This window comes from Mesorhizobium sp. 128a, from assembly GCF_053848025.1.
Genome location: NZ_JBSPKY010000003.1, coordinates 1 through 113,386, shown reverse-complemented (window position 1 = coordinate 113,386; position 113,386 = coordinate 1). Strand labels below are relative to the sequence as shown.

At 61.6% G+C, this 113,386-nt stretch carries 108 protein-coding genes and 5 pseudogenes (1 of these 113 cut by a window edge); 75 read left to right on the top strand and 38 right to left on the bottom strand.

The window, feature by feature from the left end; translation table 11 throughout:
* Positions 1–518 carry the 3' portion of a zinc-binding alcohol dehydrogenase family protein gene (locus tag ACWTU9_RS06830; protein ID WP_455857643.1) on the top strand. It extends 499 nt beyond the left edge of the window, so 518 of the gene's 1,017 nt are visible here — the last part of the coding sequence; its start codon lies beyond the left edge, outside the window; it ends in the stop codon at positions 516–518.
* Positions 519–539: 21 nt separating this feature from the next.
* On the opposite strand, the gene phnF is transcribed toward ACWTU9_RS06830, so the two are convergent.
* The gene (phnF, locus tag ACWTU9_RS06825; protein ID WP_455857642.1) at positions 540–1,274 is read right to left on the bottom strand and encodes a phosphonate metabolism transcriptional regulator PhnF; all 735 of its coding nucleotides are present in this window, start codon (positions 1,272–1,274) and stop codon (positions 540–542) included.
* 133 nt (positions 1,275–1,407) lie between these two features.
* Between phnF and phnG the strand changes: the two genes are divergently transcribed.
* The 3 genes from phnG to ACWTU9_RS06810 are packed head-to-tail and all read left to right on the top strand — an operon-like array spanning position 1,408 to position 3,594.
* Positions 1,408–1,869, top strand: coding sequence for a phosphonate C-P lyase system protein PhnG (phnG, locus tag ACWTU9_RS06820; protein ID WP_455857641.1), 462 nt, complete (start codon positions 1,408–1,410; stop codon positions 1,867–1,869).
* Positions 1,869–2,480 carry a phosphonate C-P lyase system protein PhnH gene (gene phnH / locus ACWTU9_RS06815; RefSeq protein WP_455857640.1) on the top strand — a complete coding sequence of 204 codons (612 nt, stop codon included), beginning with the start codon at positions 1,869–1,871 and terminating at the stop codon, positions 2,478–2,480. Before phnG ends, phnH begins: the two co-directional genes overlap by 1 nt.
* A 1-nt stretch (position 2,481) precedes the next feature.
* The gene (locus ACWTU9_RS06810; protein WP_455857639.1) at positions 2,482–3,594 is read left to right on the top strand and encodes a carbon-phosphorus lyase complex subunit PhnI; all 1,113 of its coding nucleotides are present in this window, start codon (positions 2,482–2,484) and stop codon (positions 3,592–3,594) included.
* 2 nt (positions 3,595–3,596) lie between these two features.
* Here the strand turns inward: ACWTU9_RS06810 and ACWTU9_RS06805 are convergent, their stop codons facing one another.
* Positions 3,597–3,800, bottom strand: a complete 204-nt coding sequence (locus ACWTU9_RS06805; protein ID WP_455857638.1) for a hypothetical protein — start codon at positions 3,798–3,800, stop codon at positions 3,597–3,599.
* Between the two features lie 65 nt (positions 3,801–3,865).
* Here ACWTU9_RS06805 and ACWTU9_RS06800 point away from each other — a divergent pair, with 65 nt between their 5' ends.
* From ACWTU9_RS06800 to phnE (ACWTU9_RS06760), 9 genes are all read left to right on the top strand, one after another.
* Positions 3,866–4,774, top strand: coding sequence for an alpha-D-ribose 1-methylphosphonate 5-phosphate C-P-lyase PhnJ (locus tag ACWTU9_RS06800; protein ID WP_455857637.1), 909 nt, complete (start codon positions 3,866–3,868; stop codon positions 4,772–4,774).
* Positions 4,771–5,547 carry a phosphonate C-P lyase system protein PhnK gene (phnK, locus tag ACWTU9_RS06795; protein ID WP_455857636.1) on the top strand — a complete coding sequence of 259 codons (777 nt, stop codon included), beginning with the start codon at positions 4,771–4,773 and terminating at the stop codon, positions 5,545–5,547. The genes ACWTU9_RS06800 and phnK overlap by 4 nt, the downstream gene beginning before the upstream one ends.
* Positions 5,548–5,549: 2 nt before the next feature.
* Positions 5,550–6,257 carry a phosphonate C-P lyase system protein PhnL gene (gene phnL / locus ACWTU9_RS06790; RefSeq protein WP_455857635.1) on the top strand — a complete coding sequence of 236 codons (708 nt, stop codon included), beginning with the start codon at positions 5,550–5,552 and terminating at the stop codon, positions 6,255–6,257.
* On the top strand, positions 6,254–6,871 hold the full coding sequence (locus ACWTU9_RS06785) for a DapH/DapD/GlmU-related protein (RefSeq protein WP_455857634.1): 618 nt from the start codon (positions 6,254–6,256) through the stop codon (positions 6,869–6,871). The genes phnL and ACWTU9_RS06785 overlap by 4 nt, the downstream gene beginning before the upstream one ends.
* An 88-nt stretch (positions 6,872–6,959) precedes the next feature.
* A complete protein-coding gene (locus tag ACWTU9_RS06780) occupies positions 6,960–7,670 on the top strand; it encodes a DUF1868 domain-containing protein (RefSeq protein WP_455857633.1) in 711 nt (236 codons plus the stop codon).
* Positions 7,671–7,810: 140 nt separating this feature from the next.
* Positions 7,811–8,659, top strand: coding sequence for a phosphonate ABC transporter ATP-binding protein (gene phnC / locus ACWTU9_RS06775; RefSeq protein ID WP_455857632.1), 849 nt, complete (start codon positions 7,811–7,813; stop codon positions 8,657–8,659).
* A 90-nt stretch (positions 8,660–8,749) separates the two neighbouring features.
* A complete protein-coding gene (gene phnD, locus ACWTU9_RS06770; protein WP_455857631.1) occupies positions 8,750–9,658 on the top strand; it encodes a phosphonate ABC transporter substrate-binding protein in 909 nt (302 codons plus the stop codon).
* A 58-nt stretch (positions 9,659–9,716) separates the two neighbouring features.
* Positions 9,717–10,673, top strand: a complete 957-nt coding sequence (phnE, locus tag ACWTU9_RS06765) for a phosphonate ABC transporter, permease protein PhnE (protein WP_455857630.1) — start codon at positions 9,717–9,719, stop codon at positions 10,671–10,673.
* Positions 10,674–12,041, top strand: coding sequence for a phosphonate ABC transporter, permease protein PhnE (gene phnE / locus ACWTU9_RS06760; protein ID WP_455857629.1), 1,368 nt, complete (start codon positions 10,674–10,676; stop codon positions 12,039–12,041).
* 221 nt (positions 12,042–12,262) lie between these two features.
* Here phnE (ACWTU9_RS06760) and ACWTU9_RS06755 read toward each other — a convergent pair whose 3' ends face one another.
* From ACWTU9_RS06755 to ACWTU9_RS06745, 3 genes are all read right to left on the bottom strand, one after another.
* Positions 12,263–13,114, bottom strand: a complete 852-nt coding sequence (locus ACWTU9_RS06755; protein ID WP_455857628.1) for a sugar phosphate isomerase/epimerase family protein — start codon at positions 13,112–13,114, stop codon at positions 12,263–12,265.
* A gap of 99 nt (positions 13,115–13,213) precedes the next feature.
* Positions 13,214–14,401 carry a Gfo/Idh/MocA family protein gene (locus ACWTU9_RS06750; RefSeq protein WP_455857627.1) on the bottom strand — a complete coding sequence of 396 codons (1,188 nt, stop codon included), beginning with the start codon at positions 14,399–14,401 and terminating at the stop codon, positions 13,214–13,216.
* 131 nt (positions 14,402–14,532) lie between these two features.
* Complete coding sequence (locus tag ACWTU9_RS06745) at positions 14,533–15,588, bottom strand: sugar phosphate isomerase/epimerase family protein (protein WP_455857626.1); 1,056 nt, start codon at positions 15,586–15,588, stop codon at positions 14,533–14,535.
* A gap of 400 nt (positions 15,589–15,988) precedes the next feature.
* Here ACWTU9_RS06745 and ACWTU9_RS06740 point away from each other — a divergent pair, with 400 nt between their 5' ends.
* The 5 genes from ACWTU9_RS06740 to ACWTU9_RS06720 all read left to right on the top strand — a co-directional run bounded on the left by ACWTU9_RS06740 (position 15,989) and on the right by ACWTU9_RS06720 (position 20,323).
* A complete protein-coding gene (locus ACWTU9_RS06740; RefSeq protein ID WP_455857625.1) occupies positions 15,989–16,876 on the top strand; it encodes a sugar phosphate isomerase/epimerase family protein in 888 nt (295 codons plus the stop codon).
* 56 nt (positions 16,877–16,932) lie between these two features.
* A complete protein-coding gene (locus tag ACWTU9_RS06735; protein WP_455857624.1) occupies positions 16,933–18,102 on the top strand; it encodes a mandelate racemase/muconate lactonizing enzyme family protein in 1,170 nt (389 codons plus the stop codon).
* 2 nt (positions 18,103–18,104) lie between these two features.
* Positions 18,105–18,821 (top strand): FadR/GntR family transcriptional regulator, encoded by a 717-nt coding sequence (locus ACWTU9_RS06730; protein WP_455857623.1) that lies wholly within the window; start codon positions 18,105–18,107, stop codon positions 18,819–18,821.
* A gap of 83 nt (positions 18,822–18,904) precedes the next feature.
* The gene (locus ACWTU9_RS06725) at positions 18,905–19,882 is read left to right on the top strand and encodes an NAD(P)-dependent oxidoreductase (RefSeq protein ID WP_455857622.1); all 978 of its coding nucleotides are present in this window, start codon (positions 18,905–18,907) and stop codon (positions 19,880–19,882) included.
* A 51-nt stretch (positions 19,883–19,933) separates the two neighbouring features.
* Positions 19,934–20,323, top strand: coding sequence for a hypothetical protein (locus tag ACWTU9_RS06720; protein WP_455857621.1), 390 nt, complete (start codon positions 19,934–19,936; stop codon positions 20,321–20,323).
* Between the two features lie 13 nt (positions 20,324–20,336).
* Here the strand turns inward: ACWTU9_RS06720 and ACWTU9_RS06715 are convergent, their stop codons facing one another.
* Positions 20,337–21,632 carry an amidase gene (locus ACWTU9_RS06715; protein WP_455857620.1) on the bottom strand — a complete coding sequence of 432 codons (1,296 nt, stop codon included), beginning with the start codon at positions 21,630–21,632 and terminating at the stop codon, positions 20,337–20,339.
* A gap of 156 nt (positions 21,633–21,788) precedes the next feature.
* Between ACWTU9_RS06715 and ACWTU9_RS06710 the strand changes: the two genes are divergently transcribed.
* Positions 21,789–22,136 (top strand): GFA family protein, encoded by a 348-nt coding sequence (locus tag ACWTU9_RS06710; RefSeq protein ID WP_455857619.1) that lies wholly within the window; start codon positions 21,789–21,791, stop codon positions 22,134–22,136.
* 28 nt (positions 22,137–22,164) lie between these two features.
* On the opposite strand, the pseudogene ACWTU9_RS06705 reads toward ACWTU9_RS06710, so the two are convergent.
* The 8 genes and pseudogenes from ACWTU9_RS06705 to ACWTU9_RS06670 form a co-directional block, all read right to left on the bottom strand.
* Positions 22,165–22,521, bottom strand: a pseudogene (locus tag ACWTU9_RS06705) (ATP-binding cassette domain-containing protein); the annotation flags it as partial.
* Between the two features lie 53 nt (positions 22,522–22,574).
* Positions 22,575–23,015, bottom strand: coding sequence for a hypothetical protein (locus ACWTU9_RS06700; RefSeq protein ID WP_455857618.1), 441 nt, complete (start codon positions 23,013–23,015; stop codon positions 22,575–22,577).
* Positions 23,012–24,100, bottom strand: a complete 1,089-nt coding sequence (locus ACWTU9_RS06695; protein WP_455857617.1) for an ABC transporter ATP-binding protein — start codon at positions 24,098–24,100, stop codon at positions 23,012–23,014. Before ACWTU9_RS06695 ends, ACWTU9_RS06700 begins: the two co-directional genes overlap by 4 nt.
* 1 nt (position 24,101) lies before the next feature.
* On the bottom strand, positions 24,102–25,040 hold the full coding sequence (locus tag ACWTU9_RS06690) for a carbohydrate ABC transporter permease (RefSeq protein ID WP_023728572.1): 939 nt from the start codon (positions 25,038–25,040) through the stop codon (positions 24,102–24,104).
* 3 nt (positions 25,041–25,043) lie between these two features.
* Positions 25,044–26,105 carry a carbohydrate ABC transporter permease gene (locus ACWTU9_RS06685; protein WP_111548867.1) on the bottom strand — a complete coding sequence of 354 codons (1,062 nt, stop codon included), beginning with the start codon at positions 26,103–26,105 and terminating at the stop codon, positions 25,044–25,046.
* A gap of 79 nt (positions 26,106–26,184) precedes the next feature.
* Positions 26,185–27,618: an ABC transporter substrate-binding protein gene (locus ACWTU9_RS06680; RefSeq protein ID WP_454586097.1), complete on the bottom strand. Its 1,434-nt coding sequence runs from the start codon at positions 27,616–27,618 to the stop codon at positions 26,185–26,187.
* A gap of 46 nt (positions 27,619–27,664) precedes the next feature.
* A complete protein-coding gene (locus ACWTU9_RS06675; protein WP_455857616.1) occupies positions 27,665–28,774 on the bottom strand; it encodes an ABC transporter ATP-binding protein in 1,110 nt (369 codons plus the stop codon).
* Between the two features lie 305 nt (positions 28,775–29,079).
* Complete coding sequence (locus ACWTU9_RS06670) at positions 29,080–29,763, bottom strand: TetR/AcrR family transcriptional regulator (protein WP_455857615.1); 684 nt, start codon at positions 29,761–29,763, stop codon at positions 29,080–29,082.
* Between the two features lie 81 nt (positions 29,764–29,844).
* Here ACWTU9_RS06670 and ACWTU9_RS06665 point away from each other — a divergent pair, with 81 nt between their 5' ends.
* The 3 genes and pseudogenes from ACWTU9_RS06665 to ACWTU9_RS06655 all read left to right on the top strand — a co-directional run bounded on the left by ACWTU9_RS06665 (position 29,845) and on the right by ACWTU9_RS06655 (position 32,328).
* A complete protein-coding gene (locus ACWTU9_RS06665; protein WP_455857614.1) occupies positions 29,845–31,041 on the top strand; it encodes a Tm-1-like ATP-binding domain-containing protein in 1,197 nt (398 codons plus the stop codon).
* Positions 31,042–31,051: 10 nt separating this feature from the next.
* A complete protein-coding gene (locus ACWTU9_RS06660) occupies positions 31,052–31,906 on the top strand; it encodes a phosphoenolpyruvate hydrolase family protein (RefSeq protein WP_455857613.1) in 855 nt (284 codons plus the stop codon).
* Positions 31,907–31,912: 6 nt separating this feature from the next.
* A pseudogene (locus ACWTU9_RS06655) lies at positions 31,913–32,328 on the top strand (cupin domain-containing protein).
* A gap of 168 nt (positions 32,329–32,496) precedes the next feature.
* Here the strand turns inward: ACWTU9_RS06655 and ACWTU9_RS06650 are convergent.
* A complete protein-coding gene (locus ACWTU9_RS06650) occupies positions 32,497–33,684 on the bottom strand; it encodes a M24 family metallopeptidase (protein WP_455857612.1) in 1,188 nt (395 codons plus the stop codon).
* A gap of 371 nt (positions 33,685–34,055) precedes the next feature.
* Here ACWTU9_RS06650 and ACWTU9_RS06645 point away from each other — a divergent pair, with 371 nt between their 5' ends.
* The 6 genes from ACWTU9_RS06645 (at position 34,056) to ACWTU9_RS06620 (ending at position 40,033) form a co-directional block, all read left to right on the top strand.
* A complete protein-coding gene (locus ACWTU9_RS06645) occupies positions 34,056–35,666 on the top strand; it encodes an ABC transporter substrate-binding protein (RefSeq protein ID WP_455857611.1) in 1,611 nt (536 codons plus the stop codon).
* A gap of 273 nt (positions 35,667–35,939) precedes the next feature.
* Entirely contained in the window at positions 35,940–36,926 is a 987-nt protein-coding gene (locus tag ACWTU9_RS06640; protein WP_455857610.1) for an ABC transporter permease, read from the top strand.
* Positions 36,923–37,753, top strand: coding sequence for an ABC transporter permease (locus ACWTU9_RS06635; protein WP_455857609.1), 831 nt, complete (start codon positions 36,923–36,925; stop codon positions 37,751–37,753). Before ACWTU9_RS06640 ends, ACWTU9_RS06635 begins: the two co-directional genes overlap by 4 nt.
* Entirely contained in the window at positions 37,750–38,745 is a 996-nt protein-coding gene (locus ACWTU9_RS06630) for an ABC transporter ATP-binding protein (RefSeq protein ID WP_455857608.1), read from the top strand. The genes ACWTU9_RS06635 and ACWTU9_RS06630 overlap by 4 nt, the downstream gene beginning before the upstream one ends.
* Positions 38,742–39,527 (top strand): ATP-binding cassette domain-containing protein, encoded by a 786-nt coding sequence (locus ACWTU9_RS06625; RefSeq protein WP_455857607.1) that lies wholly within the window; start codon positions 38,742–38,744, stop codon positions 39,525–39,527. The genes ACWTU9_RS06630 and ACWTU9_RS06625 overlap by 4 nt, the downstream gene beginning before the upstream one ends.
* Positions 39,524–40,033, top strand: a complete 510-nt coding sequence (locus ACWTU9_RS06620) for an L-2-amino-thiazoline-4-carboxylic acid hydrolase (RefSeq protein ID WP_454573331.1) — start codon at positions 39,524–39,526, stop codon at positions 40,031–40,033. The genes ACWTU9_RS06625 and ACWTU9_RS06620 overlap by 4 nt, the downstream gene beginning before the upstream one ends.
* A 15-nt stretch (positions 40,034–40,048) precedes the next feature.
* On the opposite strand, the gene ACWTU9_RS06615 is transcribed toward ACWTU9_RS06620, so the two are convergent.
* Genes ACWTU9_RS06615 through ACWTU9_RS06595 form a run of 5 tightly spaced genes read right to left on the bottom strand, consistent with a single transcriptional unit; the run spans position 40,049 to position 45,088 of the window.
* On the bottom strand, positions 40,049–40,831 hold the full coding sequence (locus ACWTU9_RS06615) for a DeoR/GlpR family DNA-binding transcription regulator (protein WP_454586110.1): 783 nt from the start codon (positions 40,829–40,831) through the stop codon (positions 40,049–40,051).
* Positions 40,832–40,833: 2 nt separating this feature from the next.
* Positions 40,834–41,637: an HAD-IIB family hydrolase gene (locus tag ACWTU9_RS06610; RefSeq protein ID WP_455857934.1), complete on the bottom strand. Its 804-nt coding sequence runs from the start codon at positions 41,635–41,637 to the stop codon at positions 40,834–40,836.
* 7 nt (positions 41,638–41,644) lie between these two features.
* Positions 41,645–42,937: an iron-containing alcohol dehydrogenase gene (locus ACWTU9_RS06605; RefSeq protein WP_455857606.1), complete on the bottom strand. Its 1,293-nt coding sequence runs from the start codon at positions 42,935–42,937 to the stop codon at positions 41,645–41,647.
* Between the two features lie 16 nt (positions 42,938–42,953).
* A complete protein-coding gene (locus ACWTU9_RS06600) occupies positions 42,954–44,411 on the bottom strand; it encodes a xylulokinase (RefSeq protein ID WP_455857605.1) in 1,458 nt (485 codons plus the stop codon).
* On the bottom strand, positions 44,411–45,088 hold the full coding sequence (locus tag ACWTU9_RS06595) for a 4-hydroxythreonine-4-phosphate dehydrogenase (RefSeq protein ID WP_454573327.1): 678 nt from the start codon (positions 45,086–45,088) through the stop codon (positions 44,411–44,413). Before ACWTU9_RS06595 ends, ACWTU9_RS06600 begins: the two co-directional genes overlap by 1 nt.
* A gap of 162 nt (positions 45,089–45,250) precedes the next feature.
* Here ACWTU9_RS06595 and ACWTU9_RS06590 point away from each other — a divergent pair, with 162 nt between their 5' ends.
* From ACWTU9_RS06590 to ACWTU9_RS06570, 5 genes are all read left to right on the top strand, one after another.
* Complete coding sequence (locus ACWTU9_RS06590; RefSeq protein ID WP_455857604.1) at positions 45,251–46,633, top strand: ABC transporter substrate-binding protein; 1,383 nt, start codon at positions 45,251–45,253, stop codon at positions 46,631–46,633.
* A gap of 66 nt (positions 46,634–46,699) precedes the next feature.
* Positions 46,700–47,629 (top strand): carbohydrate ABC transporter permease, encoded by a 930-nt coding sequence (locus ACWTU9_RS06585; protein WP_455857603.1) that lies wholly within the window; start codon positions 46,700–46,702, stop codon positions 47,627–47,629.
* Between the two features lie 10 nt (positions 47,630–47,639).
* The gene (locus tag ACWTU9_RS06580) at positions 47,640–48,473 is read left to right on the top strand and encodes a carbohydrate ABC transporter permease (RefSeq protein ID WP_454586116.1); all 834 of its coding nucleotides are present in this window, start codon (positions 47,640–47,642) and stop codon (positions 48,471–48,473) included.
* Positions 48,474–48,484: 11 nt separating this feature from the next.
* Positions 48,485–49,540: an ABC transporter ATP-binding protein gene (locus tag ACWTU9_RS06575; RefSeq protein ID WP_455857602.1), complete on the top strand. Its 1,056-nt coding sequence runs from the start codon at positions 48,485–48,487 to the stop codon at positions 49,538–49,540.
* Positions 49,537–49,701, top strand: coding sequence for a hypothetical protein (locus ACWTU9_RS06570; protein ID WP_455857601.1), 165 nt, complete (start codon positions 49,537–49,539; stop codon positions 49,699–49,701). Before ACWTU9_RS06575 ends, ACWTU9_RS06570 begins: the two co-directional genes overlap by 4 nt.
* Before the next feature lie 133 nt (positions 49,702–49,834).
* Here ACWTU9_RS06570 and ACWTU9_RS06565 read toward each other — a convergent pair whose 3' ends face one another.
* The 4 genes from ACWTU9_RS06565 to ACWTU9_RS06550 form a co-directional block, all read right to left on the bottom strand.
* Positions 49,835–50,806 (bottom strand): acetylxylan esterase, encoded by a 972-nt coding sequence (locus tag ACWTU9_RS06565; RefSeq protein WP_455857600.1) that lies wholly within the window; start codon positions 50,804–50,806, stop codon positions 49,835–49,837.
* A 194-nt stretch (positions 50,807–51,000) separates the two neighbouring features.
* Entirely contained in the window at positions 51,001–52,065 is a 1,065-nt protein-coding gene (locus ACWTU9_RS06560) for a polyamine ABC transporter substrate-binding protein (protein WP_455857933.1), read from the bottom strand.
* A 184-nt stretch (positions 52,066–52,249) separates the two neighbouring features.
* Positions 52,250–54,622 carry an aminotransferase class III-fold pyridoxal phosphate-dependent enzyme gene (locus ACWTU9_RS06555; RefSeq protein WP_455857599.1) on the bottom strand — a complete coding sequence of 791 codons (2,373 nt, stop codon included), beginning with the start codon at positions 54,620–54,622 and terminating at the stop codon, positions 52,250–52,252.
* 163 nt (positions 54,623–54,785) lie between these two features.
* A complete protein-coding gene (locus tag ACWTU9_RS06550) occupies positions 54,786–55,685 on the bottom strand; it encodes a LysR family transcriptional regulator (protein ID WP_455857598.1) in 900 nt (299 codons plus the stop codon).
* Positions 55,686–56,006: 321 nt separating this feature from the next.
* On the opposite strand from ACWTU9_RS06550, the gene ACWTU9_RS06545 reads away from it, so the two are divergent.
* The 5 genes from ACWTU9_RS06545 to ggt all read left to right on the top strand — a co-directional run bounded on the left by ACWTU9_RS06545 (position 56,007) and on the right by ggt (position 60,802).
* Positions 56,007–56,669: a GntR family transcriptional regulator gene (locus ACWTU9_RS06545; RefSeq protein ID WP_455857597.1), complete on the top strand. Its 663-nt coding sequence runs from the start codon at positions 56,007–56,009 to the stop codon at positions 56,667–56,669.
* 91 nt (positions 56,670–56,760) lie between these two features.
* Positions 56,761–57,612, top strand: a complete 852-nt coding sequence (locus tag ACWTU9_RS06540) for a transporter substrate-binding domain-containing protein (protein ID WP_455857596.1) — start codon at positions 56,761–56,763, stop codon at positions 57,610–57,612.
* 71 nt (positions 57,613–57,683) lie between these two features.
* Positions 57,684–58,397 carry an ABC transporter permease gene (locus ACWTU9_RS06535; protein WP_455857595.1) on the top strand — a complete coding sequence of 238 codons (714 nt, stop codon included), beginning with the start codon at positions 57,684–57,686 and terminating at the stop codon, positions 58,395–58,397.
* The gene (locus ACWTU9_RS06530) at positions 58,394–59,086 is read left to right on the top strand and encodes an ABC transporter permease (protein WP_455857594.1); all 693 of its coding nucleotides are present in this window, start codon (positions 58,394–58,396) and stop codon (positions 59,084–59,086) included. Before ACWTU9_RS06535 ends, ACWTU9_RS06530 begins: the two co-directional genes overlap by 4 nt.
* Before the next feature lie 129 nt (positions 59,087–59,215).
* A complete protein-coding gene (gene ggt / locus ACWTU9_RS06525; protein ID WP_455857593.1) occupies positions 59,216–60,802 on the top strand; it encodes a gamma-glutamyltransferase in 1,587 nt (528 codons plus the stop codon).
* 311 nt (positions 60,803–61,113) lie between these two features.
* On the opposite strand, the gene ACWTU9_RS06520 is transcribed toward ggt, so the two are convergent.
* The 4 genes from ACWTU9_RS06520 to ACWTU9_RS06505 are packed head-to-tail and all read right to left on the bottom strand — an operon-like array spanning position 61,114 to position 66,051.
* A complete protein-coding gene (locus ACWTU9_RS06520) occupies positions 61,114–62,415 on the bottom strand; it encodes an NAD(P)/FAD-dependent oxidoreductase (protein WP_455857592.1) in 1,302 nt (433 codons plus the stop codon).
* 2 nt (positions 62,416–62,417) lie between these two features.
* On the bottom strand, positions 62,418–63,803 hold the full coding sequence (locus tag ACWTU9_RS06515) for a glutamine synthetase family protein (protein WP_455857591.1): 1,386 nt from the start codon (positions 63,801–63,803) through the stop codon (positions 62,418–62,420).
* Positions 63,804–63,808: 5 nt separating this feature from the next.
* A complete protein-coding gene (locus ACWTU9_RS06510; RefSeq protein WP_455857590.1) occupies positions 63,809–65,092 on the bottom strand; it encodes a glycosyltransferase in 1,284 nt (427 codons plus the stop codon).
* Positions 65,093–65,112: 20 nt separating this feature from the next.
* Positions 65,113–66,051, bottom strand: a complete 939-nt coding sequence (locus ACWTU9_RS06505; protein WP_455857589.1) for a GntR family transcriptional regulator — start codon at positions 66,049–66,051, stop codon at positions 65,113–65,115.
* Positions 66,052–66,287: 236 nt separating this feature from the next.
* On the opposite strand from ACWTU9_RS06505, the gene ACWTU9_RS06500 reads away from it, so the two are divergent.
* From ACWTU9_RS06500 to ACWTU9_RS06460, 9 genes are all read left to right on the top strand, one after another.
* On the top strand, positions 66,288–67,352 hold the full coding sequence (locus tag ACWTU9_RS06500) for a polyamine ABC transporter substrate-binding protein (RefSeq protein WP_455857588.1): 1,065 nt from the start codon (positions 66,288–66,290) through the stop codon (positions 67,350–67,352).
* Between the two features lie 94 nt (positions 67,353–67,446).
* The gene (locus tag ACWTU9_RS06495; protein WP_455857587.1) at positions 67,447–68,277 is read left to right on the top strand and encodes an ABC transporter permease; all 831 of its coding nucleotides are present in this window, start codon (positions 67,447–67,449) and stop codon (positions 68,275–68,277) included.
* 5 nt (positions 68,278–68,282) lie between these two features.
* The gene (locus ACWTU9_RS06490; protein WP_455857586.1) at positions 68,283–69,077 is read left to right on the top strand and encodes an ABC transporter permease; all 795 of its coding nucleotides are present in this window, start codon (positions 68,283–68,285) and stop codon (positions 69,075–69,077) included.
* Entirely contained in the window at positions 69,074–70,147 is a 1,074-nt protein-coding gene (locus tag ACWTU9_RS06485) for an ABC transporter ATP-binding protein (protein ID WP_455857585.1), read from the top strand. Before ACWTU9_RS06490 ends, ACWTU9_RS06485 begins: the two co-directional genes overlap by 4 nt.
* A gap of 13 nt (positions 70,148–70,160) precedes the next feature.
* A complete protein-coding gene (locus tag ACWTU9_RS06480) occupies positions 70,161–71,435 on the top strand; it encodes a glycosyltransferase (protein WP_455857584.1) in 1,275 nt (424 codons plus the stop codon).
* Complete coding sequence (locus tag ACWTU9_RS06475; RefSeq protein WP_455857583.1) at positions 71,432–71,782, top strand: cupin domain-containing protein; 351 nt, start codon at positions 71,432–71,434, stop codon at positions 71,780–71,782. Before ACWTU9_RS06480 ends, ACWTU9_RS06475 begins: the two co-directional genes overlap by 4 nt.
* Before the next feature lie 21 nt (positions 71,783–71,803).
* Positions 71,804–72,145 carry a cupin domain-containing protein gene (locus ACWTU9_RS06470; RefSeq protein ID WP_455857582.1) on the top strand — a complete coding sequence of 114 codons (342 nt, stop codon included), beginning with the start codon at positions 71,804–71,806 and terminating at the stop codon, positions 72,143–72,145.
* Positions 72,146–72,162: 17 nt separating this feature from the next.
* Complete coding sequence (locus tag ACWTU9_RS06465; protein WP_455857581.1) at positions 72,163–72,507, top strand: cupin domain-containing protein; 345 nt, start codon at positions 72,163–72,165, stop codon at positions 72,505–72,507.
* A gap of 162 nt (positions 72,508–72,669) precedes the next feature.
* Positions 72,670–74,178 carry an aldehyde dehydrogenase family protein gene (locus ACWTU9_RS06460; RefSeq protein WP_455857580.1) on the top strand — a complete coding sequence of 503 codons (1,509 nt, stop codon included), beginning with the start codon at positions 72,670–72,672 and terminating at the stop codon, positions 74,176–74,178.
* 100 nt (positions 74,179–74,278) lie between these two features.
* Here ACWTU9_RS06460 and ACWTU9_RS06455 read toward each other — a convergent pair whose 3' ends face one another.
* The 4 genes from ACWTU9_RS06455 to ACWTU9_RS06440 all read right to left on the bottom strand — a co-directional run bounded on the left by ACWTU9_RS06455 (position 74,279) and on the right by ACWTU9_RS06440 (position 77,992).
* Positions 74,279–74,683 (bottom strand): RidA family protein, encoded by a 405-nt coding sequence (locus ACWTU9_RS06455; protein ID WP_455857579.1) that lies wholly within the window; start codon positions 74,681–74,683, stop codon positions 74,279–74,281.
* Between the two features lie 168 nt (positions 74,684–74,851).
* Positions 74,852–76,705, bottom strand: a complete 1,854-nt coding sequence (locus tag ACWTU9_RS06450) for a recombinase family protein (protein WP_455857578.1) — start codon at positions 76,703–76,705, stop codon at positions 74,852–74,854.
* On the bottom strand, positions 76,702–76,977 hold the full coding sequence (locus ACWTU9_RS06445) for a hypothetical protein (RefSeq protein ID WP_455857577.1): 276 nt from the start codon (positions 76,975–76,977) through the stop codon (positions 76,702–76,704). The genes ACWTU9_RS06450 and ACWTU9_RS06445 overlap by 4 nt, the downstream gene beginning before the upstream one ends.
* 301 nt (positions 76,978–77,278) lie before the next feature.
* Complete coding sequence (locus ACWTU9_RS06440; protein WP_455857576.1) at positions 77,279–77,992, bottom strand: hypothetical protein; 714 nt, start codon at positions 77,990–77,992, stop codon at positions 77,279–77,281.
* A gap of 135 nt (positions 77,993–78,127) precedes the next feature.
* Between ACWTU9_RS06440 and ACWTU9_RS06435 the strand changes: the two genes are divergently transcribed.
* Together ACWTU9_RS06435 and ACWTU9_RS06430 are read left to right on the top strand one after the other, a co-directional pair.
* Complete coding sequence (locus tag ACWTU9_RS06435; protein WP_455857575.1) at positions 78,128–78,355, top strand: helix-turn-helix transcriptional regulator; 228 nt, start codon at positions 78,128–78,130, stop codon at positions 78,353–78,355.
* A 6-nt stretch (positions 78,356–78,361) separates the two neighbouring features.
* A pseudogene (locus tag ACWTU9_RS06430) lies at positions 78,362–78,805 on the top strand (TetR/AcrR family transcriptional regulator); the annotation flags it as partial.
* 135 nt (positions 78,806–78,940) lie between these two features.
* On the opposite strand, the gene ACWTU9_RS06425 reads toward ACWTU9_RS06430, so the two are convergent.
* Positions 78,941–79,504 carry a TetR/AcrR family transcriptional regulator gene (locus ACWTU9_RS06425; RefSeq protein ID WP_455857574.1) on the bottom strand — a complete coding sequence of 188 codons (564 nt, stop codon included), beginning with the start codon at positions 79,502–79,504 and terminating at the stop codon, positions 78,941–78,943.
* A 110-nt stretch (positions 79,505–79,614) separates the two neighbouring features.
* Here ACWTU9_RS06425 and ACWTU9_RS06420 point away from each other — a divergent pair, with 110 nt between their 5' ends.
* The 6 genes from ACWTU9_RS06420 (at position 79,615) to ACWTU9_RS06395 (ending at position 85,440) form a co-directional block, all read left to right on the top strand.
* Complete coding sequence (locus tag ACWTU9_RS06420) at positions 79,615–80,403, top strand: SDR family NAD(P)-dependent oxidoreductase (protein ID WP_455857932.1); 789 nt, start codon at positions 79,615–79,617, stop codon at positions 80,401–80,403.
* A 61-nt stretch (positions 80,404–80,464) separates the two neighbouring features.
* Positions 80,465–81,556, top strand: a complete 1,092-nt coding sequence (locus ACWTU9_RS06415; protein WP_455857573.1) for an alkene reductase — start codon at positions 80,465–80,467, stop codon at positions 81,554–81,556.
* A gap of 975 nt (positions 81,557–82,531) precedes the next feature.
* Complete coding sequence (msrB, locus tag ACWTU9_RS06410; protein ID WP_455857572.1) at positions 82,532–83,035, top strand: peptide-methionine (R)-S-oxide reductase MsrB; 504 nt, start codon at positions 82,532–82,534, stop codon at positions 83,033–83,035.
* A gap of 222 nt (positions 83,036–83,257) precedes the next feature.
* Positions 83,258–83,524 (top strand): hypothetical protein, encoded by a 267-nt coding sequence (locus ACWTU9_RS06405; protein WP_455857571.1) that lies wholly within the window; start codon positions 83,258–83,260, stop codon positions 83,522–83,524.
* Between the two features lie 126 nt (positions 83,525–83,650).
* Positions 83,651–84,739: a threonine aldolase family protein gene (locus tag ACWTU9_RS06400; RefSeq protein WP_455857570.1), complete on the top strand. Its 1,089-nt coding sequence runs from the start codon at positions 83,651–83,653 to the stop codon at positions 84,737–84,739.
* A gap of 47 nt (positions 84,740–84,786) precedes the next feature.
* On the top strand, positions 84,787–85,440 hold the full coding sequence (locus ACWTU9_RS06395; RefSeq protein ID WP_455857569.1) for an isochorismatase family cysteine hydrolase: 654 nt from the start codon (positions 84,787–84,789) through the stop codon (positions 85,438–85,440).
* Positions 85,441–85,503: 63 nt separating this feature from the next.
* Here the strand turns inward: ACWTU9_RS06395 and ACWTU9_RS06390 are convergent, their stop codons facing one another.
* Complete coding sequence (locus ACWTU9_RS06390) at positions 85,504–85,956, bottom strand: tautomerase family protein (protein ID WP_455857568.1); 453 nt, start codon at positions 85,954–85,956, stop codon at positions 85,504–85,506.
* A 330-nt stretch (positions 85,957–86,286) separates the two neighbouring features.
* Between ACWTU9_RS06390 and ACWTU9_RS06385 the strand changes: the two genes are divergently transcribed.
* The 10 genes from ACWTU9_RS06385 to copD all read left to right on the top strand — a co-directional run bounded on the left by ACWTU9_RS06385 (position 86,287) and on the right by copD (position 95,242).
* The gene (locus ACWTU9_RS06385; RefSeq protein WP_455857567.1) at positions 86,287–87,141 is read left to right on the top strand and encodes a helix-turn-helix domain-containing protein; all 855 of its coding nucleotides are present in this window, start codon (positions 86,287–86,289) and stop codon (positions 87,139–87,141) included.
* A gap of 123 nt (positions 87,142–87,264) precedes the next feature.
* The gene (locus ACWTU9_RS06380) at positions 87,265–88,203 is read left to right on the top strand and encodes a DMT family transporter (RefSeq protein ID WP_455857566.1); all 939 of its coding nucleotides are present in this window, start codon (positions 87,265–87,267) and stop codon (positions 88,201–88,203) included.
* Between the two features lie 236 nt (positions 88,204–88,439).
* Positions 88,440–89,366 carry an AraC family transcriptional regulator gene (locus ACWTU9_RS06375; RefSeq protein ID WP_455857565.1) on the top strand — a complete coding sequence of 309 codons (927 nt, stop codon included), beginning with the start codon at positions 88,440–88,442 and terminating at the stop codon, positions 89,364–89,366.
* Between the two features lie 499 nt (positions 89,367–89,865).
* Entirely contained in the window at positions 89,866–90,594 is a 729-nt protein-coding gene (locus ACWTU9_RS06370; protein ID WP_455857564.1) for a DUF6875 domain-containing protein, read from the top strand.
* 72 nt (positions 90,595–90,666) lie between these two features.
* Positions 90,667–91,143 carry a DUF6130 family protein gene (locus tag ACWTU9_RS06365; RefSeq protein WP_455857563.1) on the top strand — a complete coding sequence of 159 codons (477 nt, stop codon included), beginning with the start codon at positions 90,667–90,669 and terminating at the stop codon, positions 91,141–91,143.
* A gap of 121 nt (positions 91,144–91,264) precedes the next feature.
* The gene (locus ACWTU9_RS06360) at positions 91,265–91,606 is read left to right on the top strand and encodes a carboxymuconolactone decarboxylase family protein (protein ID WP_455857562.1); all 342 of its coding nucleotides are present in this window, start codon (positions 91,265–91,267) and stop codon (positions 91,604–91,606) included.
* A 46-nt stretch (positions 91,607–91,652) separates the two neighbouring features.
* A complete protein-coding gene (locus ACWTU9_RS06355; protein WP_455857561.1) occupies positions 91,653–92,414 on the top strand; it encodes an SDR family oxidoreductase in 762 nt (253 codons plus the stop codon).
* 41 nt (positions 92,415–92,455) lie between these two features.
* On the top strand, positions 92,456–93,499 hold the full coding sequence (locus ACWTU9_RS06350; RefSeq protein WP_455857560.1) for an alpha/beta fold hydrolase: 1,044 nt from the start codon (positions 92,456–92,458) through the stop codon (positions 93,497–93,499).
* Between the two features lie 466 nt (positions 93,500–93,965).
* Positions 93,966–94,361 carry a copper homeostasis periplasmic binding protein CopC gene (gene copC, locus ACWTU9_RS06345; RefSeq protein WP_455857559.1) on the top strand — a complete coding sequence of 132 codons (396 nt, stop codon included), beginning with the start codon at positions 93,966–93,968 and terminating at the stop codon, positions 94,359–94,361.
* Positions 94,361–95,242, top strand: coding sequence for a copper homeostasis membrane protein CopD (copD, locus tag ACWTU9_RS06340; RefSeq protein WP_455857558.1), 882 nt, complete (start codon positions 94,361–94,363; stop codon positions 95,240–95,242). Before copC ends, copD begins: the two co-directional genes overlap by 1 nt.
* Positions 95,243–95,397: 155 nt before the next feature.
* On the opposite strand, the gene ACWTU9_RS06335 is transcribed toward copD, so the two are convergent.
* The gene (locus ACWTU9_RS06335; protein ID WP_455857557.1) at positions 95,398–95,760 is read right to left on the bottom strand and encodes a hypothetical protein; all 363 of its coding nucleotides are present in this window, start codon (positions 95,758–95,760) and stop codon (positions 95,398–95,400) included.
* Between the two features lie 817 nt (positions 95,761–96,577).
* Between ACWTU9_RS06335 and tnpA the strand changes: the two genes are divergently transcribed.
* The 3 genes from tnpA (at position 96,578) to ACWTU9_RS06320 (ending at position 98,851) form a co-directional block, all read left to right on the top strand.
* Positions 96,578–97,045: an IS66 family insertion sequence element accessory protein TnpA gene (gene tnpA, locus ACWTU9_RS06330; protein WP_455857556.1), complete on the top strand. Its 468-nt coding sequence runs from the start codon at positions 96,578–96,580 to the stop codon at positions 97,043–97,045.
* Between the two features lie 112 nt (positions 97,046–97,157).
* Positions 97,158–97,301 (top strand): transposase, encoded by a 144-nt coding sequence (locus tag ACWTU9_RS06325; protein ID WP_455857931.1) that lies wholly within the window; start codon positions 97,158–97,160, stop codon positions 97,299–97,301.
* Between the two features lie 389 nt (positions 97,302–97,690).
* Positions 97,691–98,851, top strand: coding sequence for a hypothetical protein (locus ACWTU9_RS06320; RefSeq protein WP_455857555.1), 1,161 nt, complete (start codon positions 97,691–97,693; stop codon positions 98,849–98,851).
* 689 nt (positions 98,852–99,540) lie between these two features.
* On the opposite strand, the gene ACWTU9_RS06315 is transcribed toward ACWTU9_RS06320, so the two are convergent.
* Positions 99,541–102,039 (bottom strand): hypothetical protein, encoded by a 2,499-nt coding sequence (locus ACWTU9_RS06315; RefSeq protein WP_455857554.1) that lies wholly within the window; start codon positions 102,037–102,039, stop codon positions 99,541–99,543.
* 472 nt (positions 102,040–102,511) lie between these two features.
* On the opposite strand from ACWTU9_RS06315, the gene ACWTU9_RS06310 reads away from it, so the two are divergent.
* The 3 genes and pseudogenes from ACWTU9_RS06310 to ACWTU9_RS06300 all read left to right on the top strand — a co-directional run bounded on the left by ACWTU9_RS06310 (position 102,512) and on the right by ACWTU9_RS06300 (position 106,194).
* Entirely contained in the window at positions 102,512–102,871 is a 360-nt protein-coding gene (locus ACWTU9_RS06310) for a hypothetical protein (protein ID WP_455857553.1), read from the top strand.
* A gap of 243 nt (positions 102,872–103,114) precedes the next feature.
* Positions 103,115–104,224, top strand: a pseudogene (locus tag ACWTU9_RS06305) (IS110 family RNA-guided transposase).
* A gap of 671 nt (positions 104,225–104,895) precedes the next feature.
* Positions 104,896–106,194, top strand: a complete 1,299-nt coding sequence (locus tag ACWTU9_RS06300) for a cytochrome P450 (protein WP_455857552.1) — start codon at positions 104,896–104,898, stop codon at positions 106,192–106,194.
* A gap of 1,070 nt (positions 106,195–107,264) precedes the next feature.
* On the opposite strand, the gene ACWTU9_RS06295 is transcribed toward ACWTU9_RS06300, so the two are convergent.
* A complete protein-coding gene (locus ACWTU9_RS06295) occupies positions 107,265–109,196 on the bottom strand; it encodes a hypothetical protein (protein WP_455857551.1) in 1,932 nt (643 codons plus the stop codon).
* Positions 109,197–109,944: 748 nt separating this feature from the next.
* On the opposite strand from ACWTU9_RS06295, the gene ACWTU9_RS06290 reads away from it, so the two are divergent.
* From ACWTU9_RS06290 to ACWTU9_RS06280, 3 genes are all read left to right on the top strand, one after another.
* Complete coding sequence (locus ACWTU9_RS06290; protein WP_455857550.1) at positions 109,945–110,367, top strand: hypothetical protein; 423 nt, start codon at positions 109,945–109,947, stop codon at positions 110,365–110,367.
* A 64-nt stretch (positions 110,368–110,431) separates the two neighbouring features.
* A complete protein-coding gene (locus ACWTU9_RS06285; protein WP_455857549.1) occupies positions 110,432–111,520 on the top strand; it encodes a hypothetical protein in 1,089 nt (362 codons plus the stop codon).
* 397 nt (positions 111,521–111,917) lie between these two features.
* Entirely contained in the window at positions 111,918–112,373 is a 456-nt protein-coding gene (locus ACWTU9_RS06280; protein WP_455857548.1) for a MucR family transcriptional regulator, read from the top strand.
* Positions 112,374–112,678: 305 nt separating this feature from the next.
* Here the strand turns inward: ACWTU9_RS06280 and ACWTU9_RS06275 are convergent.
* Positions 112,679–112,995 (bottom strand): annotated as a pseudogene (locus ACWTU9_RS06275) (IS110 family transposase); the annotation flags it as partial.
* Between ACWTU9_RS06275 and ACWTU9_RS06270 the strand changes: the two are divergent.
* Positions 112,992–113,117, top strand: coding sequence for a hypothetical protein (locus ACWTU9_RS06270; RefSeq protein WP_455857547.1), 126 nt, complete (start codon positions 112,992–112,994; stop codon positions 113,115–113,117). The pseudogene ACWTU9_RS06275 and the gene ACWTU9_RS06270 sit on opposite strands and share 4 nt — an antisense overlap.
* The last annotated feature ends 269 nt before the right edge of the window (positions 113,118–113,386 follow it).

Here is a 113,386-nt window from a genome sequence, read left to right as displayed (position 1 = left end):
GCGCCGGCCCGATCGGGCTCGGCACGGCCATCTTCGCCGGTATCGCCGGGCTCGACGTCAGCCTGCTCGACATGAGCAGCGAGCGGCTGGCTTTCGCCGCAAACGAGCTCGGCTTCGCGACGCTCGACGGCTCACAAAAAGCGGCAGCCGAGTTGGTGCGGGACGCTACCGGCGGCGAGGGCTTCGATGTCGTCTTCGACGCCACCGGCAACACCGCCTCCGTGGAGTCGGCCTTCGCTCATGTCGCGCATGGCGGCATGCTGGTGCTGGTCAGCGTCGTCAAGGACGACATCGTTTTCTCAGACCCCGAGTTCCACAAACGTGAGATGACGCTGGTCGGCAGCCGCAATGCGCTCAAGGCCGACTTCGACCACGTCGCCGCCTCGATCCGCAACGGCGCCGTGCCGCTAGGCAAGCTCGTCACGCATCGCACGACGCTCGCCGGCACGCCGCGCGATCTGGCTCGCTGGGCGCATGAGAAATCCGGCCTGATCAAGGCGGTCATCGAGGTCGGATAGCTTACCGTCTCGAGCCCTTGGTCACAGAGCCGAGAGCTTCAACTCCACCCGCTCGGCCGGAAACCGCGTTTCTGCAAACTGGATCGGCTGGCCGTCCGGCGTGACATTGACAGCGGTGGCGACCAGCACGATGGCGCCCGGCTGCAGATCGAGATCGGCGAGGTCGGCGGCATCGGCGTGGCGCGCGGACAGAACAGTCGACTGCCGGAGATAATCGTCGATGCCGAAGCGCTTGAGCGAAGCGGTGATGGATCCTGTCTCCGCCATCACGGCATCGATGCCGGCGAAACGCTCTGCCTCGTACCAGCTGGCAGCGCGCGACACCGGCCGTCCATCGGCCTCGCCGCGCGTCTCCAGCCGGATCACCTCGATGCCTCGGGCAAGGCCAAGCCCCTCGGCGACGCGCTGGCTGGCCGGCTCGACCACTGATGTAAGCAGCACGATATGCCGTTCCGACGTCTGTCCTTGCAGGCCCGTCGAAAACCGCGTCCGCGCGCCGATCGGATAGGACAGCCGTTTGCGCGACAGCACAAATGTGCCGCGTCCCTGTTCGGCTCGAAGCACGCCGTCCTGCACCAGGGCTGATATGGCGCTGCGCACCGTGTGACGATTGACGCCGTAGCGTTCGGCCAACGCCACCTCCGGCGGCAGCACGGCATTCTCGGCAAAGTCGCCAGCGGCAATCGAATGCAGGATCTGGTCGGCGATCTGCCGCCACAGCGAGACGCCGCTGCGCCGTTCAATACTGCTCACCATCTTTTGCCCGGACATCCTTGCCCCCGATCACGCCCTGTCATCCACCCGTCATGGACACGGGTTAGATAATAGGTATAATTTGTCTAGTTGTCTATATCACTAGACAAATTTTACATAGTCAGGGAGTTGCTGCATGCGAGGACAGGAAGCGCGCGACCAGGCCGAGCGCAAAGCCGTCATGGCGACGCTGGCGCAGGCCAGCGGCGACGATATCGCCCGGCTCTGGAACGAGGCCGGCCTGACCTCGGAAGCCGAGCTTCTGCGCGGCCCTGAAACCGGCCTGGTCACCGTACGCGGCCGGATTGGCGGCGGCGGCGCGCCCTTCAATGTCGGTGAAGCCACGGTCACCCGCGCCACCGTGCGGCTGCCGAGCGGGCAGGTCGGCCACAGCTACATGCTCGGCCGCGACCGCAAGAAGGCGAGGCTGGCCGCGATCGCCGACGCGCTCTGGCAGGATCCCGCGCAACGCCAGGCGGTCGAGACCGCGCTGGTGTCGCCGTTGCGGGCTGCCCAAGGCGAGGCGCGCAAAAAACGCCACGCCGAGACGGCGGCTACGAAAGTGGATTTCTTCACCCTGGTGCGCGGAGAAGACTGATGGATATCGCAGCCCAATCGATCGACGGCGGCTTCGCCGATCCGGTGTTCAACGCCCAGACAGTCTTCCGTGCGGTCATGGACGCCATGGCGCGGCCGGGCAGCGTGCAGCGTTTGCCCGCCTTCGCGCGCCCGCCGGCGCCGCTGTCGGCGACCGCCGGCGCCATCGCGCTGGCGCTATGCGACAACGACACCCCGCTCTGGCTCGACCCTGCTCTGCAGGCGTCCGCGGCGGTGAAATCCTGGCTTGGCTTCCACACCGGCGCGCCGCTCGCCAACACGCCGGCCGATGCGCATTTCGCTGTGATCGCCAACCCTGCGGAGATGGCAGCCCTCGACGGTTTCTCGCAAGGCACGCAGGACTATCCCGATCGCTCGACGACATTGATCCTGCGGGTCAGCGACCTCACCTTCGGCACCCCGCTGCTGCTCGAAGGTCCCGGCATCGAAACCAGCGCGACCATCGCGCCGGCGCAGATGCCGCGGCATTTCGTCGAACAGTGGAAGCAGAACGTCGGGCGCTTTCCGCGCGGCGTCGACATCATCCTGGCAGCGCCCGAGGGCGTCGCCTGCCTGCCGCGAACGACGCGCATCAAGACGATGGAGGCGTAAAATGTATGTCGCGGTAAAAGGCGGTGAGGCCGCTATCGCCAATGCCCACAGCCTGCTCGCTGACCGCCGGCGCGGCGATCGTTCGGTCCCGGCACTGCGCCTCGACCAGATCGTCGAGCAGCTGGCGCTCGGCGTCGACCGGGTGATGAGCGAAGGCTCGCTCTATGATCGCGAGTTGGCCGCACTCGCCATCGTCCAGGCGCGCGGCGACATGATCGAGGCGATCTTCCTGGTGCGCGCCTACCGCACCACGCTGCCGCGCTTCGGCTACAGCAACCCCATTGATACCGGCACGATGCTGGTCGAGCGGCGCGTGTCGGCAACCTACAAGGACCTGCCCGGTGGCCAGTTGCTTGGGCCCACCTTCGACTACACGCACCGGCTGCTCGACCCCGAGCTTGCCGCCGGCGCCGAAGTCGCCGAACCGTTGCAACGCGCCGGCGAGGCGGAGGCAATGCCGCGCGTCTCGGCGATCCTCGCCCGCGAAGGTCTGATCGAGCCGGATGGCGAGATGCCTGGGGATCATGTCCCCGGCGACATCACCCGCGAGCCACTGGAATTTCCGATGGCGCGCGACATCCGGCTGCAGGCGCTGTCACGCGGCGACGAAGGGTTTCTGCTGGCGCTCGGCTATTCCACGCAACGCGGCTATGCCCGCAACCACCCCTTTGTCGGCGAGGTTCGTATCGGCGAAGTCGAGCTGGAGCTCGACGTGCCGGAACTGCCCTTCGCCGTGCCGCTCGGCAGCGTCCGCGTCACCGAATGCCAGATGGTCAACCAGTTCAAGGGTTCGGCCAAGGCGCCGCCGCAATTCACGCGCGGCTATGGCCTGGTCTTCGGGCAGAGCGAGCGCAAGGCGATGGCCATGGCGCTGTGCGACCGGGCGTTGCGGGCAACCGAACTCGGCGAGGATGTCGTTGCCGCCGCGCAGGACGAGGAGTTCGTCATTTCGCATTCCGACAATGTCCAGGCGACCGGCTTCGTCGAGCATCTGAAACTGCCGCACTATGTCGACTTCCAGGCCGAACTCGACCTCGTGCGCCGCATGCGCGCCGAGTACGAAACCCGTGAAAATGCCGGCGTCCTGGAAGAAAAGAAGGAGGCGGCGGAATGAGCCTAGTCGCCCGACCCGCCATGACCGCCGCCGCTGTCGTGCGAATGGCCGCCATGCCCTCCGCCGTAGCCGCTGCTGCCGCCAATGTTTTCGCCGTGCGCGCCCTCCCTCGGCGCGGGCAGAACCATTCTTCGAAGAACAAAAGCGACCACGCCGACAAACACCAGCAGCAGGATTCCGAGATGCATCCAACCGGTTTGGGTCATCCGATGTCGCCCCTGTTTCCGCGTCCTGGACGCCGATTCGATAGCACAATGTGGATGTGATCGCCATGACCGACATCGCCACCTACAACTTCGCCTATCTCGACGAGCAGACCAAAAGGATGATCCGCCGCGCCATCCTCAAGGGCATCGCCATCCCCGGTTATCAGGTGCCGTTCGCTTCGCGTGAAATGCCGATGCCCTATGGCTGGGGCACTGGCGGCGTCCAGGTCACTGCCTCGATCATCGGCCCCGACGATGTGCTGAAGGTCATCGACCAGGGCGCCGACGACACCACCAATGCCGTCTCGATCCGCGCCTTCTTCAAGAAGGTCGCCAATGTCGCCGTCACCACCGACACGGCAACCGCTACCATCATCCAGACCCGCCACCGCATCCCCGAACATCCGCTCAGCGCCGGGCAGGTGCTGGTCTATCAGGTGCCGATCCCCGAACCGCTGCGCTTTCTCGAACCGCGCGAGACCGAGACGCGCAAAATGCATGCGCTGGAGGAATACGGCCTGATGCATGTCAAGCTCTACGAGGACATTGCCAAGCACGGCCGTATCGCCACCACCTATGCCTATCCGGTCAAGGTCGAGGGCCGCTATGTGATGGACCCCTCGCCGACGCCGAAATTCGACAATCCCAAAATGCACCGCTCGCCGGCCTTGCAATTGTTCGGCGCCGGTCGCGAAAAGCGCATCTATGCCGTGCCGCCCTTCACCGATGTCGTCAGCCTCGACTTCGAGGATCATCCGTTCGAGGTGCAGACCTTCGACCAGCCCTGCGCGCTGTGCGCGGCCGAGAATGTCTATCTCGACGAAGTCATCCTCGACGACCATGGCGGCCACATGTTCGTCTGCTCCGACACCGATCATTGCGAGAAGCGGCGCGAAGGCGGCCATCGCGGCCATCTTGCCCCGGAAATCTCGGAAACCCATTCTACCCCGGAAAAATTGGAGCCGGCGCAATGACCGACGAACCGCTGCTGCGCGTCTCGGCGCTGTCCAAATTCTACGGCTCGCGCGTCGGCTGCGAGAACGTTACCTTCGATCTTTGGCCAGGCGAAGTCCTGGCTGTCGTCGGCGAGTCCGGCTCCGGCAAGACGACGCTGCTCAACTGCCTGTCGACACGGCTCTTGCCTTCCTCCGGCACCGCCAGCTACCGCATGCGCGACTGTCAGTACCGCGAGCTCTACCGGATGAGCGAGGCCGAGCGCCGCTTCCTGATGCGCACCGACTGGGGGTTCGTCCACCAGAACCCGGCCGACGGCCTGCGCATGACGGTATCGGCCGGCGCCAATGTCGGCGAGCGGCTGATGGCGGTCGGCGATCGCCACTATGGAAAAATCCGCGCCACCGCCGTCGACTGGCTGTCGCGCGTCGAGATCGACGAGGACCGCATCGACGACGAGCCGCGCGCCTTTTCCGGCGGCATGCGCCAGCGCCTGCAGATCGCCCGCAACCTCGTCACCGGCCCGCGGCTGGTGTTCATGGACGAGCCGACCGGCGGCCTCGACGTCTCGGTGCAGGCACGCCTGCTTGACCTGTTGCGCGGTCTGGTCACCGATCTTGGTCTCGCCGCGATCGTCGTCACCCACGACCTTGCCGTGGCACGCCTTCTGTCGCAGCGCATGATGGTGATGAAGGACGGCCGCGTGGTCGAAAGCGGTCTCACCGACCGCGTCCTCGACGACCCGCGTGCGCCTTACACGCAGCTTCTCGTTTCTTCCATTCTACAGGTGTGACCATGCCGACGCCCCTCGTTGTTTCCGACGTCGCCAAGAGCTTCACCATGCATCTGCGCGACGGCATTAAGTTGCCTGTCGTCGCCGGTGTCTCCTTCTCGATCAAGGCGGGCGAATGCACCGTGCTCGGCGGCCCGTCCGGCGCCGGCAAGAGCTCGATCCTCAAGATGCTCTACGGCAATTATGCCGTCGACGAGGGCCAGATCATCGTCCAGCACGAGGACGGACTGATCGATCTCGCCAACGCCAGTCCGCGCACGGTGCTTGCCGTGCGCCGGCAAACGATCGGCTATGTCAGCCAGTTCCTGCGCACCGTGCCGCGCGTTTCGGCCCTCGATGTCGTCGCCGAACCATTGGTCGAGCGCGGAGCGGAGCGCGAGGCAGCCAGAGCCAAGGCACGCGCCTTGCTGGCGCAGCTCAACCTGCCGGAAAAACTCTGGGCGCTGCCGCCGGCGACCTTCTCCGGCGGCGAGCAGCAGCGCGTCAACATCGCGCGCGGCTTCATCACCGAGCACCCGATCCTGCTGCTCGACGAGCCGACCGCATCGCTCGATGCCACCAACCGCGACGTGGTGATCGAACTCATCGCCACCAAGAAGGCGGCTGATGTCGCCCTGCTCGGCATCTTCCATGACCACGATGTGCGCGAGGCGGTTGCCGACCGCATCATCGACGTCACCGCTTTCGCTCCGGGAAAAATCGCGGCATGACGAGAAAACTGTCGGAAACGCCGCTGATCCATCCGACGGCGGAGGTCGAGAATTCGACGCTCGGCCGCTGGACCGAGATCGCCGACCGCAGCCGGGTCTCGGAGAGCATTCTCGGCGACTATTCCTACATGATGCAGGATTGCGCCGTCTGGTGCGCAACCATCGGCAAGTTCTCCAACATCGCAGCCGCCGTGCGCATCAACGCCACCAACCACCCGACATGGCGGCCGACGCTGCATCACTTCACCTACCGCGCCTCCGACTATTGGGACGACGCCGAGCACGAGAGCGAATTCTTCGCCCAGCGCCGCGCCAAGCGCGTCACCATCGGCCACGACACCTGGCTCGGCCACGGCTCGACCATCCTGCCCGGCGTCACCGTCGGCGATGGCGCCGCGGTCGGCGCCGGCGCGGTCGTGTCGAAGGATGTCGCGCCCTACACCATCGTCGGTGGCGTGCCTGCAAAACCGATCCGCGAGCGCTTCGACCGCCGAACCGCGGAACGCTATCAGACGCTTGCCTGGTGGGATTGGGACCACGCAAGACTGCGCGCCGCGCTTGACGATTTCCGCGAGCTCGAGGCGGAAGCCTTCCTGGACAAGTACGGCGCGTAGCCCATCACATTGTCGTCATAAGACCAGCCCGATTCACATCTCTGACACAGGAGTCGGACAGGAGGCGGTGTTCCCTTTGGAGATCGCAATGCCCCAAACTATCAGACCCTCGCTCGCCGGCTATTTCGAAGGAACCAACCCCAAACCACCGGTGCATCTCGGCACCCGCTACGACACGTCAGGCAATTTCCTGCCCGAACCCGGCAACACGGTCGTCAGCCATCTCGTGAACGGCTCACCGTCCGAAGCGGTGGTCATCGAGGTGCGCGAGCGCATGCTTGCCATGCCCGACGCCGATCGCCTCGCCTTCACGCCCATATCCAGCCTTCACATGACCCTGTTCCAGGGCATCATCGAATACCGCCGCCGGCTGCCCTACTGGCCGCAGGATGTGCCGCTCGACACCAGCATCGACGACATGACCAGCCTCTATCTGGAACGCCTGAAGGGCTTCGAGGGCCTCGCCCCGTTCAACATAAAAGTGATCGAGGTCGTGCCGACAGGTCTCACCGTAGCCGGTGCGACCGATGACGACGTGCGCGCCATGAGCGCATGGCGCGACGCGCTGTCGGTGCCGTTCGGCTATCGCCATCCCGATCACGACAGCTATGCCTTCCACATCACCTTTGCCTACCAGATCCGCCGTCTTGCCGACGACAGGGCGGCCGCATGGCAGGATCTGTTCGCAGACTGTCTCGCTCGGTTCTCCCGGCAGGCCCCGGTGATCGAACTCAAGGCCCCGGCATTCTGCAGCTTCAGGGACATGAAGCATTTCGAGGAGCTGCTGGTGCTGGGCTGACCATTGCGCACCAGTCACCCGTCGCCGACGGGCCTGTGGGTGGTAACAAAACTGACATCAATCCGACACCGCAGGTTCATGCGGCTGCGCTAGCGAGGGTTAACAGACCTTCAAACTGCGACTGGACTGGAAGCTACGCCATGTCAGCAACCCTCGAAATCCGCGGCGTCTCCCGCCGATTTGGCAAGAACACCGCCGTCAGCGCTATCGACCTGTCGATCCCGCAGGGCCAGATGGTCGGCATCATCGGCCGTTCCGGCGCCGGCAAGTCCACCCTTCTTCGCATGATCAACCGTCTCATCGACCCCAGCCAGGGGTCGATTTTTTTTGACGGCGCCGACGTTTCCCGGCTGCGCGGCTCGCCGCTTCGGCGCTGGCAGCGCGACTGCGCCATGATCTTCCAGCAGTTCAATCTTGTGCCGCGCCTCGATGTGCTGACCAATGTTCTGCTCGGCCGGCTCAACCATCGCTCGACCTTCTCCAACCTGCTCGGCATGTTCACCCGCGCCGAATGCGCCGAGGCGATCGCAGCGCTTGAACGCCTCGACATTGCCCGCACCGCATTGCAGCCGGCCGGCACGCTGTCCGGCGGCCAGCAGCAGCGCGTCGCCATTGCCCGCGCCATGATGCAGCAGCCCAAGGTGCTGCTCGCCGACGAGCCGATCGCTTCGCTCGACCCGCTCAACGCCAAGGTCGTGATGGACTCTTTGCAGGACATCAATCTGCGCGAAGGCATCACCGTCGTCACCAATCTGCACACGCTGGACACCGCCCGCACCTATTGCAACCGCATCATCGGCATGGCCGCCGGCAAGGTCGTCTTCGACGGCCCGCCGGAGGAACTCAACCGCGAGGCGGTGCGCCAGGTCTACGGCGCCGACAGCAATGGCGCCGAAATCTCCGAGGCGATCACCTCGACCAGCATCGCCTACAAGCAAAAGATCGAAGCATCCGCCAGCCCGCTCGAACCCGCATTCCCGGGCTACTGAGCGGCTGGGATCGCCAGCCCGCGTCAAGGGCATCTGTCAAGATCAAGAACGCTGCCGGCGCGGGGCCGGAACTTACAGGAGAGATATCAAATGTTCAGGAAGATGGTTCTCAGCGCCGTTTCGGTGCTCGCCATGGCAACCAGTGCCGCTCATGCCGCCGACATGAAGGAATTCCGCGTCGGCATCCTTGGCGGCGAAAACGAAACCGACCGGCTGCGCAACTACCAGTGCCTGGCCGACCATTTGAAGACCGAATTCGGCTTTGAAAAAGTGTCGCTGTTCCCGGCCGCCGACTATGACGGCGTCATCCAGGGCCTGCTCGGCGGCACGCTCGATTTCGCCGAGCTCGGCGCTTCCGGCTACGCCAGCGTTTATATCAAGGACCCGAAGGCGGTCACCCCGATCCTCACCACCCAGCAGACCGACGGTGCCACCGGCTATTATTCGGTCGGCCTGGCGCTCAAATCTTCCGGCATCACCGACATCAAGTCGGCCAAGGGCAAGAAGCTCGGCTACGCCGATCCGGATTCGACCTCGGGCTATCTGATCCCGCTGACCCAGATCCCGAAGGACACCGGCGCCTCGAACGAGGCCTTCTTCGCTTCGACCCAGTTCAATGGCGGCCATGAGAACAACATTCTCGCCGTCCGCGACGGCAAGGTCGACGTGGCGGTGGACGATTCCTCGGGCATCGGCGACTTCAAGAATGGCTACACCTCCGGCACCTTCCACAAGGAAGTCGCCAAGGGCGCCGTCGACCCCAACGACTTCGTCGAAGTCTGGCGCTCGGGCCTGATCCCGAACGGCCCGCTGGTCGTGCGCACCGCGCTCGGCGACGACATGACCGCCAAGCTCACCGCTTTCTTCACCGACCTGCCGAAGAAGGACAAGGCCTGCTTCGAGGGCGTCGAAGGCGGCGACTTCACCGGCTACGTTCCGGTCAAGCCGGACTTCTACAGCGTCATCGTCGAAGCCCGCAAAGCTGCCATCGGCGGCTGACGGCAAAATCGAAAAGGGCGGCGTTGCCAAGCGCCGCCCTTTTTGCATGTCCACGATCATGACCATCTCAGCCACAATCCGCTCTGACACGAACCTGCAGCTTGCCTCCTCCTGGCAGCGCCAGACGTCGTTGCGGCGTCTTTACACGGCGCTCGGCGTCGGCCTGCTGCTGGCCGCGGTGTTCGGGTCGATGTGGTTTGCCGACGAGGCCAATGCCGGCCACTTTTTCGACCGGCTACCGCATATCCTCGATTTCCTGAGCTGGCTGATCCCCAAGGACTGGAACGACGTCTGGCGGGCGCTGTTCGACGTCGCCTCGCCGCATGACACCGGCACCCAGGAATTCAATTTCCCGCTCGGCCGTGTCTATATCTGGGGCGGGTTCTACATCCCTGAATATTTCGAGCTCATGCTCACCACGGTGAACGTGGCGCTGGTCTCGACCTTCATCGGCTTCATCTTCGCCGTGCCGTTCTCCTTCATCGCCGCGCGCAATCTGACGCCGCACCCGGTGCTGAGGCTTGTCGTCAAGCGATTCATGGAATTGCTGCGCGCCTTTCCCGAGATCGTCATTGCCGGCCTGTTCGCGGCCATCGTTTCGACCGGTCCGATCGCCGCCATCATCGCCATCGGCCTGCACTCGATCGGCGCGCTGGGCAAACTGTTCTACGAGATCAACGAGAACATCGACATGCGTGCCGAGGAAGGTTTGAGGGCGGTCGGCGGCAACTGGTTCGAGCGGGTGCGCTTCGCCGACCTGCCACAGGTACTGCCCAATTTCATGTCCTACACACTGCTGCGCGTCGAGATCAACGTGCGCGCGTCGACCATCATCGGCGCCGTCGGCGGCGGCGGCATCGGCGAGGAATTGAAGCTCTCGATCTCGCGCGGCTTCGGCGCCAAGACGTTGGCGCTGGTGCTGCTTCTGTTCACGACGATCTTCATCGTCGACCAGTTCTCCGCCTGGCTGCGCCGCAAGCTTGTCGGCGAGCAGGCTTTTTTGATGAGCGCCTAGATGACCGCCTTGACAGCCGATCAGGTCCAGTCGATCGAGGAACGCTATCCCCACGTGTTCCGGCGGCCGGCGTACAAGCGCTTTGGGCCGCTGCTCCTGTTCGCCGGGATCGTGCTCTACCTCGGCTACGCCTTGTGGTTCTTCAACCTGCCGCAAGTGATGCGGGACTCACATTGGGAGCGCTTGCCGCTCTTCCTGTCGCAGTGGATCAGCTACGACCTGCAGCCGGAATTCCGCCTCGACCAGCCCGAGATCACGCCGAGATATCCGCGCTTTTCAGCACTCGGCGACAATCCCAATCCCGACTGGGTCGTCAAGAATGCCGACGGCACTTTCACCGTCCTGATCGACGGCCCCGGCAAATCCGTCACCTTCGACAAGACCAAGGCGACGATCGTCGCCAATGGCGAGACGGTGCCCATCGCACTGACCAGCGGCAAGCCGGTGATATCAGGCCCGGTGCCGGACTGGATCACCGCGCATGACGACGAGATCGTCGCCAAGATGGGCTTTGTCGGCGAAGTACGCGTCACCGTCGATCGCGTGAAAGTCCGCAAGCGCTTCCTTGGCTGGGCGAATTTCGTCTTCGACACGCGCTCGCCCTTCTTCGGCAAATCGGCCGGCGAAGTGATCTCGCTGATTGTGTCGGGACCCGAACTCAAGCCGGGCACCTCGAACCTTGCCCTGGCGGGTGACAATATCTGGAACAATGCGCAGTGGCAGCATGGCGACGTCTGGACGAAGCTCTTGCAGACCATCGTCATGGCGTTTCTCGGCACGCTGCTCGGCGGCGTCGTCGCCTTCCCGCTCGCCTTCTTCGCCGCCCGCAACATCACGCCGAGCGGGTTGCTCAGCCAGGTGCTCAAGCGTTTCTTCGACTTCATGCGCTCGGTCGACATGCTGATCTGGGCGCTGTTCTTCACCCGCGCCTTCGGCCCCGGACCGTTGGCCGGCAGCGCCGCGATCTTCTTCACCGAAATCGGCACGCTCGGCAAAACCTATTCGGAAAGCCTGGAGAACATCGACGACAAGCCGCGCGAAGGCATCAAGTCGACCGGCGCCAACGGCTTGCTGGTACAACGCTACGGCGTCATGCCCGAAGTGATCCCGGTCTTCATCAGCCAGACGCTCTATCAGTGGGAATCCAACACAAGAGGTGCCACCATCATCGGCGCCGTCGGCGCCGGCGGCATCGGCCTGAAACTCTGGGAAGCGATGCGCACCAACTCCAACTGGGCCAACGTCTTCTACATGGTGCTTTTGACGCTGCTTGTGGTGTTCATCTTCGACAACATCTCGAATTTCCTACGGCGGAGACTCAGCCGGACGATCCATGATTATAACAGGATCCAGGCTGAGCAGGGGTAGTTGGGACTGCTGCCCTCGTACGAAAGGTCGGCGGGACAGCACCCCCTCTGGCCTACCGGCCATCTCCCCCGCAAGGAGCGAGATTGGCAGTTCCGACAACGGCACGTCCCCTTTCGACCTTGGTCATTAGCGAAAGACGCGAAGACATCTGATCTCCCCCCTTGCGGGGGAGATGTCCGGCAGGACAGAGGGGGGTGTGGCGGAACGCGGCGAAAACAACGCTACGCCGCCTTCTTCCACCCATCCCGGATATGCCTATACCCCTCCCGATAAACCGCTTCCGGGCTCTCGGCAAAATCCCGCCACACCTTGGTCGCCGCCGCCAGATCCTTTAGCGAACGCCCGAACGCTTCAATGGTCAGCCAATCATCGTAGCCGCTCTTGCGGATCGCCGAAAACGTCTCTTTCCACCGAATGTTGCCGCGCCCCGGCACGCCGCGATCGTTCTCCGAAATATGGATGTGCACGACATTCCGGCGGTGCTTGGTATAGGCCCCGATCGGGTCGGCCTCCTCGATATTGGCGTGGAAAGTGTCGTACATCGCCTTGATGTGCGGCCGGTCGATGGCGTCGACGTGCTCGGAGAGGTCGGCCATCGTGTTGAGCAAATAACATTCGAAGCGGTTGAGCGCCTCCAACCCGATGGTAACCCCCCGCTTGCCGGCATGATCACCAATCGCGCGTTGGGAGGCGACCGAGCGCTTCTCCTCGGCCGCCGTCGGCCCGCTGCCGGAAAAGGCGCCAAGCGTCGAATGCAGGGGCCCGCTTAGCCTGTCGGCACCGAGCGCCACGCTGCAGTCGATCGCCCATTTCATGTAGTCAATGCCGGACCTGCGGGTCGCGGCGTCGGGCGAGATCAAATTCATCGCCGGATCGCCCATTGCTGTGACAGCCGTGCGCTCCAGCCCGATGCGGTCGAGAAGGTCGCCGAGCCTTTTGTAGTGGTCAGGCAGACCGGCAAAGACCGGGATCTCGACGCCGTCGAAGCCCGTCGCCTTGATATCCCTGAGCAGCGCTTCGTGCTTCTTCGAGACGCTGGTCGTCCACAAGAACATGCACATGCCGATTTTCATCGACACTCCCTCCCCATGTGACGGCGCACTGGCTGTTCCCGCCAGTTCGCGCCATGCCCCCTCATCCGGTCGCCTCGCCCTCGTTGACCGGCGGCGCGCTTAAAGTTTCGTCCACGCCCCATTCTTCTTCGACGACTTCACGCAGGCCTCGATGAACGCCATGCCTTCGACGCCGTCCTCGATGGTCGGAAACACAACGTCCTTGCCCGGCTTGCCACCCTTCTTGCGGGCCGCACGGATCGCCCGCGCGGCTTCCTGGTAGATGTTGGCGAAGCCTTCGAGATAGCCTTCCGGATGTCCCGACGGTACCCGGCTGACGCGTCCGGCGACCGGCAGCGCGCCGGCGCCGTTGCGCGTGAGTAGCTGCTTGGGCTGGCCGAACGGCGTGTACCAGAGATAGTTCGGATCGGCCTGCACCCATTCCAGCCCGCCCTTCGAGCCATAGATGCGCAGCTTCAGCCCGTTCTCATGGCCGGGCGCCACCTGGCTCGCCCAGATCATGCCCTTGGCCGGATGCGTCTTGCCGACCGGCTTGAAGCGCAGCATCACGTTGACATTGTCGTCGAGCTGTCGCCCCGGCACGAAGGCATCGAGATCGGCCGACAGGGAATCGAGTTCCAGTCCCGAGACGAAGCGCGCCAGATTGTAGGCATGCGTGCCGATATCGCCGAGCGCGCCGCCCGCGCCCGCCTGTTTCGGATCGGAGCGCCACGCCGCCTGCTTCTGGCCAGTGGCGGCAAGGTCTTCGGTCAGCCAGTCCTGCGGGTACTCCGACTGCACGATGCGGATGTCGCCAAGCTGCCCCTTGGCCACCATCTCGCGCGCCTGTCGGATCATCGGATAGGCGGTGTAATTGTGCGTCAGCACGAACACCTTGCCGGTCTTCTCGACGATCGCCGCAAGCTTCTTGGCCTCGACCAGTGTCGTGGCCAGCGGCTTATCGCAGATGACGTGGATGCCTGCCTCGAGGAAGGCTTTCGCCGCCGGCACGTGCACATTGTTAGGCGTCACGATCGCCACCGCCTCGATGCCGTCCGAACGCTTGGCCTCGGCCTTGGCCATCTCGGCATAGGAGGCATAGCTGCGTGAGGGATCGAGCCCAAGCTCGGCGGCGGAAGCCTTGGCGCGCTCGGGATTGGCCGACAGCGCGCCGGCTACTAGGACGAAGTCATTGTCCATGCGCGCCGCGATCCGGTGCACCGCGCCGATGAAGGCGCCCTGGCCGCCACCGACCATGCCATAGCGGATCGGGCCGCCTCCTGCTTCCGACTTCGATGCGCCGACCATTTTTCTCTCCTCGTTGTTTGCCTCCCCTCGAGGGGAGGTCATCGGGTGGGGTCGCCGGACGTGCAGCTCGGCATGAACCGACCCCACCGGCACGTCGGGCCACCCTCCCCTCGAGGGGGAGGGAAATCGCGCTAGATTCCCATCATCGCGCGCAGCAGCTTCTTGTCCGTCGTGCCACTGGCGAAATCATCGAAGGCCCTCTCCGTCACCCGGATGATGTGGTGCTGGATGAAAGGCGCGCCTTCGGCCGCGCCGTCCTCGGGATGCTTGAGGCAGCATTCCCACTCCAGCACCGCCCAGGAATCGTAATCGTACTGGGTGAGCTTGGAGAAGATGCCGCCGAAATCGACCTGCCCGTCGCCGAGCGAGCGGAACCGCCCGGCGCGGTTGGTCCAGCTCTGGTAGCCGGAATAGACGCCTTGCCGCCCTGTCGGGTTGAACTCGGCGTCCTTGACATGGAACGCCTTGATCCGCTCGTGGTAGATGTCGATGAATTCGAGATAGTCCAGCTGCTGCAGCAGGAAATGTGACGGGTCGTAGTTGATGTTGCAGCGCTTGTGGCCGCCGACCGCCTCGAGGAACATCTCGAAGGTCGCGCCGTCGAACACATCCTCCGAGGGATGGATTTCGTAGCCAACATCGACGCCATTGTCCTCATAGACGTCGAGGATCGGCTTCCAGCGTTTGCCGAGTTCGCCGAAGGCTTCCTCGATCAACCCGGCCGGCCGCTGCGGGAAGGGATAGAGGTAAGGAAAAGCCAGCGAGCCGGTGAACGACACCGAAGCATTGAGCCCGAGATTGCGCGATGCCTTGGCGCCGAACTTCATCTGTTCGACCGCCCATTTCTGCCGTGCCTTCGGATTGTTGTGCACCGAAGGCGGCGCGAAGCCATCCATCTGCGCGTCATAGGCGGGATGCACCGCCACCAATTGCCCCTGCAGATGCGTCGACAGTTCTGTGATCTCTACACCGGCGTCGGCGCAAATTCCCTTGACCTCGTCGCAATAGGTCTTGGAAGACGCCGCCTTCTCAAGATCGAACAGGCGTGCGTCCCAGGTCGGGATCTGCACGCCCTTGTAGCCGAGGCCGGCCGCCCATTTGGTGATCGAGGCCAGCGAATTGAACGGCGCGGCATCGCCTGCGAACTGCGCCAGAAACAGCCCCGGACCCCTCATTGTCGACGGCATCGGCATCCTCCCAATTCATTTTCCAGGGACCAAGCATAGCGCCTGACGAAAGCAGGGCCAGCCTCTTTGGTCTTTTGTGATGTGCATTCTCGTATTGCCATTCTGGTATTACCAAATACCGAAAATGGGTCAAGCCATTTGACTCGCGAGCGCAGCAGCCGACGCACCCCGAAATCGGGAATATATGCTAGCATAATCAATACAGTAAATGGGTACCGCGCTCGCACGTCGGCAGTTCTTGCCGCGCGAAGAAAATTGCTGTAGACCTCCATTCAGGCCCAATTGGTCGAACCAGTTTGCGTAAAAATGCTGGAGCGCCTTGGGGAGGAATCATGAGACGCGCTTCGGTGAGGCGCATCGCAGGCGAACTGGCACAGACGAATTCTGGGAAGGATAGACCATGCATCTTTCGACGCACAACTGGATGCGCGCGGAACCGTTGGAGGTGACGCTGAAGCGCATCAAGAAATTCGGCTATGAGTCGATCGAGATTTCCGGCGAGCCCCAGCAGTACAAGACCAAGGAGACCCGCGCGCTGCTGAAGGAACACGGCATACGCTGCTGGGGTTCGGTGACGCTGATGCTGGGCGAACGCAACCTTGCTGCCAAGGACCAGGGCCAGCGCGAACGCTCGGTACAGTATGTGAAGGATGTGCTGACCATGGTCAGCGAACTTGACGGCGAGATCATCACGTTGGTGCCGGCGACCGTCGGCAAGGTGGTGCCGGACGGTACCGAGGAAGAGGAGTGGAAGTGGGTGGTCGACGCCACTCGCGAGTGCTTCACCCACGCCAGGAAGGCCGGCGTCAAGATCGCGGTCGAGCCCCTCAACCGCTTCGAGACCTATCTGTTCAACCGCGGCGCGCAGGCGCTGGCTCTGGCCGATGCGGTGAGCCCCGAATGCGGCGTCTGCCTCGACGCCTACCACATCCACATGGAAGAATTTAACGTCCATGACGCCATCCGCCAGGTCGGCAAGCGCCTGTTCGATTTCCACGTCGCCGACAACAACCGCTTTGCCGCGGGACTCGGCCAGATCGACTGGCCACGGATCGTGCAGACGCTGAGGGAAGTCGGCTATGACGGCGCGCTGACCAACGAGTTCGTCGCGCCCGTCGACCGCACCCCGGCCGCACCCTATCCCGACATGGTCGAGCGCCACCCGGTCGACATCTCGCCCGAACAGCTGAAGTTCATCCAGGATCACGGCTCCAGCGTGCTGACGGAGAAATTCTACACCGACCAGATGCGCATCACCGCCGAAACGCTGCTGCCGCTGATCAAGTAGCCGATCCGATTTGGAATGCGCCCTTCCGCCTATCGGCGGCGGGGCCGGGGATGACCATGCGCATCAGAAATGTCCAGGCCTGGTGGGTCCGCATACCGATCGAAGCCGCGAAGCAGCATCGCAGCGACTTCGGTCAGGTGACGACGTTCGACGCCGCCATCCTGCGCATCGAGACCGATGACGGGCTGGTCGGCTGGGGCGAAGGCAAGAACGCCGCCGGCAGCGCCGGCAGCTATGGTGCGCTGGTCCATTTGCTGAACCACGAGGTCGGGCCGCAGCTGATCGGCCGCGACCCGGCCGATATCGGCATCATCTGGGAGATGCTCTACAACGGCGTGCGCCACGAGACCGCCGCCCATGCCGGCCACGCCATGCCGCAACTGGCACGGCGCGGCATGAACGTAGCGGCGATCAGTGCCGTCGACATCGCGCTCTGGGATATTTTGGGCAAGTCGCTGGGGCAGCCTGTGTGGCGGCTGATCGGCGGCCGCAAGCTCGACCGCATGCAGGCCTACGCCTCCGGCGGCTGGGCCGCCGCCGATGCCATCGGCGAGCAGTTGAAGTCCTACATCGCCAAGGGCGGCTTCAAGGCGCTGAAGATGCGCGTCGGCGCCATGGACGGCGCCCCGCACATTTCCGCCGCCCGCGTCCGTGCCGCACGACAGGCGCTCGGCCCCGATGTCGAGTTGATGGTCGACGCGCACGGCACCTATACGGTGGCCGAAGCCAAGCGCTTCATCAGCCTGGCCGGCGATCTCGATCTCGCCTGGTTCGAGGAGCCGGTCATCGCCGACGACAAGGCCGGTATGGCCGAGGTGCGGGCCTCGGGCTCGATCCCGATCGCCACCGGCGAAAGCGAAGCGACGCGCTACGCCTTCCGCGATCTCGCCGTGCTCAAATCCGCCGATATCTTCCAGCCCGATCCGGCTTTCTGCGGCGGCATCAGCGAAGCCATGAAGATCGGCACCATCGCCAGCGCCTTCAACCTTCGCTTTGCACCGCATCTGTGGGCCGGCGCGCCGTGCTTCTTCGCCGGCCTGCATGTGTGTGCCGCTTCGCCGGCCAGCTTCACCGTCGAATATTCGCTCGGCGCCAACCCGATGATCCACGATCTTATCGAAGAGACTGTCGAAGCAAAGGACGGTATGATAGCGATCCCTGAAAAGCCGGGTCTGGGATTCACCATTTCGGAGCGGTTCCTGGAGGCGCACGCGCTACGCGGTTGACGATGAAAGAAAAGAACCTTCTCGCCGAACTCGCCGCCTATCTGTTCTCCCATTCGGACAACGAGACCGGCCGCACGCCCTCGGAGCGCGAACTGGCCGAGCATTTCAGCGTCAGCCGCGGCCAGATCCGCGAGGCGCTGGCCATTCTCGAAGCCATGCGCATCGTCGAACGTCGGGCCAAATCCGGCATCTATGTCGACACCCGGCAGGCCAGTGTCGAGGCACTGGCGCTGTTCGCACGCGCCGGGCTGCCGCTCGATCCCGTGCAAATCTACGAGACCGTGGAGCTGCGCAAGATCCACGAGATCAAGGCCGCCGAACTTGCCTGTTCGCGGGCCACTGAGGAGAATTTCGAGCGCCTGCGTGAGATCCTGAAAGCGTCGGAGGAGCGCATCGCCGCCGGCGAAGGGCTCGCCAAGGAGGACCGCGAATTCCACCTCGAAATCGTGCGGGCGACCAGGAACGGCGTCTTCCACAACATCTGCAGCGTCTATTATCTGATGGGCGAGCAGCGGCTGCCGATCTACTTCAACGATCCCGAGCGCTCAGTGCGCTCGCATGCCGAGCACATCCAGATCTACGAGGCGCTGCTGCGCCGCGACGGCAACCTCGCCCAGGCGCTGATGAGCGCCCATCTGCAAGGCGCGGAAAGCTACTGGAAGGGGATCATCGAGGGCCGCGGTGTGGAGCAGACAAGCGCCACGCTTGAAAAGGTCTGAGCATTCCGGAAAAGTGTGAAACGGTTTCCTTGGGAATGTAGTGCTTTCCCTTGGGAACTGCGCCTTAAAGGAACAGGAACCCGATGCCCAAAATCCTGACGACGCACACGCTGCATCCGCGTGCTTCCGCCATGCTGGCGGGTGCCGGCGAACTGGTCGTCGCCTCGGCGCTCGATGCCGCCACGCTGACCAGCGAGGCGAAGAACGCGGACGTCATCATTGTGCGAGCGCCACTGCCGCCGGCGCTGTTCGAAAACGCGACCAAACTTCGGGCAGCAGTGCGCCACGGCGCCGGCCTCGATATGGTGCCGATGGAGGCCGCGGCCGCGGCCGGTGTGCTGGTGGCCAACGTGCCGGCGGTCAATGCGCGCTCGGTTGCCGAATATGTGATGTTTGCAGCCCTCGCGTTGCTTCGCCGCTTCCGCTCGGTCGACCACGACCTGCGCGCCAGGGGCTGGAATGCCGGCCGCGACCACGCCAGCCATGCCAGCGAGCTTGCCGGCAAGACGATCGGCATCATCGGTTTCGGCGCTATCGGTCAGGCGGTCGCCCACATCGCCGCACACGGCTTCGGTCTCAACGTGGTGGCGACGACGCGCAGCATGCAGCCGGCGCCTGACCGGATCGGCTTCCTGTCGATCGACGCGCTGGTCGAACAGAGCGATATCATCGTTCTCTCCTGCCCGCTGACACCGGAGACGCGCGGCCTGATCAACCGCGAACGCATTGCCAGCATGAAGCCCGACGCGCTTTTGATCAACATTTCGCGCGGGCCGGTGATCGATGACGACGCGCTGATCGAGGCCTTGCGCAAGGACCGCATCGGCGGCGCCGCGCTCGATGTCTTTGCCACGCAGCCGCTGCCGGCAAATCACCCCTATTTCGATTTCGACAATGTCATCGTCACCCCTCATATGGCCGGGATTACCGAGCAATCGATGATGCGCATGGGTGTCGGTGCCGCCGGCGAGACCTTGCTGGTGCTGGCCAACCGGCTGCCGGTCAATCTGCGCAACCCCGATGTGGTCGAGCACTACCGCAGGCGGTTTCCCGCCGACTGAGGTTTCCCAAGCCGCCTCAATTTTCCCGGATTTGACAACGACCTTCGCTGCATGGTCAGAAACGTCGCAAGAATTCTTGTTCTGATTGTCGGCGTCTGCGCAGCATTGGCTGAGGCTCGGGCCGATGGGCAAGACAGCTACGTGCCCTGCGACAATGGCCTGCGTTGCGTGATGGCGCCCTGCCCGTCCACCAGCGCGCTCGACCTTGCCACTGGCAAGGTCGTCAAGGGCGTGTGGGTCGACACTGACGGCCTGCCGCAGCAGGACAAGGCGCTCGAGCTCTCCGACAAGCTCTATGCCGGCAAGCTCGTTGTCACGGGTACGATCGAAAACCGGCAGCACAGCTTCGGCGGCAAGCAGTACAGCCTGCCGACATTGGTAGCGACCGGTATCTTGCGCACCGCCAAGGACAGCGAACGCAAGCACTGTTCGTCGCGCTGAGACCTGACGCCGGTCAGCGGCCAAGCAGTCCTTCGACTTCAGCCGCAATGCGCAGCAGATGATGGTCATGGCCATGCTTGGCGACCAGCATCAGTCCGGCCGGCGGCGTCATGCCGGGCATGGGCAGCGAGATGGCGCAGAGGTCGAATTGGTTGGCGACCTGGGTGTTGCGCAACAGCAGCCCTTCCGTCTTGTCGCGCAGCGCCTCGTTGCCGGCCATGGCGGCGATGGATGGCGCAACCATCGGCACAGTCGGCAAGGCGAGCACATCGATCGCCTCCAGACGATGCGCCATGGCAGCGACAAGTTCGCCGCGACGACGGATCGTCCTGATGTAGACAGAAGCAGGCACCGCCAGCGCGCGCGACAATGGCCCGGCCACATGCGGATCGACCGGCACGGACGCGCCGGTGGCCAGCCATTCCGCATGCACCTCCGCGCCTTCTATCGATGCGATGGTGCCGCGCTTCGTTGCCGCGCGCATCCCGGCGATGAGATCGTCTACCGACAGATCGGCGACGCGCGCGCCGGCCTGTTCGATCCTGCCGATGCACGCCTCGAAGGCGCTATCGACCTCGGCCTGTGTTTCGCGGAACAGTACGCCCCGCGGAACGCCGACGCGCAGACCGGCAAGCGAGACCGGCTGAACGGCAACCGGTTCCTCTCCCGCCATGACTGCATCGGCGATGGCGCATTCGGCAACACTGCGGGCCAGCGGGCCGATCGAATCGAGCGTCATCGACAGCGGGAAGGCGCCGGCCAGCGGCACGCGCCGCGCCGTCGGCTTGAAACCGACCACGCCGTTGAGCGATGCCGGAATGCGCACCGAGCCGCCGGTGTCAGAGCCGATGGCGATGTCGCACGTGCCCTCGCCAACGGCGACGCCAGCGCCCGAGGACGAGCCGCCGGGGATCAGGCTGGCATCAGATGCGTTTCCGGGCGTGCCAAAATGCTGGTTGTCGCCGATGGCGGTGAAGGCGAATTCGGTCATGTTGGTCTTGCCGATAATGACAGCGCCGGCCTGCCGCAGACGGTTGACGATGGCCGCGTCGACTACCGCAGGCGTGGCGCTTCTCAGCATCAGCGACCCGGCGGTGGTCGGCTCGCCGGCGACATCGAACAGGTCCTTGATCGATACGATAGTGCCGTCGAGCGGCCCATGCGACACGCCGGCCCGTTTGCGCGCATCGCTGGCATCGGCGGCGGCGCGCGCTGCTTCGGCATAGACCTTGGTGTACACCCTCTCGTCTGCCGCACGATTGGCAAGACGTGACAGGATGATTTCAAGGCGATCGCGGATTGATTGCATATCGATGTCGGACTCCGCCAAGGTAGAGCATCTTTAAAGCAGTTCGAGGAGAAGCGCGTAGCGGTTTTCCCCTGAGGGACTGCGCGGCCTCGAGGGCAGCGGAAGGGATAACCCGGCAAGCGTGCCTTTGCACCTGCCAACCACAGGAAGATGTTGATGCTATACAAAGGCGGTTGCCACTGCGGAAAGGTGGCGTTCGAGGTCGAGGGCGAGCTCAGTATGGCGGTGCGCTGCAACTGCTCGATCTGCCGGCGCAAGGGCGCGCTGTTGTGGGCCGTGCCACATGCGAGCTTCAAGCTTGTCGCCTGGGGCGACGACCTCGGCCGCTACACCTTCGGCAAGGCTTCGATGGCGCATCGTTTCTGCCGAACCTGCGGCATCCATCCGTTTGCGGAAGATGTCACACAGGGCGCCGAGCGGACGGCCTACATCAACATCAACTGTCTCGACGGCATCGATCTAACCGCCATCGAGGTCTTCGGCTTCGACGGCCGCTCGGCCTGACGCTTGTACGTCACCGCAACAAACGCCACACGCCGACCTTGTCGCCCATCGACATCGCCTCGATCTGGTCGTGGGTGACGAACAGAAAGGTGGCGCCAAGCTGTATCTGCAGGTTCTTCAGTTCCGTGCGAAGTGCCTCACGCAATTTGGCGTCGAGCGCGGACAGCGGCTCGTCCATCAGGAACACGCGCGGCTTGCGCACGATGGCGCGACCGATCGAGACACGCTGCATCTCGCCACCTGACAGACGGTCGGTCTTGCGGTCAAGCAGATGCTCGATCCGCAGTGTCTTGGCGGCTCGGGCAACGCGGTCCTTGATCTCGGCATCGGGTCCTCCGGTCAAGCCGGAGGATGACGGCGTGAGAGTTGAGAGGGCGACGCACACCGACCGGCGCGGACCGGCGCGAGCGCGACCTGCCGGATAGCGTCAGCTGCTGATCATCGCGCTGTCTTGTTGAGAGCGGTGACGACCAGCGCGAGAATCACCGCCGCGGCGGCGATTTCCCACACGAAAGCCTGCTTGTAGAAAGGCGGCGTGGCGAGCTGCGCCTTGCCGGCGAGAGTGTTGGGGTCCGGTGGATTGAGGAAGAAGACGCCGTAGAGATGCGCCGCCGTGATCGAAACCAGCAGCGCAATGCAGAAGACCAGCGCCACGACCAGCGCTACGGTCACCACACTGCGCACCTTGACGCCCGGCTGGGCCAACGGCAGCAGGTTGTTGATGAGTCCGGCAAGCACCACGAGACCGCTGCCGACCGCGTACAGGCCGATGGAAAAGGGTTGGAAGATCAGCACCAGCGCCATGACGCCGAGGCCAATGATGAAGACCTCGAGGCGGAACGCGCCGGCGCGGCTCATGCCGGAAGAACGGTCGCTCATGACCGCACCGCCTTTCCGACGCCATCGAAGACATGGGTTTGCCTGGGATCGGGGCGTAGATTCAGCACCTCGCCGACTTTGACCCGCTGGCTTCTCGTCACCACGACGCGGATGTCGGCGCCTGCCGCCGTGCGGGCATGAATAAGGGTTTCGGCGCCCATGGGCTCGATGAGCTCGGCCCGGGCAGAAATGGTGCCACGGTCCCCCGTATCGGTCACGGTGAAGGCGCGGGGGCGGACACCGATCGTCACCTTGCCGGGCTGCAGGCGCGCGACCGCCGCGTCCGTGCGGATCGCCAGACTAATGCCGGCCACGGTCATGTCCGCCGTGGCATCGGCGAAGGTCTTGAGGTCGGCCTCGAGAAGATTCATCTGCGGCGTGCCGATGAAGCTCGCCACGAAAGCATTGGCGGGCTTGGCAAATACCTCGTGCGGTGAGCCGACTTGCTCGATCAGGCCGTCCTTCATGATGGCGATGCGGTTGGCCATGGTGAGCGCTTCGAGCTGGTCATGCGTCACGATCACGGTCGCTTTGGAGAGGCCCTGCAGCACTTCCTTGATCTGGCCGCGCATGGTCTGGCGCAGTTCGACATCGAGACGCGACAAGGGCTCGTCGAAGAGGAAGCAATTGGGGTCGCGGACGATGGCGCGGGCCATGGCGGCGCGTTGCTTTTCGCCCTCGGATATTTGGTTCGGCAGCCGGTCGAGAACGTGCTCCAAGTGGAGGATCGCGGCGACGCGGTTGACGCGGGCAGTCCGCTCAGCCCGGGAAATGCCGTCATGATAGAGCGGGAAGGCGATGTTCTCGGCGATCGATGCTGACGGGTAGAGCGCGTAGAACTGGAACACCATGGCGATGTCGCGCTTTTCGGGCGGCAGGTTGTTCATCACCTTGCCGGCGACGACGACCTCGCCGTCAGTGACGCTTTCCAGCCCGGCAATGACGCGCAAGGTCGTCGTCTTGCCACAGCCGGACGGGCCGAGAAGGCAGACGACCTCACCGGCGGCCACCGACAGGTCAACGTCCTTGACCGCGGTGAAGGAGCCGAAGCGCTTGGTGACTTTGCGGAGTTCGATGGTTGACATCTCAGCGCTTCACCGTGCCGAAGGTAACGCCGCGCAACAGATGGTTTTGCAAGAAGAAGGTGACCAGAAAGACTGGGACGAGGAACAGGGTTTCGATGGCGGCAAGCAAAGTCCAGTCGGTGCCGCGTCCACCCGACGACACGGCCTGGTTCATGGCGACCGGGACCGTCCTCGTGTCGGGCCCCGAGAGCAACAGGGCGAAGAGGAACTCGTTCCAGGTGAGGATCAGGCCGAACACGAACGTGGCGGCGAGCCCGGCAATGACCTGGGGCAGGCAAATCTTGAAGAACACCCGCATTCCGGACGATCCGTCGAGGCGGGCGGCATCCTCGACGTCTGGCGACAATTCATCGAAGAAGCTCTTCATCATCCAGATGGTGAAGGCCAGGTTGAAGGCGGTGTAGAGCATGATGATGCCGAGATACGAGCCCGACAGGCCCACTACGCGGAACATCAGGATCACCGGAATGATCACCACAATCGCCGGCAGCATGCGCGTGGTCAGGATGATGAACAGGTAGGTGTCATTGCCTTTCAGCGGATAGCGCGAGAAGCCGAAAGCCGCCAGGGTGCCGATGACCAGCGCCAGCAGCACCGACGCCGAGGCGATGAAGATCGAGTTGAAGAAATAACGGTCGAATCCTGTCGCTTCCGGGGCACCGCCCGACGTCATCGAGCGGGAAAAGACGGACCCAAAATTTTCGAGCGTGGGCTTGAACACAAAATGGTCCGGAATCAAGCCGAACAGCGACGTGGGCGACAGCGTCGGAGGCACCAGGAGCGCGTCGCCCTGCGGTTTGAAGGCGGTGAATATGATGAACAGCACCGGCAGAAAATAGATAAAGGCGACGACGGCCACGGCGAGCGTCCGCCCCCAGCCGGCCTCGTCTACTCCGCTGGCCCTGCGGAAGCCGAGCTTTCCCAATATCGATTCGGTCACGGGTTAGGCTCCCTGCGTACGGCGGTTTGCGAGGTACAGGTAGAGGTTGGTGAGAACGATCACCATGAACAGCATCAGATAGGAGATCGCGGCGCCCTCACTCGTCTTGTTCTGCTCGTTGGCGATGCGGATCAAGTGATAGGAGATCGTCAGTGTGTCGTTGCCGCCCTTGGTGAGGAGGATGACGAGATCCGCCAGCTTGAATGCCTCGATGGTGCGGAAGAGAAGGGCCAACATCAGAAGGCCGCGGATGTAGGGGAAGGTGATCATCCAGAATTGCCGCCAGCTGGAAATACGGTCGATGGCAGCGGCCTCGTAAAGGTATTTCGGCACCGAGACGAGGCCCGCCAGCACAAGGAGCATGACGAAGGGCGACCACATCCATGCGTCGGCGAAAACGATTCCCGCCACGGCACCGACTTTGTTGCTCATCAGGATGAACTGGTTGCCGGAGATGGAATTGATGACGTAGCTGAGAATCCCGAATGTCGGGTCATAGTAGTAGGTGAAGAACACGCCAGAGGCGACAACCGAAAGCATCATCGGTGTCAGCACCAGGATCAACAAATACTTGCGCAGCGGAAACTGCTTGGCGAACAGGATGGCCAGCAGAAAGCCGACGATCATCTGCGCGGAGACGGTGAACACGACGAACATGGCGGTATTGATCAGCGCGCCCCAAGTCGCGTGAGCAGCGAGATCGTTGGTAAGGATACGGACGTAGTTCCCGAGTCCGACGAAGCGGATCGTCTGCTGGTTTGCCTGGTAGGCGAAGAACGAAAGGCCCAGCGACCACAGCAGGGGGAAGATATTCATCACAAACAGAACGGCGATTGCCGGAGCGACCAGCAAGGCGCCGAAGTAGTGGCGGCGATATGCGTTGACGGTAAATGCGGCCGCGACCAACGCCGCCGCGGCGCCCACCACCCAGAAGGAGACAGCCGCAGGCAAGCCCGCCATTGATATGGCCGACACGACGACAGCGACAGCGATGGCGAGTTTCCAGTTGTGGGCAACAACCGCGGTAAGGCGTGGTGTCAGCAGCGTGCTTGAAACAGCGGTCATGGGAGTCCGAAATATGGAGCGCCTGAAGTGGCAATGACGGGGAGCGGCTTTGGCCGCTCCCCGCAGCTATGTCGGAAGGTTACTGGATAAGGCCATCGTTCTTCAGGAGGTCCTCCTGGAACTTGGCGATGTTATCCAGGGTGGTCTTGGCGTCCTGCTTGCCAGTGATGGCCAGGTCGTACTGGTCCTGCTGCTGGGTGAGCAGTTCGAAGAACTGCGGCACGTGCCACATGTCCTTCTGCCAGTCGAGCGAGTTCGCCCAAGCGCGGTCCCACGGACGATAGGTCACATACTTCGGATCGCTGTAGACCGACTTGATCGCGGACTGGCCGCCGCCGGCCGCGAACTGGTGCTGGATATCAGGCGAGAGCCACCACTTCACGAAGCCCACCGCTTCCTTGATTTGCTCAGGCGTCGTCCAGGTGGTGAGAACGAAAGGCTGTCCGCCGATCTGTGACGTACGATTCACCTTGCCGTCGGGGCCGCGCAGGCCTGGCGCCAATCCGAACACCAGCTTGTCGGCAACCTTCGATGTCTTGGGATCTAGCGAGGCTTCGCCGAGACCGATCCAGTCGATGTTCATGGCCACCTTGCCTTCACGGAACAACTGGTCCGAGACGAAGATGTCCATGGTGCCGGTCTTGACCACCGGCGGCATGAACTTCAGCAATTTGAGGAAATGCTCCATGCCCTCGATGGACTTCGGGGAGTTTACGACGCCTTCGGCATGTCCGGTCGGGGCCTTGGTTTCATCCCAGATGCCGCCGCCATGCTGCCAGACGAACGAGTGGACCGAGCTCGTCGAGAAGTCGTAGCCTTTGCCTGCCTGATAGGCGATGCCGTAGAAATCGTCATCCAGCACCTGGCCGGCGAGCTTGTCGCCCTTCTTGCGCTGGAAGAATTCGCCAACATGCTCGAACGTGTTCCAGTCCATGGCGTCGATTTCTTCGCCGGTGCAGGGCAGCTTCTCATTGTACTTCGCCTTGAAGGCGGCCTGCTCGTCGTCGTTGCAGAGCACGTCCTTGCGGCCGTAGGTGACCAGCACGTCCGGGAACTGCGGGAAGCCGTAGTAGTTCGGCGTGCTGTTGGGATAGGTCGAGTAGGCGTTGAGCACGGCGGGATGCATCGACTCCATCGTCGCCTTGAGTTCCGGGTCGGCATCGATGAGATCGTTGATCTTGCGGAAGTAGCCGCCTTCGACGAAGGCGCCCAGCCATTGCGAGTCCGACACGATGAAATTGTACTTCTTTTCGCCCGAGGTCAACGAGGCGTTGACGCGGGTGTAGAAATCCGGCCACGGAATGAAGTCGACATCGAGCTTCACGGTATTGCCAGACTTGGGCTTGTACTGCTCGTCGAAGAACTTCTTCATAATGCGGGTCGGGGGCCAATCCGGCACCGCCATCGTCAACGTCACTTCTTCGGCGGAGGCATAGGTCACGCCTCCCACCAGTAGCGTGGCAGCGAAGCTTGCGGCTGTCGCTAGCCTTTTCACTTTGGTCATCGCCGTCATTCGCGTTTCCTCCCTTGGTTAACCGGATTGCTTCTCGCCGTTCGCGTCAGGTCATTGCCTGGCCGCTCGCGGCGCGGAAGACGTGGATTTTCCTGTTATCGATGGCGATCGATGCCGAATCGCCGGTCCTGATGCTGGCGGCGATCGCTTCCGGCAGCACCATGCGCAACATCTCACCGCCGGCCACGACGGAGACGATCGTGATGTCGCCGAGCGGTTCGACCAGATGCACCTTCGAGGCAACCCCTGCTTCGCCCTTGGCGGCGAGCCGAATGTCGCTCGGGCGAATGCCGATCAGCGCGGCCTCGCCGGCATCGGCAGCCTTTGGCGCCGTCGCCGGAACGAGAGTCCCGAGCGGCGTGTCGAAAGACCTGGTGTCGGCGCGCACCGAGGCCGTGAACAGATTCATGTGCGGCGAGCCGATCTTGCTGGCGACATAGGTATGGATCGGCTGCTCGTAAAGCTCGTCCGGCGTGCCGATCTGGACGATGCCGCCATCGCGCATGACGGCGATCACCTCGCCCATCGAGAGAGCCTCGAGCTCGTCGGGCGTGGCATAGATCACGGTCATGCCGAACTGGCGGTGCAGCCGCTTCAGCTCGGCGCGCATCTCGTGCCGAAGCTTGGCGTCGAGATTGGTGAGCGGCTCATCGAGGAGAAGAATCTTTGGCCGGCGGATCAGGGAGCGGCCGAGCGCGACGCGCTGCTGCTCTCCGCCGGACAGGGTTGCCGGCTTGGCCTTCAGGCGGTGTGTCAGCTTCAGGATCTCGGCGGTCTCTTTCACCCGCTTGTCGATCTCGGCGCGCGCGGCTTTCTCCTCGCGCAGCGGATAGGCGAGATTGTCATAGACCGTGAGGTGGGGGTAAAGCGCGAAAGACTGGAAGACCATCGAGATGCCGCGGCCGGCGATCGGCGCATGGGTCATGTCGCGGCCGCCGATCTCAAGCGTGCCGGAGTCGGCCTGGACGAGGCCGGCGATAGTGCGCAGCGTCGTCGTCTTGCCAACCGAGCTCGGCCCGAAGAGTACGAAGAAGCGGCCTTCATCGACGGCGAAGCTCAGGTCGTTGATGGCGCGCACGGATCCATAGGCCTTGCTGAGCCCATCGAGGCGCAGCGCAATCCCCTTGCCGGCACTGTCGCGAGGCGACGTCTGCATCACGATGCGCCACCTCGTGCGGACGGAACACGCGCCATCCGTATGATCCTCCTCGCCCTGCCGAAATGGACTGCGGCTGTCATTCCCGATCCGCCTTTTCTTTCCTAATCTGGTATTACCAATTTAAGATGCCCGTCAAGCGCTTTCTTGAAATTCGCCGTCAGCAAAATAAGCTGAAAACGTCCGCTATATGTTCGTATTTCCTTCATTTTTGGCAGTTCTTCACCTTCATCCCGTTCGCAAAACGCCAATCTCCAAAATTACTGAAATCTCCGACCTTCAAATCTGGTCGAACCAGATTGGCGCTATTTTGCCGCTGCCGCCGGCCGAACCGCATCCGCTTCTGTCATCGATTCCGCCACCGCGGCGCGCACCAAGGCGGCCGCTGCCCATTGCGAGACCGACCGCATTCCACGGCTGTCGAGCCCCCATATATCCTTGAGCACGATCAGCAATTCGACGCCGAACATCATCGACAGCGCCTGCGCCAGGCGCTTGAATTCGCGCGGCGGCAGCTGCCCCTTGAGCGGCGCAATGGCATCCTTCAACAGCTGGACGCGATGGCCTCGGGTGAACTGCGGCTCGCCTCCCAACGTGCCCGCCTGGCGCTGTGCCCACTGGTCGAGCGACAGTTTCAGCGCTGCCTTGAAGGTTGCCTCGAAAGCTTCGATGCGCGGCATGGCGGTGTCGAACAGTTCGGCGACGCGCCGCTGTGGATCTTGCGAAGCCGATTGCCAGGTCAGGATAGGACCTAGCCCCTCGTCGACGACCGCCTGCACCAGGGCTGCCTGGCTCGGGAAATAGCGATAGGCGGTGGCGCGCGACACCTCAGCCGCTTCCGCGACTTCGCTCACTGACGGATTGACGCCCGCCTGCATCAGCCGCGTCGCCGTCTCCAGCATCAGCCGTTTTGTGCGGGCACGTGGGCCGCGTTCGGCAGCCTCCTTGGCGTCGTCGTTCATTGCGGCTTGTTGACGTGAGACACTCATGTCAATACGATACGCGCGTCTCAAAAAATTGCAATGGCCTTCGCGGCCAGACCCAGCGCACACCGAAGACGGGGAAACGCGATGAAGCGCATCTATGTGGTGGGCACCGCCGACACCAAGGGCGAGGAGCTTGCCTTCCTGGCCGATGCGATTGCCGCTACCGGCAGTTCGGTTGCCCGCGTCGACATCGGCACGCACGGCGCCACTGTGCCGGTCGATATTCCGGCCGGCGAGGTCGCGGCACATCATCCCGGCGGAGCCGGCAGCGTGCTCGGCATCGACGATCGCGGCACGGCGGTGGCCGGCATGGGCGCAGCCTTCACCAGCTTCATCCAGTCGCGCGACGACGTCGCCGGCGTGATCGGCATTGGCGGTGGCGGTGGCACCTCCATCGTCACCTCAGGCATGCGCGCACTGCCGCTCGGCCTGCCCAAGATCATGGTCTCGACGCTCGCCTCCGGCGACACAGCGCCCTATGTCGACGTCTCCGATATCATCATGATGCCGTCGGTGACCGACATGGCGGGACTGAACAGGCTCTCCCGCACGGTGCTCCACAATGCCGCGCAGGCCATCGCCGGCATGGCCGCAAAGCCGGCGCCGGCCGCAACCGGCAAACCGGCGCTCGGGCTGACCATGTTCGGCGTCACCACTCCTTGCGTGACGGCCATCGCCGACCAGCTGCGGGCAAACTACGACTGCATGGTTTTCCACGCCACCGGCACCGGTGGCCGCTCGATGGAGAAGCTCGCCGACAGTGGCCTGCTCGCCGGCATCATCGACATCACCACGACGGAGGTCTGCGACCTTCTGTTCGGCGGCGTGCTGCCGGCCACCGAGGATCGCTTCGGCGCCATTGCCCGCACTGGCCTGCCCTATATCGGCTCGGTCGGCGCGCTCGACATGGTCAATTTCTGGGCGCCGCCGACCATTCCCGAGAAACATCGCGGGCGGCTGTTTTATGAGCACAATCCCAACGTCACGCTGATGCGCACAACCGCCGACGAATGCCGCAGCATCGGCGAATGGATCGGCGGGAGGCTCTCCCGCTGCGAGGGACCGATACATTTCCTGATCCCCGAAAGAGGCGTCTCGGCGCTCGACATTGAGGGCGGCGCCTTCTTCGACCCCGAGGCCGACGCCGTCCTGTTCGACGCCATCGAGCGCACCATCAGGCCGAACGCCACGCGCCGCGTCACGCGGCTGCCGCTGCACATCAACGATCCCGAATTTGCCAGGGCCGCAACGGCGGCCTTCCTCGACATCGCCAGACAGTGAGAGCCCAGACATGGCCGCCATACCGCGCAAGGACATACTGAAGAAGTTTAGGGCGATGATCGCCGACGGCGTGCCGATCGTCGGCGGCGGCGCCGGCACTGGCCTCTCGGCCAAGGCCGAGGAAGCCGGCGGCATCGACCTGATCATCATATACAATTCCGGCCGCTACCGCATGGCCGGCCGCGGCTCGGCCGCCGGCCTGCTCGCCTACGGCAATGCCAATGAGATCGTCAAGGAAATGGCCTATGAGGTGCTTCCGGTGGTGAAGAAGACGCCGGTGCTCGCCGGCGTCAACGGCACCGATCCCTTCGTCATCATGCCGCTGCTTCTCAGCGAACTGAAGACGATGGGCTTTTCCGGCGTCCAGAATTTTCCCACCATCGGCCTGTTCGACGGCAGCATGCGGCAGAGCTTCGAAGAGACCGGCATGGGCTTCGGCCTTGAGGTCGACATGATCGCCGAGGCGCACAAGCTCGACCTTTTGACCACGCCCTACGTCTTCAACCCGGACGAGGCTCGCGCCATGGCACGAGCCGGCGCCGACATCATCGTCGCTCACATGGGGGTGACGACAGGCGGCTCGATCGGCGCGACGTCAGCCAAGTCGCTCGACGACTGCGTGGTCGAGATCGACGCCATCGCCAACGCCGCGCGCTCGGTGCGCAAGGATGTCATCCTGCTTTGCCATGGCGGGCCGATCTCGATGCCGGATGACACCCGCTACATACTCGACCGCTGCAAGGGCCTGCATGGCTTCTATGGCGCAAGTTCGATGGAACGGCTGCCGGCCGAAGCCGCAATTGCCAGGCAAACGGCTGATTTCAAGGCCGTCACGCTGCACGACCAGAAGAAAAAGAAGGGATAAGAGAACATGGCCGACAAGAGCAAAGTGTTCGTCTATCCGAAGGACGTCAGCGCCTTCGGCTTCGACTGGGGCAAGCTGGCGCTGACGGTGGCGCCGGAAGTAAATGGCGCGACCCGTTTTTCCGGCGGCGTCGTCGACCTGCCCTCAGGCAAGGGCCACACCCGCCACAATCATCCCGGTGCGGAAGAGATCATCTTTGTCATCTCGGGCCATGGCGAGCAGATGGTCGAGGACGAGAACGGCAATCCGGTGGTGCCAAGGTCGGGCCTGGCTGCACTATCTATGTGCCTGAGAGCCGGTTTCACTCGACGCTGAACACCGGTGACGGACCGATGCAGTTGTTTGTGGTCTATTCGCCTGCTGGGCCGGAACTGGTACTACGAGAATTGCCGGATTTCAGGCTGATTCCGGCGGGGAAGTGATCCGCTCACTATTTTTCTCCGTCAGCGCTGCCCCTCATCTGCCTGCCGGCATCTTCTCCCCGTTGAACGGGGAGAAGGGAGCAGCGTCGATGACAGCCTCTTTCTCCCCGTCACTATACGGGGAGAAATGTCCGGCAGGACAATGAGGGGCAGTGCCAGCGTTCGACGTTAAAGCCCGCCCCTGTTCCACCCCCGCGCCCGATCCCCAAACATCACATAGCCCGTCTCGGTTACCGCCAGCGTATCTTCCAGCTTGATGAACCCCCGCGTCGGGTGAAGCATTGTTGTCTCTACCGACAACACCATGTTCTTCTCCAGTGGCTTGGCCGCATAGGTGCCTTCATAGGTCACAGGATGGTTGGTCATCAGGAACGGCGCTTCATGCGTGATCAGCCCCATGCCGTGGGCGAAGAAATCCGTGTAGGGCGCAACCTTGGAGGCCTTCAGCACGCGCTCCGCATGCGAGATCATGTCGCCGCCGATGGTGCCCGCCTTGACCTTGGAGAACGCCGCCTGCTGCACCGCCTCGACCTCGGCCAGCAGATCTTCCAGTTCGGCATCGGGTTCGCCCAGAATGCCCATGCGGCAGAGGTCGCCGATATAGCCGTGATAGTTGCCGCCGGAATCGATCGACAGCACCTCGCCCTTTTTCCACGCCTGCGGCGACGCCGCGCGGTTGTGGCTGGCCCCCAGCGTCAGCAGGCAATATTCGAAATGCGCGCCGCGATTGGTTTCCTCGCGCCTGATATGCTCGATGATGTCGGTCTTGGTCGTGCCCTCGCGCGCCCACTGGATGGTCGCCAGCATGGAATCAGTGATCAGCTCGGAGGCGATACGCAGCTTTTCCAGCTCCGCCTCAGTCTTGATGGCACGCATGTTCTCCAGCATGCCGGTCGCGTCGACCAGCTTGGCATCCGGCAACGCCTTGCGGATCAGCGCATAGGCGTCGGATGGCAGGAAGGCTGGTTCGATGCCGATGCGGGCGCCGGCCTTGCCGATCTTTCCGATATGCTCGACCGCGAGATTGGCGGCGTCGAGCGTGCCCCAGCAGGCGGTGTGCAGGGTAGGCGTCCAGAACGGATTGTTCTGATGCTCGGCGCCCTCCATCCGGTTGCCAATATAGGCAGCATGCTCCGGCCCACCCTTTTCATAGACGACGACAGGCAGATAGCGGCTGTGGCCGATCGCATCCATGGCGGCAAAGAAGATGAACTTGTAGCCGCCGAGCAAATATTGCGTGTTGTGCTTGGACGTCGCGAGCAGCACATCGATACCGGCCTCTTCCATCAGCCGGTCCACCCTTGCCTGGTCGAACGGAATATTGCTGACGGCAGTCTTGCCCGGAGCGATGTTCATTTCTTTCTCCCTGAATTGCCTAGGGTCTCTGTCGCGCTGCGCCCGGTCCCTTGGCTGGTCGATCAAATCTGTACCATTTCGCCCGCTCTGGTCCAGCCAGAAACACGGAAAATAGCTTCAGCAGGCGGTCACCAAGTCGTCATTGCTGCATCTTCGCCAAATCTGGTCCTACCAGGATGACCGAATAAAAGGCCACCTTTTAAAACTGGTCCAGCGGACGAAAATTTCAAAGCCAAGCAAGGATGCGCCAATTCCGTCTCTGGCGAAACCCTTGGCAAGGGCCATAATCGCCGCGAGGATGCCGGCAGACCTGCCGGCGTCTGAGGGGATTGGCGCGCCCGGCAGGGTCGCGGAGAGGACGGAGTTCGATCATGTCAGATTTCACGATTTCCAGACGCAGGCTGCTTTCGGGATCAGCCCTGTTCCTGGCCTCCACCGCCATGCCGGCGATTGGCTGGGCGCAGACGCCGAAGAAGGGCGGCCGCCTGGTGGTCGCCGCCGATTCCGAGCCGCGCAACCTCAATCCGGCCATAGTCGCCTCCAACGGCGTCTTCTTCATCTCCAGCAAGATCGTCGAAACGCTGGCCGAAGCTTCTTTCGACGGTAAGGATGGGTTGGATCCGCGCCTGGCGCTCTCCTGGGAAGGTGCCGCCGATGGGCTCTCAGTGACCTTCAAACTGCGCGAGGGCGTCAAATGGCATGACGGCAAGCCGTTCACCTCGGCCGACGTCGCCTTCTCGGCGCTGCAGATCTGGAAACCGCTGCAGAATCTCGGCCGCACCGTGTTCAAGGATCTGGCCAGCGTCGACACCCCTGACGATCTCACCGCCGTGTTCAAGTTCGCCAAGCCGACGCCGTTCCAGCTGATCCGCAACGCCTTGCCGGCGCTGTCGAGCGTCGTGCCGAAGCACGTCTACGAGGTCGGCAAGATCGAGGACAACCCGGCCAACAATGCACCGATCGGCACCGGCCCGTTCAAGTTCGGCGAGTACAAGGCCGGCCAGTATTACAAGCTGACCAGGAATGCCGACTACTGGGGCAAGGACGAGCCCTACCTCGACGAGATCATCTATCAGGTGCTGCCCGACCGCACGTCCGCTGCGGCCGCGCTCGAGGCTGGAGAGATCCAGCTCGCCACCTTCTCCGCCGTGCCGCTGGCCGACCTTGACCGCATCTCCAAGGTTCCGGGCCTCAAGGTCATCTCCAAGGGCTATGAGGGGCTGACCTATCAGCTCGTCGTCGAGATCAACCACCGCCGCAAGGAACTGGCCGATGTGAAGGTGCGTCAGGCGATCGCGCATGCCATCGACAAGGATTTCGTCGTCAAGACGGTGTTCCTCGGCTATGCCGCGACCGCCACCGGCCCGGTGCCGAAGAACGACCCGCAATTCTACACCGCCGACGTGCCGACCTATGCCTTTGACGTCGACAAGGCCAACGCGCTGCTCGACGAGGCCGGCTACGGCAGGAAAGACGATGGCAAGCGCTTTGCGCTGAAACTCCTGCCGGCGCCCTATTTCAACGAGACAAAACAGTTCGGCGATTATCTGCGCCAGGCGCTGGCCGCCATCGGCATCGACGCCGAGATCGTCAACAACGACTCCGCCGCGCACATCAAGGCCGTCTATACCGACCACGCGTTCGACCTCGCCGTCGGCCCGCCGGTGTTCCGTGGCGATCCCGCGATCTCGACCACCGTCCTGGTGCAGAGCGGCATTCCCGACGGCGTGCCGTTCTCCAACCAGGGCGGCTACAAGAACGAGGCGCTCGACGCCCTCATCGCCAAGGCATCGGAGACGCTCGACACCACGGCGCGCACCGATCTCTACAAGGAATTCCAGAAGGAGGTGGCCGCCGACCTGCCGCTGATCAACGTCGCCGAATGGAGCTTCATCAGCGTCGCGCGCGATACGGTGGGGAATATCGCCAACAACCCACGCTGGGCGGTGTCGAACTGGGCGGACACGTATCTGGCGGGCTAAGCGCGATCCACACGGGATGCTTGCGCATCGTTTGAGCGAATGCTCATCATCAGGGATGAGAGTTCCGTCGCGCCCCCCTCTGTCCTGCCGGACATCTCCCCCACGAGGGGGGAGATCAGCTGTCATCACGGCCTTCGCTAATCGCCGGCGTTGCCGCAGCGAGCGCGGCGTGGGAACTGCCAATCTCCCCCCGTGTGGGGGAGATGTCCGGCAGGACAGAGGGGGGCGCCGTAGAGCGCAACTTCAAATGCCTGCGCGCGCTCCCTTTTCCCCATGACCCGCGCCCTCACCCTTATCCGCCGTCGCCTCGTCGGCAGCATCTTCGTGTTGCTGATCGTCATCATCGGCACGTTCCTTTTGCTCGAAGCCGCTCCCGGCGACGCGGTCGATGCCTACATCGTCTCGACCGGCGGCGATGCCGGCATGATCGAATTGCTGCGCCATCGCTGGGGCCTCGACCAGTCGGAACTGACACGGCTCGCCAACTATCTCTGGGCGCTGCTGCATCTCGATCTCGGCCAGTCCGTCACCTTCTCGCGGCCGATCCGCGACGTCGTCCTGGAACGCCTGCCGACGACACTGCTCCTCATGGTCAGTGCCACCGCGCTCTCCTTCGGTTTGGGCTCGGCGCTCGGCGTCTATGCCGGCGCCAAACCTGGCAGTCTGCGCGACCGCTTCCTGTCCATCGGCTCGCTGGCACTTTATGCCGTGCCGGGCTTCTGGCTCGGCCTGGTTCTGATCGTCGTCTTTGCCGTCGACCTGCGCTGGCTGCCGATCGGCGGCATCGAGACGCTGGCCTCGGACAAGATTGGGCTTGCCCGCGCCGCCGACATCGCCGTCCATCTCGTGCTGCCGGTTTCCGCCCTCGGCTTTATCTATCTCGCGCTCTATCTTCGCATGATGCGCGCCGGCATGGCCGAAGCCTGGCGCCAGGATTTTGTGCTTGCCGCCCGTGCAAGGGGGTTGTCGCACCCCCGCATCGTGCTTGCCCATGTCGCCCGCAATGCGCTCTTGCCGCTGGTCACCATGCTCGGCCTGCAATCGGCGCAGATGCTGGGCGGCAGCGTCGTCATCGAGAGCGTCTTTGCCGTGCCCGGGCTCGGCCGGCTGGCGCAGGAGGCGGTGGCCGCGCGCGACACGCCGCTGCTGCTCGGCATCATCCTCACCAGCGCTGTGCTGGTCATCGCCATCAACCTTGCCGTCGACATCGCCTACGCCTTCCTCGACCCGCGCGTCGGCGCCAGCGAGGCCGGCGCGTGAGCGCGCTGCAGCGGTTCCTGCGCCGGCCGGAAGCGGTCGTTGGCGCGATCATCCTGGGCGTGCTTTTTGCCATGGCGCTGTTTGCATCGCTGCTTTTCCCCGGCGATCCGCAGGCCATTGCAGGCCCCGCACTGCTGCCGCCGTTTCAGGACTGGTCGCTGCCGCTCGGCACCGACCGGCTCGGCCGCGATGTGCTGGCCGAACTGTTCCACGGCGCCCGTACCTCCCTGGCGGTCGGTCTGGCGGCAGCGGCCGCCGCGCTCTTCATCGGCGCGGTCGTCGGCACACTGGCCGGCTTTGCCGGTGGCCTCATCGATGAGGTGCTGATGCGCATCACCGATGCCTTCCAGACCGTGCCCAGCTTTCTTCTGGCGCTGGCCTTCGTCAGCGTCGTCGGCCCGTCGTTCGGCATCGTCGTCGCGGCAGTCGCGCTCGGCGCCTGGACCGGACCGGCACGTGTAGCGCGCGCCGAAGTACTCTCGCTCCGCGAGCGCGATTTCGTCGCCGGCGCCCGGGTCATCGGCATGCATCCGCTTGCGATCGCTTTCCGCGAAGTGCTGCCCAACGCGCTGCCGCCGGTGCTGGCGCTGTCCTCGGTGATCGTCGCCGCCGCGATCCTCACCGAAGCAGCACTGTCCTTCCTCGGCCTCGGCGACCCCAACCGCGTCACCTGGGGCGGCATGATCGCCGAAGGCCGAACTGTGCTCCGCACCGCGCCCTTCCTGTCGATCGTCCCGGGCGTAGCCCTCGTATTGACCGTGCTCGGCGTCTACCTCGCTGGCGAAGGTGTGGTCGAGACGACGGCTGTGCGAAGGAGCCTGTCGTGACCGCACTGGCTTCGATCCACGAACTCTCGGTGCGCTATATCAGCGATGGCAGCAAGGTGACGGCGCTGAACGGCATCAGTCTTGATGTTCTTGCCGGCGAACGGCTGGCGATCATCGGTGAGAGCGGGTCGGGCAAGAGCACGCTGGCGCTGGCGATTGCGGGGTTGTTGCCGGGGAGTGCCAAGGTCGACGGTTCAATCGAGTGGAACCTCCAATCGCCTCATTCCTTCGCGCCCCCCTCTGTCCTGCCGGACATCTCCCCCACGAGGGGGGAGATTGGCAGTTCCGTTGCCGGCTCTCGGTTTGCGACGTTAGAGACTGGCGAAGGCAGAGGCGACAATGCGATCTCCCCCCTTGTGGGGGAGATGTCCGGCAGGACAGAGGGGGGCGCGACAGAACGTCTACCTCTCCATCTTCGCGGTGGACTCCCCCTCCCCGGCCGCGACATCGGCTACGTCTTCCAGGACCCTTCCGCCAGCCTCGACCCCGTGATGACGATCGGCAAACAAATCGCCGAAGTCGCCCACACCCATCTCGGCGTCGACTGGCCGCAGGCTTATGCCAAGGCAAAGCAGTTGCTCGCACGCGTCCGCCTGCCTGACCCGGACTCGGCCATGCGCGCCTTTCCGCACCAGCTCTCCGGTGGCCAGAAGCAGCGCGTGGCGATTGCCGCCGCCATCGCGGCCGGGCCGAAACTGCTGATCGCCGACGAGGCGACCAGCGCGCTCGACACCATCGTGCAAGCCGAGATCGTCAGCCTCATTCGGCAACTGGTGGCAGAGGACGGCATGACGCTGCTGTTCATCAGCCACGACATCGCGCTTGCCGCAGAGCTTGCCGAACGCATCGCCGTGTTCCGGCACGGCGGGCTGATCGAGCTCGGCACGACGCAGCAAATCGTCAACGCCCCACGCCAAGCCTATACGCGGACGCTGCTCGACGCTCATATCGGCCTCGACGCCGAACCGCTGCTGCGGCAGGCGCCGGCATGAGTGTGCTCACCGTCTCCGACCTCACCAAGCGCTACCGCCGCGGCGGCACGGCCATCGCCGCCGTCGACGGCGTCTCCTTCACCATCGAACCCGGCGAGACACTGGCCCTGGCCGGGCCTTCCGGCAGCGGCAAGTCGACAATCGCGCGGCTGGTGCTCAGGCTTATCGAGCCCGATGCCGGAACCATACAATTCGAAGGCGATGACTTCCTTGCCTTGAAGGGTGCGGCCCTGCGCGCCCGGCGCGCGCGGCTGCAAATAGTGTTCCAGGATCCGCTCGCCGCCTTCAATCCACGCGCCACCGTGGCGCGCGTGCTAGACGATCCCTTGCGCATCCATGCCATCGCCTCTCGCGCCGAGCGCCCCGCCCGCATTGCCGCCTTGCTCGAACGCGTGGGGCTCTCCGCCGATCTCGCGCCGCGCGCCATCCACGAAATCTCCGGCGGCCAGCGCCAGCGCGTGGCGATTGCCCGCGCCATCGCAACGAAACCGTCGCTGATCGTGCTCGACGAAGCGGTGTCGGCGCTCGACGTTTCGGTGCGCGGACAGATTCTTGAGCTGCTGCTCGACCTGCAAGCCAGGGAACGGATCGCCTATCTCTTCATTTCGCATGATCTCGGCGTCGTGCGGGCCATCGCCCACCGCGTCGTCCTTCTCGACGCTGGGCGGATTGCCGAGAGCGGCGACGCCTGCGCCGTCATCGACGCACCGCAATCGGCGATCGGCAAGGCGCTGGTGGCGGCGGCACCAAGATTGAACAGAAGACACAGGCTGGTACCATGACCGACCCAGAAGCCAGAGCCGAAAAACTGTCGCGCGAACTCGATTCCGCCTTCCGCAACCGCGCCGATCTCTACCGCCTGTTGCTCGATGAACTGACCAGCGAGCTGGGCGCGGACAAAGCCGAGGCGATCATGGTCCGCACCATCGAACAGCGCGGCAAGGAGGTGGCGGCGACCGCCTTTGCCCGCTTCGGGCCCAACGACGCGCCGGCCATTGGTGAAGCATTCCTGGCCGTCAGCCCGGACGGCGGCCTGATGTATCCGACCGACGTGGAGCGCGGGCCGGACCACATCGCCTTCAAGGTGAAACGCTGCCCGCTGAAGGATGCTTGGGTCGAGGCCGGTGTCGGTGACGAAAAACTTGCCACGCTTTGCCGCATCGCCGGCGCTTTCGACCGCGGCCTGTTCGAGGCGACGGGCGTGCGCTTCGACAACGTCACCTGGTCGCCGGGCCACGGCTCGGGATGCTGCCACATCGCGCTGACCAACCGGGATGCTGCCGGATAGGTAGCGGCGCCCCCATCAGTCGGCGGGAAACACATGCAGCTCCGTGCCCGCCTGCTTGGTGGCAGTGCGCAGGTCGGCCTTCGGTTCGCTGTCGGTGACGATATCGGCAATGTCGTCAAGTCCGCAGATGCGTTCCAGGCTGGAGCGGCCGAACTTGTCGTGGGTCACAACCAGCACCGTCGACAGGGAACGCGATATCATAGCACGCTTGACTGCCGCGGCGCCCGAGATCATGTCGCTCGGACCGTCGGCGCTTAGTCCCGAGGCCCCGATGATGGCGACGTCGGCATTGTAGCGGCGCACGAACTCGACAGTGTCTTCGCCCAGCACGCTACCTTCCCGGCTGTCATAGGTTCCGGGGCAGAGCAGCACGCGGAAGGTCGGATTGGCGCCAGCCACCGAGGCCACGCCGGTGGAATTGGTGATAATAGTCAGGTCGCGCTTCAGCTGGGAAAGGTTGCGCGCCACCTCGTAGGTGGTCGAGCCGCCATCGATCATCACGATCTGGCCTTTCTCGATCAGGCCTGCGGCGCCGCGGCCGATGCGGGCGCGCTCCTCGACCAGGGTCAGGCCGCGCTCGGAGATTACCGGTTCGGACGTCACCAGCGAGATCGTCGCGCCGCCATAAGTGCGGTTGATCAGCCCGGCATCGCCCAGCTCGATGAGATCGCGGCGGATGGTCTCGCCGGCGACGCCGATGCGGCGCGCAAGCTTGGATATGCGAATGGACGCCGACCGGCGCACTTCCGAAAGGATAAGCGCGTGCCGCTCCTTCTTCGTCAGTCGGCCATGATCCATGATTATTCCATTCCCTTTGCAGCAATCAACGCGTCGGCAAGCTCGGCAAATCCGTGCGCGCCGCGCCCGCTTGTGACGAAGGCAGGAGATGCCGGAAGTTCGCCGGCGAAGTCCAGCACATTAGCGACGCCGACGCTGTTGGGGAAGAAGCCGAACATTGGTGCATCGTTTGGACTATCGCCGACGAAGACAATGCTGTCCTTGTCGTGGTCAATATCTATACCGAAACAGTCGCGCAAGAATAGCCGGCTTGTTGACAGTTTGTCGTATGTGCCGAACCAGCCATTGACATGGATGGACGAGATTTTCGCCGTCGCACCGAAGCGTTGGAAGATACCGACGATCTTCAGCACTTCGGTTTTGGGCAGCGGTGCGACGTCCTCGCAGAAATCGATCGCAAGGTCGGCCTCGCGATAGGTCTGGTCGGCAGCGACCGCCGCACCCGGGACATCGCGCAGCACGGTCTGCTCTATCTCCTTGAGGCGTGCGGCACCCGCCTGCCGTTCGGCAGCGCTTCTGGCGTAGTGGCGGACCATCCGCTTGGCAGCGTCGTCGTAGCGAAAATAAAAGGCGCCGTTCTCACCGATCACGCCGTCCACCGGCCATTGCCGGGCGATCAGGTCGCACCAGCCGGCAGGCCGGCCGGTAACCGGCGCGACGATGAACCCGGCCTGCTTCAGCCGTTCCAGCGCCGCATAGGCCTTTGCCGGCAGCCGCCCCTTATCGGTCAAGGTGTCGTCGATGTCGGTCAGAACGACGGCGATCCTGCGACGGTCCAGGCCGGTGAAGTCGGCGAGCGGAAGCAGCACTCGCTCAGGCTCCCGCCGCGACCGTTTCGAGCGAGGCGGCCGCGACGTCGAGCATCGTGAACCTGTCGCGGATCAGCCGCGCATTGGCTACCGCCTCATCGTAGAAGGCGGCGGGTATGGCCACCTGCTGCGGCGTGGTCGGCGCTCCGGCGGCATGCAGTGCTGCCGCGATCTCGCGCGCCGGACGGGCCACGCGGGAAAGCCTTTCGCGATACGAACGCCATTGCTCGGCCAGCATGGTGTTGATGGCGGTCGCCCGCTCATTGTCGAGCAGCTTGGGCTTGAACGCTGCCCAGCAGGAGCGTCCGAGGGTTTCGCCAAAGATCTCGATGAAACGGTCCGGTGTATCTGCAGACGGCGCAAGCTGCAGTTCCGGCAATGCCAACACCCGCTCCTGCAGCCGCGCCATCGTCAACGTCGTCACCGCTATGTGTTCGCCGTGATGCGCATCGGGCAGTCCCTGGCCGCGCATATCGATGTAGTGGGCGATCAGATGTTCGCCCTGGCTGGCCGGATAGGAGCCACCGCACAAAGTCATGCCGAGCCCCGACATGACCAGCGTGCGTACCAGCACTTCCATTGCCGCGAGGTCGCCGGTCCTGAGTTCGCCGGCCTTGGCGATGAGCGCCTTCTCGTCCTCGGCCAGAAGCATGAACGGCGCCTGCCTGTAGGGCGTACCGAGGAAAAGGTGCGCCATCAGCCAGTCGGTCTGCGCGGTCGGCCGCGCCATCGAATCGCCGAAGCCGGCTGCGATCAGTCGGTGCGGCGCCCGTGCCATCACGTCGAGGTCGAGGAATACCCCGACCGGCAGGCTCGCCGTCAGCGATTTCTTCAGACCCTCCTCGGTGATCGCCGCCGACAACGAGGTGTAGCCGTTCATCGACGGCGCGGTGCCGAACACCGCATAGGGTTTTTGGGTCAGATGCGCAGCATATTTGGTGATGTCGTTGATCGAACCCGATCCGACCGCGACCAGTCCGCTGGCATTCTGCGTGCGGGCGATCACCGATCGCACGGCGTCCATGTCCGGATGCGGATGGCGCGGCAGGATGATATTGTCGACATCGCTGGAGCCGCGTAGCGCGATCGAGACCCTCTCGCCCAGCGCCAGGCGGGTGTCCGGATCCATCACCACCGCAAGCTTGCGGCCGAGCGGCAGCGGCTTGACCAGCGCATCGGCCTCGTCACCAAGACCGCGCCCGATGACGATGGTCTTCAGCGGCACCGATAGCATTCCCTCGTCATCCGGGTCGGGCAGGGTGCCGGCAATGAGGCTATCGAGCATTTCCTTGGACATCGGGATTGTCGTCCAATCAGTCGCTATGAAGCGGGGTCAGGGCATCGAACAGGGTCCGATACCGGCGGTAACTTCTGTCGTAGGCGGCCATGGCCGAAGGATTTGGGTCGATCGTCTCGATGCCGCCGCCCAACCTTTCGGCCGCCTGCTGCACCGAGGACGCAAGGCCGATGGCGGTGGCGGCAAGGATTGCCGCGCCGATCGGCGAGGCATCGGCGGCACTTGCTCTCTCGACCGGCCTGCCGCTGACATCGGCACGGATCTGCGCCCACACCGGGCTGCGGGCACCGCCGCCGGAAAGCCTGATGCGCCCGGTGGCGATGCCAAGCTCGTCTAGTCGGTCGACCACGTCGCGCATGCCGAAGGCACAGCCTTCCAGCACTGCACGGGCGCAGGCCGCTTTGCCGTGGAAGGATGTCAGCCCGTAGAAAGCACCGCGCGCCTCGGCAATCCAGCGCGGCGCCATGGCGCCGGACAGTGCCGGCAGGAACAGCAGATCGTCGCTGCCGGCAACGACCGTCGCCGCCAGCTCCGACATCGCCGCCGGCGAATCGACGCCGAAGGTAGACTGGAACCAGGTCACTGCGCCGCCCGAAGGCCATCCGGGATTGGAGACGAAATAGCGGCCGCCGAGAAAACCATGCGTCTCGACCAGGCCGCCGGGATCGAGGCGAAGCGTGTCCGACACCGCACCGACCACTTCTGCCGTGCCGAGATTGCAGGCAACGATACCGGGCACGACAACGCCGGCGCCGATGGCGGCGGAAAAATCATCGCCGGTGCCGACTGCCAGCGGCGTGCCCACAGGCAGGCCTGTCAGTTCGGCGCCGGCCGCAGTCAAGACGCCGGCGGCCGCCGATGCATCGTCGATGCCCGGCAGCTTATCCGCATCGATGTCGAAGGCCGCCAGCAGATCGCCGGCATAGTTGCGCTCGTTCAGCCCATAGAGCATGGTCGTCGAGGCAAGTGCGTGGTCGATGACGGCACGACCGCACAACGCAGCGACGACGAACGAAACCGGCTGGTGCCAGAGCGCCACGCGACGCGCTTCGGGCACGTTGCGCGCTGCCCAGCGGATTTTCGCCGCCATGTGGGTGGCGTCGAGGACGAGACCGGTGCGCTCACGGATGAAACCTGGATCTATGCCGGCGATCTCTCCCGACGCCCGCCGATCCATCCAGATGATGCAAGGCGCCAGGGCCTGGCCACTACCGTCGACCGCGACGCAGCCGTCGAGTTGGCCGGCAATGGCAATGCCCTTGATGTCGGACGGTGCAAGCCCAGCCTTGTCGAGTGCGCCGGCAATAGCCGGCTTGAGCGCCGCCAGCCACAGCGCCGGATTCTGTTCGGCCCAACCCGGAGCCGGGAAGGCCGGCTGATAAAGCACAGCGGCCTCGCCACGCAGCCGCAATTCGTCATCGACGACGATCGCCTTCAGGCTTTGTGTGCCCAGATCGAGGCCGATGACTGGCATTAGACACGCTCGCAATCCGCGAGGACATCCCGCAGCTGCGAGAGGATAGAACCTTTCGTCGGCGAATAGGAACCGTCGAAAACCGCTGTGCCAATGGTAAAAGCGTTGGCGCCGGCCTGCTTGATTGCCTTGATCCGATCGGCCGAGGCCACGGCGCCGGCGACGATCAGATGCCGCGACGGCCCAAGCCCGCGCCGGGCGGCGCGAACCAGTTCGGCCGGGTCGGCCTCGGTGGCGCGATAGGCGAGGATGTCGCATCCCGCACAACCCTTTTCGGCGAAGGCGCGGCAATCGGCCTCCACCTCTCCAGGGGAGCCGCCGAGCTTGGTCGGATGCCCGACGGGCCGGCCCGGAAAAGGGTAGTATTCGGTATCGCTCCCTTCCAGCAGCGCCATGATCTCGTCGACCTGGGTGCCGCCGAGCAGCCGCTGGATGCCGAGATCCCTGGCGATGCGCGCCGAATTGAGGCAGGCCTCTGCTGTCGTCGAGACAACTTCCATGTAAGTGGTGGCGCCTGTCCGGCGAATGGCGCCGGCGAGCTTGCTCAATACATCCGGCGCCACGCCGATGTCCTTGAAGCCGACATGCTTCAGGCCGACCGGCTCGATCAACTCGACCAGGTCGAGACAGTCCTCGACCGTGCGATCGTTACGCGTCAGCATGAAGATGAAGTCCATCCGAAAGGTCCCTCGCCTGGTCGGGAAAGCCGGTTTACTGCCGGTCTGTTAACATCTTCCAACCATTTGTTGCAAGGTGCCACATTTTAATTTGCAGTACCACACATTTTATGACAGAACGGGCGCCGGCCCGCCAGGCACGACTTCTAGGGAGAGGGAAGAATGCTCAAGCCGCTGAGACGTGGGAGTACCGCATCCGGACTGCTCGTCGTCGCCGCCCTTATGTGGCAAATCACACAGGCTGCTGCGTGGGACCTGAAGGAGGCGTCGAAGCCCTACAGCGGCCAGACCATCCGCATGGTCGGCGAGGCGCTGCCGCCGCTCGAAGCGCTGAAGAAGATGGCGCCGGAGTTTGAAAAGCAGACGGGCATCCATGTCGAAGTCGAGATGTACGAGCATTCGGAAGCCGTCAACAAGGTGCAGCTCGATCTCAATTCGCACCGCGGCCGTTACGACGTCATCATCCAGCCGCACCGCGAGCTCGGCAAGTTCGCCACCAACAACCATCTGATCGAAATCGCCAAGATGATGGCCGACCCGGCTTTGCGCGATCCGACCTTCGAGCCGGAAAAGCAGCTCTACCAGACTGCCTGGCACGAGATCTCCTGGTATGACGGCAAGGAGTACGGCTTCCCCTTCACCGTGCTCAACATGTTCATGTGGTATCGCTCGGACCTGCTCGCCGATCCCAAGGAGCAGGCCGGCTTCAAGGCCAAGTATGGCTACGACCTGGCGCCCGCCAAGGACTGGAAGCAGTATCGCGACATCGCCGAATGGTTCTACCGCCCCGACCAGGGCTTTTACGGCACTGCCCTGCAGGGCAAGCGTCATGAGGCGCTGTGGTACGAGTGGCTCAACTTCCTCTATTCCTTCGGCGGCGACGTGCTCGACGTGAAGAGCGGCTCGGCCTGCGGCCCGGTCATCGTCAACAGCCCCAAGGCCGTCGCCTCGCTCGAATATTACAAGAGCCTGCTGCAATTCTCGCCGCCGGACAGCCTCAACTATTTCTGGGACGACGTCATGGCGCTGATGCAGCAGGCCAAGGTCGCCGAGCTGATCATGTGGAACGACGCCACCTATGCCGTGTCGGTCGACACGACGGCCTCCACCGTCGTCGGCAAGGTCGGCTTCGACCTCGTGCCGCAAGGCGAAGGCGGCAAGATCGGCCAGGTCGAGGGTTGGACCTATCTGATCCCAGTCTATTCGAAGAACCAGCAGGCCGCCTTCCTCTTCGTCCAGTGGATGATGGGTTATGACCGCCAGCTCGAACAGCATCTCAATGGCGGCGCTTCCGGCCGACCCGATGTCTATGCTTCGGCGGAGGTGCAGAAGCTGCCCTATGCCAAGGCCTCGATGGAGGCCAACGAGCATGCGGTGCCGAAGGCGACACTGCCGCAATCGGCCGAGATGACCGACATACTGGTGCGCGAGCTGTCGTCCTATCTCGCCGGCGAGAAGGAAGCGCAGGCTGCCCTGGACACCGCCGCCACCGATATCTCGACATTGCTCGGTTCTTGCGCACCCATGACCTATCCGGCACGATAGGTCTCGAATGTCGCGCAGAGGCTACCCGCACAAGCGGGTAGCCATTCTTGTCCGCAGGAAATGCCCGTGACGAACCGCACTCCATCGCCGCGCGGAATGCCGCTTCTCGACCGTGGGGGTGGACCGCTTCTGATGCTGCCGGCGACGCTGCTTGTCGTCGTCTTCCTGGTCGGCCCGTTCTACTACATGGTCTATACCGCGTTGACCGACCTCAGTTTCGCCGATGCCAGCCATTCCGGCGCGTTTGTCGGCTTCGACAATTTCCGCAAGCTGATGCGCAACGATCCGTTCTTCTGGGCGTCGTTCCTGCTAACGCTGAAATTCGTCCTCATCGCCGTAGGCCTCGAATTCCTGCTCGGCTTCGCGCTGGCCTTCCTGATCTTCCGCTTCGTCGCCAGCCAGCGGCTTTTGACCACGCTGCTGCTCATCCCGATGATGATTGCGCCGGTCGCCGTCGGGCTGATCTGGCGCCTGCTTCTGCAGGGCGATTTCGGCATGCTCACCTTCTACATGCGCAAGGTCGGCCTGCTGGCGCAGAACGCGGCGGTGCTTTCGGCACCCGACCTCGTCTTTCCGACCATCGTCGCCATTGACGTCTGGCAGTGGACACCTTTCGTCACCCTCATCATGCTGGCCGGCATGATGAGCCTGCCGCGCGCGCCGTTCGAGGCGGCGATGATGGACGGCGCAAAACCGTTCCAGATTTTTCGCGACGTCATGCTGCCGCTGCTGCGGCCGGTCATAGCGCTGGTGCTGCTCTTGCGCGGCATCGATGCCTTCAAGGAATTCGACAAGGTGTTTTTGATGACTGGCGGCGGTCCGGGAACGTTGACCGAGCTGGTGTCGATCTATGCCTACCGCGTCAACTTCCGCAACTGGGACCTCGGCTACGGCGCCGCGGTCGCCTTCATGATCTATCTCGTCGTGCTGATCCTGTGCTCGGTCTTCTACAAGGCCGTCTACTGGTCGAGCCGCAAGCCGGCGGCGGCGTTTTGAGGGCGCGGCGATGATCGACCAGTCCACCAATCGCGCCTGGAAAAGCCTTGCCTGGGCCGTGCTGCTCGTCGCCGTCGTGGTCGCCTTGACGCCTTACGTCTGGATGGTGCTGGCCTCGTTCAAGAACCGCGTCGACCTGTTGTCGTCGGTGCCTAAATGGAGCTTCGCGCCGACGCTCGCCAACTATCCGGCCGTCTTCATCGACAAGGAATACTGGCCGCTGGCGATCAATTCGGTGCTGATTTCGGTGTCGTCGACGGTACTTTGCATCCTCATCGGTGCGCCGGCAGCCTATGGCTTCGCCCGCTCCGATTTTCCCGGAAAGGAAGACCTTTTCTTCTTCTTTCTGACGACGCGCATGGCGCCACCGATCTCGATCGCCGTGCCGCTGTTCCTGTTCTTCACCTCGCTTGGCCTGATCGACACCATCTATGCCGTGGTGATCGCCCACACCTCCTTCAACCTGTCGCTCGTCGTCTGGATGATGCGCGGCTTCTTTGCCGAAATCCCCAGGGAGATCGACGAGGCGGCGATGATGGACGGCCGCTCGCGGCTCGGCGCCTTCTTCTTCGTTGTCGCACCGCTGGCCGCGCCGGGCATCGGCGCGACGGCGGTGCTGTGCTTCATCCTGTCGTGGAACGAGTTCCTCTATGCCTTCATCCTCGTCGCCTTCGACGGGCGCCCGCTCACCGTCGGCATACCCGGACTGGTGACGCCGCATGGCACGCTGTGGGGACAGGTCGCGGCGGTCGCCATCGTGGCGACGCTACCGATCGTGCTTTTCACTTTCCTTGTCCAGAAACAGCTCGTCCGCGGCCTGACCTTCGGCGCGGTCAAGGGTTGAAGGGATCTTGCATGGCAATTGTTTTCGACGGCGTCACCAAGGCCTTCCCGGACGGAACGGTGGCGCTGCAGGCGCTCGACCTCGCTTTCGAGCCCGGCGAATTCCTCGTGCTGCTCGGCCCCTCGGGCTCCGGCAAGACCACAGCCTGCCGGCTGCTTGCCGGCCTTGAACGTCCGACCGCCGGCCGTATCATGGTCGAAGGCCGCGATGTCACCGACCTGCCGCCACGCCTGCGCGGCATGGGCATGGTGTTCCAGAACTACGCGCTCTACAGCCACAAGAGCGTCTACGAGAACATCGCCTATCCCTTGCGCATCCGAAAAATGCCGGCCGCCGAGCTCGACCGCTTCGTGCGCGCCATGGCCGAGCTTCTCGAAATCACGCGTTACCTCGACCGCCGTCCTTCGCAATTGTCGGGCGGCCAGGCGCAGCGTGTCGCAGTGGCCCGCGCGCTGGTCTGGCAGCCCAGCCTTTGCCTGATGGACGAGCCGCTGTCCAACCTCGACGCCTTGCTGCGGCTCCACATGCGCACCGAGCTGAAGCGCCTGCATCGAGAGTTGAAAAAGACCTTCGTCTTCGTCACCCATGACCAGGAAGAGGCGATGACGCTGGCGACCAGGGTCGCGGTGCTGCGCGAAGGCGCACTGATCCAGTACGACGACCCGCGCGAAATCTACCGGCGGCCGGCCAACCGGTTCATCGCCGAATTCATCGGCCGTCCGGCGATGAACACGTTCGAGGGCGATGTCCGCGGCGGCATCTTCCATGCCAGCGGCTTTGCCTGCCCTTTGCCGGGCCGGCCCGACGGTCCCATCGTCCTAGGCATCCGCCCGGAACAGGTTCAGCTTGTCGACGCGTCTGCCGGCGATGCGATCCTATTTGCCGTCGACGTCGTCGAACCGGTCGAGCCGGACGTGCTGATCTTCGCCAAGAGCGAGGCAAATGCGTTGATCGTCAGGACAGTGAATGACGATCGCGCCTACCACCCTGGCCAACCGCTGCATCTGCGCTTTCCGCCGGCAGCGCTGCACACGTTCGATGCGGTGTCGGGAGCGCGGCTGCCGTGAGCACGCTGCTCGCTCTGGCGCCGTTGGCCGCCGCCGCTCTGGTCTGGCGGCTGTTCTACAGCTTCAACCGGTCGAGGCGCTGGTTCTCGACCGGCGAGCTCATTTTCTGGGACGCCATCGCTCTGGTCGTCCTGCAGCTTGTCTGGTTGATCTGGTTTTAGGAACATGCTCCGGAGAGTAGGCGTCCAGCCCGATCAAGACGGCTGTCGGTGACGATCATCGCTTAAGCGGTTTGTAGAGCGAGCCACGTTCCACTGAGTTGGATGGTTGCACCGGCCCGAACCATCCTCGGTTTCAGTCGACACCGAACCGGTTGCCGAGCCACTCCATTTGCCGGCTTTCCTGGTAGCCTTGCCCACCTTCATGATTGTTGAATTCATACTCGATCATGGTTTTTTCGCCCGCATACGCATTGAATGCGCCGTAGACTGTGGAAGGCGGGCAGACTTCATCCATCAGGGCCACGGAAAACAGCGCCGCCGCCTGGGACTGCCGGGCAAAGTTGACGCAGTCGAAATAGCCGAGCGTTTCAAAGACTTTCGCCTTCTTCTCGCGATGCTGCGCCAGGAAACGGACGATCTCCAAATAGGGATCGCGCAAGGCAGTCCCCAAAGCGCGCGGAAAGTCGCAGAGAAATGGCACGTCGGCCATTACGGCCTTGACGCGCGGATCAATCCCGCCGACGGCGAGCGAGATGCCGCCGCCCTGACTGTCACCGCAAACCGCGATGCGCTCGGGATCGATGAAGTCCAGCCCTAGGAGAGCATCTATCGCCCTCACAGCATCGGTGAACACGCGCCGGTAATAGTAGTCATTCTTGTCCAGGACGCCACGCGTCATAAAGCCGGGAAACGAAAAGGTCGAGCCGACCGGATCGGCAGTCTCGCCTACGCTGTAGTCGCTTCCCTGCCCGCGTGTATCCATTCGAAAATAAGCAAATCCTGACGCCGCCCAGTGCAGTTGCTCATGTGCCAAGCCGCGCCCGCCGCCATAGCCGATATACTGCACGACAAGAGGAAGCCGCCCCTCATGACGCGTCGGCAGGATCAGCCACCCTTTGATCGGATGGCCGCCAAATCCTGGAAAGGTGACGTCGAAAGACTGGACCGCCTTCAGCGTTGTCTGTTCCGGAACGATGCGAACCTCGCCGCCGGCGTCGCGGGCCTCGGCGATGGTCGAGGCCCAGAACTGGGCAAAGTCGCCTGGCGTGGCCACTTTGCTGACATAGGCGCCTAGTTCAGGCTGGATCAGATCTTGGAATGGCATTTGTTCCTCGCAGTTGAATTAGAAGCAAAATTGGCGATGTATCGCTCCGCACGCGAGCGTGGATTTGCGCGTTACCGGTCCAACGGACGACCGCATCCCCCGCCATTCTTTCGCGCACGGCCATAAGATGGCGGCAGACCTTCGCCAGGGGGGGCGCCAAAAAATAGGCCAGTGACCGCCCATCCATGTGCCGTTTAGCTGCCAGTCTTGATCTGGGTCCAGAGACGGGTGAGGACGCGCTGCTCCTTGGACCCATACGAAGAAATCGTGAAAAGCTTCTTGAGCGTTTCCTGCGTCGGATAGACCGACGGGTTCTTCAGCACTCCCTCGTCGATGAACTTCTGCGAGGCGAGGTTGCCGTTGGCGGTTTGGACATAGTTGGTTGACTTGGCGATGACTTCCGGCCGCATCAGGTAGTTGATGAAGGCGTGCGCCTCATCGACATGCCTGGCGTCGGCAGGAATAGCCAGATTGTCGAACCACATGTAGGTGCCCTCCTTCGGGATGAGGTATTCGACCTTGACCCCGTTGTTGCCTTCCTTGGCCCGGTTCTTGGCCTGCAGCACGTCACCCGACCAGCCGATGCTGATGCATTTATCGCCATTCGCCAGGTCGTTGATGTAGGCAGAGGAGTTGAAGGTGCGGACGTAGGGCCGGATTTTCGTGTAAATGTCACCGCCAGCTTCGAGATCCTCTTTCTTCTTGCTGTCGCCGTCCTTGCCGAGATAGTTCATGGCAATGGCCATAGTCTCCTCCGGCGCATCGACGATATTGATGCCGCAGTCCTTCAGTTTGGCCGCATTCTCCGGCTTGAAGAGCACATCCCAGCTGCCGATCGGCATGTCGCCGAGTGCTGCCTTCACCTTGTCGACATTATAGCCGATGCCGGTCGTGCCCCACATGTAGTTGACGGCATATTCGTTACCAGGATCGTATTTGGCCAGGCGCGCCATCACCTCGGGCCACATGTTCTTCAGATTCGGCAGTTTGGATTTGTCGAGCTTCTGGAATACTCCGGCCTGAATCTGCCTTGCCAGAAAAGGTCCGGTTGTAACCACCACGTCATAGCCGGACCCGCCGGCAAGCAGCTTGGTCTCAAGAATTTCGTTCGAATCGAAGGTGTCGTAGACGACCTTGATGCCGGTCTCCTTGGTGAAATCCTCAAGGATGGAACTGTCGATATAATCAGACCAGTTGTAGACGTTGACGACCTTGTCCTGCGCCAACGAGACACCTCCGGAAAACAAGGCAGCCGTCATCGTGATAGCCAGTCCGAGTAGCTGTTTTTTCATGCAGATTCTCCTGTTTGATCCGGCCTGCCATTCTGCTGGCAGGTCTGCTGCTCCATTCTCGAGGGCAATGAGAGCATTATTGACCTGACGATCGTTCCCGATTGTCTGAAGGCCAGCTTGTCAGTTATTCCAGGTAATTCCCTGGCAGGGTTCATTGCTGTCCTCTCAAGCTGTCGTCAAAAGCGCTGACGAAAATGTCGACCTCGTTTCGCGACCAGATCAGTGGCGGGCGTAGCTTGAGGGTGTTAGACGTGCCTTTCCCTATGAGGATGTTGCGGGCAAGCATGTCTTCAACAAGCCGCTCGGTTTCTGCCGGGGCCGGTTCCTTTGTGAGACGATCCGTCACCAGTTCAACGCCAGTCATCATTCCAAGTCCGCGTACGTCGCCAATGATGGCGTGCCGTTCAGCCAGACGCCTAAGCTCCTGCCGCAGATAATCTCCGATGGCAGCGCCCCGCTTGATCAGCTCTTCTCGCTCAATGACGTCGAGCACAGCCATGCCCGCCGCGCATGCGACGGTGTTGCCGCCGAATGTGCTGAACAACAGTGGATAGGTGCCGTCGAGGAACCGCTTCATAAGTGTCGAACCGAGGATGACGACGCCGAGCGGATGGCCATTTCCGACTGGTTTGCCCATCGTCACGAAGTCGACATTGTCGTCGCAGAGCCCGTTCGCCCTGAACCCCCAGAAGGTTCCCATGCGGCCGCAGCCGGCCTGCACCTCGTCGGCGATGACGAATCCGCCCGCCGACCGGACGGTTCTCGCGACGAGATTGAAATAGTCGTCAGGCGCCCGCAGCACGCCGCTCGAGCACAAGGCCGTGTCGACCATGAATGCCGCCGGCCTGTGCCCTCTGGCGCGCAAGGCGGCTATCGCCCGGTCGGCATCCGCAGCGTAGTTTGCAGCTGCCTGCGGGTCGTTGGCGAAAGGGCCCCTGTACATATCCGGGGCAATCAAGGTCTCGATCTGCCTGGGATGCTCGCCGGCGGGCAAGTGACGCCAGCTTTCATTGGAGAGCGCCGTCGTGAGTTCGGTGCATCCATGGTAGGCCTGGTCAATGATCAGACCACCGTCATGCCCGCTGAGCGACATGGCAATCTGCATCGCCAGATCGTTGGCTTCGCTGCCTGAATTGACGAAGATGCAGGTGTCAAGATGATCAGGCAGATCGGCGGTCAATCGCGCCGCATACTCGACCGCCGTGTCGCACATGTATCGCGTGTTGGTATTCAACGCGCTGGCCTGGCGGTATATGGCCCTCGCCACGTGCGGGTGACAATGACCAATTTGGGGGACGTTGTTGTAGACGTCGAGATAAGCCGTCCCGTCGGCGGCGTACATCCAGGCCCCCTGAGCGCGCGTGATGTGCAGGGGCTGCTTGTAGAAATGCCATATCGGACCAAGATGGGCGTCACGCTCATGCTTCACCCAGTCATAGTCCTGTGCGAGGGGCCCGCCGCCGTTCGTTGGATGATAGACCGGAAACCGGCACGCCTGTCGAAGCCGGCGCACCGCCTCTGCGCGCCCCTGCCGGCTCAGCAACTCCATCATTCGAGGGTATTGGCCGGCGTTTTCGATATGGGGAATGCCGGATTCAATCGTGGCTTCCCTCGCCTCGACGATCACGGTGGCCAGTGCGAGGCGCAGGAGCATCGCGTCGAAAATGACATCGATCTCATTTTCTTCGAGCGGATATGTCGAATCGAAACCCGACGCCACATCGCAGAGGTAGGCGATCGGATCATCATCGGATTTCGAGAATGTCTCGCAAGCCGTCACAATGTCCGCAACGATGGAATTGTAGCCGATATCGCCAAAATCGATGATGCCGACCGGCGATGTGCTGTCGTTGGGATCGACAAGGACGTTGCCGCCATGGGAATCCTGATGGACGACTTGCCGGCGCGTTTTCAGCAATTGAGGGATGGTAAAGCGTTCGGCGCGCTCGAAGATTTCCAAGCATAGCTGTCGAAGCCCAGGATCGGAAACACTGGCTATCTGAGGACGCAGGACCAGGGCGCGCGAGAGGTCCCAGAGGTGCAGATTGCTGTCGGCGTATGGATGGAAGAAATCCCGCAGCGCGTGGGCGAGACGTCCCACCATGGCGCCTGTGTTGAAGCGGGTGCGCGGGGAAAACGCTTCCTCGACCTGCTCCATGACCTTGCCCGGCAGGAAGGTCAGCACCCGCACCATGTGCCGGGAGCCACGTTCGTCCTCGATCCACTCATAGAGATTTCCGGCGAGGGAGAGAACGATGCGGGGCACGGGCAGGGCCGGATCGCGCGCGAAGATGTGGTTCAGGGCCTTGACCTGCATATCCACCACGCCTTCGGGCTCGCTGACATTCGATATCTTGACCACCACGTCGCGGCCATCGGCGCCTTCGATGCGCCAGGATAGATCCCGCTCGGAAGCCAGTTGGCGATATGCCCCCTCGATCCCGTATCGGGCAGCGACCAGACACCTTGTCGCTTGCAGCGAAAAATCGGGAAGGTTGCGAAGCAGCTGGTTGTCGGGGCTCATTCGGTTCCTCTGAAGCAACGCCGACGCGCCGGCCAAGCCGTTTGTGGACATTTCGGCCAAGACAACCGCCGGGGGTGTTAACCTGCGAACCGCCTGCCGTAAGAAAGCCTAGACCTCGGCCAGCACGGCAGGAATATCATTCCGGGAACCCATACATTGATTTTCACAAATGCATGGAGTGCGCCTTGATGATGGCATCGCGGACGTAGCCGATGTTGGCAGCCTGTTCGCCGGCGCGCGTGGCGACCTCAATATCGGCGAAATAGACTTCATCGGTCATGGGGAGCCGGCGCAGACGCCCCTGCCGTTCGAACAGGCCGGCATAATGGACAGGCAGGACCCCTAGATAGGTGCCCGAGAGAACCATCAACAGCTGCGCCTCTATATCGAGGGTTAGCCGGTTTGCCGCCGAGCCGTCGAAGCCATGTCGCCGGAGCCCAGACCAGTAGCCCCTGTGCACCCAGGGATGGCCGTAGCATTCCGCATTCGTGATCGCCTCGTCTTTCAGGCGAAACAACGGGTGCGCCGATCCGCAGAAGACCGCATGCTCTTCCTGGTAGATGATCTGGTATTGAACGCTCGCGACCTTTATGTCGGAGCCGCCAATTCCAATGTCTATATCGCCCTCGGCTACTGCCTTGGTGATATCGTTGGGCCGCATGATCTTGAGGTTCAACTCGATTTCCGGTGCGGCTTTGGAGAGTTCGGCAATCGCGTCGGCAATTCTGAAACTTGGGTCGGTCGCCATGCAGTCGACGATACCAACCTCGACCTTTCCCGCCAGAACGCTTCTGAGGCAGGAAAGCCGGGCCGAGTTGGCGTCCAGCATCCCGGTGATCTCCATACTGATCTGGTAAACCCTGCGCCCCTCTTCCGTCAGCGCGAATCCACGGCGCCCCCTTTCACACAATTTGACGCCAAGGCGCTGTTCGAGAGCGGTCAGATGATTGGAGACCGTCGGTTGGCTAAGCGACAGCTCCATCTGCGCTGCGGACATTCCGCCATTGCGGGCCACGCTTTCAAAGACACGAAAAAGATGGAGATCGGAGCCCGATATCTTCATGACGGCAGATTGCACCAAACGCGAGGGAAGGCAATTCAGCCCACATAGTGTGCCTGCCCGCGTTGGGGAACGACGTTGACGCGAAGCCTGTAGCGAGCGACCCCGACGGATTCTTGCAGGTCCTTCCGCGCGACCGAACGAGCCTCCCAGCTCGATTGCAGTCGGGATCCCAGCATGAATCTTGAATGCTTTGACACGGGGATAGGAAGGCGTGCGGCTATCGGATTTCCATGCGGTCGTCGCCGTGTCACCGGGGTATTGACGATCCATCAAAATGCGGATTTGATGATACGTGGATACAAAAATACTTTTTGAGGCCCCATGCCGGCGAGCTTTCCAGAGATGTCCGCCACAGCGGAGGAAGAAGCGTACAGGCACATTCAGCGAGCCCTCCGCGTCGGTCGCTACAAGCCGGGCGAGAGGCTCATTCCCGAGGAGATCGCCGCCGAGATCGGCATGAGCCGCATGCCGGTCCGGGAAGCCTTTCGGCGCCTGGCTTCCGACGGCCTGGTGGTCCTGCGCCCCAATCGGGGATGTGTCGTCGCTGGCCTCACGGTTGATGAGCTTTACGAGATCTTCGAGATACGTTCGGTTCTGGAGGGACTGGCCGTCAGACTGGCGATGCCACGGATCGACGAGGAGGAGCTCGAAGAGTTCGAGCGCCTGCTCGATCGCATGGAACGCGCAGGCCAGACCGGCAGCAGCGACTGGGTGGCCCGCCATCAGGAATTCCATGGCCGAATCTGTGCGCTTAGCGGAAGGCCCAAGCTCATCCACCAGATCTCGGCGCTGCACGTGGTGATAGAGCCATACATGCGGATTTGGTTCGATGACGCTCACAAACCGCATTCTGCGCGCGAGGAGCATGCCGCCGTGATCGCGGCCTTGCGTTCAGGCGACCAACTTCACGCGGAAAGGGTGATGCAGGAACATATTCTCGGCACGGCACCGCTGTTGGCCGAGTTCGTGAGTCCCAGCCGGTGACGAAAGCCGGCCGGGCAGGAATGGCCTCGAACCGGCAATGCGGCCGGGCGTGGGAGCAGTTCAATCAGCCTATCAAAAAAAGGGGAACCAAATGAAATTCAATCGTTTGGCCGCAGTTGCGGCCGCACTCAGCATGTTCGGCTTCATGCACACAGCGTTGGCCGAGGACGCGCCCAAGTCCATAACCATCGCCACGGAGGGCGCCTACGCTCCATGGAACTTCACCAACGCCGACGGCAAGCTCGACGGACTGGAGATCGATCTCGCCAACAATCTTTGCGAGCGGATGAAGATCAAATGCACCATCATCGCTCAGGATTGGGACGGACTTATTCCTTCGCTGAAGGTCGGCAAGTTCGATGTGATCATGGCCGGCATGTTCATCACACCGAAGCGCCTCGAGACCATCGACTTCACCCAGCCTTATGCGATCGACCCCGGTGGTTTCGCAGCCGCCAAGGATAGCGACCTGGGGAAGCTCGGCGCTTCGACCGAGAAATTCAAACTGGACGATGAGGCTGCTTCCAAGGCCGCGATCGAAAAGTTGAAGCCATTGCTGAAGGGCAAGGTGGTCGGCGTCCAGGCGGCCACAGCCATGCTCGAATTCGTCAAGAAATACTTCGGCGACACGGTGGAGATCCGCGAGTACAAGACGACTGAGCAGCATGATCTCGATCTGGCCGCGGGCCGCATCGATGCGATATTCGCTCAGAAGACGGCGCTCGCCGCGACGCTCGCAAAACCCGAATTCGCGGGCTTCACGGTAGCGGGGCCGGGCTTTGTCGGCGGCCTGTTCGGCGCCGGAACCGGTGCGGGCCTGAGGAAGGAAGACACCAAGCTCAAGCAGATGCTTAACGACGCGATCAGCGCCGCGATCGCCGACGGCACCATCAAGAGCATCTCGGAAAAATGGGTGAAAACGGACGTGACGCCGGTCAAGTAGCCACTTGGGACCTGTTCGGCCGGTCGGCGTCGGCCGATCGGCCGGACGCCCACCGATCAACCAGGTTTCACATGACCGACACTCTCCATCTCCTGTCCCTGGGCAAGGGCGGCTGGGGCGGCGCGCTGCTCTTGGCAGCAGGCGTGACGTTTGCGCTGTCGGCCCTCGGCTTCCTGCTCGGCGCCCTCTTCGGCGCAATGGCTGCGGGGGGCCGGCTCTCCGCGAGATCTTTACCGTCATGGGTCGCCAAGGCCTATGGCACGGTTTTCAGGGGCGTGCCCGATCTGTTGACGATCTACCTGCTTTACTATGGCGGCAGCATCGCCTTGACCGAGATCGGAAAATTCTTCGGGAGCGCCGGCTTCGTCGGACTCCCGACATTTGCGACCGGCGTCCTGGCAATCGGCATCATTTCGGGCGCCTATCAAGCCGAGGTCTATCGCGGAGCATATCTCGCCGTCGATTCCGGCCAGTTCGAGGCCTGCAAGGCTTTGGGCCTGTCCCGGTTCCAATCGCTACGCCTCGTCATCATACCACAATTGATGCGGCACGCCCTGCCGGGGCTCGGAAATGTCTGGCAACTCGTGCTCAAGGATTCAGCCTTGATCTCCGTGATCGGTCTCGTGGAATTGATGCGGCAATCTCAGATCGGCGCAGGATCGATGAGGGAGCCCTTCGTCTTTTACCTGGCGGCTGCGGCGCTGTATTTCCTCATCGCCGCGGTGACCGGATCGGTCTTCCGCTACGGCGAGGCACGAGCGTGGCGAGGCATGGTCCACGCATGATCGACCTGCATTTCTTTGTCGAGATCATTCCAACCCTTCTCTCCGGCTTGCCGCTGACCTTGCAGCTTGCGGGGCTGTCGATCGCAATGGGCTTTGCCTTGGCCCTGTTGCTCGCACTGGCGCAGCAGGGAAACCATCGGATGCTGGTCTGGCCCATACGCGCCTTCGTCGCAGTCTTTCGCGGCACGCCATTGCTTGTCCAGATATTCCTCATCTATTACGGCCTCGGCCAGTTCCGTCCCACGCTTCAGACCGTTGGGCTCTGGTGGGTGTTTCGCGAGCCCTATTGGTGCGCCATTATCGCACTCAGTCTCAATACCGCTGCGTATGGCAGCGAGATCCTGCGGGGTGCAATACAAGGCGTGCCGCGCGGCCTGGTCGAGGCCGCTTCCGCCTTCGGGATGACAAGAATCCAGACACTGCGCCTCCTCGTTCTGCCTTTGGCGCTGCGCCAAGCCATTCCAAGCTACAGCAACGAGATCATCCTCATGGTGAAGGGTACGTCGCTCGCATCGATCGTCACCCTGATGGAAGTGACGGGCATCGCCCAGGGGCTGATTTCTCAGACCTATCGCGCGGTGGAAGTTTTCGTGGCTGCCGGCGCGATTTACCTCACCATCAATTTCACGATCATCTCGGCCCTGAATGCCCTGGAGACCTGGCTGACGCCCTATCGGGTCCGTGCATGAAACATGACCGGCGCATAATCAGGAGAATTGATATGGGCTGCGCCGACAAGCCGAAACGATCTGCTGCCGTGTTGTGTTACGCGATGGTGGAAACGTCGCATCCATCAGACCAAGGGATACAAAGACAGAATGCGTGATTTCCAGTTTCCCGGCCGCTCGCCGGTTCGTGCCACCGAAGCGGTCGCAGCGACTTCGCACCCGGTGTCGACGCTTGCGGCGATCGAGATGCTGCGCGCCGGCGGCAATGCCATGGACGCGGCAATCTGCGCCGCCGCCGTGCAGGGCGTGGTTGAGCCGCAATCGACCGGCATCGGCGGCGATTGTTTCGTGCTCTATTGCCCGGCGGGACAAGGTGAGGTGCTGGCCTTCAACGGCTCAGGCCGCGCGCCGGCGGCCGCGACCGTCGACTGGTACCTGGATAAGGGTTTCAGCGAGCTTCCAAAAGAGGGGCCGCACGCGGTGACGGTGCCGGGCGCCATCGATGCCTGGTGCCGGCTGCTGCAGGACCATGGCAGCAAGGACCTCGCCGAGGTGCTGGCGCCGGCCATTCATTATGCCGAGAACGGCTATGTCGTGCATGACCGCGTCGCCTTCGACTGGGCCGAACCGGAGACCGACCTTTCCGCCGACGAACACGCCGCGCGCATTTTCCTGCCCGGCGGCAAGGCGCCCAGGGCCGGCGACGTCCACCGCCAGCCGGAACTCGCCGCCACTTTGCGCATCATTGCCAAACAGGGCCGTGCCGGCTTCTACGAAGGCACGGTTGCCGACGATATGGTGCGCCGGCTCAAGGAATTGGGCGGTCTGCATAGCCTAGAGGATTTCGCGGCGACCGAGGGCGACTATGTGGCGCCGGTCAGCACCTCTTACGGCGGCTACGACATCCACCAGATGCCGCCGAACAACCAGGGGCTGACGGCACTTCTGATGCTGAATGTGCTGTCGGGATTCAAGCTCGGCGGGCTCGACCCCAATGGCGCCGAGCGGCTGCATCTCGAGATCGAGGCCGGGCGGCTGGCCTACCAGGACCGCGACCGTTTTGTGGGCGACCAGGACCAGGTCCCGGTGCCGGTCAAGCAGCTCTTGTCCGCCGCCTATGCCGACCGGCTGCGCGCCGAGATCGACCCCGCGCGGGCGATGACGCATCTGCCGAAGCTGGACCTGCCGGGCAGCGACACGGTGTACATCACCGTGGTCGATCGCGACCGCAACGCGGTCTCCTTCATCAACTCGACCTATTATTCGTTCGGCAGCGGCGTGGTCAGCCCGAAGACCGGCGTGGTGCTGCAGAACCGCGGCTCAAGCTTCCGGCTCGATCCCGGGCATCCCAATGCGATCGCACCCGGCAAGCGGCCGATGCACACGATCATGCCCGGAATGGCGACCCGGAATGGCCGCGTGGTTATGCCGTTCGGCGTCATGGGCGGCGGCTACCAGCCTTTCGGCCATGTGCATCTTTTGACCAACATGATCGACTTCGGCATGGATCCACAGCAGGCGCTGGATGCGCCGCGTGTGTTCTACAATGACGGCATGGTGGAAGCTGAGCGCAACGTGCCCGCCGGGGCCATCGCCGGCCTGCGCCGGCGCGGCCATGCCATTACCGAGCCGCACCATCCGCTCGGCGGCGGCCAGGTCGTATTGATCGACTGGGACAAGGGAACGCTGACTGGCGCCTCCGATCCCCGCAAGGACGGAATGGCGCTTGGCTACTGAGCGGATCCACGCGGCAAGGCCAGCCGCTTGCCGGACTCCGGCGCCGCCATAAGTGCCGAGCCCGAATCGTCCGCTGGACTTTCACCAGCACTCGTTTGAAACATAGCCGGTGACCATGACCCAAAATCACCCAGATCTTCGTCGCGTGCGCCGATGATGCCGCGGCGATCTGGCGCCCGACAAGGCCGCGCTGACATCCGCGGATCACGCAACAACATCCTTCGTTTGCTGCAGGCAAAATCCGACTACCAGACCTTTCTTGCCCGCGCATCATAGCGCGGTGCAAACCTCTCCATCGTCTCTCCGCAGCCTCAGTGCTTGATGCGGTCGCGCATGGCGTACCACAACATGCCCAGCACATAGAGCGGTCCGCGCAGCGCCGTTCCGCCGGGGAACGGCAGCGGGGTCAGCGTCGAGAACAGGTCGAGCCGCGTGGCATCACCGGTGATCGCTTCGGCGAGCAACTTGCCCGACAGCGTCGACAGGATGACACCTTTGCCGGAATAGCCATGCGCGAAATAGACCTCGCCATAGTGCCCGACATGCGGCAGCCGCGACGTCGTCACCGATACCAGGCCGCCCCAGGCGTGATCGATGCGGCAGCCCTTCAGTTGCGGGAAAGTGGCTTCCATATGCGGCCGCACGAAGCCGGCAATGTCGGCCGGCGGCGATGGCGTGTAGCGCTCGCCGCCACCGAACAGCAGCCGACCATCGGCCGACATGCGGTAGTAGTTGACGACAAAACGCGTGTCGGAGACCGCGACATTGGCCGGGATGACATTGCGCTTGCCCTCCAGCTGTTCGGTGGCGACGATGTAGTTGCCGACCGGCATGATGCGGCTGTTGACGCGCGGCTCCAGCCCATGCAGCAGCGCGTCGCCCGCCAGCACGACATGTTTGGCCCTGACCGACCCCTTTGCTGTCGCGACCCGGATCGACGGTTCCCGCTCCAGTTTCACCGCCACGGAATTTTCGTGGATGACGACACCGGCGGCAGTCGCGGCACGGGCAAGCCCGAGCGTGTAGTTCAGCGGATGCATGTGGCCGCCTAGCGGCTCATACATGGCGCCGAGATAGGGCGTGTCGACTTTGGCTCGAGCGTCGGCCGCAGACAGGATATCAACGTCGCGGAACTTCATCGCGCTGTCGAGGCATTTGGCCTCTTCTTCCAGGTCCTTGAGATCTGAGCCGTTGACCGCGCCGACCAGATGGCCGGTCAGCCTCAGGTCGCAATCGATGGCATGGCGCTCGATGATATCGAGCACCAGGCCACGCGCCTCGAAGGCGAGGTCGAACAGCGCCTTCGCCCGCTCCGGCCCGAAAGCCTTGACCAAGCCCTTGGCTCCTTTGCGTAAGCCCGGGATCATCTGCCCGCCATTGCGGCCTGACGCGCCCCAGCCGATCTTGCCGCCTTCAAGCAGCACCACCTTCAGGCCGCGCTCGGCGGCATGAAGGGCGGCGGACAGGCCGGTGCAGCCGCCGCCGACCACCACCAGGTCGGCGTCTATATCGCCGACAAGCGCCGGATGGTCCGGCGCCGGATTGGCGGTGGCGACATAGTAGGATTTGCCAATATCGAGACCGGAATTGAAACCTGTTGGACTGGAGGCCATGATCACACCTTCAGCAACAGGTGGTCGCGTTCCCAGCTCGTCACCACGCTCTGGAACAGGTCGAGTTCGACGCTCTTGACGCGCAGATAGGTCTGGAAGAAATCCTCGCCGAGCAGCGCCCGCACCGGCTCGCAGGCGGTGAAGCGGTCGAGCGCCTCCTCCATGGTTTTCGGCAGCGTGCTTTTGATCTTGTAGGCATTGCCCGATGCCTCGGCCGAGCGCGCGAGCTTCTGCTCGACGCCGAGATAGCCCGCAAGCAGAGAGCCGGCGAGCGCCAGATAGGGGTTGCTATCGGCGCCCGGCAGACGGTTTTCCACCCGCCTTGCGGCGCGCCCACCGGCCGGCACGCGCAACCCGCAGGAGCGGTTGTCATACGACCATTCGATATTGGCCGGCGCGCTGTGGTTTGGCCGGATACGGCGGAACGAGTTCACGTTCGGCGCAAACAGCGGCATGATCTCGGGCACGTACTTCTGCAGGCCGCCGATGAAGTGGCCGAACATTTCGGTGTCGGCATCGTCGGCGCTGGCAAACAGCGCCGCACCCGTCTTCTCGTCGACCACAGACATGTGCAAGTGCATCGAGCTGCCGGCCTGTGTCGCATGCGGCTTGGCCATGAAGGTGGCGTGCATGCCGCTCTGTTGCGCGGCCTGGCGCGTCAGGCGCTTGAACAGCAGCACCTGGTCGGCAAGCTGCACCGCATCGCCATGCAGCAGGTTTATCTCCAGCTGCCCCGGTCCGGATTCATGGATCAGCGTGTAGAGCGGCAGCCCGGCCGCCGCCGCATACTCATAGATGCGCCGGATGACCGGCTCGTATTCCTCGAGTGCGACCATGTCGTAGGGATGCTGCGAACCCTCAGCGCGGCTATTGCCGCCCACCGGCGCGGTCAGCGGTTGATCGGGATTGGGATTGTGTGCGGTCAGGTAGAATTCCACCTCCGGCGCCACCACCGCGCGCCAGCCGCGCTGCCGATAGAGATCGAGCACGGCACGCAGGACATGGCGCGGCGAGGCCATCCACGGGCGGTCGCTATCCATGTGGAAGGCATCGGCGAAGACGTAGGCTTTGCCGGCGCCGCCGCCTGGCGCCAGGCAGAGCGTCGAGACATCGGGCACCATGCGCATGTCTGGATCCTGATAGGCAAAGCCTTCGTCGATCGAGCCGGAATAGCGGCCATCAATGCTGACCAGGAAAGCGCTACTCGGCAGGAACAGTGCGCGGTCCTCCAGCGCCTTGAGGAATTTCGCCGTCGGCAGCGCCTTGCCGCGCAGCACGCCGTTCATGTCCGGCACCAGGCATTCTACTTCGTTGATGCCGTGCCGGGCGAGCCAGCTCTTGGGGTCGATGCCGTTGAAGGTCGTCGCGGTATCCGTATTTTTGTCCATTTCGTTCACGTACCTATGAGAGAGAGTATGGCTTGCGCGGCCACATCCGTTCCAGGGGTCAGCGCCATCCGGGCTGCATTCTCCCTGAGGCGGGCGCGCATCGCATCGTCGGCCAGCAGGCCGAGAATGGCTTTCTCCAATCCCCCTTCGGTCCAGGCATCGCGGCCGATATGGTCGCCAACGCCCGTCTCTCCCGCGCGTTGCGCATTGTCGTGACCGTCCCAGCAATAGGGCATGATCAGCGACGGCACGCCGAAGCGCAGCGCCTCGCAAAAGCTGTTGTTTCCTCCGTGGTGAATGAAAAGGTCCGACTTCGCCACCACCGAAGGCTGCGGAAACCAGGCGTCGAGATAGACATTGTCCGGCACCGCGCGATAGGCGTCGCGCAAGCCGCCGGCATTGACGATGAAGCGCGCCGGCAGCCGGTCGAAGACAGCGAGCATGCGCTCGATCAGCCCGACATCCATGGCGCCGAGGCTGCCGAAGCTGACATAGACCAGCGGCCCGCCATTGCGCGGAAACACCGGCACATCGAAGGGCCCTTCCGAGCGCACGCAGCCTTCGAGATAGACGAAGCGGGCAGGATCGAGCGGCTCGGCGCGCTCGCGCCGCACGATCGACGGCGTCAAAAGCAGGTTGAGGTCGGGCGACGTTTCGAGGAACAGGCCGCTGGGCAGCGGCGCCAGGCCGGCATCCACCCGAAAACGGTTGAAGCGATCATGCGCCGGCGCGCAGGCCAACAGGTAGCGCGCTTCGAACGCCTCGCGCTGCGGGTCGTTGGCGGCCATCCCGGACAGATAAGGTGGTACCTCGGCATCCGGCAGCTCGGTCTCGGCGCAGGAGACGACACGCACCCACGGACAGCCGGCCGCTGCGATGGCCGGGAACATGATGACATTGTCGAGCACCACCGCATCCGGCTTCAGCCTTGCCAGCAATTGCCGCAGCGGCGCTTCTGCGTTGACCGCAGTATCGACGATCGCCTGCCAGGTCGGCGCGACATAGGTTTCGAGCTGGTCGATCGGGCTCAGCCGGAAATGCGGCAGATGCCGGCGCACGAAGGCCTGCCAATAGCTCTGGCGCTCGCTGTCGCTCAGCGGCTCGTCGGTCGGCAGTTGGTATTCCTGGAAACCATAGTCGGCAAAGACGCCGGAGAAACCGGCATGGCAGATGAAGACGGGGCGAGCGCCCCGGGCACGCAATGCCTGCGCGATACCAACGCAATTCAACGCGGCCCCGAAACTGGCTTCGGGAAACAGCGCGATGGTCGGGCTGGCTTTACGCGTCAATTATTCCTCTTCAGTCCGGTTCAGTCCGGTCGGCTGATCATGCCGAACAGTGCGGGGGCCCCGCGGCTGGCTGCTTGCGGTCGCTGGTTGCGGGAGAGCCGCAGATGGATGCGAAGCAGATCGGCAGCCACCTCATACTGCCGGTTTTCAAGATGGTCGAGTATATTCAGATGTTCCAGCAGCGATTGCCGCAGGCGAAAGACATTGACACCGGTATAAATGCCGGGCAGCCGGCGCAGGCGGAGATGATCGGCCAGCGCGTCGGACACAAAGCGGTTGGCGCAACCCTCGGCGATCATGCCGTGGAAATCCATATCCAGCCGTTGGAACTCGCGCGTGTCGAAGCTTGCGTCTGGCAGTACCGATAGCGATTCCATGCCCTGGCGCAACGCGGCAGCCCGCGCGCCGTCCAGCCGGAAGCCGGGCGCCAGGATCGCCGCGGGCTCCAACAGCAAGCGGAATTCATAGCTTTCGCCTTGCGCCTCCGGATCGTCGGGCGCACGGCGGAAAAGCCAGGACTGGCCGGGCGCTCGGTCGAGCAGATTCTCATCGGTCAGTTTGTTAAGTGCTTTTAGTACCGTCTTTCGCTCGGCATCGTACCGCCGCATCAACCCCGCGACGGTCACCGTCTGGTCCAGCCGGCGCGCCGAGCGGTCGCGCAGGATGGCTTCGGCAAGTTCGTCTTCCTCAGCGCTTGGAAGCTCGGCCGCGATGGCCGGCTGCGCTGCGAGATCGATCGCCAGGTGATAACCCGTGTCGGCCTCCCAGCGCACCACGCCCTGCCCGGCAAGCAGGCTAAGCGCCGCGCGCACCGGCGTGCGTGAGACATTGCAGAGCGAGGCGATCTGCTGTTCGGGCAGGCGGGCGCCGGGCTCGAAGCCGCGCTGGCGCGCGACATCGAGGATGCGCTGCGCCAGATCAAGGTGGTTGGTGCGAGGTCGTCGGGCTGCTGCTTGCATGACTGGTCTCGGCGGGCGGATGTGACCGCATTGGTTTGGCCGATCGCCGGAACGGACGCAATCGGCCAGATTCCTCGGTCGGCTGGCAAATTATGGATTGACGTACTTTTTTCTGCAATAGTACTGTCAGCACAATCGGCGAGAAAAGACCGAGGGAACAGGATCGAGGCAACGGCGCGGATCGCCGGCTCGGTCCAGCGAATGAATTCGACGATCAACCCGAATGGGAGTCTGCCATGACCGCTACCAGCCTGCGGCGCCGTGCGCTCAAAATATCTTCAATCGCTCTCGGCCTCGCTCTGACGCTCTCGGCGCCGGGGATGGCCGCCGACCTCGTCATTTCCAACTGGGACGGCTACATGGCGCCCGACGCCATGGCCGCCTTCAAGACCGCCACCGGCGTCTCCGGCGAAGTGGTTGTGCACGCCACCAATGAAGAGATCATGGGCAAGCTGATTGCCGCCGGTGGCAAGGGCTATGACGTGGTGTTCGTCTCCTCGCCCTTCGCCGAGGTGCTGAACAAGCTTGGCCTGACCGAGCCGGTCGACCCCGCCAAGATCCCCAACCTTGCCAACCTCTACCCCGAAGCGACAAAGCTGCCGCATGATGTCGGCAACACCTTCTCCGTCCCCTACACCTGGGGCACAACGGGTCTCTGCTACCGCTCGGATCTGGTCAAGACGGCGCCCACCAGCTGGAGCGACCTGCTCGCGCCTTCCGACGAGTTGAAGGGCAAGACCACCATGCTGGCGACCGACCGCTGGCTGTTGGCCGCCGGGCAGCTCGACAAGGGCTATTCCGTCAACGAGACCGACCCGGCCAAGATGGCCGAGGTCAAGGACCTCTTGATCTCGGCCAAGAAGACCCTGCTCGCCTATGACGATACCACCTTCTACTCCAAGCTGGTTTCCGGCGAGGCGCTGATGGTGCAGGCCTGGGACGGCTGGTGCAATTACGGCATCGCCGACAAGCCCGAGATCAAATACGTCATCCCCAAGGAAGGCTCGGACCTCTGGGTCGACACGATGGTGGTGATGAAGGCTTCCGAGCACAAGGACGACGCCTTCAAGTTCATCAACTTCATGCTCGACGCCAAGAACCACGCCTGGGCGGCGCAGAACATCGATTATAAAGTGCCGAACAAGCCAGCGATGGAAAGCCTGCCTGCCGATTTCCTAGCCAAATTCCCCAACATGGGGATGCCGGTGGCCGACCTCGTCAAGTTCGAACAGCTGCGTGATGTCGGCGAGGCCCAGCGCGACTATTCCAAGATCGTCAGCGAGATCAAGGCCGCGCAGTAAGCGGCGCAGACATCGCGGCCGGCGGCGCTTCTGTCGCCGGCCCTGAGCGGTACCTGAAGAATTGTCCCAGACCCGACTTCGCTCCTCTTTGCTGATGGCCCCCGCGCTGGTCTGGCTGACCGCGCTGATGGTGGTGCCGTGCGCTCTGGTGCTGGCTCTCGCCTTCTTCCGGCGCGGCATCTATGGCGGCATCGACTACACCTTCACGCTGGAGAATTTCGGCCTGGTCTTCGACCCGCTCTATGCCGGGATATTCCTGAAGTCCGCGCGCATCGCCGGCACGGCAACCATGATAGCGGTGGTGATCGGCTATGCCGCCGCCTATGCCATCGCGGCAGCTCCGCGCCGCTGGCAGCCAATCTTCCTGTTCTTCGCCGTGCTGCCGTTCTGGTCAAACTATCTGATCCGCACCTATGCCTGGATCGTGCTGCTCAACCGCGAAGGCCTGATCACCCAGTTGCTGCGCTGGTTCGGCTATACTGGCGAGCCGCCGTCGATGCTCTACACCGAAGGCGCCGTCATCGCGGGTCTCGTCTACAACTATCTGCCCTTCGTCATCCTCGCCTGCTACGCGCCGCTGTCGCGCCTCAACCCGGAGCTTGCCGAAGCCTCGCGCGATCTTGGCGCTTCGGCCGCCACCACCTTCCGCCGTGTCATCCTGCCGCTGACGGTGCCTGGCATCGCCGCCGGCGCGGTCTTCGTCTTCGTGCTGTCGATCGGCAATTTCGTCACCCCGGCGCTGCTCGGCGGCGGCCGCTTCCAGATGATCGGCAATCTCGTCTACGACCAGTTCCTGACTGCCAATGACTGGCCGTTCGGCGCAGCGCTCGCCATGGCTTTGATCGCCATCATGCTCCTGGTGCTGATGGCGCAGGCGCTGGCCGCCGACCGCGCCGCGGGGCGTGCGGCAGAGGCAAGCCGGTGACGCCGGTGGCTGAGCGCTCTCCCGCAACGCGGCGCACGCTCTGGCTCGTGCTGGCCCTCGTCTTCGCCTTCCTCTACATCCCGATCGCCGTGCTGGTGGCGCTGTCCTTCAACGAAGGCGGGCTGCCGACGGCGTGGTCGGGCTTTTCACTGAAATGGTACATTTCGCTGGTTTCGAACAGCGCCATCCTCTCAGCCGCGCTCAACACGCTGATCGTCGCGCTGGTCTCCACGGCAATCGCCACGCTGCTTGGCACGCTGCTGGCCATCGGCGTCGAGATGCGCCGGCAGTATGGCAAGGGTCTCGAGGCACTGATCTTCGCGCCGATGATCATCCCCGACATCGTGCTGGCCATCGCACTCTTGTCGTTCTTTTCCATGCTCAATCTGACCATGGGTCTGCACACCATCATTCTCGCCCATGTCGTCTTCAACCTCGCCTTCGTCTGCTCGGTGGCGCGTGCAAGGCTGAAGAGCTTCGACTGGTCGATCGTCGAGGCTTCCGCCGACCTCGGCGCCTCCGCCATCACCACCTTCAGGCGTGTGACCTTACCGGTCATCTTGCCGGCGGTGATTGCCGGCGCACTGCTTGCCTTCACGCTCTCGGTCGACGAGTTCATCATCGCCTTCTTCACATCAGGCGCCGGCCGCGCCTCGACCACTCTGCCGATGCAGATCTACGCCATGATCCGGTTCGGCATCACGCCGGAGATCAACGCGCTGGCGACCATCGTCATGGCTGTAAGCATCACCGCGCTGACCCTGTCGCAGCGGCTCAACCGTGGGATGATCGGTCAATGAGCGAACCGCGCACGCTGCTCGCCATCGATCAGGTGACGAAGAAGTTCGGCCGGGTCACCGCCGTCGACGGCATCTCGGTCGACATCAGGGAGAACGAGTTCTTCGCGCTGCTCGGCCCCTCCGGCTGCGGCAAGACCACTTTGCTGCGCATGCTGGCCGGCTTCGAGACGCCTACGGACGGGCGCATCCTGCTCGACGGCCGTGACATTGCGAGGACGCCGCCCAACAAGCGGCCGGTCAATCTGATGTTCCAGTCCTACGCGCTGTTCCCGCATATGAGCGTCCGCGCCAATGTCTCTTACGGGCTGGAGATGGAACGTTTGCCGGCGTCCGAAATCCGCTCTCGCGTCGACGCCATCCTGGCGACCACCGAACTCGTCCCCTTCGCCGACCGCAAGCCGGAGCAATTGTCGGGCGGCCAGAAGCAGCGCGTCGCGCTCGCCCGCGCGCTGGTCAAGCGGCCTCGCCTGCTGCTGCTCGACGAGCCGCTCGGCGCGCTCGACAAGAAACTGCGCGGCGCCATGCAGCTGGAGCTTAAGCGGCTCCAGCACGAAGTCGGCATCACCTTCGTCATCGTCACCCACGATCAGGAGGAATCGCTGGTCATGGCCGATCGCATGGCGGTGCTGAGGGACGGCAGACTGCTGCAATGCGACACGCCGCACGCGATCTACGAACATCCCGCCGACCGTTTCGTTGCCGACTTCATTGGGGTGATGAATTTCGTGGCCGGTAAGGCGACAACCGATGGCGTGATCGCGTCGAACGGCGCGCGCATTACCGGCAAGGTTCCTGCCACGCTCACATCGGGCGCATCCGCAGTTGCCTCGGTGCGGCCCGAACGCATCCGACTGTTCCCGGAGGCTCAGGCTGCCAACCGCACAACCGGCACAGTCGAGGCACTGGCTTATCACGGGCTCGACCTGCAACTGCATGTCCGCACACCACTATCGCCAAAACCCTTCCTGGTGCGTGTCACTGCCGACGCCGCCGACCGCCGGCCGGTCTCCTCGGGTGACCAGGTCGAACTCGGCTGGGATGCCGCCGATGTCAGAATTTTTGAGGAATGAGAGGAGAAGCCTGATGGCGCAGAAGACGATCGCGTTTTTTCCGGAAGCAGCCTATGGCCCGGCGCTCAATTCCGTCGGCATCGCGCAAGCGGTCGAAGCGCGCGGCCACAAGGCTGTGTTCCTGTCCGACCCCGGCTTCGTCGATGTCTACAAGGGCTACGGCTTCGAGGCGCATCCGGTGAACCTGTCGGAACCGATGCCGCCCGAGCAGATGGCGAAATTCTGGGAGGATTTCATCAACGGCCACATCCCGAACTTCCGCAAATCGCCCTACGACCAGGTCGACAATTATGTGAAGGATTGCTGGACGGCGATCATCGACAGCGCAAAGTGGGCGCAGAAGGATCTGCCGCGCGTGCTGGCCGCCATCAAGCCGGACGTGATCTGCGTCGACAACGTCATCCTGTTCCCGGCGATCAAGCAGTATGGCAAGCCGTGGGTGCGCGTCATCTCCTGCTCGGAAAACGAGATCGAGGATGAGGACATCCCGCCGCATCTGTCGGGCTGCGGCGAGAACGACCATGTCGGGCATCAGCGCTACCGCGATCACTTCAACGCGGTGATCAAGCCGATCCATGACGACTTCAACGCTTTCCTCACTGCCAACAATGAGGCGCCCTACCCGATCGGCCAGTTCTTCGAGGCCTCGCCCTATCTCAACCTGCTGCTCTATCCTGAAGCGGCGAAGTTCAAGCGCCGCGATCCACTCGATCCGGCAAAGTTCCAATACCTCGAAGGCTGCGTGCGGCAGGAAAAGCCTTATACCGTGCCAACCTTTGTCGAGAACAAGGACGGGCCGCTGCTCTATGTCTCCTTCGGCAGCCTCGGCGCCGGCGATGTCGATTTGTTGAAGCGCATTATCGCGACGTTGGGCAAGACCCGCTACCGCGCGCTGGTTAATGTCGGTGGCTACAAGGATCAGTACACGGATGTGCCCGGCAACGTCATTGTCGAGAGCTGGTTCCCGCAGCCTTCGGTGATCCCGCAGGTCGATGCGGTGATCCACCATGGTGGCAACAACTCGTTCACCGAGTGCCTCTATTTCGGCAAGCCGGCCATCATAATGCCCTATGTCTGGGACGGCCACGACAACGCCACCCGGGTCCAGGAAACCGGCCACGGCTTCGGCATGCCGCGCTATGACTGGAGCGATGCCCAGTTGATCAGCCGGATCGAGACCTGCCTGACCGATCCGACGATGAAGGCCAAGCTGGCGAAGACCTCGGCGCAGATGCAGGCGCAGAACGGTCCGGAAAAGGCGGCCGGGTTGCTGGAGGCGCTGCTGTGACCTCCTCCGCACCGCACCTCTACCGGGCCTCCACCCGCACCGACCTCGTCGACTGGGGCGCCCAGCCTGACGCGCTGGACGGCGCTTCCCACTCCACCGGCAAACTCGTGCACAAAGGGCCGAACAACCAGCCGGAATCCGGCATCTGGGTGTGCACCCCGGGCCGTTGGCGCCTCTCGATCCCGCGCGATGAATTGTGCCATTTCGTTGCCGGCTGCGCGACCTACCGGTCGGATGTCGGCGAAGTGGTGGAAGTCTCCGCCGGGACCGTGGTCATGTTCCCTGCCGGCTGGACGGGCGAATGCACGGTCCACGAGACCATGCGCAACGTCTACATGCTGGCCTGAACAGCAACGGAGCTTCGCAACATGCCGACACCGCATTGGCCGCAGGCCTCAACCGTGGATCTGGAGGATTGGGGCGCGGGCTCCAACACCATATCGGGGTCTCCGCGCGCCTCGGGCAAAATCCTGTCGCAGAATCCCGACGGTTCCAGCGAATGCGGCCTGTGGTCGTGCACACCGGGCAGCCGCAAAGTTACCTTTGCCGCCGACGAGTTTTGCCATTTTCTGTCCGGCCGCGGCAGCTATGTGCACGAGAATGGGGAAGAAATTCTGGTCGAGGCCGGCACGCTGGTGTTCTTCCCCGCCGGCTGGACCGGCACCTCCACCATCACGCAAACGCTGACCAAGGCCTTCATGTGCCACTGAGCTCCAAGGAAATCGCTATGACCACGCCCATCATGCAATCCCCGCTTGCCATCACCGACCTCGTCGACTGGGGCGTCATCCCGACCATGATCGAGGGGCAATCCCACACTTCGGGCAAGTTGCTCTACAAGGGGCCGGAAGGCCGCTCCGAATGCGGCCTGTGGGTCTGCACCCCCGGCAAATGGCATTGCCACGTCACCCGCGACGAGTTCTGCCACTTCCTCGAAGGGCGCTGCACGTATGTCCATGAATCCGGCCAGGTCATTGAGATCGAGCCAGACACGGCGGCATTCTTTCCGCAGGACTGGAAAGGCGTCTGCACCGTCCATGAGACGATCAAGAAGGTCTACATGATCCGCTGAGCCTTTCCAATAATTCTACCCTTCCGGACACCTGACGCGGCTTTCTGCGCTTCCGGTGCTCACGGACCCAAATGTCCGCTGCGCTCCGGTTCTCGAAAGCCACGCCATCTGCCTCGGCAGGGCGAATTTTCAAAAAGGCTCCATACGTGGAGGAGGACGAAAATGCATTTCTCCGCCGACCGGCCGACCCTCTTCGTCAACCCTGACTACCGGCCGATGACCGGCCCGGCAAAACCGGTGATCGATCCGGCGACGCTGGAAACCGTCGGCGCAATCGCTTCAGCCAGCGATGGCGAGATCGACGCCGCGCTGACCGCCGCGACCACGGCGCAAGGCGCCTGGAAGAAGCTCGACGCCAAGAGCCGGGCCAAGCACCTGCATGCGGTCGCCAACGCCATCGAGGCGGCGGACTTCACGCGCTGCGCCGAACTGATGGTGCGCGAGATGGGAAAACCCTATCCCGAAGCGATCGGCGAGATCGCCAATTGCGCGTCGATCTTCCGCTACTATGCCGAGATGGCGCGCGACGATGCAGGCAAGATCGCCGGCACGACGCAGGCCGGCTCGTTCCAATATGCGCGCTACGAGCCCTACGGCGTCTCCGTCCACATCATGCCCTACAACTTCCCGATCCTGTTGATGTGCTGGACCGTTGCGGCATCGCTTGCCGCTGGCAATGCCTGCATCATCAAGCCGGCCGAGGCGACGACGCTATCGACGCTCGACTACATGAGCGTGTTCCGCTCGCTGCCCGAAGGCATGGTGTCTTGCCTGCCGGGCGGGGCGGCGACTGCGCAAACGCTGATCGCGTCCGACCGCACTCACGCCGTTGCTTTCACCGGCTCGGTCGCCGCCGGCAAGGCGGTGGCCGTCGCCTGCGCCGAACGCATGAAGCCTTGCGTCATCGAGGCTGGCGGCAGCGATCCACTGATCATCAGCCAGCACGCCCCGCTGGACGTGGCGGCAACCGGCAGTGTCACCGCCGCCTTCCACCTCACCGGCCAGGTCTGCACCTCGGCCGAGCGCTTCTTTGTCGTGGACTCGGTGCATGATCGCTTCGTCGAGCTGTTCGCCGAGAAGACGCGAGCTCTGCGCATCGGCAATGGCATGGACAAGACCGAAATCGGCCCGCTGGTCAGCGAGGCCGCCCGGGCGAAAGTGATGCGGCTGGTCGACGATGCCATTCGCAACGGCGCCAAGGCAGTCACCGGCGGCCGTATCCCGCCGGCGCACAGCACCGGCTGGTTCTACGAGCCGACGATCCTGACCGGCGTCACCCCCGACATGGCGATCGTGCGCGAAGAGTGTTTTGGGCCGGTCGCCGCGATCTGCCGTGCCAAGGATTTCGACGAGGCGATCCGGCTTGCCAATGACAGTCCGTTCGGGCTCGGCGCCTCGGTGTTCACCACCGACTTCGCCGAGGCGCACGAGGCGGCCGAGCGGCTCGAAGCCGGCATGGTCTGGGTCAACAACCCGCTGATCGACAATGACGCCCTGCCCTTCGGCGGCTGGAAGGCCTCAGGCCTTGGCCGCGAGCTCGGCCGCCAGGGGCTCGACGCCTTCCGCCGCTCCAAGATGGTGATCATCGACCACAAGCCGGCGATCCAGGACTGGTGGTACCCCTACCCCGACAGCTGGTTCCGGGAAACCGGCGGCCGCAAGCACGTATGAGATGATCTGTCAGGGCTTTGCGTCAGCCGATGCCATGCCGCCCGCTCGCCTTGAATTGCCTGCCTTGCCAGCCAATGCCGCCGCCTTGACGCGTCCTCGCTTAGCCCAAGGGGTCGATGACCGCGATCGCATCAATTTCTATGAGGTAGCCAGGAGACATCACAGCTATCCCGACCACCACGTTTGCTGGCTTGTGATCCCCGAACAGCTCGATCTGGGCCTGTTCGATGATCGGCACGTGTTCGTCGCGTTTGTAATCGACGACGTAAATTGTGATCTTGCAGACTTGGTCAGGCCGAGCGCCGGCGGCAGCAAGCGCACGGCCAAGGTTTCCGAACGACAGGCGCGCCTGGGCGGCGAAATCACCATGGCCAACGAGCTTGCCGTATATGTCTTCCGGCTGCTGGCCCGAGACGAACACCAGCTTGCTTCCTGTCGCGACGACGACCTGGCTGTATATTTCCGGAATCGGCAGATCGTCGGGATTTATGCATTCGAGCGGCATTGAATAGGTCTCCTGCTATGACTGACTGGCTGCTTCGCGCAGATCAAAATACGGGGGTCTATTTGCGGAGCTACGACATTGTCGCCGGCGTGGGCGCTCCGTCACGACCTCACTTATACCACCGCAAGCGTCCGCATTTGAGCACCGCGGCGACTGATCCGCTCCGGGCTAGGCGGGGCTCCAAGGGTTAAAGTCAGGCTGCCATACGTTCCGCGTCGAGCATGGCGTAGTATCTTCGGCCTCGGCAGTCGGAATGTTTCCGAAAGGCTCGAGCCGTCGGCGTCGGCTTGGCCTCGTTGCGGGGGGCTGATGCAGGTTAAAATCGCCGGCAGCCGGCTTCCGAATACACAAAGGCCCGCACGAGGCGGGCTTTTGATGTTGGTTGCGGGGACCCGCAACCCCTTTTGTCATAACATCGCCAGGCTTCTGACTTTGCGCAGGTTTGGCGAACTCAAGGATGCCGAACAACTCGCCGCGCAGCTCGGCATGGACCTCGCCGCGCTTGTCGCCGGGCGTGAGCACGATCTCTCCAATCAACGAGCGCAATGCCTCGGCGGCAGGACGTCCGTCGTCGTGGTCGGCGAGCGCTTGCGTGAACTGCTCGACCCGCTTGGCGTAGAGAGTGGCGATGTTGGGATGCAGGTCAGGCACGTCAGCAGGCGCCGCCGCCAGACGCGCGGTGATCTCTTCCTTCTGCCACTCTAGGTCTTCCATTCTCGCTTTCATCGAAGGCTGGTACAGTCCGTCCTCGATCGCGGCCATGATGCCGGCGATGGCACGCTCGATCTTGTCGAGTGATTTGCGGTCCTGTTCGCATTGTGCGCGACGCTCCTGATTCAGGCGATTGGTCTCTTGCGCATAGGCTCTGATCGCCTCTGCCACTGTATCGGCCGAGACCAGCCTTTCCTTCAGGCCTAGGAGGACGCGCTGCTCGATCTTCGCGCGGGTGATGGTGCGGCCATTGTCGCAGGTGCCTCGGCGCTGGTGGTTGAGACAGGCATAGCGGTCGCGCGTGAACAGGCCGTAGCGCCCGCCGCAGCTGCCGCAGATGAGCAGGCCGGAGAGGAGAGAAACTGGCCGCCTCATGGTGTGCAGCTTCCTCGCTCGAGCCTTGTGCGTGGCGATCGTCACCGCCTCGAACTGACTGGCGATGGATTTCTGTCTCTCCTTCACGGCCTGCCACAATTCGTCGTCGACGATCCTGAGATGCGGCACCTCGGTGCGGATCCATTTGGCTGGCGGATTGGCTCGGGAGACGCGCTTGCCGGTAGTGGGATCCTTGACGAAATGCAGGCGGTTCCAGACCAGCACACCGGTGTAGAGCTCGTTATTGATGACGCCGGTACCCCGGATGACATGCCCACGCACGCTGGTATCGCCCCAGTGTCGGCCGAGCGGACCAGAAACACCCGCTTTGTTGAGGTCCACGGCGATCGCCTTCGGGCTCTTGCCGGCGGCGAATTCGCGAAAGATGCGGCGCACGATGGTCGCTTCCTCGGGCACAATCGCGCGGTCGCCGCGAACAGGCTCGCCTGCGGTATCGAGTTCCTTCACTACCCGGTAGCCGTAGCACAGCCCGCCTCCGGCCTTGCCCTTCTCCACCCTGCCCCGGAGGCCGCGATGGGTCTTGAGGGCAAGGTCCTTGAGGAAGAGAGCATTCATTGTGCCTTTGAGGCCGACATGCAGCTCGCTGATCTCACCCTCGGCCAAAGTGACGATGGTAACGCCAGCGAATTTGAGATGTTTGAAGAGGGTGGCGACATCGGCCTGGTCGCGGCTGATGCGGTCGAGTGCCTCGGCCAGCACCACGTCGAAGCGACCGCGCTGGGCGTCGCGTACCAGATGCTGGATGCCCGGCCGCAGCACCGTGCTGGCGCCGGAGATCGCCGCATCCTCATAGGTTCCCGCCACGCTCCAGCCCTCACGCGCCGCTTGCTCGCGGCACAGCCTCAACTGATCCTCAATGGAGGCATCCCGCTGGCTGTCGGAAGAATAGCGGGCATAGAGTGCGACACGGGTCATGGTGGCTGATCCTCTCTCCTTTTCCCAAGGGGTTCGCCATCCGGCCCCCTGCCGTCTTCCTTTTGGCGGCCCGGCCGATTGTCGTTGGCCACCTGCCCCACCTCGAACGCATCCCGCGCCAGTTGCCGGCCGATCAGCCGGGCGATATCCAGCACGACCCGATCCAGCCTGGCCGCCGTCACGTTTTCATGGCGATCTTCGGCGTCGATGAGGTCGCCGTTGTCGTTTACCGGAACCGACGACTCCGGCCCGGTCCTGATTTCCTCTGCCATCGCGGTCGCTCTCCCAATGGTGGATCGATCTGCCATGAGAGGCCTTCGGACGGCGAAGGAAAGCGCGAACTTCATGTCGTAGGGCTACAGCGTGCAATGACTTGCGCCGTGCGGTTTTGTCTCCCAGCTAATCGCCAAGAGAGGCGATAGCGCTCAGTTAGAGGGACGCCGGTTGGAGGGACTATCGTGCGTTCCAACTGGTTTCGGTGAGAGCACTTGCAGACACTCGAACACCTAAAACCAGGGGATTCCCTATGTCGTCTCCACAAACCGCCGCCAGAGCACACCCACGCGATCGCCATTACGGCGAACTCTCCGATACGCCAGCGCTTCCTTTGCGCTCCTGATGCCTTCCTTGCGCGCATGAAGCGACGATGGTTGTCGGATCCATGTGATGGTAGCGGGCAAGGTCATCGACCACCGACCGGATATGACGCCACGGGAAATCATCTGAATCCTCCCAATGTTCACCGTATCGCAGGATAACCAAGAGCTTAGCCAATACGCCTTCAACGGAGCATGCCGGAGTCAGCGGCAGGTCATCTAAAAGCGCCTGTTCTGACGCTTCCGACCTCTGTATCAGTTCGTCAGTTCTCGAAAACCCGATCTCGGCATCAGCAGCGTCCCAGCGCGCCTGATGTGCGGCTAGCTCCGAAGACGCCCGGCCCCATGCCACTTCGTTTTCGGGAGAATAGAGTTCGTCGAGACTTTCGACGGAATGGGCCGTCTTTTCCCCGCCGCCGGGAAGCTGCATCTTAGCACAGGGAAAGCCGATCGCTTTGACGAGATATGTCTCCAACTGCTGCTGTTGCCGGCATAGCACCAAGGTCGAGCGGTGAACCTCGTGCCAGCTCTCACACAACCGAAGAGCTGGGTCGTCCTGCAGGCCCTTGATCGAGGTATTCTGGCGCGCCCGAGCGCCAAATGGCCACAGTCCAGCCACCGCAACAAGCTGCGTCATCAGCAGTCGCCGGGTGACGGAAGGCAAAGGCGTGGTATTGTCGGAATCAGCCATGATCCGAGCTCCTAACAGCTTGGGTTGTGGTCAGGCCGGATCGGTGTTGCGTCACCGTTCCGGCCGCTTAGTGCACTCATGAATACAGTTAGAGCAGCATATGAGCAACAAAAATCACCATATTATGGTGATCTTATGACACCAGTCCAGTGTAGGATGGCACGGGCCGCCCTGGATTGGGGCGTCCTCGATCTTGCTAGAGAAGCGGGTGTTTCAACACAGACAATTGTGCGCCTGGAACGAGGCGAGGCGCTTAAACTGCCTACGCTCGATCGAATACGCGAGGCCTTCGAAAGTGCCGGAGTGGAATTCATTCCGGAGAATGGCGGCGGCCTCGGTGTGCGCTTAGCCAAGCGGCCTTAGCGACACAATGGCGCCTTCTATCCGCACTTTCCATCCAAGGCGGCGCTGGTCCGGGAATGCGTGGCGGCGGCCCTGGAGGGCCAGTCGCACCAGATCGCCGAACTGCTGGCTTACGGCGGCCTGCCAGCGGTCATAGATGCCTATCTGTCGGCCTTGCACCGGAACAATCCGGGCAAGGGCTGCGCTTCCGCCGCTCTGTTGCCGGAAATCGCAAGGGAGCAGCCCGAAACCCGTCAGCTCTACACCGAGCGCCTGCTAACCTTGGTGCGGCAGGTGTCGGCGGCTCTGCCGTCACGGACCAGGGATCCAGAGGGCGTCGCATTCGCCATCTTCGCAACACTCATCGGCACCCTCCAACTGGCCCGCGCGGTGGAAGGAACCGAATTGTCGGATCGTATTCTTGCGGCGGGGAAAGATGCGGCGCGGACGCTGATCCAGCCCTCAGATTAGACTAGAGCCACTGTCTTTTCGTACGCTACGGCGCGTTAGAGCCTCCGAATCTCGCCCAAACTACGACACTGGCCGGGAACAAACGACAACGCGGAAACACGTCCCCGGCCGATTTCGTGAAATCTGCCGGCCAGGCTAACTGGCAGACTGTTGACTGATCCCGGTGTTGATCCAGGCACGCGTCTGCTCCAGGATTTCATCCGAGAGCGCGGAATCGTCGATCGCCCTGGAGAGGATCACTGCCCCCACCATTCCCGCCCAGCTTCCGATCGCCGCGCGGCGTCTGTCTGCCGCATCCAACTCCGGAAGCGCCCTGCTGATCCGGTCAATCTGCGATCGAAGGCCTTCCGTCATGGCCGCGCGTGCAGCCGGGGTCTGATGGCGGATGTCCGCGGCAAGGCCCGCTGTCGGGCAACCACCGGCGGCATTGTCGCGATGCCGGGGCGCAAGATAGGCGTCGACATAAGCCCGAAGATCGCCCCCTCCGCCTGACTCCGCGGCGAGGACGTGGGCAAGGGTTTGGGCCACCAAATCGTCCTTCGAGCTGAAATGGCCATAGAAGCCACCATGAGTGAGGCCAGCGGCTTTCATAACCTCCGCCACGCTGACCGCGTCGAACCCCCTGTCGCGGAATAGCCGGCTGGCCGCATCCAGAATCCGGCGGCGGCTCTCCGCCATCTGCTCTCGACTGACCTTCATTTCAAAATTCTCCGTTGGGCCCCGTTGACTTTACATGATGGCCATCATATTTAGCGCCAATCATGATGATCGTCATGAATATAGATCCCATCGTCGAGGAGAGCAATCCCATGCCCGCCATTCCGTCAGTCCTAATCACCGGCGCCTCAACCGGTATCGGTGCCACCTATGCCGAGCGCTTCGCGCGCCGCGGCCACGACCTCGTGCTGGTCGCCCGCGACAAGGCGCGATTGGAGGCCTTAGCGGCCCGTCTGCGCCAGGAAAATGGCGTGGCAGTCGACATCATCCAGGCTGATCTTACGAAGCCCACCGAGCTTGCAGCGGTCGAGACAAAGCTGCGCGATGACGCCCGCATCGGGACCCTCGTCAACAACGCCGGAACGGCCATCGGCGGAAGCTTCATCGAGCAGAGCACCGATGACGTCGCACGGCTCGTTGCGCTCAACACGACCGCACTTCTACGGCTTGCCAGTGCCGTGGCCCCGCGTTTTGCGAAGGCCGGCGAAGGGGCGATCGTCAACATCGGCTCCGTGGTCGGGCTGGCGCCGGAGTTCGGCATGACGGTCTACGGCGCGACCAAGGCGTTCGTGCTGTTTCTTTCGCAAGGGCTCAGCCTCGAGCTCGCGCCGAAGGGTGTTTACGTCCAGGCCGTGCTTCCCGCAACGACGCGAACCGAGATCTGGGAACACGTCGGCGCCGACGTCAACACGCTTTCCAACGTGATGGAGGTGGGTGATCTGGTTGATGCGGCGCTGGTCGGCTTCGACCGCCGCGAACCCGTGACCATCCCGCCGCTTCCCGATGCCGGACAGTGGGACGCGCTTCAGGCCGCGCGCCAGGCCATGCTTCCGAACTGTCGAAACGAACATCCCGCCGAGCGCTACCGCGCGGCCGCCTGAGCACCAACGAAGCCATTCTAATGAACGACACCGCCGCCGCGGAGTCAAACAAAGGTGACCTATGACGAGCAAAACGCTGTTCGAGCCCTATACTCTCGGCTCGCTGACCCTCTCCAATCGTATCGTCATGGCGCCGCTGACGCGCAATCGCGCTGGCCCGGGCTTCGTTCCAGGCGAACTCGCCGCGGAGTATTACGGCCAGCGCGCGTCGGCCGGCCTGCTGATTTCCGAGGCCACGCAGATCTCGCAGCAGGGACAGGGCTATCAGGACACGCCGGGTATCTACACCCAGGCCCAGATCGACGGCTGGCGCAAGGTCACCGACGCCGTGCACGCCAAAGGCGGTCGCATCTTCCTGCAGCTCTGGCATGTCGGCCGCGTCTCGCATGTCGATCTGCAGGAGAACGGGGCGGCGCCGGTTGCACCCTCGGCGATCCGCGCCAAGACCAAGACGTTCGTGAACAATGGCTTCTTCGACGTGTCGGAGCCTCGCGCGCTCGAACTTGCTGACCTGCCGGGCATCGTGGACGACTTCCGCAAAGCAGCTGCAAATGCCATCGCGGCGGGCTTCGATGGCGTCGAGATTCACGGCGCCAACGGCTATCTGCTCGACCAGTTCGCCAAGGACGGCTCCAATGTCCGGACAGACGCATATGGTGGCTCTGTCGAGAACCGCGCTCGCCTCATGCTGGAAGTCACGACTGCGGTCGTCGACGAGATCGGCGCCGAGCGCACCGGCATCCGGATTTCGCCCGTCTCGCCGGCCAACGGCGTTTCCAGCAGCAACCCCCAAGCACAATTCGACTACATCGTCGATCAGCTCGACGCCTTGGGCATCGTCTATATTCATGTCGTCGAGGGCGCGACGGGCGGACCGCGCGATGTCGCGCCATTCGACTTCGGATCGCTCCGTCGGCGCTTCACAAACACCTATATCGCAAACAACGGCTACGACCTCGACCTCGCGGCGTCACGGCTTGCCGAAGGCAAGGCGGACCTGTTCGCTTTCGGCCGACCGTTCATCGCTAATCCCGATCTTGTGGAGCGGCTGGTGACCCACGCACCACTGGCGTCCGTCGACCCGACGACGATCTATGGCGGGGGCGCCGCAGGATATACTGATTACCCCGCTATCGCCGCAAGTCGACCCTAACCCTTTAGGGCCGCGCAGCGGCTGCCCTGATCCGTCACACCTTGTCTGCGAAACGATCTTGGCCTGAAAGCCTGCATTTTACCTGGTTTCGAATCGATCGCTAGGATCTGCGCAAAAGGTTCGGGCCAGTATCTCGGGCTTTCTTGTTGGATGCCACAGCGTCACGTGTTGCTTCCGAAACGTTCGGGTGGGTAGACTGCCCCCAACGACCTGAGTGTGCCAGTCTGCAAAATGAGTAGAATCAGGATGCCGGTTCCAGGGTCTTATATATGCCTGTCGCGCTGGCCTCCGGCGTCCATTGGTGCGTGTGCCCGGAACGCAAAACGCCAATAACCACCCGATTGTTCAGATCGGGACGGTTGTGGATTTATGACAAAATTGGTTGCGAGGATAGGATTTGAGCCTGCTGACTTCGCTTGCGAAGTCCCTTCAACAGACGAACTCGATTGCAGCGAGGCGCCAGGCAGAAAGTTCGAAAAGCTTCCAAGAATCCCAGTCAACGCCGAATTGTAGAACCGCCTGTTGGCCGCTTTGGAGCCGAAACCGGACCGGCCTCTTAGGAATAGTAGTTCCCTAAAAGCTGCCGATCCGCGTCAGTGAGGCATCTTCTGGGAATTCGTTGGCGTTCGATTGCTGACGACGCCACCGAACGGTTCTCCAAGTACTCCGACCCTCCCAAGAAACTTAGCTGCGACGTCTCGGTGTAGGCGACGAACATTGGAGAACGTGTGCCAATCGGCAGTCGCGACACTTAATCAAAGCGTCGACACGTTCGCATCAATACGTCTCACGCGTCGCAAAGCGGATCGCGCAATTTTGTTCAAGAGAGGAGCGTTCCATCGCTGCAAAATGGTCACAACAGCGAACTGTAGGAAAGATGCATCGCTTGCAGCGTCTTAGACTGTGGAATGCAACTAAGATACCCCCGGACTTCACCTGCTGATCGAGCTGACCTGCTGAAGAAAGATAGAAGCCATGCGCGAAGCGATGGAAACATTGTTCGATTTGACACCTCCGACCCAAGAACAAATGAGCGAGTTAGTGGCCGACCTGAGCGACGACGAACGGCATTTGCTGCTTAATCACGGTGAAGAAGCCCCGTCCTGTGGTGTTTTCCTCCATGAGACACGAGAGGGACTGTACACCTGCCGACTTTGCGGTCTGCCTTTATTCAAGGGAGGGTCGAAGTTTGAAGCTGGAACGGGTTGGCCGAGTTTCACCGCGCCCTTCGCTCCAAATCATCTCAGGAAAGTCCGCGACACCCGTTACGGCATGGTCCGAGAAGAGATCGTCTGCGCGCGCTGCGGAGCGCATTTGGGCCATGTCTTTCCAGACGGCCCACCCCCACTGGGAGTGCGGTTTTGCATCAACTCAGGGTCGCTGGAATTCACGCCTGACGGGGACCTGCTTCCTAACAAGATCCGAAAGACCCAACACCGGGAATCGATAAGTTGTCCGATCCAAAACATGGACCCGTAGATGAGGTGCGCGCCACAAGGGGTGTGGCGTGAAGATATTGGCTGCTGTCAGGTAGCTCTCAGAACAGCGCACGATAACCCAAGACTGTATGCGCTGAATAACCTGCGTTCGTGAATTCTGAAAGATCGCGCTCGGCGGGTTTCGCATATCGGCATCAATGGAAGGCTTCATCAACGTCGTTCGAAACGCCGTTGAGAGCCTCAGCACAATTTGGAGAAATGAATGCAGAAGATCTTTCTTGCCACTGTCGCGTGTGTGTTCTTCGCGGGCACGGCCTTTGGCGGCAGTTACCCTTACGGCTCCAACTTCAGCTATGATTTTGGTCGTTATTCGTCAGCCACGGCGTCTACCCGGCCCCAAGGCTCACATCCTCTCGATCTTCACAGCACCGGAAGTACAGAAACTTTCAAGAGCAGCCCACACTCAGGGTCAAATCAGGGCTTTGATTATCCGGCACCTGGCTACGGCCAGGCAATCTGGGGGCACTGACCACTGGTGGAGACCACCCCAAGCGGCGGGCGAGCCCGTCGCTTTCTACCGCCTACGAGGGGCCGAGAAGCGACGATTGGGCGGCTCGTCTGAACCTCGCAACAGTCGCCGCCAATGGAGGACAAAATGATCGACCTGAGAAGTGATACTTGCAGCCGCCCGACCAAAGCTATGCGTCAGGCCATCGCAAACGCCGATGTAGGCGATGATGTCTACGGCGACGATCCTACGGTAAAGGCTCTGGAAGCTGCGACCGCGGAACTGCTCGGCAAGGAAGACGCAGTATACATGCCCACCGGAACTATGACCAACCAGGTCGGCATACGCGCGCACACTGAACCAGGCGATGCTGTGATGTTTGATCAGAATGCACACGTCTACATTCTGGAAGGCGGCGCACCATCAGCATTTGCTGGGGTACTACCACGGCTCCTTCCTGGCGTGCGAGGCGTTTTCACCGCTGCAGATGTGGCCGCAGCATTGGGCGAGGCTCATCCATTCTTCCCGGCGACGATCCCGGCGCCAGTTCGGTTGCTTTGCCTCGAAAATACTCACAACATCGGAGGCGGATCGATCTGGCCGATGGAGTCGATCGCCGATGTAGTCAAAGCTGCTCGTGTACGCGGTGTCGCTTTGCACCTTGACGGCGCAAGGTTGTGGCATGCGACGGCGGCCACGGGTATCTCCGAAGCCCAATATGCCTCCGGCTTTGACACGGTCAGTGTATGCTTTTCAAAGGCGCTCGGTGCGCCGGTGGGCTCGTGCCTAGCAGGTAGCAAGGCGTTTATCACCCGAGCGCGTCGTTTCAAACAACAGATCGGAGGCGGGTTTCGTCAAGCCGGTATCATAGCAGCTGGCGCGCTCTATGCCCTTAACAACCATCGATCTCGATTGGCGGAAACACATGCAAACGCGCGCCGTTTCGCAGAGCGGCTTGCGGAGCTAGATCAAGTGGAACTTGATCTCACCACGGTAGAGACGAATATCGTGCGGTTCCGTTTGAAGGGTGTCCGCGCCTCGGATTTTGTTGAAGAGTCATACCGGCGTGGTCTCCACATGTTGCCCTCAGGAAGGGACGCTGTCCGCGCAGTGTTCTATCTCGATATCTCAGAGAATGACGTGACCAGCGCTTTGAGGGTCGTCGAAGACAGCTTGGCTGCGGTTCCCAACGTTACCGGGGCCATCACGTCTGACCAGCGAGCGTCTGGGTATTGAGATCCTCCGCTCGCCCAATCTGCACTCCATGCGAAGGGATCAAAACGATGACCGTGTCATACCCAAGCTACAAGGCCGAACTGACCGCACTTCTGCTGGTCGATCCATATAACGATTTCCTTTCGGAGGGCGGGAAAGTCTTCCCCCACCTCCAACCGATCGCTGATGAGGTGGGGCTTCTCGATAACCTGCGGCGACTAGTCCACACGGCCCGCGCAGCAGGCATTCAGGTCGCAATCGTCCCACATCATCGTTGGGAACCCGGCGATTACCACGATTGGCATCACCCGAGTCCCTCACAGCAATTGATCATGAAAGGCCACCATTTTGCACGGGGCGAATGGGGTGGAGAATGGCATCCCGATTTCGAACCAATGCCTGGCGACATCATCGCTCAAGAGCATTGGGGATCAAGCGGCTTCGCCAACACCGATTTGGATCTTCGGCTGAAACAGAGGGGAATCAGCCATGTGATTGTGGTCGGATTGCTAGCCAACACCTGCGTCGAAGCAACTGCTCGCTACGCTCAGGAGCTTGGATATCATGTGACGCTGGTGCGCGACGCTACCGCCGCGCTCCGGCAGGAAATGATGTATGCCGCACATGAATTGAATGGCCCAACCTTCGCCCACGCAATCCTTACGACAGATGGCCTTGTCGCTGCCCTGCCAAAGGCACCAGTCGCCAGTTCCGATATATAGACGGGTAAGCTCATCTTTGGCTCGGGTTTCGCAAATTGCCATTCCAACCAGTCTCGCTAGAGCCTAACTCTCGAGGTTAACTCCGGCTCGTTGAAGGTCTGTAAGCTTTTTTGCCGAAATGCCCCTCCGCCATTCATCTTCGGCCCCGGGTTCGGGAAGAAATCTCCCGAATTCCAGCATCTGAGGCGCTTCGATATCTTGTAGATAAAACCAGACATTCTCCTTATCGATAGCCACGATTTCGAGCAGCCGCTCGAGAGCGCTGGACATAAGTGATTGCTTCACCTGCTGTGCTCGCCCTCCGCGGATCAATCCATGGACAAAAACGTGTGGGGTAACATTCGGCTCTCCGCCGATGAAGTGTTGATCGTCACCTAACTCGTTGAAGATGACTTGCGCGAAGAAGCCCGGAGCTCCAGTGTTCAAATGATGTGCATCAGTGATCGCCTTAGCAAGCCTTCCCTTTTGTGATTTTGTAAGCGTGAGGTTGGCGACAGTTACGGTATAAGTTGGCATTGAGTATCCTCCAAGCTAATGAACGTAAGATGTGCTGAGACAGCGATGTGCGGCTGAGTGCAGGGTGTCAGAGCTTTGAGCATGTTTCCTACTATCGACTCCTCGCCGCTGCATTAGTTTGCGGCGCCACGTCGGGTAATGCCAGTATCCGACACCTCCTCGGCGCCAATATTGCAAGCGGCCACCCTGCGGTCTTGGCGATTCCTTACCCTGCGACCTTCGGATCCATTCGCATCTTTCATATTTAAGGACGCGAACGGCCGAGCTAATCGAATTCCTCGACATCATTTTTTGTGGTAGGGAAAAGGTCGCCGGTTCGGTTGCGCTGAAATGAAGCCGTCGGGACCAACTGATAATCAGTCGAGGACGTGGAGCGACGAAGCGTTCCAGGCCACCGAGTTCTTGTTCGCCAGCTATCGCGATTTCGTCTTTCCCCCGCACGTACACGAAACTTTTGCGATTGGCGTCATCGAAGCTGGCGGCCAGCAGTTTCGGCCTGGGCGAGCGCCATCCCTGATCATGCCGGAGCAGACGCTTTGCGCGATCAATCCAGGCGTAGTTCATGAGGGCCGGCCTGCAACTGCTCAAGGCTGGCGGTATCGCATGTTCTATCCGGCACCCGCGCTCGTCTCACGAGTACTGGAGGACTCCAGGACCGCACGGAGCGGGGAATGGGGTCTCGAAGGTCACGTCATCGACGACGCTGAGCTCTTCGCAGACTTTGAAGCACTCCATTTCTCGTCGCAGCTCGGCGAGAGCTTGCTTGAGCGGGAGTCACGGATCGTCGTATTTCTCAGGCGCTTGTTTGCACGCCACGGGAATTTTTCCCCTGAACCGAGCTGGGCGCGCTTTGCTCCGCGTACGGTAGCAATCGTGCGCGACTATCTCCACGCTAAAGGTGAGAGCCAAGTCAGCATCGACGACCTTGCGCAAGCAGCGGGGGTCTCCGAAACTCAGGTCATCCGGGCATTTTCAGCTCAAACAGGCATGCCGCCGCACTCGTACCTCGTCAGCCTCCGGGTCGACCGGGCAAGAGCGCTGTTGAGGGCCGGGACCTCTCCTGCTGAAACAGCGCTAGAGGTTGGTTTCTCCGATCAGAGTCAACTGACCCGGCACTTCAAACGTGTGACCGGAGTAACCCCCGGACGTTTCGCAGCTGAAGCCTCACCGCTGCATCGAAGGTAAGGAATCGACAAGACCGGACGAGCCGACAGGTCCCAAAATACGCGGGTGGCTGGAAATGGAGACCAGATCGCATCCGGTGCCTTCCCCAGGTCATGCACAGGTCAAGTTGGCAAGGTGTGTCCGATGGCTAAAAGCAGCAACTCGCCCCACCCGGCTCACGATGCAACTGCGTCGTCGATGCCTTGGTTAATCTCGTGGATCCTGCTGGGTCTGCTCGGTGTAATCTGGGGCACGAATTTCCTATTCATGAAAATGGCGGTGGCGGTCGTGCCGCCGCTCGAAGTGGCATGGCTCCGAACCATTTTCGGAGCTATTCCAATTGCTGCCCTGGCGCTGAGCCGAAGGTCGTTGGCGAAGACTGACTGGCGCTTCATGCATCATTTTGTCGCCATGGCGCTCCTCGCCAATGTCGGCCCGTACGTCTTTTTCGTCATAGGCACTTCGCACTTGCCGTCGGGTGTTGCGGGGGTGATCAGCGGGGCTATCCCATTCATTACGGCCGCGATCGTGGCCGTAGCGCTCCCTGATGAACACTTGAGCAGGGGCAAAGTGCTTGGCCTGGGGATCGGCTTCGCTGGCATTATTCTCGTCGCACCACTCGGTCACGGGACAGCTTCGGCAAACGGCAGCTCGCCCCTGATCGGCGTGGCTGCAATGTTAGCTGGGTCAATTAGTTACGCACTTGCGTTGGTGTACGCACGACGGTTCATGGTTTCGCTTGGCCTAGGTCCGGTTAAGCTAGCAACCTACCAGATGATCATTGCGGTCTTTCTTTTGGCCCCCTTTGCTGCGCCTGGACATTGGAACGCCCTCGCAGCCCACAGCAGTGTATTGCTCGCGTTAGCCCTAGGCCTCGGGCTGGCGGGAACGGGAATCGCTTTCGTTATCTACTACCAGCTTATCAAAAGTCTCGGGGCATTGAGGGCCGCTTCGGTCTATTACATTCCTCCGGTTGTTGCGCTCGTTATTGGATGGGCTTTCGCCGGTGAGACAATAACTTTGGCCCAAGCCATGGGTGCAACGCTTGTTATCGCCGGTATATTTTATGCAAACCGGGCCTAAGAGCGGCTGCATACTCCTACAATCTGCGCAATATCATTCAAGAAGGCCTCGCCCGGACCCCTATAAGGGGCGAACCATTAGGATAACCTGAGTGCTTGTTTCGGCAGGCTCACATGAACCTTGGGCGGCTTGGCGCTTTGACGGACGTGAACGCCCTCGCTCCGCCCTAAAAGTTTGGAACGCCCGACTACAGCAGCAGGGGGACATTGAGCGGCGGCGGCTGAATAGGTGACGAGATGGAAATGGCAAATTCAAATGCGAAAAGCCAGGACAGGATGCGGACCTGGCTAGAGCCGGATCTCGGCGACACGCTCTTCCTACAGGCGGATTACCGCGAACAGATCTTCGATCAACATTTCCACGAGGAGTTCGCCATCGGCATCATTGAGAGTGGATGCCAGAAGTTTTCCTATGACGGGCGCCGTCGCCTCGACATGACCGGTGGCACGATAGCGCTCATTTCGCCAGGAGTTGTCCATTCAGCCGAGCCTGCGGACGGCGGGTGGCGCTACCGAATGCTTTACCCGGCCCGTTCGGTTGTGGAGCGCCTTTTGGAAGGTACCCTCACCCAAGAAGCATCAACCACTTTCCACGCTCCATCTCTGGTGGACGACGATCTATATGTTCGCCTCGAGCGCATGCATCGCCTGAGCCAATCCAGAACGGCAGGGCCTTTGGAGTTGGAGGCATACCTGCTTGACATTCTTATTCGAGCATTCACTCGCCACGCGGGCATTCGCACCCCCTCACGTCCCTCGCATCATCGTGTAGGGCTGGCACGCGCCCGAGACTATTTGATTGATCAACTAGCCACCCAGGTTACTCTCGAGCAGGTTGCAACCATCTCAGGACTAAGCAAATACGAGTTTATTCGACAGTTTCGAAAGGTTTTTGGCTTGCCGCCGCACGCCTATTTGCGACTTGCGCGCGTGTGGCGAGCTAGCGATCTCATTCGTCGCGGAACACCTCTTGCCGATAGCGCCTTCGCGGCCGGGTTTGCTGATCAAGCGCACATGAATCGCGTCTTCCGACGAACACTCGGCTATACGCCAGGGATGCTCGATCGGGCTCGCGATGCGGCGTGCTCAGTTCCAGACGACGTTGGCTTCAATCGAGGAAACGACCACGCACGAGGCCTAGGCGTATACGCCGCATCAGTTTGAACCGGCGGAGCGCCGCAAGCGCCGCGCGTGGTGTTGCCGAGTCCTCCGATCATCCAACCAAATCTGCTGACGACCTTCGGCCTCTTTGCGGTGCCGCGACAGCGCTACGCTTCGAATACTCACGTCCTCTCCTCAACCCGCAGGGCCGCCGTCTATCAGCGAGGGTAGCTGGGGTGAACTTTTTCCTACTCGGCTTTGGAGCAGAGATGAAACTCCCGTTTGCGCAATTTTGTCCAAGAGATCCAAGCGACGATCGGGTTTATAGCAAGCATATTAAAGGAAAAATCTCGGTGTCGGAATAATGTCGCAAGAACTAACAATATCATGCGCTGGGAAGCATTGGACGTCGTCACGGCTATTCTGTGCGTCAGCGCCGCTTTGCTCAGCCTCGCCAAAGCCGGACCGGTTGCCGGGAACACGGGCTCCCAACTGAGCAGCGCACGGTCGCTGCCGCAACGTGCTCTACCAAAGGCTCAAAGCCATATCTGAGGAGAATGCAATGGCAACTCATGTCAAATCTGCGGCCGGTCCTAACGCGAGCCCCCAGCCCGCAGAGACCAACAATCTATTTCTCCCCGACCAACTCGAGGACGCCAAGAAGGCGGGCAAACTAACGGAAAGCGACTTCAGTGCGCTGCATTCCGTCGCGGACTGGATCATGACTTTCGTCGCTCGCCCGCACCGAGACCTCGGCCGTACTGGGCCTGTCTGTCCGTTCGTGCCAACGACTTGGGATCAAAAGGCGCTTTGGCTTGCTCCTGAGAGGATAGTTGGCCTGAGCGCTTTGGACGTTACCGCTCTGATAACCACCTATCAAAGACTGTTGCTGAAGGCACAGCCTGCTGAAGGCAAAAACTCGATCTACAAATCGATCGTCATTGTTTTCACCGACTTGTCGACGCATAGCGCAAAGGCCCTCTTTGACGAGGTACTGCGTCATGTCGGCATCCCTGCATACGCAGAAAACGGCCTGGTTCTTGGCGGGTTTTACCCGACCAACGAGGGCGGCGCCCTATACAACCCCAGCTTTCGGCCATTCGCAGCTCCTGTCCCATTTGTTCTGATCAGACCTGGGGTCATCAGCGACTGGAAGTTCTTTCTGGACGACGAGAACCGGTTGGAACTTTGGGCTGGGCGCTATGGAAAAGCCGCAGTTTCGGCACTCGCCGAAGAGCTACGCCGCCTGCCGTGGCGCAGGGGCGAGCAACTGGAAAACGGCCAGAGATAGTCCCGCGAATCTCAAGCCGTTTCGCCACCTTCAAGCCTGACAAACGTAAATCATCAAACAAGGACAATCCAAATGAAACCGTTGATCAAAATTCTCGCCGGCGTCGCAGCTGGTAGCCTGCTCGCCTCTGTTGCGTTCGCCCAAACCGCGATGGAAATCCGCGGTGCATCACCGTACGTCTCCATAGAAAGCGAGCCGGCCCCCAAGCTGATTGTTGATCCTCCGTTGCAGGTGGGGCTGACCCAAGGCGTCTTTTGGGCCCAGTACCGCGTCGAGAACTTGCACATCGTACCGGTGTTCGGGCCGGGTGCGCTTCGGGTATCTCCACGGGTTGGACACTTGCACGTCATTGTCGACGACCTGCCCTGGTGGTGGGCAGATGCAAGCGACAACAACACGATCGACATCGCCGGGTTTCCTCCGGGCGAGCATAAGGTGACGATTCAACTGGTCGATGCCAATCACAACGTCATCCCGGGACAGGTAGTTACTGTGCCCTTCACCATTCCGGCCTCGGCTAAGCCGACCCACAAACATACCGCCAACTAAGGCCATCCATAGCACATCGCGCGGTCGGTCTGTCTTGGCCCTAGGCAACCTTGGGTGGGTCGCCATCGGCCTATTTTGACCGGCCGCCAAGTCTCGAACACGGAAATATCGGAGTAATCCAATGATCGACTGGAAGAAGACGATCCAGGACGTCAATTCCCGCCTTAAGGAACTTTCGACGAGGACGCCTGATACGCTCAAAGGGGCCGTTCTCTTGGGTGGCGCGGGCGCGAAAACCAACCATCTCGATGCAAAGACGCGCGAACTGATTGCGCTCGCTGTCGCAGTAACCACCCGGTGCGACGGTTGCATCGCCGTTCACTCTGCCGAGGCGCTAAGGCATGGCGCCAATGACGACGAAATCGCCGAGGCCCTGGGTGTCGCCGTCAACCTCAACGCCGGGGCAGCACTGGTCTACAGCACCCACGTCCTCGATGCGGTGGATCAGCTGAGGCGCGCCTGACGACCTCACAAACAAACTGCAAGCCAATGATAAGGAAGGATAATTCATGCTTGAGAACAAGACTGTGCTGATTACGGGCGGTGCGTCCGGAATTGGTCTTGCCTCAGCCAAGCTGTTGCGCGAGGCGGGCGCCCGGGTGGCGATCGCGGGTCGGGACCAGTCCAAGCTGGACAATGCCCGCGAGACGATCGGCGACGATTTGCTGACAATCCAGGTCGACACCCTTTCGATTGAAAGCCTGCGAAACATGGCTACGCGGGTCAAAGAAGAGTTCGATTTTCTGGACGTGTTTTTTGCCAACGCTGGTGTGGCGTACACAACACCACTCTCAAATACGACCGAAGCAGCGTTCGACACTCTCATGGATACGAACGTCAAGGCGGTCTTCTTTTCGCTTCAAGCAGTGGAGCCGATCATGCGCGAAGGCGGTTCGGTCATCCTCAACAGCGCATGGCTTAACCAAGTTGGCGCCCCAGGTCGAGCCGCGCTCTCGGCATCCAAAGCAGCAGTTCGTTCATTCGCCCGGACATTTGCGGCGGAACTGCGCCCGAGAAGGATCCGGGTGAACGCTGTCAGCCCCGGCCTAATTGACACGCCCATTCTCAGAGGTGTCGGTCAGTCGGAGTTCCCCGGTCAGACCGAGGCAGAATTCAGGGATTACATCGCGGGTGCGGCAAAGCACATTCCGTTCGGCCGATTGGGACATCCCGAGGAGGTCGCGGCTGCCGTCCTGTTTCTTGCATCCGATGCCTCCAACTACATGCTTGGCTCGGAACTGGTCGTCGACGGTGGTCTCGCCGAGCTTTGAAGAAGAGGCCGATCTAATTTTTCAATCGTAAGGAACCGACCATGACTGGAAATTCTTCAACGGGAACTCTCCGAGGCATCGTTGCCAGCGCAAGTGCAGTTGCCGCTGGATTGCTTGGCATGCCGATGGCCCCATTGGCAGCCCACTGCGAAATTCCCGAGGGCCCCGGCTCCGTCACAGGTGCACCGGACCTTCCCGAAGGGTTCACTGAAACGTTCACGAGCCAATACATCCAGGCCAATGGGATCCGCTTGCATGCGGTGGTTGGGGGAAAAGGTCCGCCGCTGCTGCTCGTTCACGGCTGGCCCCAGACTTGGTACCAATGGCGCCTTATAATGCCGGCGCTAGCGCGGGACTTCCGAGTCATAGCGGTAGACCAGCGTGGGATTGGGCTCTCCGAAAAGCCGCAGGATGGATACGATTCCGGCACGCAAGCCAACGACCTCGTCGCGCTGATGGATGCGCTAGGCCACGACCGCTTCGCTATGGTCGGGTTCGACACCGGCATGGGAATTGGCTACGCGGTCGCCGCAGATCACCCAGATCGACTGGAGCGTCTCGTAGTCGGAGAAGCCCTTGTCGCCGGAGTCACCCCTTCCGTGCCCATGATCGTACCTGCAACGCTCAACAAGCGGCTCTGGCACATCCCATTCAACCGGCTTGACGGCGAGCTGAATGAACGCCTCGTGCGGGGTCGCGAAGACATCTATTTCGGTGCGGAGTACGCAGCATCGGCGGGAACTCCGCTGCCCGCAAGCGTCGTCAAATATTACGTCGACGGCTTGGCCTCGAGCCCCGAAGCGCTTCGCGGCAGCTTCGAGCTGTACCGTGCGATCGATACCGACATCGAGCAGAACCAGCGGCGCAAGAGTCGCTCGCTGATCCTTCCTGTTCTGGCCGTTGGGGGCGAGAGAGGTATCGGCGAGGGCGTAGCAAACACGATGAAGCTCGTTGCGCAGAATGTGCAGGGTAAAGTCATTTCCGGAAGCGGCCATTGGGTCGCTGAGGAAGCTCCAGCGAAGTTGCTCGAGGCGCTAACCCCGTTCCTAGCTCCGTACCGCCTCGAAGCCAGAGACAGCTTCTAGCCCATCGAATCCTGGTCGAAGCACTGAAGGTGCGATCGATCCCCGAAACTCAAAGACTTACCCGGAGAGAAACGCGACGATGAAAGTCTTTGCCCTGGTTGCGAAATGGCTGGCGTTCCTTTGTGAGTTTGCGGCACCGTTTCTGAATCCGGAACTGCGCTACGCGCGTGTCACCCGACGCAAGCACCCGCGGCCGATCGAACAGAAAAGAGTGCCACCGCACTTTCGCGACTCCCGTTGGTAAATCGGTCAATTTCGATTTTGGCTAACGGAGAGCGCATCGCGGCTCAAAGTCCTCCCAAGTCAGGCTCTCCCCTGATTGAGCCGCTGAATGATGGCGGGCCTGGCCCGCCATCATTCACCTACATCCTATTAGCGTCGCCACCGCGATGACTATGGACACTGCTTGAAGCAGCACTTGGAAGAGGTTGGCGCTAGCTGTCCCTCCAAGCCTAAGGACCCCACTATGCGTACCCTATTGCTTCCCTTAGCCGTCAGTGGCCTCGCTTCGGTCACGTTTTCCGGGCCAGCCCAAGCGCATGCCAAGCTTGAAGCGTCACAGCCACCGATCGGCAGCACGGTCAAAGAGCCGCCGGTCGAAATCGATCTGACGTTCAGCGAGGAACTCAACTTGAAGTTCACGGGGGTGAAACTGCTTGGACCCAACAACGAAGAAGTCAAGACCGACAATCCGATGCTGACGAATGGCGACAAGGAGTTCATGGTTTCACTGCCCGCCGGCCTTGGGCCCGGAAGCTACCGGGTCGAATGGCACGCGGTTTCCCGGGATGGTCACAAGACCCGCGGCGCCTATGAATTCACAGTGACGCCGGCACCGATTAAGAGAGCGTCGTCAGACTAATGGCACCCGACGTTCTGCTCGCGGCCGCGCGCTTCGTGCACAATGCCACTTTGATGGCGTTGTGGGGCGCCTCTGCCTATTTGGTCCTGCTGGTGCCATCAAAACTAGCGCAACGGATAGCGGCCAAATTGACGGCCCCTCGCTTGGTCGCGTCGATACTTGCCCTTTTGTCGGCCACCGCCTCGCTGCCCTTGCAGACAGCCGCGATCGGCGATGGCTGGTCCGACGCCGTGAGCAGGCAGATGCTGTGGGACGTCGTTGTCTCGACCAATCTCGGCACGCCATGGTTGGCACAAACTCTGGTCGCCGCCTTGCTCGTCGCACTACAAGCGTTTACGCCGCGTCAGAGGCCAGCAGCAACGACTATAGTATCGGCGATTGGCTTGGCCTGCCTTGCCCTCAGTGGACATGCCAACGTGGGGGATTTGTGGCATGGCATTGCCCATCCGCTGAACGATGCTTTGCATGTCCTTTCGGCAGGCGCATGGGTCGGCGCGCTCGTGCCGTTCCTGCTCATTATGAATGTCGGAAAAACGTCGTTCGACACAGATGCAGTGACCGCACTGCGGCGCTTCTCGAACGCTGGTCATGTCGTTGTCACGCTGGCGGTCCTATCGGGAATTGTGAACAGCTACTTCATTGTCGGCTCGCCGATAGGATGGTCTTCGCCATATCGCGTGCTGTTAACGCTCAAAATCGCTTGCGTGTCTGCGATGATCGCGCTGGCTGTGGCCAATCGCTATTTGTTCTTGCCGCGCTTCCGTCGGGCTCGCATGTCCGCGCTCCAAGCAATATGGACGGGCACAGTCTTTGAGATCGCGCTGGCGCTTATTACCATCACGCTTGTTTCTATTTTTGGACTTCTCGATCCCAACCCGTGACGAATGGTCTAGTTCCGTAAGAACGCCTGCGAATGGAAAAGACGTCTAAAGGGACCAATTGATGTCCGCTTTCGGGTTATGCCGAAGCGCTCTGAATTGTCCGGTTCGAGGCGCATACCCGACATTCAGCAGCAGACCATCCGCGGCCGGTCGTCTCATCGCTTCCACATCGTCGATCGGAGAACAGCCTGCATATGCTCTGCGAGGTCGAGTTCGCCGTGCGCCTCGATCTCTAAAAGATATCGCGCTTTGGCCACGCGATCCCTTTCCGTAACCGCAGCGTAGCCGCAGATGGCAAGCAGCGCCGTCTCCTCCACCCGGCTGGCTCTGTCGGAGCCGCTGGTTCCACTGCCTACGTTATGCAGGGCGGTGCCGAACGCAGCGTAAGCTATCTTGTGCGCCTCGATCAGCGCTCGCAATTTATTGGACGGTTCTTGGTCTTGGCCCGGCCGCTCTGTGCCGAGTGCAGGTGCCGCAATCGTCGAGGCTACGACTGCGCCACCGGTGTGGAAGAGCAAGGCGCGGCGGTTGATCCTGGACGTGGCGAACTCTCCATTTGCTTCGGGCTATTGAAACGGTAACGTAACACCCTCAGACCGTAACACGCCGGTTTGCATATTCGTGTCAGGATGGAAAGTTCCATGTCAGTCGAGGGCCATTGCGGTTGGGCGATGGGCGGCACCCGCATTTCGGACAGGATACCGAGCCCTAGAAGCCGCGATGGAAGCTGGATCGGGGCAGGCTTGTCGCGGCCCGGGAGCCCGTGCATTCGTAGTGCGGAGGATGGCCAGCCGAGAAGCCGGCGCTCGGCCGCCATCCTACGGCCGACGCTGGCGATGTCGGCTCTCGCCTAGCCGCAATGAATACCGCCCAGGCAGCCGTGCCGACTGCCGATCGCGGACCACCGCGAGCCACGGTCGTTGAGGTTATGACTTTGGGATCCACCAGCTCAGCCTCCTACCGACCGGAGGTCGCCGAAGGGACCCGCGTCCTCTTCCGAGAACTGGGTTTTGTGTTGAGCTCTCGCTGCCGTCTCTGTCCTGCCTCCTTCCCGACCCGAGCCTCCCAAACTGCCGGCCGAGCCGCCGCACACTGCATTAATTCGCGGAAATCGCTAAGAAATCGAGATTCTCGCAATGTGCAGCAAACACCCACACGTTGCAAAACCACCTTCTAAGTTATTGAAAAACGACCGCAAAAAAACAGCACAATGTGCGGGCTTTTATCTTGCCATCCCTCGGTTGTGTGCAAGCGTCCGGTCTCTGCACCCAGATTGAGTAGTGCATTCGACCGACATGTCGGGCTCCTTCGTAGCATGGAGGACCTCCGGTGAATTTGAGACATTTCGAGAACAAGGCACGGCAATCCTGGTGGGTGGTTCACGTCGAGGCGTGGCAGCGCAGCGGCCTGACGCGGACGGAATATTGCCGGGTGCATCGCCTGACGAAGGACACGCTCGATCGCTGGCTGAAGTACTTCGCGAGCAACGACGCGGCGCGCAAACAGGCGGAATATCAGGCAGAATTGCGCCGCCAGAAGCGTCTGGAAGGGCGCGCGAAGCGGCAGAAACAGCGCGCTCGGCGGCGCTTCGCGGTGAGCACGGATGTGCGCAACCGCGCCGTCCAGGCGTTCTGGGCGATCTATGTCAAGGCTATGAACTGGAGCGGCATGGGCGTTCGCGAATACGCTGCCGCATTGCATCTTTCGCCGACGAGCTTGCGCACATGGCGTGACCGATTGGACGAGGGCGTGGTCGAAATCGACTGGCGGGCACATTCATCCCTCCGCCCGCCCGGCCGTTAGCGCTAGTCTAGCGGAACGCCGCCGGAATCGAGCTTGACGGCGCGCCGAAGGATGATCCCGCGCGCCCCGGCAGCCTGCCCGGCGCTTCTTCAGCGACGCGGAATAGCGCGCCATCGCGCTGGAGAGCGACCAGCCTGGTGTCAGCGTCTCGCAGATCGCGCGCAAGCATGGGATCGTCACGGGCATGCTGTTCCGCTGGCGCGTGCAGTCAGGCGTGCGCAGAAGAAGCGCGCCAAGCTTGCGCCCGTGGCGCTAACCGAGGGCACGCCAGCGGCACTCCTGCTGCGTGACCTCGTGCAGCCGCCGAACGGAATGACTGCGATCGATCTTCCTAAACGGCCGGCGCGCGTTCGCGCCCGCCGGCAGCGATCCGGCCGCCGTTCGTGCGCATCTCAAGGCGATGTCCGACAGACCTCCTGTTGCGCAAGGAACTACGAAAGGAACAAACTATCGCGCTGATGCTTATGGACCCGCTGTTCAGCTGTAGCCGATCCGCAGCCGCCTTGCTGATGAGAGCGCATTCCTGGCACGATCGACAGCACGTTGGAAATGCCGGCTTGACCTTAACTGGCCGTGGCTGGTCCTGTCATATCGACACCGCGAAGACGTGTCAGAAGCTGGCTGAACAACTGGAGGTAAGCCAAAGTGTGGCAGAAAGTCATTCTTGTATTGCCTGACGACCTAATTGCTTTCGCCTGGTCCGCGCCGATGCGGGACTTGGCGGCGAAACTCGAACTGTCCGATGTGGGGGTGAAGAAGCTACTGACGCGATTTGGAGTTGCGTCGCCGCCGCAAGGATACTGGAACAAAATCCGTGCCGGAAAGAGGGTGCCAGCACTACCCAAAGCGCCACCGCGGCGCCCCGGTGAATTGGGCCGAGCAAGTGTCGACGCTCGCTTCGCAAGGGTTCTGACGATTGCAGCCCCTCTTGCATCCAATGGGCCATTTGCATCCGCTCTGGTTCCCGAAGACCTCGACGAACTCCACGCACAGGAATTGCAAGCGATTGGCAAAGCTTCCGTCCCACACATGTTGGACAGGCCCCACAAAGGACTCGTTCAAATACTCAAGCGGGAGCAGCGCCGGCGCGATAAAAATGTAGAACGCGAGTGGAACTTTGACGAACCCAAGTTCGACAATCCGCAGGCCAAGCGGCGATTGAGAATCCTCAATGCGCTGTTTTCCGCGCTGAGCAAGCGCGGCCATGACGGTGATGCCTACGAGCACGATGGCGAAATACATGCGCGAGCACTCATCGGCGACACGCATGTTGGTTTGGACATAGGACTAGTCGGCAGCCACCGGACCGTTCGTCAACAGGGCTACTTACGACCCGCACCTCTGCCAGCTTCGACGCCCCTCGCCCTGCGCATTGATCCGGGTTTCGACCGCAGGGCCCCCGTCTCTTGGCAGGACGACGGTGATATAAAGCTTGAATCTAGGATCGCTGAGATCGCGGCAGCGATAATCGTGGCCGGCGAGAAGAAGTTCCGACTTAGCCTGCGGGAAGCCGAGGAGCGTGCAGAGCGGGAGCGGATTGAAAAGGAGAAACAGCGCCAGGAATGGCTGGTTCACCTCAACCAAAAGCGCCTACAAAATCTGCGGACCAGCGGCGAGCTGCTACGTCAAGCCGAAGACATTCGCGCGCTTGTTGAGCGCGTCCGTCGCGCGATCGATGATGGTTCGGCTGATATCGATGCCTTGGTACTGGAAGCATGGCAACGTTGGGCACTCGCTGAGGCAGACAGGATCGATCCAGTGCGGTCTGGTCAAATTTTGACGCATCTCAACGAGCCGTCGCTATAATAGGTCACCCCGACGGTCGCCTTCTAATCGACCGCCTGGCTGCAGGCGAACATCGCTGGAAGCGATATGGAATGGGGAAGTGAAGGGACGCGAACGCCATGGATTTTACTCTCTGAGTCGAGTGCGGCCGCAGGTCGGGGCGACGACTGCGCAACCGGGGCGGAGGAGCGTGGCGCGGCGGTTGATCCTAGACCTGTCGAACTCTCCCATTTGCTTACTCGTCCCCCAGAATGGAACTTCGATCATTGCGGATCAAGACACCCGGCGTCCTTGTTGTGCACACGTAATTCGAGCGGAGGTCGCAATGCAGAAGGTACGAAAACTTACGAAACCCCCAGTCGGTCTCTGATTGTGGAACGGTCTGGTGACGGCTTTGGGGCCGTTTCCTGCCTGTCCGGTTGTGGGCAGCGAAATAGAAAAAGCGGACATTCGGCGCACGGCCGATTGGTTCGAGAAGATGCCGCCGCACACAATCGAGGACGGCTTCCCAAACGCACCGCGCGTAGGCCGGGGACGCTCGCCGGAAGCCCTGGCGTTGCCCCGACGGCGAACATCGATCTGGAACGACCGTTTCCCTCCGAATCCATCCACGACTCGGCCTTACATTTTAGATAGGCTGCCAGATGCGGGAACATCCGGGCGAAAGAACGCCCGTGCACCAGCGGCAGAATTGTACTCCAACATGACACCTAAGGGCGCAGGAGCATGCATAGCTCCCTGATGATACCAAGCGTTGGGATGTTTCGTCCCGTGTCCAAGGCTCCCCTGGCCGATCTCGGTCGGGGGTCCAGAGACGGGGCGTCGAGGTACACGTTGGCCATATGGATCGGAGAAACGATCTTGAAGGCGGCGTCGTCCCGCCACGCCATCAGTCGGAACGGGGAATCCACAGGAGGATTGCCGTGCTCGTGGAAGAACGTCACCTTGCCGCCGCTCTCCAGGATCAGGACGCCCTCTCTCTGGTGGGAAGTCAAGCACGCATGCATCGTCGTTCCAAGGGTGAGCCCGCCGATTCTCAGAGTGATCTCCTTACTGAGTTCGAGTTGTTCCGACATTGCCACGAACTTGGCCCAATCGAAGAACACCCTCGAGCCCGGAGGAATCGTGCAGGCGACGTAGCTTCGGCCCTGACCGGAGCTGAAGGAAAGGCGTTTGTTCGAACTACTCGGCTGCACACGCTTGAGGAACAGGCATCTGTTTCGAAGCCGTCGGAAGTGCCAGCGTGTCGTGAGTGACTTCCACATCAATGTCGACTGGACGGCGTCGGCCGCGCTGTAGGCTCGTTTCACAAGTAGCGGCGTGTGGTCGTATGCGACCTTACATTTGTCGTCGTACTCCCGCATCTCATCCCCTCCCGGGGAAATAGGATCGGTGTGTCCCAGTGTCAGATAGGGCGTGGCGACATTCTGTTTGAAAACTCGTCCCGGAGCCCTGTATAGGACGCGCCCGAGCGCAAGAAGGTATGCTCGCATCAGGACAGCCAGCATGATCGCCATCTGGCCTACGGAGATGACATTGAATCCGAGGAAGGTCGCGTCGACGGTTTTGGAAGCGTATGCCGCAGCTGCCTCGGACTGCCCTTTCACACCCGCCTGCAAGGCGTCGGCAGCCTGATCGACGGTCGCGGTGACCTGATCTCCGATGTTGGTTACCTTCGTGAGCAGGTTTCCTCGAAACTTGTCTCGCGGTCCCCGATAAGCATCGTTCAACTTCTCCAGGGCGATCTTCTTGGCAAAGCAGGTCGGCCGGACGTAGAGCCATCCTATGCAGTCGCTCATGCTCGGCGGCCTGAGATTGGGGAAGATGTCGTAGATATTTGCGGGGAGGATGCGGTCGTAGGTCTCCATGACCTTTGTGATCGCCGCCTTAACCAGTTCAGGCGTTTTGCCTTTTGCTATTGCGGCGTTACCAAGCGCCTCCGCTTCGAACCTTGCAAACTGCCGCGAGATCGCTGCGTTGACGTCGTCCCGAAGCGTGTCTCGAGACGGATCGCTGTCGTATACGGGGAAGCTCGACTTCTCCAACCCGCACGCGACCTCCACATTGCAGTAGATGACATCTGACACGGCCGAATATATCGTCTGGTTGAACTCGATGATCGCGACCACCACGATCGGAAATGGCAGCCAGAGCAGTGCGGTGATAAGAAACGAGTTGAGAACACGACCATGCGGAAAGCGTTCCGGGATCACTCTGTTGTCGAGGAACGATCGATAGAGGAAGCGAAGCGCGAAGGCCGAAGCGATACATATGAATGCGGGATAGAGGACCAGGATGCTGTCGACGATTTGGTCATCCAGGCTGATCGGCAAGCTCGAAACTAGACCAATCGCGATCGTTGCGACTAGCAGGACCACAAGGGTGGAGCTGCGAAACCCCGCCACGTAGACCAGCAGAATAAAGGCCAGCGAGGACGCTAGAATGTACGGGAAAGCACCGACGAAGGCCTGCTTCTCGAGGATCTGGCGCTCGAGCATCTGGAATTCCACTTTCGCACCCGACCCGGCCGCTACGGCGATGGAATACATGTTCTCCGGGCTCGGAGCAGCCTGCATGCTGGCGAGCTGCTGACTAAGGGCTTTGAGCTGCGCGTTGTTTGCCGAAATTTTTCGCTGTACCTCTGCCCAGCACTTCCCGAACCCGACCACTCTACGGGGACAAAGCTGTGGCTTCAGGGTTTGGTTCTGTGCCTGGATCTGTCCAATTTGCGTCTGTACTGCTGCGGCGGCGTCGACGAGGGCGACTGCTTCTTGCCAGAACCTCTTGGCATCCGCAGCAGTGACATTCCGGTTTGTGAGCTTGTCGGTCGACGGGATCTGTGGCGGAACGACAGAAAACAGCCAGCCTCCATCCGCAACTGCCTGATCGAGCCTGCCAATATCTGCCTTAACCTTCTCGGCATCGTAGACGTCGGGGTAGTACTGGAATTCCGTGAGTTGCGATGTCCGGAACGCCCCGAAGTGGTCGGGAACGGTTAGCATCAGAAGCAGCCCAGGTGTCAGCATGACAGCTAGGATCCAGCTCCTGTTTGCCTGAGCAACGAACGCTCCCGCCAGGAGCGGAACGATCATGAACATGCGCAGCCAGCCGATCTCGACGGCATTCGCGTTGAAGGCGACGGATCCGAGGATCCAGCTTGTCGGATAGAGAGCCACGATCGCCGCGGCCGGCGCGATCATTACGGCCACGCACCAGTAGCCCCAGCGCACGTCATGGGCCATTTTGAGCATGAGGCGCCACGCATCGGACGGAAAAGACGGCAATGCGACCCCCTTGCAAAACCGATGATTCAACCCTTTTTAAGCTTATAGCGTGCCATGAACGTGAAGTAAAATGTAGAGTAGCGACACTCTGCTACGCACTTTCTAAAAACATTTGGTATACTCTGCAAAGCGACGGCGTCAATGGATGCGACGGAGGAGTCCGAACGGATCGGCAATGAACTCAATGCGGAGAAGGTGGAGGAATAGGTCAAGAATCCCTCTGATCTTGGGCGCGGAGCGAGCCAGGGAAGCGGCAGGAGCCGTGGACGGCGTACATCATTTGGAGAAAGCCGCAACGAAGGTGGTGATAATTCAAACCACCATACCTGGGGTAAAGTTGCCCCTCTAGGGTGAGAAGCTCCTGCGGATAGTTATCTGATCAATTGCGAGATGCCATATGATGCGTTTTCAGACAGCTCGTGCGTTTGCAGTTGCGGTCATCACGGTACTCCCGCTTTCTGGCTACGCCGAAACTGAATTGGTTCGAAAAGGCGAGCAAACCCGTGTAGCTGCATGGGATTGTTGGGGGTTGTATTGTCAGCGTTCCATTTGTGTTGACATTGTCAACGTCACGGATCGACAGCCGGCCAAGGCGCGTTTTTATAAAGAAGACCTATTCGGCGAGCCGAGGGACCTTGATGAGCATACCGGCCGATATTGCGTAGAAAAGAGTGGCATTGGCTACGTTGCGTTTACGGTGCTCATCACTCCCATCTCCGACGATGTCTATGCTACAACAGCAGACGACGTACACTAGGTCATGTGTAGCATTCGGCCCCCGCATGCGGCGCCTCCGCCACGCCTGACCGCTACGCGCATTGGGCGGCTAGGTTCACTGAGCCGACAGAAATGCCTCCTGCTGGGCTACCGCGACTTCCAGTGCGGTCGTCACTAGACGTCATGTTCCGGGGCGGAGATCGGTGGCCCGCCCTTTCGTGCGATTAAAAGACGAGGGTTGCTCGGATGGGCCGAGCCGATCCTCACGCACGGAGGGCGAGCCATGGGAGAGTATAGCGAAGCATTTGTTGCGTTTGATGTAGCCAAGAAGAAGCACGCGGTGGCGATCGCGGAGGGCGGCCGCACTGGCGAGGTCCGCTTTGTCGGCGAGGTCGAGAATAGTCCGGCGGCGATAGAGCGGACGATCAAGAAGCTGGGAAAGAAGTATGATCGACTGCACGCCTGCTTCGAGGCTGGGCCGACGGGTTATGGGCTATGCCGGCAGGTCCGCGATCTTGGTCACGACTGCATGGTGGTTGCGCCGGCCCTGATCCCGAAGCGACCGGGCGAGCGCGTCAAGACCAACCGGCGGGACGCCGTCACGCTGGCGCGACTGCATCGGGCGGGCGAACTGATCGGGGTGTCGGTGCCGGACGTAGTCCACGAGGCTGTCCGCGATCTGGTGCGAGCCCGCGAAGCCGCAGCCGATGACCTACGCCGCAAACGCCAGCAGCTACTTTCCTTCCTCCTGCGCCACGGGCGGATCTACGAGAACGGCGGTCATTGGACGTTGGCGCACCGGCGCTGGCTTGCCCGCCAGAGCTTCGAGCATACCTGCGCAGCAGATCGTGTTCCAGGAGAAGATCGACGCGATCGCGGACGCGGCTCAGCGACTACACCGCCTGGACGAGCAGTTGCGCGCCGTCGTGCCAACCTGGTCCATGGCGCGGGTCGTCGAGGCCTATCAGGCGATGCGCGGCGCCTCGTTCCTGGTCGCAGTGATCTTCGCGGCCGAAATTGGGGATGTGCGTCGCTTCGATACGCCGCCGCAGTTGATGGCCTTTCTCGGCCTTGTCCCGGGGAGCGTTCGACCGGTGACACGGTTCGCCGGTCGAGCCTTACGCTCGCCGGCAACCGACGCGCCCGCCGCGCCTTGGTCGAAGCAGCATGGACTTATCGCTATCCTGCCAGGGTCAGCGAGGCCCTGAGGGCCCGGCTCGAGGGGCTGCCCAAGGCTGTCCGCGATATTGCCTGCAAGGGGCAGGTCCGGCTCTGCGCCCGCTATCGTCGCCTCAGCGCCGCCGGCAAGAAGCCGCCGGTGGTCGTGGCTGCGATCGCACGCGAGATGGCCGCCTTCTTGTGGGCCATCGGCCGTGAGGTCGCGCCGTCATAGCCGGCCCCGACCCAACCCGCTGCACAGGGCTGGGGGTGGGGCCACGGTGAGGAACTCCCGTCGCTAGTTATGTGGCCGGGCCGATGCGCCCGACGCCCGCCCTCTAGACCGAGGACAGCCCCGAGACGAAGACACGGAATGCCCGGTACCCAACCCGCGGATGAGAGTCTGATCAACCGTCGTCTCTGAGCTCCCACCCCCAGCCCTGTGCAGCCTTCAGCCGATCCGACTGCATGGCAAACCTGCCAAGCGGGCGAGCCTTCTTGCCTTCAACCTTGACAGGGAACATGCGAGACTAGCGCCTGCTTTAGGCAGCTGTTGGATGATCGGGACCTGTTCCGGAAATTCAATTCGACGCGCCTTCATGGTAAGATAGCCCTGAGCGACAGCCTGGACGGCTCGGCTAGGAGCATCATTGTGCTAACGACGACGCAAGCTTGTGTCGTCTCCGCAACAGACTTCGAGCCATTTGGCGAGCGACCCTGAGCTCATCTAACGCCGGCGACAACCATCTAGTGGCAGCCAGCGGGACCCAAGGTGACGCGCAGGGCACGGTTCGGCTTGCTTGATGTGGCGACAACGCCCGCTACTTTCTCTTTGAAATTGCGCGCATCTTCCGACTGGACGGCAGTCACCATTTAAGTAAAAGTTGAGGTCGAAGGGAAGGATCTATGCTCGGGGCGGTTTTAGAAACGGCTAAGTGGCTGCTCCTGGATCAAAGGAAGCTGATACGAAATGGCTTTGGACAGGGCAAGCCTTTCGCCGTTGAACTCATCCTTCCTAACTACGGCAATAGGCAAGGAATACCTTTTCCAAGATTTAGCCGAAGACGTGTAGCCTTCTTTTGGCAGCCCGAACATTTCTCCGAAGTACACAAATGTGCTCCTGAAGTCATTGACGTGAGCTCGGCCTATTCATTTTTGAAACCGTATTTTGGTGACGAATCAGTGTTCGTTGCGCGCGGTTCTGGTCACGCGCCTGCAAAGCAGGCAGTATATAGGACTATTCGTCAGCACATGAATATCGAGGCCGACGACCTTTTGTTCTTCAACTATTCGGTGCTTGAGCGTTTCAAGCCGGGAATCTATCCAGCACTGAAACCGATACAGGAAGTCTCTTTAGCCTTTCTTCTACGAACGATATTTGACGTCCAAGGTTCCGAGGAGGCCGCAGCCACTATCGAGCAGGCGATTGCGGCTGCCGGCAACGCATCTGGCACATTTCTACTCCTTCCCAATATTGTGCGGTGGACCCGGCGTTGGGGGGTTGGGCTCGATATCCGACGGCAGAGGCTTGGCCTCAGACGCTTCGTGCTGAAACAGCTTGACGGCATGCTTGTCGCCCAGAACTGGTTCGGTGAAACGCCAGAAGACGCGCGAACTGAAATCCTGGACAACCTCATGACTCTGCTCATTGCGGGTTTTGAGACCACTGCCACGACTATCTCATGGCTACTCTACGAGTTGGCCGCCGACATCGACCTTCAGGCCGAACTCAGGACTGAGGTTCACCAGCGAATCGGCGGTGATCCTCTCGAGTACTTTGCTGACGACCACACCCTGCTGGCGCGGTGTGTCCAAGAAACGTTGCGCCTCCACCCTTCGATCCCTTTTATTATCCGCGAAATCTGCGCGCCGACCAACGTCGGTGGTGTGGCTTTGGCCGCTCCTGACTACGTCGTCCTCTCCATCGAGGAACTGCATCGCCGAGGTTTCGATGGTGGTGATCAGTTTCACCCGGCACGGTTCGAGTCCAAGGCGGGACAGCTGAAGATCGCCACTTTTGGGGGTGGCGCGAAAATCTGTCCGGGTCGCGCAGTCGCCGTTCAGCAGTGCCGGATCATAGCCGCGCTCCTGCTGTCGAAGTACTTGATCGAACTTACGCCTGGTACTAAGGCAGACGTGATGCGCAATCGCGTGTCCGCGACTCCGGAGGGCGGCATGGTGCTGAACTTCTCTCGAATCCAGTGAGGGGCCGTTTAATGATGCCGATTACGATCATCGGCTCTGGCTATATCGGTCGCGGACTCTATACGCACCTTGGATCGCGAACCGAAACGGTGCTTCTATCGGCACGAGATGTCATCGCTGCAAACGAGACTTGGCTCGATAAGAACATGCCGGCGCGAGGCGCAGTTGTATTTGCACAAGGCCGAAGCGTGAACGTCCACAGATTCCGCCGTCATTATGACGAGATCTTGGCCTCACGAGTGGTTCCTATCGAGCGGCTAGCAGCGCGTGTCAGACAGCAAGTCGTCATCCTGATAAGTTCGACCACTGCCGCAGGGGAAGGACGGCCCCAGTCTCTGCCCCTGCTTCAGCAAACGTATGAACGTAGGTTCGAACAGCTGTTCGGGACTGGAAAGTTCGCCATCTTGCGGGTCGCCACTTTGGTGGGTCCGGGAGCGCAGTTTAGCATGGGCCTTAAGGAATTGGGCCGCACCCACCTTCTAAAGCGGCTCCGCAGCTGTGCCTCGCCACAACTGTATTCTGCCGACGTCCCCCTCGTCGCATCCGCCATCGAAGCGGCCGTGGCAAGCGCTGGCGTTGAAAGATGGAACGTCTCTCACCCGCACCCATTAGATTTGAACGGAATGCTCGACGACGTCTGCCGAGATTTCCGGTTATATTTGCCGCAAGCCATCTTCGCCGCAGTCTGGCGGATTCTTGGGTTGCGGTCCGACTTCATGGAAATAGACTGGTCCGACCTGAAAGCCGGTGCTTGGCGTCCCGCACCAATATAATGCCACCTGACTCCATCCGGTTTACACGTCTAGGGTCAAAGCCGGAATGTAACGGCGGATCGCTCACGATGATATTGTGGCTAATTAAACGACGAGTCGTCATGGAGGCCGGATCAATCTCGCAAGAGCCCAATACCATGGCATCGCTGATCAGTTCGTGCGTGGCCATCAGCACCAGGGCCGTGAGGGCTTACGATGTCTTTGACCATTGTGATTCACGGAAGCATTCGATTGAAGAGGCCCTAGGTCAAACGAAACTAGTTACCATCAGATCGGCAGACTACGTGCTCGCATCTGTCACTTTGCAGGTATAACATTGAAGGCTGCGACAGTTCCGCCGTTTGCTCGCCGCAACCTAATGCTGGAAACCGATCCTCCAGTAGGCCGCGATATGATATTGGAATTTATGGCGATTCGCGGCACCGAAACATCGAAGATACCCCGCGCCGGGCGAGGCAGCCACTGGTTGGGAGTAATTTTGAAAACCTGGCCGGCCACTCCGAGCAGGGGGCACTTCATCATGAAATGAGGATCGTCTACTATTTGGCTTATGAGCGACTTAACTGGGGCCTCTATCCTTAACTCACCATCTACGGCAACATTCAGGCGTAGTACGGAAGTGTTATCTATGACTGCCGCCTGCAGTTCTACCTGGCGTGTTTGGCGAGGCACATTCGCGTTCTCAGCGATTTCTTTTTCCCATGGAGCGAAGCAAAGTAAATGGCCAGCATCCAGGGGCGTAAATCTAACATTACCATTCGCATGCGCTGACGCCTCCGCCACAGTCGTCGCAGATAGTGCAAGGCGAGCAGCATCAAACTTTATGGCAGATATGCAAAATTTTCCGTCGCCGGCGATGGCGAAATCATCGCTCTTCACTTGAGCTACGTTCCCCAAATGCTGAATGCGCTTAACGGCTTCCTTAAGGGCCTCGCAGCCCCCCTTATCCAAGCTCTTGCCGGCTTCACACAGGCCCTTGTCGGCCGACTTTGACGCTTCGCAGAGCCCCTTCACTGTCGATTTGCGCGTTTCACAACTAAGTTTGGCAACACCGTAGCCAACGTTCTGCCCCCCCTTTGACCCTTCGCACCACCCTTTCGCAACAAGGTTCCCTTTGCATTTTCGCTTATCCTCTTTTCGATTGCAGCTGATGCTGGGCCGGCATTCCGTGGCTTGTTCACAGCCACGGTTCTGCTCGCATCGGATGGCTTCTGAGTTTGGTCCAGGTATGGTCACGTTGAAAGGCAAAGGCTTGCTGCCTACCGATACCGATGCACATATCGGTTTGCCCTTGAACGTGTTGTTCACTGCAGAACCAAGGAAGGAATCCGAAATGTACACAAAGCTTAGTTTTCGAAGGGTTCCTAATCCAAGGGTTTTAGCTAGTATATCTTGCAGCCGCCTGCGCAATAAGGGCAACTCGACATTTTTCTGCGGTGATGTAACGCTTGTGGAGTTTTTTGTCACCACAAACATACGATCTTGATCCAGTATCAAAGCTACGAGGCCAAATCTAATAGATAGGGGCAAACTGGGTGGGCTAATTGTAAACGAGATATCGGTGCGACTGGATTTATCTTGCTTCATCTCGATAGTTGTAGAGAGTAAAGTTGGCACCCTTATCTCAATTCTGTCTACTATTTCCTTTACTGTGTTCAACAAAGCTTGGATCGACGCCTCGGCCACGGAATTTGCAGTAGCACTGCTTACCCCTACACCAAGAAACGTAACATTAGACTCCGTGATATATACGTGCATATCTTCAATGCTTAGCGCGAGTTTAACTTCATTCGGATGCTCCGGGTCAAACGAAATAGCGATCGCAAGTCTGCCGGACAGTGCGGCTTTCAGATCAATGTCAATGCTTTTTGCCTGCAAAGGCCCGTCGTACCGGATTTCAATCGACGCCGTCTGCTCACCAAATTCGATTTTTGCAGCAGTGAAGTTCTGCTTCCGTTTGGATAGCTCCGCCGTAATCAATGCTGAAACGGTCTCCTCGTGAACCGTCAGCACAGTGTCGGCATCTTCGACCAATCCCAAGCTATTGAACGCGTCGTCGAGCGCATCTTGAGCAGTCGTTGGATGGAATTTGACGTTGAATTTACTTTTTAAAAAGTTCGCAATTTGGCCTTTTAGTTGACTCTCTTGGGACGCCGCGCGGGTGCAGGGCGCTCCTAGCCAAACTATCGACACAAGCGAGATAAATAAAAGGCGACCTAGCGGCGACATACTTGCCTCCCACCATTGGACGAGATGATTATATCAGGTTCTGCTTGCGTGGAAAGACGCGCGGGGCTCGAAACACTGATGTCGGCAATAGGACAAATAGAACCTGGATCACCGTCCGTACGCCTGAGGCCGATAGTAGCCCCTAAGCCGGGAGACCAGCCAGACGCAACCCCTCGCGCAGGCGCTCTCTGTTCGCCGCCTACTCGAGAACCGAGGACGAGACGACCCGGTCCACATCAGAGGAGGCGTCCGCCCCAGGATCGCTCTGCCACCGGGAAGCGATCTCACGCACGAGTTCCTGGCTAATGCGCCTTACTTCGTCCAAACGGTCGTCGAGCGCGCTGGCCGCCACGCGCCGGGTCCTCAGGAGGCAGCCGGCCACGTCCCACTACGAGTGAAGTTGAACCGGGGCGAGTGGCGGGGATTGAGCCTGCAGGCGATCTCGACGGCTGGCAAACCTCCCTCGGGGTTTCCCCGCACGCTTTGCAGCCACGCCTACAGGACCCGAATGACAGCATCGTCAGCTAATTCCGGGCGACTTCGGTCTGCGGATCTCGCTCTGGACCTGATAGAGTTGGGCGATACGGGGAGCGCCTCCGTCGCGATCGGCGCGGAGCCGGATTGCGCGAGTACATAGAAGCGTCTCCCGCGCTTTCGCTTCCTCCATTGAAGCGACCGCACCAACGCAAAGCTCGACAGCAGATTCCATCCGCTACATAATGAGAAGCATCGGGGGAGGGGCAAATCCATGTCGTCGCATTTCGCTGATCTACCCCACGGTCGTTCCCGCCTACTTTGCTGGGTTGGCTTGTTGGCGTTTTTCCAGCTGTCCTCCATTTTGAATGCGGCCTCGGCTGATTTCACGACTTTGTCGCTGCGATGGGGTGAAACGAAGGACGTTTATTGGGAGTTCAATCTCAAGGGAAAAGTATACCTGCGTATCGTTTCTGCCGAGGGGGTAGGATGTGCACGCCTTTTCTGGAACACGCTCCCTTTCGACGAACAAATCTCCTTTGGCAAATTGTGCGGTGACGTCAGTCTTGAGGTTCCGGGGGGTTGGTCTGTAGCTTCCGTTTTGTGGGCCTATGCAATCGACAGCGACATAAAGATTCTCGGCACAAGCGACGAAACCCTCGCCCATAATTTTCCCAAGGATATAACCTTTCCTTAGAAAGCTTGATGTCGACGGGTCGTGGCCGAAGTCTGTGCAGGCCGGCTGGACGAGGGAGATCGGAATGATTGGCAAGTTATTGTTAGGGATGGCGGTTCTGGCGGCTACACCAGCCTTTGCCGATTGCGGCGTGGTCGGCGAAGTGGTCGGCATCTGTGACTTGGTTGAGAAGACTGACGGGCAACTCCGTGAGCTTCGGGAAGCACTGGAAAAAACGGCGAACGCAGCGATCCGGGCGATACCAGGCGAGCGCTACCTTCAATTGGTAGATGATCTGAATGGATCGGATCCTGCAAAGGCGACTGCCGCGCGCGCCTTTCTTGCGAAGCTTGCAGGAGCAAAGGAAGGCGCCACCTACCAAGCGACGGCCAATGCCACCTACGAAACAGTGCCTGGCGCGGATGGGAAGCCGGTTGCGTTCAAACTGGACATGTTGCGAGCTCGCTCTCCGACGCGTGAGACGGTCGCCGGCTTCAGCCAACAGAACTCGATCAACGTTTTATCTATCCAAAGTGCGGGCGTCGTTCCGAAAACGCTGGAGCAGGTGAGACAGGAAGTTAAGGCGAAGGCTGACGCATGGGTGCAAAGGCTGTTTGGGAATGTGACGTCCATCAGCGTGGAAAGCGAGGGGGCAGGGACGCCTTTTGTCGGGTTTTCTAACAGCGTGCTTGTTCGCGGTACGATCCCTGTGCCCGCTGGTTTGCGGCCGGACGATTTAGCGAAAACCCTTGAAGCTGAAAAAGCTCAAATTGCGTCACAACTCGGTGATTTAGTGGAGTCACTGCTTACCATCCCGCAGGCCCCGGATGCTTCGCTGGGCCCCACTATCCCTTGGGATCCCGTCATCCAACTCCCGTACATTTTTCTCATTATCGACAAGCAGACTTATGAGAGCTTTCCTGACTTCAGCATTGATGTGGCGGTGACCGAACTTGGCAACAGCAACGTGACGTTCTTCCATAACCGACCGCCGTTTCGAGTGACGAAGCGGGACTTCGATCCTAAGGTGCACAAGCCCGTGACGCACGACACACGCGGTGACTATTACTGGACATTCGTGGAGGTTACCGGGGAGCTCAATCTAACTCCTGAGCTAGTCGCTGAGCTGGACGCCCTCAAAAAGTCGATTGCAGCTATCGAGAAGCCACAATAGGAGGCGCCAAAAATTGGTTTGTTCGGGCGAACGGCCACTTTCGGGCGACGCACAAACTAATTCAACGACCGGCATGAGGCGCAAAGCTGCCATTCAGAACGTATAGGAGGGGGTGCGCTGTCACCAAGGCGCACGTGCCAGGAGGTCAACGCCTTCCAACCTAATCCAGATCCGAATCTCGTCTCCTATTTTGTCCATGAGCTCCCGCAATTCGGGCTGAGACGAGACCCAGAAAGTTCGAAAGGCTTCCAGGACCCCCAGGCGAATAGGATGCCCTCTGGGGCAGGCCTCCCGCCAAACCCCCAATTCACAGCGGTATTATCTCGGAATCGCTCAGAATTGCGATATACGACTGAGGGGCGAAGCGGTCCTTTGACCCAATACCAGGAGCGAATACTTGAGCGATCAAAACGAAGCTGTGACGGCCGATCTGGTCGGGCTGACGGCCGACATTGTCTCTGCCTATGTTAGCCAAAATCCCCTGCCCGTCACTGGATTGCCAGACCTCATCGCGTCGATCCATTCGTCGCTAACAGGCCTTGGTCAGCCGAATGTGGCCGAGCCGCCTAAACAGGAACCCGCCATCAATCCGAAAAGGTCGGTAACGCCGGACTACATTATCTGCCTGGAAGACGGGAAGAAATTCAAATCGCTGAAAAGGCATCTCGCCGTACATTACGGGCTCACTCCAGACGAATACCGTGAGAAGTGGGGATTGAACCCGGACTACCCGATGGTTGCGCCAAGCTACGCGGCCCAAAGATCGACGCTCGCAAAGGCCGCGGGGCTCGGACGCAAACCGCAGCCGACGTCGACCAAAAAGGCTCCTGCCAAACGCAAGCCTAGGGCTTAGTAGAGGCAGGCTTTCGGAGCGGCAACCTCGGGCGTTTGATCAGGCGCGGGTAGCCAATCGAGACCATCTTCGTGGGCGCGCACCCCCTTCATTGCGGGCGATATCGGCGACATTTACGCTTTAGACTGAGCGGCGCCGATAGCAGAAGAGTGCTTCGTCGATAGTGGGTCTCACGATGTAGCGCTCTCCCCCTACCACTTCAAACCCACTATCGTGTCCAACGGCCGCACCATAGCGGCCGCCGATTGGGGCGGGCTTTCTATTGTACCGCGCGGTAGGGAATGCGGCTCCGCCGACTTCCGCTAGTGGCGGATGGCGTTCTTCAGATCGAGGAACTTGGCCCGCAGATTGTGCTGATGCGTCAGCAGAAGCCGTTTTCGGTAGCAGCTTTCCGACTTGATATAGGCTTGGCGGAACCAGGCGGTACGCATGATGTGGGCGAGGCCAAGCGCATCGGTCTTGTCGGTCTTGTTGCACTGCGTCGAGATCGCGGCAGCACGTGTTGCATCTCCAGGCAAATGGCCAGCAGCCCGAGTTTCTCGAGCTCTGGATGCGGCCACGGCGACAGCGATCCTGCCTCGTGACGGACGCGGCGAAGTCGCCGCAAGAAAACTCGTGATGCTGCTGGAAGTTATCGACTGGCGTACCTCGGACCACGTTTGGCGACCGCTGCTGGCGGTCGCGCTCGCCAACAAGACCGGCCGAATGGTCTGGGCACTGATGACCAGCGGCAAGCACTATTAGGGAGCCGATCACCGGATAGAACGAGACAGGCGCGCGGGTCGCCGACGAGGTTGGAAAGGGCGAACAGGAGCTGATGTTTCGATCGGCACCTGAGCCCCGCGAATGGATAACGAGTCCGGCCGGGTCAGTCTGAGACAATTTCGTAGTGAAGCAGCTGGGCGTCGCCGAGGGACGACTTCAGCCCAGGCGAAATGAACCCGGGGCCGAAGAGGAGAATATCTTCGCGCCGTACGAATATTTCATGCCCAGGTCCCATCGACACAAATGTG

Bases quoted from the DNA above. Each gene is read 5' to 3' on its own strand.
- ACWTU9_RS06470 (WP_455857582.1), top strand. From the start codon at position 71,804: ATGCCGACACCGCATTGGCCGCAGGCCTCAACCGTGGATCTGGAGGAT.
- ggt (WP_455857593.1), top strand. From the start codon at position 59,216: ATGCGTGATTTCCAGTTTCCCGGCCGCTCGCCGGTTCGTGCCACCGAA.
- ACWTU9_RS06420 (WP_455857932.1), top strand. From the start codon at position 79,615: ATGCCCGCCATTCCGTCAGTCCTAATCACCGGCGCCTCAACCGGTATC.
- ACWTU9_RS06395 (WP_455857569.1), top strand. From the start codon at position 84,787: ATGACCGTGTCATACCCAAGCTACAAGGCCGAACTGACCGCACTTCTG.
- ACWTU9_RS06405 (WP_455857571.1), top strand. From the start codon at position 83,258: ATGCAGAAGATCTTTCTTGCCACTGTCGCGTGTGTGTTCTTCGCGGGC.
- ACWTU9_RS06445 (WP_455857577.1), bottom strand. From the start codon at position 76,977: ATGGCAGAGGAAATCAGGACCGGGCCGGAGTCGTCGGTTCCGGTAAAC.
- ACWTU9_RS06595 (WP_454573327.1), bottom strand. From the start codon at position 45,088: ATGGACTTCATCTTCATGCTGACGCGTAACGATCGCACGGTCGAGGAC.
- copC (WP_455857559.1), top strand. From the start codon at position 93,966: ATGCGTACCCTATTGCTTCCCTTAGCCGTCAGTGGCCTCGCTTCGGTC.
- ACWTU9_RS06700 (WP_455857618.1), bottom strand. From the start codon at position 23,015: ATGAGCGACCGTTCTTCCGGCATGAGCCGCGCCGGCGCGTTCCGCCTC.
- ACWTU9_RS06730 (WP_455857623.1), top strand. From the start codon at position 18,105: ATGAAAGAAAAGAACCTTCTCGCCGAACTCGCCGCCTATCTGTTCTCC.
- phnE (WP_455857629.1), top strand. From the start codon at position 10,674: ATGACCGCCTTGACAGCCGATCAGGTCCAGTCGATCGAGGAACGCTAT.
- phnD (WP_455857631.1), top strand. From the start codon at position 8,750: ATGTTCAGGAAGATGGTTCTCAGCGCCGTTTCGGTGCTCGCCATGGCA.
- ACWTU9_RS06380 (WP_455857566.1), top strand. From the start codon at position 87,265: ATGGCTAAAAGCAGCAACTCGCCCCACCCGGCTCACGATGCAACTGCG.
- ACWTU9_RS06685 (WP_111548867.1), bottom strand. From the start codon at position 26,105: ATGACCGCTGTTTCAAGCACGCTGCTGACACCACGCCTTACCGCGGTT.
- ACWTU9_RS06735 (WP_455857624.1), top strand. From the start codon at position 16,933: ATGCGCATCAGAAATGTCCAGGCCTGGTGGGTCCGCATACCGATCGAA.
- ACWTU9_RS06710 (WP_455857619.1), top strand. From the start codon at position 21,789: ATGCTATACAAAGGCGGTTGCCACTGCGGAAAGGTGGCGTTCGAGGTC.
- phnH (WP_455857640.1), top strand. From the start codon at position 1,869: ATGGATATCGCAGCCCAATCGATCGACGGCGGCTTCGCCGATCCGGTG.
- ACWTU9_RS06535 (WP_455857595.1), top strand. From the start codon at position 57,684: ATGACCGACACTCTCCATCTCCTGTCCCTGGGCAAGGGCGGCTGGGGC.
- ACWTU9_RS06725 (WP_455857622.1), top strand. From the start codon at position 18,905: ATGCCCAAAATCCTGACGACGCACACGCTGCATCCGCGTGCTTCCGCC.
- ACWTU9_RS06485 (WP_455857585.1), top strand. From the start codon at position 69,074: ATGAGCGAACCGCGCACGCTGCTCGCCATCGATCAGGTGACGAAGAAG.
- msrB (WP_455857572.1), top strand. From the start codon at position 82,532: ATGCGCGAAGCGATGGAAACATTGTTCGATTTGACACCTCCGACCCAA.
- ACWTU9_RS06290 (WP_455857550.1), top strand. From the start codon at position 109,945: ATGTCGTCGCATTTCGCTGATCTACCCCACGGTCGTTCCCGCCTACTT.
- ACWTU9_RS06780 (WP_455857633.1), top strand. From the start codon at position 6,960: ATGCCCCAAACTATCAGACCCTCGCTCGCCGGCTATTTCGAAGGAACC.
- ACWTU9_RS06460 (WP_455857580.1), top strand. From the start codon at position 72,670: ATGCATTTCTCCGCCGACCGGCCGACCCTCTTCGTCAACCCTGACTAC.
- ACWTU9_RS06465 (WP_455857581.1), top strand. From the start codon at position 72,163: ATGACCACGCCCATCATGCAATCCCCGCTTGCCATCACCGACCTCGTC.
- ACWTU9_RS06550 (WP_455857598.1), bottom strand. From the start codon at position 55,685: ATGAAGATATCGGGCTCCGATCTCCATCTTTTTCGTGTCTTTGAAAGC.
- ACWTU9_RS06720 (WP_455857621.1), top strand. From the start codon at position 19,934: ATGGTCAGAAACGTCGCAAGAATTCTTGTTCTGATTGTCGGCGTCTGC.
- ACWTU9_RS06520 (WP_455857592.1), bottom strand. From the start codon at position 62,415: ATGGCCTCCAGTCCAACAGGTTTCAATTCCGGTCTCGATATTGGCAAA.
- ACWTU9_RS06545 (WP_455857597.1), top strand. From the start codon at position 56,007: ATGCCGGCGAGCTTTCCAGAGATGTCCGCCACAGCGGAGGAAGAAGCG.
- ACWTU9_RS06375 (WP_455857565.1), top strand. From the start codon at position 88,440: ATGGAAATGGCAAATTCAAATGCGAAAAGCCAGGACAGGATGCGGACC.
- ACWTU9_RS06295 (WP_455857551.1), bottom strand. From the start codon at position 109,196: ATGTCGCCGCTAGGTCGCCTTTTATTTATCTCGCTTGTGTCGATAGTT.
- ACWTU9_RS06365 (WP_455857563.1), top strand. From the start codon at position 90,667: ATGAAACCGTTGATCAAAATTCTCGCCGGCGTCGCAGCTGGTAGCCTG.
- ACWTU9_RS06450 (WP_455857578.1), bottom strand. From the start codon at position 76,705: ATGACCCGTGTCGCACTCTATGCCCGCTATTCTTCCGACAGCCAGCGG.
- ACWTU9_RS06640 (WP_455857610.1), top strand. From the start codon at position 35,940: ATGACCCGCGCCCTCACCCTTATCCGCCGTCGCCTCGTCGGCAGCATC.
- phnK (WP_455857636.1), top strand. From the start codon at position 4,771: ATGACCGACGAACCGCTGCTGCGCGTCTCGGCGCTGTCCAAATTCTAC.
- ACWTU9_RS06385 (WP_455857567.1), top strand. From the start codon at position 86,287: ATGAAGCCGTCGGGACCAACTGATAATCAGTCGAGGACGTGGAGCGAC.
- ACWTU9_RS06480 (WP_455857584.1), top strand. From the start codon at position 70,161: ATGGCGCAGAAGACGATCGCGTTTTTTCCGGAAGCAGCCTATGGCCCG.
- ACWTU9_RS06645 (WP_455857611.1), top strand. From the start codon at position 34,056: ATGTCAGATTTCACGATTTCCAGACGCAGGCTGCTTTCGGGATCAGCC.
- ACWTU9_RS06665 (WP_455857614.1), top strand. From the start codon at position 29,845: ATGAAGCGCATCTATGTGGTGGGCACCGCCGACACCAAGGGCGAGGAG.
- ACWTU9_RS06800 (WP_455857637.1), top strand. From the start codon at position 3,866: ATGACCGACATCGCCACCTACAACTTCGCCTATCTCGACGAGCAGACC.
- ACWTU9_RS06605 (WP_455857606.1), bottom strand. From the start codon at position 42,937: ATGTCCAAGGAAATGCTCGATAGCCTCATTGCCGGCACCCTGCCCGAC.
- phnG (WP_455857641.1), top strand. From the start codon at position 1,408: ATGCGAGGACAGGAAGCGCGCGACCAGGCCGAGCGCAAAGCCGTCATG.
- ACWTU9_RS06695 (WP_455857617.1), bottom strand. From the start codon at position 24,100: ATGTCAACCATCGAACTCCGCAAAGTCACCAAGCGCTTCGGCTCCTTC.
- ACWTU9_RS06805 (WP_455857638.1), bottom strand. From the start codon at position 3,800: ATGACCCAAACCGGTTGGATGCATCTCGGAATCCTGCTGCTGGTGTTT.
- phnL (WP_455857635.1), top strand. From the start codon at position 5,550: ATGCCGACGCCCCTCGTTGTTTCCGACGTCGCCAAGAGCTTCACCATG.
- ACWTU9_RS06555 (WP_455857599.1), bottom strand. From the start codon at position 54,622: ATGAGCCCCGACAACCAGCTGCTTCGCAACCTTCCCGATTTTTCGCTG.
- ACWTU9_RS06285 (WP_455857549.1), top strand. From the start codon at position 110,432: ATGATTGGCAAGTTATTGTTAGGGATGGCGGTTCTGGCGGCTACACCA.
- ACWTU9_RS06680 (WP_454586097.1), bottom strand. From the start codon at position 27,618: ATGACGGCGATGACCAAAGTGAAAAGGCTAGCGACAGCCGCAAGCTTC.
- phnC (WP_455857632.1), top strand. From the start codon at position 7,811: ATGTCAGCAACCCTCGAAATCCGCGGCGTCTCCCGCCGATTTGGCAAG.
- ACWTU9_RS06370 (WP_455857564.1), top strand. From the start codon at position 89,866: ATGGCAACTCATGTCAAATCTGCGGCCGGTCCTAACGCGAGCCCCCAG.
- ACWTU9_RS06590 (WP_455857604.1), top strand. From the start codon at position 45,251: ATGCTCAAGCCGCTGAGACGTGGGAGTACCGCATCCGGACTGCTCGTC.
- ACWTU9_RS06670 (WP_455857615.1), bottom strand. From the start codon at position 29,763: ATGAGTGTCTCACGTCAACAAGCCGCAATGAACGACGACGCCAAGGAG.
- phnF (WP_455857642.1), bottom strand. From the start codon at position 1,274: ATGGTGAGCAGTATTGAACGGCGCAGCGGCGTCTCGCTGTGGCGGCAG.
- ACWTU9_RS06515 (WP_455857591.1), bottom strand. From the start codon at position 63,803: ATGGACAAAAATACGGATACCGCGACGACCTTCAACGGCATCGACCCC.
- ACWTU9_RS06355 (WP_455857561.1), top strand. From the start codon at position 91,653: ATGCTTGAGAACAAGACTGTGCTGATTACGGGCGGTGCGTCCGGAATT.
- ACWTU9_RS06425 (WP_455857574.1), bottom strand. From the start codon at position 79,504: ATGAAGGTCAGTCGAGAGCAGATGGCGGAGAGCCGCCGCCGGATTCTG.
- ACWTU9_RS06650 (WP_455857612.1), bottom strand. From the start codon at position 33,684: ATGAACATCGCTCCGGGCAAGACTGCCGTCAGCAATATTCCGTTCGAC.
- ACWTU9_RS06350 (WP_455857560.1), top strand. From the start codon at position 92,456: ATGACTGGAAATTCTTCAACGGGAACTCTCCGAGGCATCGTTGCCAGC.
- ACWTU9_RS06600 (WP_455857605.1), bottom strand. From the start codon at position 44,411: ATGCCAGTCATCGGCCTCGATCTGGGCACACAAAGCCTGAAGGCGATC.
- ACWTU9_RS06625 (WP_455857607.1), top strand. From the start codon at position 38,742: ATGAGTGTGCTCACCGTCTCCGACCTCACCAAGCGCTACCGCCGCGGC.
- phnE (WP_455857630.1), top strand. From the start codon at position 9,717: ATGACCATCTCAGCCACAATCCGCTCTGACACGAACCTGCAGCTTGCC.
- ACWTU9_RS06300 (WP_455857552.1), top strand. From the start codon at position 104,896: ATGCTCGGGGCGGTTTTAGAAACGGCTAAGTGGCTGCTCCTGGATCAA.
- ACWTU9_RS06740 (WP_455857625.1), top strand. From the start codon at position 15,989: ATGCATCTTTCGACGCACAACTGGATGCGCGCGGAACCGTTGGAGGTG.
- ACWTU9_RS06400 (WP_455857570.1), top strand. From the start codon at position 83,651: ATGATCGACCTGAGAAGTGATACTTGCAGCCGCCCGACCAAAGCTATG.
- ACWTU9_RS06660 (WP_455857613.1), top strand. From the start codon at position 31,052: ATGGCCGCCATACCGCGCAAGGACATACTGAAGAAGTTTAGGGCGATG.
- ACWTU9_RS06415 (WP_455857573.1), top strand. From the start codon at position 80,465: ATGACGAGCAAAACGCTGTTCGAGCCCTATACTCTCGGCTCGCTGACC.
- ACWTU9_RS06495 (WP_455857587.1), top strand. From the start codon at position 67,447: ATGGCCCCCGCGCTGGTCTGGCTGACCGCGCTGATGGTGGTGCCGTGC.
- ACWTU9_RS06615 (WP_454586110.1), bottom strand. From the start codon at position 40,831: ATGGATCATGGCCGACTGACGAAGAAGGAGCGGCACGCGCTTATCCTT.
- ACWTU9_RS06575 (WP_455857602.1), top strand. From the start codon at position 48,485: ATGGCAATTGTTTTCGACGGCGTCACCAAGGCCTTCCCGGACGGAACG.
- ACWTU9_RS06500 (WP_455857588.1), top strand. From the start codon at position 66,288: ATGACCGCTACCAGCCTGCGGCGCCGTGCGCTCAAAATATCTTCAATC.
- ACWTU9_RS06715 (WP_455857620.1), bottom strand. From the start codon at position 21,632: ATGCAATCAATCCGCGATCGCCTTGAAATCATCCTGTCACGTCTTGCC.
- ACWTU9_RS06390 (WP_455857568.1), bottom strand. From the start codon at position 85,956: ATGCCAACTTATACCGTAACTGTCGCCAACCTCACGCTTACAAAATCA.
- ACWTU9_RS06745 (WP_455857626.1), bottom strand. From the start codon at position 15,588: ATGCCGTCGACAATGAGGGGTCCGGGGCTGTTTCTGGCGCAGTTCGCA.
- ACWTU9_RS06675 (WP_455857616.1), bottom strand. From the start codon at position 28,774: ATGCAGACGTCGCCTCGCGACAGTGCCGGCAAGGGGATTGCGCTGCGC.
- ACWTU9_RS06750 (WP_455857627.1), bottom strand. From the start codon at position 14,401: ATGGTCGGCGCATCGAAGTCGGAAGCAGGAGGCGGCCCGATCCGCTAT.
- ACWTU9_RS06580 (WP_454586116.1), top strand. From the start codon at position 47,640: ATGATCGACCAGTCCACCAATCGCGCCTGGAAAAGCCTTGCCTGGGCC.
- ACWTU9_RS06505 (WP_455857589.1), bottom strand. From the start codon at position 66,051: ATGCAAGCAGCAGCCCGACGACCTCGCACCAACCACCTTGATCTGGCG.
- ACWTU9_RS06560 (WP_455857933.1), bottom strand. From the start codon at position 52,065: ATGACGGCTGCCTTGTTTTCCGGAGGTGTCTCGTTGGCGCAGGACAAG.
- ACWTU9_RS06440 (WP_455857576.1), bottom strand. From the start codon at position 77,992: ATGGCTGATTCCGACAATACCACGCCTTTGCCTTCCGTCACCCGGCGA.
- ACWTU9_RS06455 (WP_455857579.1), bottom strand. From the start codon at position 74,683: ATGCCGCTCGAATGCATAAATCCCGACGATCTGCCGATTCCGGAAATA.
- ACWTU9_RS06435 (WP_455857575.1), top strand. From the start codon at position 78,128: ATGACACCAGTCCAGTGTAGGATGGCACGGGCCGCCCTGGATTGGGGC.
- ACWTU9_RS06270 (WP_455857547.1), top strand. From the start codon at position 112,992: ATGCTGCTGGAAGTTATCGACTGGCGTACCTCGGACCACGTTTGGCGA.
- ACWTU9_RS06755 (WP_455857628.1), bottom strand. From the start codon at position 13,114: ATGAAAATCGGCATGTGCATGTTCTTGTGGACGACCAGCGTCTCGAAG.
- ACWTU9_RS06565 (WP_455857600.1), bottom strand. From the start codon at position 50,806: ATGCCATTCCAAGATCTGATCCAGCCTGAACTAGGCGCCTATGTCAGC.
- ACWTU9_RS06620 (WP_454573331.1), top strand. From the start codon at position 39,524: ATGACCGACCCAGAAGCCAGAGCCGAAAAACTGTCGCGCGAACTCGAT.
- ACWTU9_RS06810 (WP_455857639.1), top strand. From the start codon at position 2,482: ATGTATGTCGCGGTAAAAGGCGGTGAGGCCGCTATCGCCAATGCCCAC.
- copD (WP_455857558.1), top strand. From the start codon at position 94,361: ATGGCACCCGACGTTCTGCTCGCGGCCGCGCGCTTCGTGCACAATGCC.
- ACWTU9_RS06360 (WP_455857562.1), top strand. From the start codon at position 91,265: ATGATCGACTGGAAGAAGACGATCCAGGACGTCAATTCCCGCCTTAAG.
- ACWTU9_RS06530 (WP_455857594.1), top strand. From the start codon at position 58,394: ATGATCGACCTGCATTTCTTTGTCGAGATCATTCCAACCCTTCTCTCC.
- ACWTU9_RS06785 (WP_455857634.1), top strand. From the start codon at position 6,254: ATGACGAGAAAACTGTCGGAAACGCCGCTGATCCATCCGACGGCGGAG.
- ACWTU9_RS06310 (WP_455857553.1), top strand. From the start codon at position 102,512: ATGATGCGTTTTCAGACAGCTCGTGCGTTTGCAGTTGCGGTCATCACG.
- ACWTU9_RS06540 (WP_455857596.1), top strand. From the start codon at position 56,761: ATGAAATTCAATCGTTTGGCCGCAGTTGCGGCCGCACTCAGCATGTTC.